This window comes from Actinorhabdospora filicis, assembly GCF_030269765.1.
Classification (GTDB): Bacteria; Actinomycetota; Actinomycetes; order Mycobacteriales; family Micromonosporaceae; genus Actinorhabdospora; species Actinorhabdospora filicis.
Genome location: NZ_BSTX01000003.1, coordinates 857,527 through 971,411 on the forward strand (window position 1 = coordinate 857,527; position 113,885 = coordinate 971,411).

General features: G+C 72.8%; 101 protein-coding genes and 1 riboswitch (2 of these 102 only partly in view). Of the genes, 57 read left to right on the forward strand and 44 right to left on the reverse strand.

Annotated features, from left to right (window positions below; all coding sequences use genetic code 11):
- From QSK10_RS24275 to hemE, 4 genes are all read right to left on the reverse strand, one after another.
- Positions 1–900, reverse strand: partial view of an AfsR/SARP family transcriptional regulator gene (locus QSK10_RS24275; RefSeq protein WP_285665252.1) — the start only. The gene continues 1,641 nt to the left of window position 1, outside the view; the window shows 900 of its 2,541 coding nt (coding positions 1–900); the start codon lies at positions 898–900; its stop codon lies off the left edge, out of view.
- Positions 901–1,020: 120 nt separating this feature from the next.
- On the reverse strand, positions 1,021–1,728 hold the full coding sequence (hemQ, locus tag QSK10_RS24280; RefSeq protein ID WP_285665253.1) for a hydrogen peroxide-dependent heme synthase: 708 nt from the start codon (positions 1,726–1,728) through the stop codon (positions 1,021–1,023).
- A 43-nt stretch (positions 1,729–1,771) separates the two neighbouring features.
- A complete protein-coding gene (gene hemG, locus QSK10_RS24285) occupies positions 1,772–3,139 on the reverse strand; it encodes a protoporphyrinogen oxidase (RefSeq protein ID WP_285665254.1) in 1,368 nt (455 codons plus the stop codon).
- Complete coding sequence (gene hemE / locus QSK10_RS24290) at positions 3,136–4,185, reverse strand: uroporphyrinogen decarboxylase (protein ID WP_285665255.1); 1,050 nt, start codon at positions 4,183–4,185, stop codon at positions 3,136–3,138. Before hemE ends, hemG begins: the two co-directional genes overlap by 4 nt.
- A 120-nt stretch (positions 4,186–4,305) precedes the next feature.
- Between hemE and QSK10_RS24295 the strand changes: the two genes are divergently transcribed.
- Entirely contained in the window at positions 4,306–4,860 is a 555-nt protein-coding gene (locus tag QSK10_RS24295) for a DUF3000 domain-containing protein (protein WP_285665256.1), read from the forward strand.
- 48 nt (positions 4,861–4,908) lie between these two features.
- Here the strand turns inward: QSK10_RS24295 and QSK10_RS24300 are convergent, their stop codons facing one another.
- Positions 4,909–5,520, reverse strand: coding sequence for a hypothetical protein (locus tag QSK10_RS24300; RefSeq protein WP_285665257.1), 612 nt, complete (start codon positions 5,518–5,520; stop codon positions 4,909–4,911).
- Positions 5,521–5,816: 296 nt separating this feature from the next.
- Here QSK10_RS24300 and QSK10_RS24305 point away from each other — a divergent pair, with 296 nt between their 5' ends.
- From QSK10_RS24305 to QSK10_RS24325, 5 genes are all read left to right on the forward strand, one after another.
- On the forward strand, positions 5,817–7,055 hold the full coding sequence (locus tag QSK10_RS24305; RefSeq protein ID WP_285665258.1) for an HRDC domain-containing protein: 1,239 nt from the start codon (positions 5,817–5,819) through the stop codon (positions 7,053–7,055).
- 83 nt (positions 7,056–7,138) lie between these two features.
- On the forward strand, positions 7,139–8,326 hold the full coding sequence (locus tag QSK10_RS24310; protein WP_285665259.1) for a thiolase family protein: 1,188 nt from the start codon (positions 7,139–7,141) through the stop codon (positions 8,324–8,326).
- 5 nt (positions 8,327–8,331) lie between these two features.
- Entirely contained in the window at positions 8,332–10,407 is a 2,076-nt protein-coding gene (locus QSK10_RS24315; RefSeq protein WP_285665260.1) for a 3-hydroxyacyl-CoA dehydrogenase NAD-binding domain-containing protein, read from the forward strand.
- A gap of 549 nt (positions 10,408–10,956) precedes the next feature.
- Positions 10,957–11,541: a GNAT family N-acetyltransferase gene (locus tag QSK10_RS24320; protein WP_285665261.1), complete on the forward strand. Its 585-nt coding sequence runs from the start codon at positions 10,957–10,959 to the stop codon at positions 11,539–11,541.
- Positions 11,538–12,308: a hypothetical protein gene (locus tag QSK10_RS24325; protein ID WP_285665262.1), complete on the forward strand. Its 771-nt coding sequence runs from the start codon at positions 11,538–11,540 to the stop codon at positions 12,306–12,308. The genes QSK10_RS24320 and QSK10_RS24325 overlap by 4 nt, the downstream gene beginning before the upstream one ends.
- Here the strand turns inward: QSK10_RS24325 and QSK10_RS24330 are convergent.
- Entirely contained in the window at positions 12,305–12,742 is a 438-nt protein-coding gene (locus QSK10_RS24330; RefSeq protein ID WP_285665263.1) for a GNAT family N-acetyltransferase, read from the reverse strand. The genes QSK10_RS24325 and QSK10_RS24330 overlap by 4 nt on opposite strands.
- 184 nt (positions 12,743–12,926) lie before the next feature.
- Between QSK10_RS24330 and QSK10_RS24335 the strand changes: the two genes are divergently transcribed.
- The 7 genes from QSK10_RS24335 to QSK10_RS24365 all read left to right on the forward strand — a co-directional run bounded on the left by QSK10_RS24335 (position 12,927) and on the right by QSK10_RS24365 (position 20,978).
- Positions 12,927–14,255, forward strand: a complete 1,329-nt coding sequence (locus QSK10_RS24335; protein ID WP_285665264.1) for a C1 family peptidase — start codon at positions 12,927–12,929, stop codon at positions 14,253–14,255.
- Between the two features lie 285 nt (positions 14,256–14,540).
- The gene (locus QSK10_RS24340) at positions 14,541–15,602 is read left to right on the forward strand and encodes a serine hydrolase (protein ID WP_285665265.1); all 1,062 of its coding nucleotides are present in this window, start codon (positions 14,541–14,543) and stop codon (positions 15,600–15,602) included.
- A 158-nt stretch (positions 15,603–15,760) separates the two neighbouring features.
- A complete protein-coding gene (locus QSK10_RS24345) occupies positions 15,761–17,602 on the forward strand; it encodes a hypothetical protein (RefSeq protein WP_285665266.1) in 1,842 nt (613 codons plus the stop codon).
- A gap of 34 nt (positions 17,603–17,636) precedes the next feature.
- Positions 17,637–18,038, forward strand: a complete 402-nt coding sequence (msrB, locus tag QSK10_RS24350) for a peptide-methionine (R)-S-oxide reductase MsrB (protein ID WP_285665267.1) — start codon at positions 17,637–17,639, stop codon at positions 18,036–18,038.
- 60 nt (positions 18,039–18,098) lie between these two features.
- Entirely contained in the window at positions 18,099–19,184 is a 1,086-nt protein-coding gene (locus QSK10_RS24355; protein WP_285665268.1) for an alkene reductase, read from the forward strand.
- A 146-nt stretch (positions 19,185–19,330) separates the two neighbouring features.
- Positions 19,331–19,816, forward strand: a complete 486-nt coding sequence (locus QSK10_RS24360; protein ID WP_285665269.1) for a hypothetical protein — start codon at positions 19,331–19,333, stop codon at positions 19,814–19,816.
- Between the two features lie 16 nt (positions 19,817–19,832).
- On the forward strand, positions 19,833–20,978 hold the full coding sequence (locus tag QSK10_RS24365; protein ID WP_285665418.1) for a cytochrome P450: 1,146 nt from the start codon (positions 19,833–19,835) through the stop codon (positions 20,976–20,978).
- 163 nt (positions 20,979–21,141) lie between these two features.
- Here QSK10_RS24365 and bioD read toward each other — a convergent pair whose 3' ends face one another.
- From bioD to QSK10_RS24385, 4 genes are read right to left on the reverse strand one after another with little or no spacing between them, the layout of a single operon-like run.
- On the reverse strand, positions 21,142–21,783 hold the full coding sequence (gene bioD, locus QSK10_RS24370) for a dethiobiotin synthase (protein WP_285665419.1): 642 nt from the start codon (positions 21,781–21,783) through the stop codon (positions 21,142–21,144).
- 5 nt (positions 21,784–21,788) lie between these two features.
- Positions 21,789–22,889, reverse strand: coding sequence for an aminotransferase class I/II-fold pyridoxal phosphate-dependent enzyme (locus QSK10_RS24375; protein WP_285665270.1), 1,101 nt, complete (start codon positions 22,887–22,889; stop codon positions 21,789–21,791).
- Positions 22,886–24,208: an adenosylmethionine--8-amino-7-oxononanoate transaminase gene (bioA, locus tag QSK10_RS24380; RefSeq protein WP_285665271.1), complete on the reverse strand. Its 1,323-nt coding sequence runs from the start codon at positions 24,206–24,208 to the stop codon at positions 22,886–22,888. Before bioA ends, QSK10_RS24375 begins: the two co-directional genes overlap by 4 nt.
- A gap of 51 nt (positions 24,209–24,259) precedes the next feature.
- Complete coding sequence (locus QSK10_RS24385; RefSeq protein WP_285665272.1) at positions 24,260–24,904, reverse strand: DUF3159 domain-containing protein; 645 nt, start codon at positions 24,902–24,904, stop codon at positions 24,260–24,262.
- 136 nt (positions 24,905–25,040) lie between these two features.
- Here QSK10_RS24385 and QSK10_RS24390 point away from each other — a divergent pair, with 136 nt between their 5' ends.
- A complete protein-coding gene (locus QSK10_RS24390; protein WP_285665273.1) occupies positions 25,041–26,060 on the forward strand; it encodes a TY-Chap domain-containing protein in 1,020 nt (339 codons plus the stop codon).
- Between the two features lie 26 nt (positions 26,061–26,086).
- Here the strand turns inward: QSK10_RS24390 and QSK10_RS24395 are convergent, their stop codons facing one another.
- Both QSK10_RS24395 and QSK10_RS24400 read right to left on the reverse strand, forming a co-directional pair.
- Positions 26,087–27,676, reverse strand: a complete 1,590-nt coding sequence (locus QSK10_RS24395; protein ID WP_285665274.1) for a serine/threonine protein kinase — start codon at positions 27,674–27,676, stop codon at positions 26,087–26,089.
- Positions 27,677–27,750: 74 nt separating this feature from the next.
- Positions 27,751–29,244: an alpha/beta hydrolase gene (locus QSK10_RS24400; protein WP_285665275.1), complete on the reverse strand. Its 1,494-nt coding sequence runs from the start codon at positions 29,242–29,244 to the stop codon at positions 27,751–27,753.
- A gap of 84 nt (positions 29,245–29,328) precedes the next feature.
- Between QSK10_RS24400 and QSK10_RS24405 the strand changes: the two genes are divergently transcribed.
- The 3 genes from QSK10_RS24405 (at position 29,329) to QSK10_RS24415 (ending at position 31,518) form a co-directional block, all read left to right on the forward strand.
- A complete protein-coding gene (locus QSK10_RS24405; protein WP_285665276.1) occupies positions 29,329–29,802 on the forward strand; it encodes an RrF2 family transcriptional regulator in 474 nt (157 codons plus the stop codon).
- A 65-nt stretch (positions 29,803–29,867) separates the two neighbouring features.
- Positions 29,868–31,055, forward strand: coding sequence for an MFS transporter (locus tag QSK10_RS24410; protein WP_285665277.1), 1,188 nt, complete (start codon positions 29,868–29,870; stop codon positions 31,053–31,055).
- Between the two features lie 13 nt (positions 31,056–31,068).
- Positions 31,069–31,518 carry a carboxymuconolactone decarboxylase family protein gene (locus tag QSK10_RS24415; protein ID WP_285665278.1) on the forward strand — a complete coding sequence of 150 codons (450 nt, stop codon included), beginning with the start codon at positions 31,069–31,071 and terminating at the stop codon, positions 31,516–31,518.
- A gap of 51 nt (positions 31,519–31,569) precedes the next feature.
- Here the strand turns inward: QSK10_RS24415 and QSK10_RS24420 are convergent, their stop codons facing one another.
- The 11 genes from QSK10_RS24420 to QSK10_RS24470 all read right to left on the reverse strand — a co-directional run bounded on the left by QSK10_RS24420 (position 31,570) and on the right by QSK10_RS24470 (position 44,599).
- Positions 31,570–32,454, reverse strand: a complete 885-nt coding sequence (locus QSK10_RS24420; RefSeq protein WP_285665279.1) for a 2-dehydropantoate 2-reductase — start codon at positions 32,452–32,454, stop codon at positions 31,570–31,572.
- A gap of 66 nt (positions 32,455–32,520) precedes the next feature.
- Positions 32,521–33,426 carry an RNA ligase family protein gene (locus QSK10_RS24425; protein WP_285665280.1) on the reverse strand — a complete coding sequence of 302 codons (906 nt, stop codon included), beginning with the start codon at positions 33,424–33,426 and terminating at the stop codon, positions 32,521–32,523.
- A 42-nt stretch (positions 33,427–33,468) separates the two neighbouring features.
- Entirely contained in the window at positions 33,469–34,401 is a 933-nt protein-coding gene (locus QSK10_RS24430; protein WP_285665281.1) for a hypothetical protein, read from the reverse strand.
- A 16-nt stretch (positions 34,402–34,417) separates the two neighbouring features.
- Complete coding sequence (locus QSK10_RS24435) at positions 34,418–36,841, reverse strand: AAA family ATPase (protein WP_285665282.1); 2,424 nt, start codon at positions 36,839–36,841, stop codon at positions 34,418–34,420.
- Positions 36,838–38,007 (reverse strand): metallophosphoesterase family protein, encoded by a 1,170-nt coding sequence (locus tag QSK10_RS24440; protein WP_285665283.1) that lies wholly within the window; start codon positions 38,005–38,007, stop codon positions 36,838–36,840. Before QSK10_RS24440 ends, QSK10_RS24435 begins: the two co-directional genes overlap by 4 nt.
- A 97-nt stretch (positions 38,008–38,104) precedes the next feature.
- A complete protein-coding gene (locus tag QSK10_RS24445) occupies positions 38,105–39,532 on the reverse strand; it encodes an RNB domain-containing ribonuclease (RefSeq protein ID WP_285665284.1) in 1,428 nt (475 codons plus the stop codon).
- 55 nt (positions 39,533–39,587) lie between these two features.
- Positions 39,588–40,370, reverse strand: coding sequence for a helix-turn-helix domain-containing protein (locus QSK10_RS24450; protein ID WP_285665285.1), 783 nt, complete (start codon positions 40,368–40,370; stop codon positions 39,588–39,590).
- A gap of 7 nt (positions 40,371–40,377) precedes the next feature.
- The gene (locus QSK10_RS24455; RefSeq protein ID WP_285665286.1) at positions 40,378–40,581 is read right to left on the reverse strand and encodes a hypothetical protein; all 204 of its coding nucleotides are present in this window, start codon (positions 40,579–40,581) and stop codon (positions 40,378–40,380) included.
- Between the two features lie 491 nt (positions 40,582–41,072).
- Positions 41,073–42,821: an ATP-binding protein gene (locus QSK10_RS24460; protein WP_285665287.1), complete on the reverse strand. Its 1,749-nt coding sequence runs from the start codon at positions 42,819–42,821 to the stop codon at positions 41,073–41,075.
- A gap of 13 nt (positions 42,822–42,834) precedes the next feature.
- Positions 42,835–43,587, reverse strand: coding sequence for a pyrimidine reductase family protein (locus QSK10_RS24465; RefSeq protein WP_285665288.1), 753 nt, complete (start codon positions 43,585–43,587; stop codon positions 42,835–42,837).
- A gap of 13 nt (positions 43,588–43,600) precedes the next feature.
- Positions 43,601–44,599: a potassium channel family protein gene (locus QSK10_RS24470; RefSeq protein ID WP_285665289.1), complete on the reverse strand. Its 999-nt coding sequence runs from the start codon at positions 44,597–44,599 to the stop codon at positions 43,601–43,603.
- Positions 44,600–44,725: 126 nt separating this feature from the next.
- Here QSK10_RS24470 and QSK10_RS24475 point away from each other — a divergent pair, with 126 nt between their 5' ends.
- Positions 44,726–45,796: a hypothetical protein gene (locus QSK10_RS24475; RefSeq protein ID WP_285665290.1), complete on the forward strand. Its 1,071-nt coding sequence runs from the start codon at positions 44,726–44,728 to the stop codon at positions 45,794–45,796.
- A gap of 1,126 nt (positions 45,797–46,922) precedes the next feature.
- The gene (locus QSK10_RS24480; RefSeq protein WP_285665291.1) at positions 46,923–47,672 is read left to right on the forward strand and encodes a sugar phosphate isomerase/epimerase family protein; all 750 of its coding nucleotides are present in this window, start codon (positions 46,923–46,925) and stop codon (positions 47,670–47,672) included.
- Here the strand turns inward: QSK10_RS24480 and QSK10_RS24485 are convergent.
- Entirely contained in the window at positions 47,669–48,640 is a 972-nt protein-coding gene (locus tag QSK10_RS24485) for an acyltransferase domain-containing protein (RefSeq protein ID WP_285665292.1), read from the reverse strand. The genes QSK10_RS24480 and QSK10_RS24485 overlap by 4 nt on opposite strands.
- A 67-nt stretch (positions 48,641–48,707) precedes the next feature.
- Between QSK10_RS24485 and QSK10_RS24490 the strand changes: the two genes are divergently transcribed.
- From QSK10_RS24490 to QSK10_RS24520, 7 genes are all read left to right on the forward strand, one after another.
- Positions 48,708–49,094, forward strand: a complete 387-nt coding sequence (locus tag QSK10_RS24490; protein WP_285665293.1) for a hypothetical protein — start codon at positions 48,708–48,710, stop codon at positions 49,092–49,094.
- Positions 49,091–49,429 (forward strand): DUF3817 domain-containing protein, encoded by a 339-nt coding sequence (locus QSK10_RS24495; protein ID WP_285665294.1) that lies wholly within the window; start codon positions 49,091–49,093, stop codon positions 49,427–49,429. The genes QSK10_RS24490 and QSK10_RS24495 overlap by 4 nt, the downstream gene beginning before the upstream one ends.
- 107 nt (positions 49,430–49,536) lie before the next feature.
- Complete coding sequence (locus tag QSK10_RS24500; RefSeq protein ID WP_285665295.1) at positions 49,537–49,884, forward strand: hypothetical protein; 348 nt, start codon at positions 49,537–49,539, stop codon at positions 49,882–49,884.
- A 6-nt stretch (positions 49,885–49,890) separates the two neighbouring features.
- Complete coding sequence (locus QSK10_RS24505) at positions 49,891–52,422, forward strand: TPR repeat domain-containing protein (RefSeq protein WP_285665296.1); 2,532 nt, start codon at positions 49,891–49,893, stop codon at positions 52,420–52,422.
- Between the two features lie 63 nt (positions 52,423–52,485).
- Positions 52,486–52,872: a VOC family protein gene (locus tag QSK10_RS24510; protein ID WP_285665297.1), complete on the forward strand. Its 387-nt coding sequence runs from the start codon at positions 52,486–52,488 to the stop codon at positions 52,870–52,872.
- A gap of 44 nt (positions 52,873–52,916) precedes the next feature.
- The gene (locus QSK10_RS24515) at positions 52,917–53,393 is read left to right on the forward strand and encodes a hypothetical protein (RefSeq protein ID WP_285665298.1); all 477 of its coding nucleotides are present in this window, start codon (positions 52,917–52,919) and stop codon (positions 53,391–53,393) included.
- Positions 53,390–54,445, forward strand: a complete 1,056-nt coding sequence (locus tag QSK10_RS24520) for a DNA glycosylase AlkZ-like family protein (RefSeq protein ID WP_285665299.1) — start codon at positions 53,390–53,392, stop codon at positions 54,443–54,445. Before QSK10_RS24515 ends, QSK10_RS24520 begins: the two co-directional genes overlap by 4 nt.
- 42 nt (positions 54,446–54,487) lie before the next feature.
- On the opposite strand, the gene QSK10_RS24525 is transcribed toward QSK10_RS24520, so the two are convergent.
- Both QSK10_RS24525 and QSK10_RS24530 read right to left on the reverse strand, forming a co-directional pair.
- Positions 54,488–55,489, reverse strand: a complete 1,002-nt coding sequence (locus QSK10_RS24525; protein WP_285665300.1) for a hypothetical protein — start codon at positions 55,487–55,489, stop codon at positions 54,488–54,490.
- A gap of 141 nt (positions 55,490–55,630) precedes the next feature.
- Positions 55,631–56,101, reverse strand: coding sequence for a hypothetical protein (locus tag QSK10_RS24530; protein ID WP_285665301.1), 471 nt, complete (start codon positions 56,099–56,101; stop codon positions 55,631–55,633).
- Positions 56,102–56,253: 152 nt separating this feature from the next.
- Between QSK10_RS24530 and QSK10_RS24535 the strand changes: the two genes are divergently transcribed.
- The 3 genes from QSK10_RS24535 (at position 56,254) to QSK10_RS24545 (ending at position 59,367) form a co-directional block, all read left to right on the forward strand.
- The gene (locus QSK10_RS24535) at positions 56,254–56,943 is read left to right on the forward strand and encodes a response regulator transcription factor (RefSeq protein ID WP_285665302.1); all 690 of its coding nucleotides are present in this window, start codon (positions 56,254–56,256) and stop codon (positions 56,941–56,943) included.
- Positions 56,940–58,268 (forward strand): sensor histidine kinase, encoded by a 1,329-nt coding sequence (locus tag QSK10_RS24540; RefSeq protein ID WP_285665303.1) that lies wholly within the window; start codon positions 56,940–56,942, stop codon positions 58,266–58,268. The genes QSK10_RS24535 and QSK10_RS24540 overlap by 4 nt, the downstream gene beginning before the upstream one ends.
- Positions 58,269–58,773: 505 nt before the next feature.
- A complete protein-coding gene (locus tag QSK10_RS24545) occupies positions 58,774–59,367 on the forward strand; it encodes a cellulose binding domain-containing protein (RefSeq protein WP_285665304.1) in 594 nt (197 codons plus the stop codon).
- Positions 59,368–59,476: 109 nt separating this feature from the next.
- Here the strand turns inward: QSK10_RS24545 and QSK10_RS24550 are convergent, their stop codons facing one another.
- Both QSK10_RS24550 and QSK10_RS24555 read right to left on the reverse strand, forming a co-directional pair.
- A complete protein-coding gene (locus QSK10_RS24550) occupies positions 59,477–60,694 on the reverse strand; it encodes a L,D-transpeptidase (RefSeq protein ID WP_285665305.1) in 1,218 nt (405 codons plus the stop codon).
- A gap of 180 nt (positions 60,695–60,874) precedes the next feature.
- Positions 60,875–61,888, reverse strand: coding sequence for a coiled-coil domain-containing protein (locus tag QSK10_RS24555; RefSeq protein WP_285665306.1), 1,014 nt, complete (start codon positions 61,886–61,888; stop codon positions 60,875–60,877).
- Positions 61,889–61,895: 7 nt separating this feature from the next.
- Positions 61,896–62,035: riboswitch (cyclic di-AMP (ydaO/yuaA leader) on the reverse strand.
- Positions 62,036–62,405: 370 nt separating this feature from the next.
- Here QSK10_RS24555 and QSK10_RS24560 point away from each other — a divergent pair.
- The 3 genes from QSK10_RS24560 (at position 62,406) to QSK10_RS24570 (ending at position 65,707) form a co-directional block, all read left to right on the forward strand.
- The gene (locus tag QSK10_RS24560; RefSeq protein WP_285665307.1) at positions 62,406–64,019 is read left to right on the forward strand and encodes an ABC-F family ATP-binding cassette domain-containing protein; all 1,614 of its coding nucleotides are present in this window, start codon (positions 62,406–62,408) and stop codon (positions 64,017–64,019) included.
- Positions 64,020–64,127: 108 nt separating this feature from the next.
- The gene (locus QSK10_RS24565) at positions 64,128–64,427 is read left to right on the forward strand and encodes a hypothetical protein (protein WP_285665308.1); all 300 of its coding nucleotides are present in this window, start codon (positions 64,128–64,130) and stop codon (positions 64,425–64,427) included.
- 47 nt (positions 64,428–64,474) lie between these two features.
- Entirely contained in the window at positions 64,475–65,707 is a 1,233-nt protein-coding gene (locus QSK10_RS24570) for a low temperature requirement protein A (protein ID WP_285665309.1), read from the forward strand.
- Here the strand turns inward: QSK10_RS24570 and QSK10_RS24575 are convergent.
- Positions 65,668–67,293 carry an ATP-binding protein gene (locus tag QSK10_RS24575; RefSeq protein WP_285665310.1) on the reverse strand — a complete coding sequence of 542 codons (1,626 nt, stop codon included), beginning with the start codon at positions 67,291–67,293 and terminating at the stop codon, positions 65,668–65,670. The genes QSK10_RS24570 and QSK10_RS24575 overlap by 40 nt on opposite strands.
- Positions 67,294–67,421: 128 nt before the next feature.
- On the opposite strand from QSK10_RS24575, the gene QSK10_RS24580 reads away from it, so the two are divergent.
- The 4 genes from QSK10_RS24580 to crtI all read left to right on the forward strand — a co-directional run bounded on the left by QSK10_RS24580 (position 67,422) and on the right by crtI (position 71,654).
- Positions 67,422–68,294 (forward strand): M23 family metallopeptidase, encoded by an 873-nt coding sequence (locus QSK10_RS24580; protein WP_285665311.1) that lies wholly within the window; start codon positions 67,422–67,424, stop codon positions 68,292–68,294.
- A 230-nt stretch (positions 68,295–68,524) separates the two neighbouring features.
- Positions 68,525–69,307 carry an alpha/beta hydrolase gene (locus QSK10_RS24585; protein ID WP_285665312.1) on the forward strand — a complete coding sequence of 261 codons (783 nt, stop codon included), beginning with the start codon at positions 68,525–68,527 and terminating at the stop codon, positions 69,305–69,307.
- A 23-nt stretch (positions 69,308–69,330) separates the two neighbouring features.
- Positions 69,331–70,230, forward strand: a complete 900-nt coding sequence (locus QSK10_RS24590) for a phytoene/squalene synthase family protein (RefSeq protein WP_285665313.1) — start codon at positions 69,331–69,333, stop codon at positions 70,228–70,230.
- Positions 70,227–71,654 (forward strand): phytoene desaturase family protein, encoded by a 1,428-nt coding sequence (gene crtI / locus QSK10_RS24595; RefSeq protein WP_285665314.1) that lies wholly within the window; start codon positions 70,227–70,229, stop codon positions 71,652–71,654. Before QSK10_RS24590 ends, crtI begins: the two co-directional genes overlap by 4 nt.
- Here the strand turns inward: crtI and QSK10_RS24600 are convergent.
- The 3 genes from QSK10_RS24600 to QSK10_RS24610 form a co-directional block, all read right to left on the reverse strand.
- Complete coding sequence (locus QSK10_RS24600) at positions 71,589–72,593, reverse strand: caspase family protein (RefSeq protein ID WP_285665315.1); 1,005 nt, start codon at positions 72,591–72,593, stop codon at positions 71,589–71,591. The two genes, crtI and QSK10_RS24600, sit on opposite strands and share 66 nt — an antisense overlap.
- Complete coding sequence (locus QSK10_RS24605) at positions 72,584–73,825, reverse strand: trypsin-like peptidase domain-containing protein (protein ID WP_285665317.1); 1,242 nt, start codon at positions 73,823–73,825, stop codon at positions 72,584–72,586. The genes QSK10_RS24600 and QSK10_RS24605 overlap by 10 nt, the downstream gene beginning before the upstream one ends.
- Before the next feature lie 122 nt (positions 73,826–73,947).
- A complete protein-coding gene (locus QSK10_RS24610) occupies positions 73,948–74,550 on the reverse strand; it encodes a flavodoxin family protein (RefSeq protein WP_285665318.1) in 603 nt (200 codons plus the stop codon).
- Positions 74,551–74,650: 100 nt separating this feature from the next.
- On the opposite strand from QSK10_RS24610, the gene QSK10_RS24615 reads away from it, so the two are divergent.
- Positions 74,651–75,121, forward strand: coding sequence for a MarR family winged helix-turn-helix transcriptional regulator (locus QSK10_RS24615; protein WP_285665319.1), 471 nt, complete (start codon positions 74,651–74,653; stop codon positions 75,119–75,121).
- On the opposite strand, the gene QSK10_RS24620 is transcribed toward QSK10_RS24615, so the two are convergent.
- Positions 75,036–77,780, reverse strand: a complete 2,745-nt coding sequence (locus QSK10_RS24620; protein ID WP_285665320.1) for an AfsR/SARP family transcriptional regulator — start codon at positions 77,778–77,780, stop codon at positions 75,036–75,038. The genes QSK10_RS24615 and QSK10_RS24620 overlap by 86 nt on opposite strands.
- A gap of 146 nt (positions 77,781–77,926) precedes the next feature.
- Here QSK10_RS24620 and QSK10_RS24625 point away from each other — a divergent pair, with 146 nt between their 5' ends.
- Positions 77,927–78,448 (forward strand): DUF4386 family protein, encoded by a 522-nt coding sequence (locus QSK10_RS24625; protein ID WP_285665321.1) that lies wholly within the window; start codon positions 77,927–77,929, stop codon positions 78,446–78,448.
- Here QSK10_RS24625 and QSK10_RS24630 read toward each other — a convergent pair.
- Entirely contained in the window at positions 78,433–82,122 is a 3,690-nt protein-coding gene (locus tag QSK10_RS24630; protein WP_285665322.1) for a hypothetical protein, read from the reverse strand. The two genes, QSK10_RS24625 and QSK10_RS24630, sit on opposite strands and share 16 nt — an antisense overlap.
- A 347-nt stretch (positions 82,123–82,469) precedes the next feature.
- On the opposite strand from QSK10_RS24630, the gene QSK10_RS24635 reads away from it, so the two are divergent.
- From QSK10_RS24635 to QSK10_RS24695, 13 genes are all read left to right on the forward strand, one after another.
- On the forward strand, positions 82,470–83,555 hold the full coding sequence (locus QSK10_RS24635; RefSeq protein ID WP_285665323.1) for a LacI family DNA-binding transcriptional regulator: 1,086 nt from the start codon (positions 82,470–82,472) through the stop codon (positions 83,553–83,555).
- Positions 83,552–83,773: a hypothetical protein gene (locus QSK10_RS24640; RefSeq protein WP_285665324.1), complete on the forward strand. Its 222-nt coding sequence runs from the start codon at positions 83,552–83,554 to the stop codon at positions 83,771–83,773. Before QSK10_RS24635 ends, QSK10_RS24640 begins: the two co-directional genes overlap by 4 nt.
- 3 nt (positions 83,774–83,776) lie before the next feature.
- Entirely contained in the window at positions 83,777–84,691 is a 915-nt protein-coding gene (locus tag QSK10_RS24645; RefSeq protein WP_285665325.1) for a carbohydrate ABC transporter permease, read from the forward strand.
- Positions 84,688–85,527: a carbohydrate ABC transporter permease gene (locus tag QSK10_RS24650; RefSeq protein WP_285665326.1), complete on the forward strand. Its 840-nt coding sequence runs from the start codon at positions 84,688–84,690 to the stop codon at positions 85,525–85,527. The genes QSK10_RS24645 and QSK10_RS24650 overlap by 4 nt, the downstream gene beginning before the upstream one ends.
- Positions 85,528–85,565: 38 nt before the next feature.
- On the forward strand, positions 85,566–86,852 hold the full coding sequence (locus tag QSK10_RS24655) for an ABC transporter substrate-binding protein (protein WP_285665327.1): 1,287 nt from the start codon (positions 85,566–85,568) through the stop codon (positions 86,850–86,852).
- Between the two features lie 36 nt (positions 86,853–86,888).
- Positions 86,889–88,037 (forward strand): ADP-ribosylglycohydrolase family protein, encoded by a 1,149-nt coding sequence (locus QSK10_RS24660; protein ID WP_285665328.1) that lies wholly within the window; start codon positions 86,889–86,891, stop codon positions 88,035–88,037.
- Between the two features lie 2 nt (positions 88,038–88,039).
- Positions 88,040–89,371 carry an ADP-ribosylglycohydrolase family protein gene (locus tag QSK10_RS24665; RefSeq protein ID WP_285665329.1) on the forward strand — a complete coding sequence of 444 codons (1,332 nt, stop codon included), beginning with the start codon at positions 88,040–88,042 and terminating at the stop codon, positions 89,369–89,371.
- Complete coding sequence (locus tag QSK10_RS24670) at positions 89,368–90,264, forward strand: ribokinase (RefSeq protein WP_285665330.1); 897 nt, start codon at positions 89,368–89,370, stop codon at positions 90,262–90,264. The genes QSK10_RS24665 and QSK10_RS24670 overlap by 4 nt, the downstream gene beginning before the upstream one ends.
- Positions 90,261–92,231, forward strand: a complete 1,971-nt coding sequence (locus QSK10_RS24675) for an SUMF1/EgtB/PvdO family nonheme iron enzyme (protein ID WP_285665331.1) — start codon at positions 90,261–90,263, stop codon at positions 92,229–92,231. Before QSK10_RS24670 ends, QSK10_RS24675 begins: the two co-directional genes overlap by 4 nt.
- Positions 92,228–93,418, forward strand: a complete 1,191-nt coding sequence (locus QSK10_RS24680) for a CaiB/BaiF CoA transferase family protein (RefSeq protein ID WP_285665332.1) — start codon at positions 92,228–92,230, stop codon at positions 93,416–93,418. The genes QSK10_RS24675 and QSK10_RS24680 overlap by 4 nt, the downstream gene beginning before the upstream one ends.
- Complete coding sequence (locus QSK10_RS24685; protein WP_285665333.1) at positions 93,415–94,245, forward strand: HpcH/HpaI aldolase/citrate lyase family protein; 831 nt, start codon at positions 93,415–93,417, stop codon at positions 94,243–94,245. The genes QSK10_RS24680 and QSK10_RS24685 overlap by 4 nt, the downstream gene beginning before the upstream one ends.
- A gap of 39 nt (positions 94,246–94,284) precedes the next feature.
- Complete coding sequence (locus tag QSK10_RS24690) at positions 94,285–97,425, forward strand: HEAT repeat domain-containing protein (protein WP_285665334.1); 3,141 nt, start codon at positions 94,285–94,287, stop codon at positions 97,423–97,425.
- 68 nt (positions 97,426–97,493) lie between these two features.
- Positions 97,494–97,952, forward strand: coding sequence for a type II toxin-antitoxin system Phd/YefM family antitoxin (locus QSK10_RS24695; RefSeq protein WP_285665335.1), 459 nt, complete (start codon positions 97,494–97,496; stop codon positions 97,950–97,952).
- Here QSK10_RS24695 and QSK10_RS24700 read toward each other — a convergent pair.
- Positions 97,900–99,108, reverse strand: a complete 1,209-nt coding sequence (locus tag QSK10_RS24700) for an amidohydrolase family protein (RefSeq protein ID WP_285665336.1) — start codon at positions 99,106–99,108, stop codon at positions 97,900–97,902. The genes QSK10_RS24695 and QSK10_RS24700 overlap by 53 nt on opposite strands.
- 61 nt (positions 99,109–99,169) lie before the next feature.
- Here QSK10_RS24700 and QSK10_RS24705 point away from each other — a divergent pair, with 61 nt between their 5' ends.
- Complete coding sequence (locus QSK10_RS24705) at positions 99,170–99,649, forward strand: MarR family winged helix-turn-helix transcriptional regulator (protein ID WP_285665337.1); 480 nt, start codon at positions 99,170–99,172, stop codon at positions 99,647–99,649.
- 39 nt (positions 99,650–99,688) lie between these two features.
- Here the strand turns inward: QSK10_RS24705 and QSK10_RS24710 are convergent, their stop codons facing one another.
- The 6 genes from QSK10_RS24710 to QSK10_RS24735 form a co-directional block, all read right to left on the reverse strand.
- Positions 99,689–102,043, reverse strand: a complete 2,355-nt coding sequence (locus QSK10_RS24710; protein ID WP_285665338.1) for a DUF8508 domain-containing protein — start codon at positions 102,041–102,043, stop codon at positions 99,689–99,691.
- A 104-nt stretch (positions 102,044–102,147) separates the two neighbouring features.
- Complete coding sequence (locus QSK10_RS24715) at positions 102,148–103,290, reverse strand: serine hydrolase domain-containing protein (protein WP_285665339.1); 1,143 nt, start codon at positions 103,288–103,290, stop codon at positions 102,148–102,150.
- The gene (locus QSK10_RS24720) at positions 103,287–103,877 is read right to left on the reverse strand and encodes a TetR/AcrR family transcriptional regulator (RefSeq protein WP_285665340.1); all 591 of its coding nucleotides are present in this window, start codon (positions 103,875–103,877) and stop codon (positions 103,287–103,289) included. Before QSK10_RS24720 ends, QSK10_RS24715 begins: the two co-directional genes overlap by 4 nt.
- 65 nt (positions 103,878–103,942) lie before the next feature.
- Positions 103,943–104,164 (reverse strand): hypothetical protein, encoded by a 222-nt coding sequence (locus QSK10_RS24725; protein ID WP_285665341.1) that lies wholly within the window; start codon positions 104,162–104,164, stop codon positions 103,943–103,945.
- Positions 104,165–104,209: 45 nt separating this feature from the next.
- The gene (locus QSK10_RS24730; RefSeq protein WP_285665342.1) at positions 104,210–105,454 is read right to left on the reverse strand and encodes a DUF11 domain-containing protein; all 1,245 of its coding nucleotides are present in this window, start codon (positions 105,452–105,454) and stop codon (positions 104,210–104,212) included.
- A gap of 104 nt (positions 105,455–105,558) precedes the next feature.
- The gene (locus tag QSK10_RS24735; protein ID WP_285665343.1) at positions 105,559–106,596 is read right to left on the reverse strand and encodes a hypothetical protein; all 1,038 of its coding nucleotides are present in this window, start codon (positions 106,594–106,596) and stop codon (positions 105,559–105,561) included.
- A 127-nt stretch (positions 106,597–106,723) separates the two neighbouring features.
- Here QSK10_RS24735 and QSK10_RS24740 point away from each other — a divergent pair, with 127 nt between their 5' ends.
- The 3 genes from QSK10_RS24740 to QSK10_RS24750 all read left to right on the forward strand — a co-directional run bounded on the left by QSK10_RS24740 (position 106,724) and on the right by QSK10_RS24750 (position 109,334).
- Entirely contained in the window at positions 106,724–108,502 is a 1,779-nt protein-coding gene (locus QSK10_RS24740; protein WP_285665344.1) for a chitinase, read from the forward strand.
- Between the two features lie 102 nt (positions 108,503–108,604).
- Complete coding sequence (locus QSK10_RS24745) at positions 108,605–109,030, forward strand: (4Fe-4S)-binding protein (RefSeq protein WP_285665345.1); 426 nt, start codon at positions 108,605–108,607, stop codon at positions 109,028–109,030.
- 67 nt (positions 109,031–109,097) lie between these two features.
- A complete protein-coding gene (locus tag QSK10_RS24750; RefSeq protein WP_285665346.1) occupies positions 109,098–109,334 on the forward strand; it encodes a hypothetical protein in 237 nt (78 codons plus the stop codon).
- Between the two features lie 3 nt (positions 109,335–109,337).
- Here the strand turns inward: QSK10_RS24750 and QSK10_RS24755 are convergent, their stop codons facing one another.
- Together QSK10_RS24755 and QSK10_RS24760 are read right to left on the reverse strand one after the other, a co-directional pair.
- Positions 109,338–109,787, reverse strand: a complete 450-nt coding sequence (locus QSK10_RS24755; RefSeq protein WP_285665347.1) for a GNAT family N-acetyltransferase — start codon at positions 109,785–109,787, stop codon at positions 109,338–109,340.
- Between the two features lie 46 nt (positions 109,788–109,833).
- On the reverse strand, positions 109,834–110,436 hold the full coding sequence (locus QSK10_RS24760) for a hypothetical protein (RefSeq protein WP_285665348.1): 603 nt from the start codon (positions 110,434–110,436) through the stop codon (positions 109,834–109,836).
- A gap of 54 nt (positions 110,437–110,490) precedes the next feature.
- Between QSK10_RS24760 and QSK10_RS24765 the strand changes: the two genes are divergently transcribed.
- A complete protein-coding gene (locus QSK10_RS24765; protein WP_285665349.1) occupies positions 110,491–111,345 on the forward strand; it encodes an oxygenase MpaB family protein in 855 nt (284 codons plus the stop codon).
- Positions 111,346–111,351: 6 nt separating this feature from the next.
- Here the strand turns inward: QSK10_RS24765 and QSK10_RS24770 are convergent, their stop codons facing one another.
- Positions 111,352–112,497 (reverse strand): Hsp70 family protein, encoded by a 1,146-nt coding sequence (locus QSK10_RS24770; protein WP_285665350.1) that lies wholly within the window; start codon positions 112,495–112,497, stop codon positions 111,352–111,354.
- A gap of 121 nt (positions 112,498–112,618) precedes the next feature.
- Here QSK10_RS24770 and QSK10_RS24775 point away from each other — a divergent pair, with 121 nt between their 5' ends.
- Positions 112,619–113,885, forward strand: the 5' portion of a protein-coding gene (locus QSK10_RS24775; protein WP_285665351.1) for a helicase HerA-like domain-containing protein. 302 nt of this gene lie beyond the right edge of the window; the window shows 1,267 of its 1,569 coding nt (coding positions 1–1,267); its start codon is at positions 112,619–112,621; its stop codon lies beyond the right edge, outside the window.

A 113,885-nucleotide genomic window follows, 5' to 3' on the forward strand; every position in this document is an offset into this window, starting at 1 on the left:
GTGGTGGGCGGCCCGGTGCGCCCAGTGCAGCGCCAGCGCGCTCTTGCCGATGCCGCCGGTGCCCGAGATGGCCGCGACCCGCGGCTCACCGGCGTCCAGCAGGCCGTCCAGGGCGGACAGTTCGGCGGCGCGCCCGACGAAGCCGCGCGGGGCGGCGGGCAGCTGCGCGGGCACCTCGCCCTCCTCGCGCAGGACGGCCAGGTGCGCCTCGCGGACCAGCGGCCCGGGGTCGACGCCGAACTCGCCAGCGAGCCGGGCGCGCAGCTCCTCGAAGGCGTCGAGGGCCTCGGCGCGGCGGCCCCGATGGTGCAGCGCGGTGATCAGCGCGGCGGTGACCGGCTCGCGCAGCGGGTGGGCCAGGGCGAAGGCGCGCAGTTCGGGGACGACGTCGGCGTCCCGGTCACCGGCCTCGCGCGTCAGGCACTCCTCCCACGCGGCCAGCCGCCGTTCCTCCAGCGCGCCCGCCAGGTGCGCGAAACCCGGGCCGAGCCCGGCGAAGGGCTCACCGCGCCACAGCCCGAGGGCCTCGCGGCGGCGCCCGCCGGCCAGCAGCTCCTCGAAGCGCGCGAGGTCCAGGCCGTGGCGGCCCGGATCCAGGCGGTACCCGGCGCGGGAGGTGGCGATCAGGTCCTCACCGGCGGCCTCGCGGAAGACCCGGCGCAGCCCGGCGGCCAGGTCCTGGACCTGACGCCGCGCGGTGGCCGGCGGGTCGTCGGGCCACACGGCGTCCACGATGGACGACACGCCCACGGTGGATCCCGCGTGCGCCAGCAGCAGCGCCAGCACGCGCTCCTGGCGCGGCCCGCTCAGCCGCAGCGGGGCGTCCCCGGCGCGCACGTCGAGGGGACCCAGGACGGCGAAGGAGAGCCGAGGCCGGTTCGAGGACGGATCACGGGACACCCGGCCTAGCTTTCCCGACGGGCCGGTCCGGTGCCCGCGGGGCCCTGCCCGGTTCCCGGGGACCGGACCGGAAGCGGCGCGCGGCCACCGGCCGCGCGCCGCGCACGCACAGGACGGGCCCTAGGGCAGCGCGTCCACGATCTCCGCCATCGTGCGGCGGCGCCCGGTGTAGAAGGGCACCTCCTCGCGGACGTGCATCCGCGCCCGCGACGCCCGCAGCTCGCGCATGAGGTCCACGATCCGGTGCAGCTCATCGGCCTCGAAGGCCAGGATCCACTCGTAGTCGTTCAGCGCGAACGAGGCCACGGTGTTGGCGCGCACGTCGGGGTAGTCCCGCGCCTGACGGCCGTGCTCGGCCAGCATCGCCCGCCGCTCCTCGTCGGGCAGCAGGTACCAGTCGTAGGAACGCACGAACGGGTACACGCAGATGTAGCCGCGCGCTTCCTCGTCGGCCAGGAAGGCCGGGATGTGGCTCTTGTTGAATTCGGCCGGGCGGTGCAGCGCCATCACCGACCACACCGGTTCCAGGTGGCGGGCCAGCGCGGTGCGCCGGAAGGTCGCGTACGCCTCCTGGAGCAGGTCGGAGGTCGGCGCGTGCCACCAGATCATCAGGTCGGCGTCGGCGCGCAGCCCCGACAGCTCGTAGGTGCCGCGGACGGTCACGTCCTTCTCCGCCAGCTGCTTGAACAGCGCGTCGGCGCCCTCGGCGAGGTCCTCGCGCATGCCGGGCAGCGGGTTGGACGCCTTGAACACCGACCACATGGTGTAGCGGATCGTGTCGTTCAGCTCGCGGATGCGCGCGGCGTTCGGGTTGTTCGACTCGGCCATGGCCCGATTCTCCTATCGACAGGCTGTAGAAGATCCGTGGGGGTCAGCGCAGGGCGGCGAACAGGGCCTCCGCCGCGCGCTCGCCGGAGGCCACGCACGCGGGGATGCCGACGCCGTCGAAGGCCGCCCCGGCCAGCGCGAGGGTCGGCTGGGACGCCAGGGCCGCGCGCGCGGTGGCGACGCGGTCGTCGTGCCCGGGGGCGTACTGCGGCAGGCCGCCGCCCCAGCGGGTGACGTGGGCGTCCACGGGCTCGGGCAGGTCCACGCCGGTCAGCTCGGCCAGTTCGGCGCGGGCGGTGGCGATCAGTTCGGCGTCGCTTCGCTGGATCTCCGCCTCCTGCCCGGCGCGGCCCATCGAGCAGCGCAGGATCGTCAGGGGGTCCATGCGGTGCGGCCACTTCAGTGAGAAGAACGTGGCGGCCTTGACCGCGCGCCCCTCGGTGGCCGGGACGAGGAAGCCGGACAGCTCCGGCAGGTCCACCGGCGGGTCGAAGGCCATCGTGACCAGGGCCATCGAGGCGTACTCCAGGACGCCGACGGCGGCCGAGGCCTCCGGCGACACCCCGGCCAGCAGCCGCGAGGCGGGCTTGGCGGGGACGGCGATGAGGACGGCGTCGGCGTCCAGGTACTCCGGAGCGGGCACCGGGCCGAGCGTCGCGCGCCAGCCCGTCGCGGTGCGGGCCAGTTCGCGCACCGGCAGGCCCAGGCGCAGGTCGGCGCCCGCGGCGAGGGCGGTGGCCTCCACCAGCATGGTCATGCCGCCGGAGACCGCGCCGAACACCGGCCCGGCCGCCGCGCCGGGGCGCACGGTGGCGCGCACGGCCTCGGAGAGCCGGTCGTGGGCGCGCGCGGCCTCGGCGAGCGCCGGGGCGGTCGCGCGGACCGAGAGCCCGTCGGCGCGACCGGCGTAGACGCCGCCGAGGAGGGGGTCGACGAGCCGGTCGGCGACCTCGTCGCCGAAGGCGGCGCGGACCAGTTCGCCGACCGAGGCGTCGGGGGCGTCGAGGTGCACGGGACGCTCGTCGCGCATGCGGGCCTCACCGGCGGGGGAGAGGACACCGGTGGCGGCCACGGCCTCCACGTCGGCGGGCACGCCCAGGAGGGTGCCCTTGGGGACGGGCCGCAGCTCGCCGTCCACGGCGAGCGCGGCCGCTACCGGCGCGGGGTGGACGATCGCCTCGCCCAGCCCGACCTTCGCGGCCAGGCGCGCGGCCTCGGGGCGGCGGACGAGGAAGGACTCGGCGCCCAGCTCGACCGGTACCCCGGCGATCTGGCCGGTGCGGAGCTTGCCGCCCAGGCGGGTGTCCCGGTCGGCGAGGACGATGTCGAGGTCCGGCCCGCCGAGCTCGCGCAGGCGCAGCGCGGCGGCGAGTCCGGTGATGCCGCCCCCGACGACCAGGACTCTGGTCACGACGAGAGCTCGTGGACGAGCGCGGCGGTGCGGGTGAGCATGTCGGGGTCGGTGTCGGGCATGACGCCGTGGCCGAGGTTGAACACGTGCCCGCGCGCGGCCTTGCCCTCGCCGAGGATGCGCGCGACCTCTTCGGCCAGCACGCTCTCCGGCGCGAACAGGATCGCGGGGTCGAGGTTGCCCTGGACGGAGCGGTCGCCGACGCGCCCGACGGCCTCGTCGAGGGGCGTGCGCCAGTCGACGCCGACGACGTCGGCGCCGACCTCGCCGATGGCCTCCAGGAGGTGCCCGGTGCCGACACCGAAGTGGATCTTCGGGATGTCGTACCCGGCGAGCCCGGCGAGGACCCGCGCGGAGTGGGGGGCCACGAAGCGGCGGTAGTCGCGCACCGAGAGGGCCCCGGCCCAGGAGTCGAAGAGCTGGATCGCCGAGGCGCCGGCCTCGATCTGGACCTTCAGGAACGACAGGGTGATCGCCGACAGGCGCTCGCACAGGGCGTTCCACACGTCGGGGCGGCCGTGCATGAGGGCCTTCGTCCTGGTGTAGGACCGCGAGGGCCCGCCCTCGACGAGGTAGCTGGCGACGGTGAAGGGCGCGCCGGCGAAACCGATGAGCGGGGTCGTGCCGAGCTCCTCGGTGAGCATCCCGACGGCCTCGGTGACGTACGGGACGTCCGCGGGGGTCAGGTCGCGCAGGCGGGCCAGGTCGGCCTCCTCGCGCACCGGCTCGGCGACGACCGGCCCGGTGCCGGGCACGATGTCGACGTCCACGCCGATGGCGGCGATCGGGACCATGATGTCGGAGAAGAAGATCGCGGCGTCCACGCCGTGGCGGCGCACGGGCTGGAGGGTGATCTCGGTGATCAGGTCGGGGCGGCGGCAGGACTCCAGCATGGGAATCCCCTCGCGCAGCTTCCGGTACTCGGGGAGCGAGCGGCCGGCCTGGCGCATGAACCACACTGGAGTGTGCGGAACCGGCAGGCCGCGGCAGGCCCGGACGAACGGGGAATCGGCGGTGCGGCTCGCAGCCGGTGTGTGCGTCGTCATCGATTCGGATGATTCCACGCGGCCCGGCGGACGGCTCGGCGGGGCGGTCCGGCGGGACCCGGGCCACGCCCGGCGCGCCGGATGCGCTTCCGCGGCGGCGCAGGCCCTAAGGTCAGCTCTATGACGCCGTCGACCGCGTCCCCTCCTGAGTCGTTCGCGCGCGCGGTGACCGGACTGCGCGCGCTGCGCCCGCGCGCCGAGATCACCCTCCAGGAGATGCCCGCGCCGACGAAGCTGGCGCCCTTCGCGTTCGCGCTGACGGCGACCGTGGCCGGGCGCGGCGACCCCGAGGCCGCCACGGGACGGCTGATCCTCCTGCACGAACCCGCCGGGCACGACGCGTGGGACGGCACGCTGCGGCTGGTCACCTACGTGTGCGCCGACCTCGATCCCGAGGTCGCCGCCGACCCGCTGCTGCCGACGGTGGCGTGGTCGTGGCTGACCGACGCGCTGGACGCCGCCGGCGCCGACTACCGCGCGGCGGGCGGCACGGTCACCCAGACGTCCTCGACGAGCTTCGGCGACCTCGCCGAGCGGGAGGCGGTCGCGGAGGTGGAGATGCGCGCGTCCTGGACCCCGGGCGGCGAGGACCTGACCGCGCACCTGTCGGCCTGGTGCGAGCTGCTGGCCACCATGGCGGGCCTGCCGCCGCCGGGCGTCGCGCTCATCGGGTAGCTCCCCGGCCCACCGCGTCCCCGCGGAGCGATGGGCCGTCGGCCATCGCTAGCGGTACTTATCGGCCTCGTCGCACTGGACCTTCGCCGACTCCACGGCCTTCTTGAAGCCCTCGTTGTCGTTATTGGCGGCGGCGACCAGCAGTTTCTCGACCTCGGTGAGGCACTCGCCGATCTCCTTCTTCGCCTCTTTCTGGTAGGTCAGGTCGGCGCCGGTGTCCTCCAGCTGCCCGTTCAGGTCCTGGATGTCGGACTGCAGACCCTCCACCTGCGACTGGAGGTCGGCGATCGTGGCGTCGCGGGTCGAGACGGTGCTCTGGGAGTCGCTCAGGGCCTTGCGGGTGTCGCCGAGCTTGCCGTTGGTGGTCAGCAGCAGGATCAGCAGGACCACGGCGGCGACGAAGAAGAAGCCGCCGGCCGAACCCAGGATGATCACCAGCGGGTTCTTCTTCGCGGGCGGCTGCTGGGGCGGCGGGACCTCGCCGTACATCGGGACGCCGGTGACCGGCTGCGAACCGCTCCACGCGGGCGGCCCGGACACCGGCGGCGTCGCCGCCTGCGGCGGGACCTGCGGCATCTGGGCGGTCGGGTACTGCGGAGGTTGCGGTTGCTGCGGCGGCTGCTGCGGGTCGTACTGGCCCCAGCCGGGGGTGGTCGACATGGCGGGCTCCTCGCGTGAGTGGGCTGTCTGCGGGGAAAGAACCGGCGGGCGCGCACTTTGAAGGGTCAGTGGGGCACGCACACCGAAAGTCGAGGACACTGTAGACGCCCATGTCAAGGCCCGGTCGACGCCCGCACACGCGTCGGAACGACACTGCCCGAGTGGACAGGAGCGGCTGTCCTCCCGGCCGGAACGCGAGGGGCCTTCCGTCTCGATTACGACTCGAACGGGGCAAGCCCTGATCACGCTCCGGGGTTGAGGCCCCGCGCGCCCTCGATCACCCGTAAGTTTGCAGCGTGACCGACCAACCCCCGACCACGGGAGACACCGCCGCGGCCGTAGCCGACCCGGTGCTCCTGACCGAGCCGCGGGAGGGTGTGCCCGACACGATCGACACCGCCCCGGCGCTGGCCCGCGCCGTCGAGGCGGTCGCGGCGGGCTCCGGCCCCGTCGCCATCGACGCCGAACGCGCCTCCGGCTACCGGTACAGTGCCCGCGCATACCTGATCCAGCTGCGGCGGGAGGGCGCCGGGACGATCCTCATCGACCCCCTGCCCTTCGCCGACCTGCGCACCCTCGGCGCCGCCCTCGACGGCGTCGAATGGATCCTCCACGCGGCCAGCCAGGACCTGCCCTGCCTCGCCGAACTCGCGCTGCGCCCCACCACCCTCTTCGACACCGAACTGGGCGCGCGCCTGGCCGGCTTCGAACGGGTCGGGCTCGCCGCCATCACCGAGCGCCTCCTGGGCTACACCCTGGAGAAGCACCACTCGGCCGCCGACTGGAGCACCCGGCCGCTCCCCGACTCCTGGCTCACCTACGCCGCCCTCGACGTCGAGCTCCTCATCGACCTCAAGGACGCCCTCGCCGCCGAACTCGACGCGCAGGGCAAGAGCGACTGGGCCGCCCAGGAGTTCGCCGCGCTCACCACCGCCGACTTCACCATCGTCCGCAACGACCCGTGGCGGCGCACCTCCGGCATACACAAGGTGCGCGGCGCCCGCGCCCTGGCGCGCGTGCGCTCCATGTGGCAGGCCCGCGACGAGCTGGCCTCCCGCCGCGACCTGGCCCCCTCCAAGGTCATCGTGGACGCCGCCATCGTCGCCGCCGCCCAGGCCGACCCGAAGACCGAACGCGACCTGACCGGCATCCCCGGCTTCCGCGGCCGCTTCGGGCGCAGCCACGCCCGCCTCTGGCTGCGCGCCCTGGCCAAGGCCCGCGAACTGCCCGACGCCGAGCTGCCCCGCACCAGCCCGGCCCACGACGGCCCGCCGCCCGCGCACCGCTGGTCCGAACGTGACCCCGTCGCGGCGGCCCGCCTGGCACGCGCCCGCGCCGCGGTCACCGAGGTCGCCGAGGCCCACAACCTGCCCACCGAGAACCTCATCTCCCCGGCCGTCGTCCGCGCCCTGTGCTGGACGCCGCCCGCCGAGCTCGACGGGGCGTCCATGCGGACCGCGCTCGCCGAGCACGGCGCCCGGGAGTGGCAGATGACACTGCTGGCCGACCGCCTGGCGGAGGCCATGTCGGGCTGACATACAGGCTGGCCTACCCGACCGGGTTACTGGCGAGTAGCATCTTCTCTGAGTCTCAAAGCCGAGCCCTCAGGGAGGCACCTGTGAGCCGTACCGTCCGAGAGGTCGTCTTCGTCGACGGCGTGCGAACACCGTTCGGCAAGGCCGGCGGCATGTACGCCGAGACGCGGGCCGACGACCTCGTCATCCGCGCGATCCGCGAGCTGCTGCGCCGCAACCCGCAGCTGCCGCCCGAGCGGGTGGAGGAGGTCGCCATCGCCGCCACCACCCAGATCGGCGATCAGGGACTGACCCTGGGGCGGACGGCGGCGCTGCTGTCGGGGCTGCCCAAGACCGTCCCCGGTTACTCCATCGACCGCATGTGCGCCGGGGCGATGACCGCGGTGACCACCGTCGCCGGGTCCATCGCCATGGGCGCCATCGACGTGGCCATCGCCGGTGGCGTCGAGCACATGGGCCGCCACCCGATGGGCGAGGGCGTCGACCCCAACCCGCGCATCATCGCCGAGAAGCTGGTCGACCCGTCCGCGCTCGTCATGGGCGCCACCGCGGAGAACCTGCACGACCGCTTCCCGCACATCACCAAGCAGCGCGCCGACGCGTTCGCGGTCAACAGCCAGCGCAAGTACGCCGCGGCCGCCCGCGACCTGGAGAAGGACTTCGTCACCATCGCCACCCGCTCCGCCGAGCTCGGCTGGGGCCTGGCGAGCGCCGACGAGCCCCCGCGCCCCGGCACCACCGTGGAGGGCCTGGCGACCCTCAAGACGCCGTTCCGTCCGCACGGCCGGGTGACCGCGGGCAACTCCGCCGGTCTCAACGACGGCGCCACGGCGAGCATCATCGCCGCCGAGGACACCGCCCGCGAGCTGGGCCTGCCCGTCGGGATGCGCCTGGTCTCCTACGCCTTCACCGGCGTGGAGCCGGAGGTCATGGGCGTCGGCCCGATCCCCTCCACGGAGAAGGCCCTGGCCAAGGCCGGGCTGTCGATCTCCGACATCGGCCTGTTCGAACTCAACGAGGCCTTCGCCGTGCAGGTCCTGGCCTTCCTGGACCACTTCGGCATCGGCGACGAGGACCCGCGCGTCAACCCCGCCGGTGGCGCGATCGCCATGGGCCACCCGCTGGCCGCCTCCGGCGTCCGGCTGATGACGCAGCTGTCCCGCCACTTCGAAGCCCACCCCGAGGTCCGCTACGGCCTCACCGCGATGTGCATCGGCATCGGCATGGGCGGCACGGTCATCTGGGAAAACCCGGCTTGGGAAGGGAAGTAACCGACGTGTCGGAGAAGACTGGCCTGGCGGCCTTCCCCAACGAGGTCGTCACCAACAGCCTCGTGCGCTTCGTGCGCGTCCCCGGCCTGGCCGGTGAGGCCGCGCTGATCACCCTGGACAACGGGCACGACCACAAGAAGCCGAACTCCTTCGGCCCGGCCGGGCTGGCGTCCCTCGACGCGGCCCTCGATGAGGCGTTCTCGCGGAACCCCGCGCTCATCGCCGTCACCGGCAAGCCCTTCATCTTCCTGGCGGGCGCCGACATCACCGGCATGCCGCTGATCCGCGACCGCGCCGACGCCCTGGCCATCGGCCGCGAAGGGCACCGCATCTTCAAGCGCCTCAAGGACTCCGCCGTCCCGACCTTCGCGTTCATCAACGGCGCGACCCTCGGCGGCGGCGTGGAGCTCGCGCTGCACTGCCACTACCGGACCCTGTCGTCCGGCGCGGCCGTCATCGCGCTCCCGGAGACCTTCCTGGGCCTGGCCCCCACGTGGGGCGGCACGATGCTCCTGCCGCACCTGATCGGCATGGACAAGGCCGTCAAGGTCATCATCGAGAACCCGCTGAACCAGAACAAGATGCTGCGGGCGGCCGAGGCCTTCGGGCTCGGCATGGCCGACGTGTTCCTGGAGCCGGCCGACTTCATCGAGGAGTCGCTGGCCTGGGCGGCGAAGGTGGTCAACGGTGACGTCACCGTCGAGCGTCCCGAGGCCGACAAGGGCGAGGCGTGGGACGCGGCGCTCGCGCGCGGCAAGTTCGTCGCCGACATGAAGCTGCACGGCGCGGCCCCCGGCCCGTACAAGGCGCTGGAGCTGATGGCGCTGGCCAAGGACGTCGACTTCGCCGAGGGCACCGCCGCCGAGGACGAGGTCCTCGCCGACCTGATCCTGTCGCCGGAGCTGAAGGCGGGCCTGTACGCCTTCGACCTGGTGCAGCGCCGCGCGAAGCGGCCGGCGGGCGCGCCCGACAAGTCCCTGGCCCGCAAGATCGGCAAGGTCGGTGTGGTCGGCGCCGGGCTCATGGCGTCCCAGCTCGCCCTGCTGTTCCTGCGCCGCCTGGAGGTCCCGGTCGTGCTGACCGACCTCGACGAGGAGCGCGTGGCGCGCGGGGTCGGCTACGTCCACGCCGAGATCGACAAGCTCCTGGGCAAGGGCCGCGTGTCGCCGGACAAGGCGTCCAAGCTCAAGGCGCTGGTGTCGGGTTCGGTGGACAAGTCGGTCTTCGCCGACGCCGACCTGGTCATCGAGGCGGTCTTCGAGGAGCTCTCGGTGAAGAAGACGGTCTTCGCCGAGCTGGAGGAGATCATCACGCCCGAGTGCGTGCTGGCGACCAACACCTCGTCCCTGTCGGTGACCGCGATGGCCGCCGACCTGAAGCACCCCGAGCGCGTGGTCGGCCTGCACTTCTTCAACCCGGTGGCGATCCTGCCGCTGCTGGAGATCGTGCGCGGCGAGGCCACCGACGACGCCACCCTCGCCACCGCCTTCGCGGTGTGCAAGGACCTGAAGAAGTCCGGCGTCCTCGTCAAGGACGCGCCCGCGTTCGTGGTGAACCGCCTGCTGACCCGCTTCATGGGCGAGATCCTGCGCGCCGTCGACGAGGGCACCGACCCGGTCGTGGCGGACAAGTCGGTGGAGCCCCTGGGCCTCCCGATGAGCCCGTTCATCCTGCTCCAGCTCGTCGGCCCCGCCGTGGCCCGCCACGTCGCGGCGACCCTCCACGAGGCCTTCCCGGACCGCTTCGGCGTCAGCACCAACCTCGACAAGATCGTGGCCGCCGGCAAGATGGGCGTCTACGCCTGGGACGACAAGGGCCGCCCCTACGTCGACCCCGAGGTCGCCGCCTTCATCGAGACCTCCGGCACCCCCTCCACCGGCGACGAGGTCCGCGAACGCGCGGTCGCCGCCGTCGCCGACGAGGCCCGCCGCATGCTGGACGAAGGCGTCGTCGCCGCCCCCGAGGACCTCGACCTGTGCATGATCCTCGGCGCCGGCTGGCCCTTCCACCTCGGCGGAATCACCCCGTACCTGGACCGCACGGGCGTGGCGGAGAAGGTGACGGGGAAGAAGTTCCACTGACCGGCAGGTGAGTGGGACGAACAGATTAAGAGGAACAGAGCGACGTGAGGGCGCGGCGGCTGAGGCCGCCGCGCCTTTCGCGTAGACAGGAGCGAGGAGAGAGCAGCCGCAGGCCAAAGGCACGAGGGTGACCACCCACGCGGGGAGAAGTGTCTTGATCGCGTGTCTGAGAAAGACGCGCGCGTGCGGCGGCGCAACCAACCCGGTTGGCCACGAATCACCGTGTGCCGAGGAACTGAGCCCGCCTCCGGCTCGGGAGAAGTGTTTTGATTTCCGGGGTCCAGGGGACGGAGTTCCCTGGTGGGTCCAGGGCAAGGCCCTGGTCTGGTGCAGGGCGAAGCGCCTGCGCTCTCGCACCGACAGCCTGAAACGCGACGGACCACCACAGGACCCACCCACCGGTGCATCCAACACGGCCCCCGCGCGTCGATGCGCCGACGGGCCACCGTCGGTATCGGCTCGCCGCCCCACGCCCCCGCAGCCGCAAACCTATCGCTCTCGATACGACCGTACGAGATACGATCGTACGACAGACGATAGGAGCCCCCCATGCAAATCCACCGCGGCGTCCCCCCCGGCACCATCCCCCAGGTCGCCGACCTCTACTGGTCCGCCTTCGCCCGCAAGCTCGGCCCCGCCCTCGGCCCCCCGCACCTCGGCCGCCGCTTCATCGCCGAGCACCTCGACCCGGACCGCGCCGTCGTCGCCCTCGATCGAGACCGCGTCCTCGGCGTCGCCGGCTACCAGCTCGCCGGTCGCGCCCTCGTCGGCGGCGGCGCCCGCGACGTCCTGGCCACCTACGGGCTCGCGCGCGGCCTGGTCCGGCTCCCGCTCCTCCTTCTCCTCCTGCGCAACGCGAAGAAGGGCGAGCTCGTCATGGACGGCATCGCCGTCGCCCCCGCGGCGCGCGGCACGGGCATCGGGACGCTCCTGCTCGACGAGGTCGCCGCGATCGCCGCCGAGTCGGGCCACGACCGGGTGCGGCTCGACGTCATCGACGTCAACCCGCGCGCCCGCGCGCTCTACGAGCGGCGCGGCTTCGCCGCCACGCGCACCACCCGCACGCCGTACCTGCGGTGGCTGATGGGTTTCGCCGCCGTCACCACCATGCACCGGCGGGTGGGGGCCGCGTGACCGTCTCCACCCGCCTCCTCGTGCTGGCCCTGGTCGGCGCCGACGGCGTCGTGGACGCCGGTGAGCTGTACGCCGTCGCCGGTGAGCTGGGCATGTCCGATCAGCAGGTGCGGCTCTGCGTCAAGCGCCTGGTCGCCGAGGGCCGCTTCACGCACGAGGGCCGGGGACGCTCCGCCGTCCTGCGGGCCGTGCCGGGACGCGCCGACTCACCGTGGGCCGACGCCGCCTACGTGCGGCACGCGTTCCGGCAGGACGCCGGGCTCGAACCCTGGGACGGCCGGTGGCGGGTCTTCGGCTTCGCCGTCCCCGAGCGCGAGCGCGCCGCCCGGGACGGCTTCCGCGAGGCGCTGCTGCGGCTGGGCGCGGCTCCCGTCCAGGGTGGCCTCTACGTCAGCCCCAACCCGATCACCGGCATCGTGCGGGACGAGGCCGCGCGGCTGGGCGTCGGCGCGCTCACCGCGCTCACCACCGGCGACCTGAGCATCGCCGGGACCGGCGACCCGCTCGCGCTCGCCGGGACGCTGTGGCCGCTCGATGAGATCGCCGGGCGCTACGAACGCGTCGGTGAGTGCCGTCCCGGCGCGGACCCGGCCGCCGCGGTGGAGCTGGCGGCGGCGTTTTCGGCGGCGATGGAGCCGGACCCGCTGCTGCCGCCGGAGCTGCTGCCGCGTCCGTGGGCGGGCGCGGTGGCGCGGGCGGAGTTCGCGCGGCGCTGGCGCGCGCTGGACGGCACGCGCTTGTTCCCGCTCTACGCGGGCCTGGTCTAGCCCCGCGTCATGGGCACGTGGGGGATGCCGTCGTCCATGAACTCGGGGCCGCTGACGGTGTAGCCGAAGCGCTCGTAGAACCCGGCGGCGTAGGTTTGGGCGTGCAGGAGGGACGGCGCGTCGCCGACGGCGTCGACCGCCGCGCGCATCAGCAGGTCGCCCAGGCCGGTGCCGCGCGCCTGTTTCGCGGTGCAGACGCGGCCGATGCGGCGGGGTGCGCCGGGGCCGTCGTCGAGGACGCGGAGGTAGGCCGCGACCTCGCCGGACGCGTCGCGCGCCCACACGTGGAGGGTGCCCGGTTCGGTGTCGCGGCCGTCGAGGTCGGGGTAGGCGCACTCCTGCTCGACGACGAACACGTCGATCCGCAGGCGCAGGATCGCGTAGAGCGTCGCGGTGTCCAGGGCGGTGAAGGTCCCGGTCTCGATCGAGGTCATGGCGACATGAGACCTAAACGGAGTGGCTACCGTCAAGTCAGTGAAACTCTTCGTATACGGGCAGGTCACCGTGACGTCACGAGATGATCTCGGGATCGCCGGGGTGCGGGCCCAAGCGCTAGGGTCGGCGGAAACCGTGCCGCTTCAAGCCGTTCACCCGCGATCCGCAAGGAGTCTCACCCCTATGGACGCAGCGCTCACCCCCTCGCAACTCGACGCGCTCAACAAGGACTTCTCCGCCAGCCGGGCCTACAAGGTCGCCCAGAACGCCCTGGCGAAGACGTCCCTGGCCAACGTTGTCCTGGACAACGTCAAGGCCAAGGCCATCGACCACACGATGTCCCACCACCTCGACGACTGGAAGGTCACCAACCAGAAGCAGAGTGGCCGCTGTTGGCTGTTCGCGGGCCTGAACCTCCTGCGCCCGGGCGCGATGAAGGCCATGAAGGTCAAGGACTTCGAGTTCAGCCAGAACCACATCATGTTCTGGGACAAGATCGAGCGGGCCAACTTCCTGCTGGAGAACGTCATCGACCTCGCCGACCGCGAGCTCACCGACCGCACGCTGTACCAGGTGCTGCACGCGGCCGCCGAGGACGGCGGCCAGTGGAACATGTTCGTGGCGCTGGTGCAGAAGCACGGCCTGGTGCCCAAGTCGGTGATGCCGGAGACGCACAGCTCGTCGGCGACCCGGGAGATGAACTCCATCCTGCGCAAGGTGCTGCGCCAGGGCGCGCTGCGCCTGCGCGAGCGCCACCAGGCCGGTGCGAGCACCGCCGAGCTGCGGGAGACGAAGGAGGAGATCCTCGCCGTCGTCCACCGCGTCCTGTGCGTGCACCTGGGCACCCCGCCGGCCAGCTTCGACTGGCAGTGGATCGACTCCGACAAGGAGTTCCACCGCGACGGCGAGATGACCCCGCAGGAGTTCGCCGCCAAGTACGCCACCCTGCCGCTGGACGAGTACGTGTGCCTCGTCCACGACCCCCGCCACGAGTACGGCCGCACCTACACCGTGGACCGGCTCGGCAACATCGTCGACGCCCCCGGCATCGTGTACCTGAACGTCGACATCGACGTCATCGCCGAGGTCGCCAAGGACGCCATCGTCGGCGGCGAGCCGGTGTGGTTCGGTTGCGACGTCGGCCCGCACATGTCGGCCGAAGAGGGCATCTGGGACACCAAGCTCTACGACTACGAGTCCCTCTACGACACCGAGTTCACCCTCGACAAGACCCAGCGCCTCCACTACCAGGAGACCGCCATGACCCACGCGATGCTGTTCACCGGCGTCGACGTGCGCGACGGCGAGGCGGTCCGCTGGCGCGTGGAGAACAGCTGGGGCGACGAGAAGGCCCAGAGCGGCTACTACACGATGACCAGCGCGTGGTTCCGGGAGTTCGTCTTCGAGATCTCGGCGCGCCGCTCGGCGCTGCCCGCCGAGCTGCTCGCGGGTCTGGGCACCGAGCCGATCGTGCTGCCGGCGTGGGACCCGATGGGTTCGCTCGCGCGGTAGCCGCGACGCACTGAGGCCGGCGCGGCCGGAGGTTCCACCGTCCCGTCCGGGGCCCGTTCGAGCGGGTTCGGGGCGGGACGGTTCGCGTTCGCCCGGCACCTCGCGCCACCTCACCGCGACGCGTTGTCCCATGTAGACGCAATGTCTCGGGGAGATCACGGGTTGCCTTGGCGGGTAAGTGATCTGGGACACAAAGAGGTTCGCGGACTCAACTGCGGAGCGGGCCTTGCGCGTCTTGATCATGTCGGGCGCCGGCCCGGCGCCGCCCAAGGAAAGGGAGACCACGTGTCGCTCAAGTTCAACCGCCGCAACGCGATCGGCCTCGGCGCGTCCGTCGCCGCCGGCGCGTTCCTGTCGGCCGGTGCCGCCGAGGCCGCCTTCGCCGGAAGCGACGCCATCGAGGCCGCCGAGGCCGCCGAAGCGGCCGAGGACTACTCGCCCGCGCTGACCGCCGCCCAGGCGCGCAACAAGACCGGCCGGATCTACGACCGTTACAAGTGGGCCGCGGGGGGCACTTGGTCGTCGTACATCACCGTCGCCGACGCCAACGGCAACCTCGGCACCGCCGTCGACGAGCACGCCGACCAGGTCGTCGACGCCCTGAGCGTCAACAAGCTCGCCATCGCCGTGGCCGTGCTCGACCGCGTCGACCGCGGGATCATCAAGCTGACCGACACCATCGAGGTGTCCCAGGCGATCATCATCGCCGGCGGCGACGGCATGTTCCGCCTCGACGGCGCCTACCCCAGCCACGTCACCGTCGGTCACGCGCTGGCGAACCTGCTGACGATCTCGTGCGACACCTCGGTCCGCCTCTGCGGCCTGATGGCCCCCACCGCCGACATCAACCAGATCCTGCGCGACAAGGGCTTCGTGAAGACCCAGGTCGAGCCCGGCTCCAACCCGAACCGCATGTTCATGGGCTGGACCACCCCGCGCGAGATGCACCAGCTCCTCCAGGGCCTGGTCAAGGGCACCCTGCTGTCCCCGGCCTCGACGCAGCTGATCTTCAACCTGATCCGCTCTCCCATCGCCTTCACCGACGGCATCCGCCTGAACCTGTCCACCCCGCAGCGGATGCAGATCGCCACCAAGGCCGGCTGGGACGAGGAGGTCCGCAACGAGGCCGGGATCATCTTCGACGCCACCGGCGCGCCGATCATGACCTACTCGATGTTCGCGACCCTCCCGGGCAGCGACACCGGCGACTTCGGCCCCAACCACCCCCTCGTCGGCGCCCGCGCCAAGATGGGCAGCCGCTTCTTCAACATCGTCAGCCGCCTGTCCGGCCCGGCCCCGCGCATCGCGGCCGCCACCCCCGGCTACAACCCCACCAACGGGGGCTGACCCGTCCGGCCGGGCTCGCGGGGCGTTGCCGCACGTGAGCCCGCCGGGCACCGGCGCGCGCCGCCGGGAGCGCCCGCGGCGAGCGGCCGCTCCCGGTACGCCTCCCGCCGTCCCGCGCCCGGGGCGCGCATAATCGGCGTCCTAGGGAGGAGGACGGAGTGCCGTACCTGTGCGAGATCGAGATCGCCGGACCCCGTGAGGGGGAGGACGAGGGCGCGATGGTCACCGAGGCCGTCCTCGCCGCCGTCGAGGAGGGCTGGCGCTCACCTCGCGTGATCGGCGACGACGGTGTGCCCGTCCCCGAGAGCGACGAGGACGACGCGGTCCTCGACTACCGCGTCCTCGGCTACCCCGGCGGCGCGTTCATCTTCGTGGTCCTGCCCGACGTCGGCCTGGAATCGGCCTCGCTCGCGGCGGCGTCCCTCGCCCACCACGTCACCACCTGGAGCCCCGGGCTCCTGGAGTACACGGTGGAGCGGCTGAAGGTCGCGCCCCTCGCCGAGCCCTACGACGAGGAGAACTGGCTCCCGCCCTTCGAGGAGCCCATCGACCCGCCCGGCGTGTCGATCCCCGAACTGCTCGGCGACGAACTCCTCGCCATGAACGCCCGCTACCTCCTCGCCGGGGCCCTCCCGTCGCTGTGGGACCCCACCCGCACCGGCGCCAAGGACGTCCTCGAAGCCGCCGACCTCGTCGCCGGGGCCTCCGAGGCCCCCTGGGGCGCCGAACTCGTCGACCAGCTCGGCGTCCTCCTCATCCGCGCCGCCCGCCTCGAACGGCGCCTGGGCAGCGAATCCCGGCTCGTCGTGCGCGGCGGCGGCGACCTCGACCTCGCCGAGGACCTCCTGCGCCGCACCCGCGCCGTGGCCCGCGCCACCGGCGAGAGCTGGAACGAGGACCAGCTGCGCGGCAACGACCTCATCGAGGAGTTCATCACCGAGCACGAACTGGGCTGGCAGCACGGCGACGGCGACCCCGACGACCCGCGCGAGCGCTACTCCGTGCGCCGCCTGCGCGAGATCCTCTGGGCGGGCCTGCGGGCCCTGGCGACGCTCGCCGCGCCCCTGTCCGACGTCCGGGGCGTCTGGCGCGTCCTGGACGCCCTCGGCGACGACGTGGGCGTGGCCGCCCTCGCCGAATGGGAGACCGAGGAACTGGAGTCGTCCACCGAACGCGACGTGGACGAGATCATCGGCGCCTCCAACGCCCTGGCCGCGGTCTGGACGGCGATCCGCCGCCCCGACCTGCTCCCCGAGACCGCCGACCTCGTCGAAGCGGTCGTCGAGGACATCGCCGCCCTCCACTTCTTCGCCTGCGCGGCCCTGCTGCTGGCCGGCGGCCCCGCCGTCCTCGACGCCGCCGAGGACGACTCCGTCCCCGCCGGGCACCGCCAGGCGCTGCGCGAGTTCGCCGAGGCGCTGGCCGTCATCGACGAGGTCGACGACACCGCCGGAGACGACGTGTACGAGCGCATGAACGGCGCGCTGGAGGCGGTGCTCGCCCGGCAGGGTGAGGTACCCGAGCGCGTCCAGGCGGTACTGGCGCTCATCTCGGCCGCCGCGGCGCGCACCTCCGACCCCAAGGACCTGGCCCGCGAACTGGTGGCCTTCCCGACCCGGCACGGCATCGTCATCCTGGAGGACGAGACCGACGCCGACCTCGACATCCGCCTGCACACCCTGGCCGCGGTCGCCGAGATCGAGGCGGTCGCCGCCGGTGAGTTCGCCGGTGACTTCCCCGATCTCTCCGGCACCGACCCGCGCCTGGAACCGGCCGCCCGCGAGCGCGCCCGCAACTGGGTCACCGACGCCCTGGCGCTCGCCGAGCGCGAGGCGGCCGGGGGCCTGGACGGCGACGCGCACACGGTGGTGGAGCTGATCAACGCCGGGGGAGGGCTGCCGTCGGCGTGGCCGGTGCGGCGGGTCGTCGTGGCGGCGGCCACGGCGGCGGCGCGGCTGGCGGGCGACGGCGAGGTCTACGGGGTCTTCGTGCGGGCGTAGGCGGCACCGGCGCCCGGCGACGTACTGTCGGTGCATGACCGAAGAGAACGACCCCTGGCGCGGCAAGCTGACTCCGGCCGAGTACGCCGTCCTGCGCCAGGGCGGCACCGAGCCCGCCTTCACCGGCGAGTACACCGACACCGAGACCGAAGGGGTCTACGTGTGCCGGGCGTGCGGGGCGGAGTTGTTCACCAGCGACACCAAGTTCCACTCCGGCTGCGGCTGGCCCTCCTTCGCCGACGCCCCCGAGGGCGCGGTGAAGCTGCTGGAGGACCGCTCGTACGGCATGGTGCGCACCGAGGTCCGCTGCGGGACCTGCGACTCCCACCTGGGGCACCTGTTCAAGGGCGAGGGGATCGCGCCGCTGGACCTGCCCGACCAGCGCTACTGCATCAACTCGATCAGCCTGAAGCTGCGCGAGAAGCCTGCGAGCTGAGCCTCCTGCGACCGACATCACAGTGAACCTGACACCAGTGTCAGGGTTTAGCTTCGGGGTATGACGAACCTGCTCACGCCTTACGTCTCCCCGGCGCTGCGCCTCCCCAACCGGGTCGCGATGGCCCCGATGACGCGCTTCCGCGCCGACGCCGTCACCGGCGTCCCGCACGCGGCCACCGCCGCCTACTACGCGCAGCGCGCCAGCGCGGCTCTCATCGTCACCGAGGGCGTGTTCACCGAGTGGCGCGGACGCGGCGAGGCGGGCGTCCCGGGCCTGCTCACCGACGGGCAGGCCGCCGGGTGGGCGGGCGTCACGACGGCGGTGCACGCGGCGGGCGGCCGGATCTTCGCCCAGCTGTGGCACGTGGGCCGCCTCAACCACCACCTGAACAACCCCGGCGCCGAGCGCCCGATCGCCCCCTCGGCCGTGGCCGCCGAGGGCCTCGTGCGCGCCGGTGACGCGAAGGTCCCCTTCGAGGTCCCCGAGGCGATGACGGCACAGGACATCGACGCGGTGATCGCCGGATTCGCCGAGGCGGCCCGCAAGGCGGTCGCGGCCGGCTTCGACGGCGTGGAGATCCACGGCGCCAACGGCTACCTCTTCAAGCAGTTCCACGGCGACAACACCAACCTGCGCACCGACGGTTACGGCGGTTCGGTCAACGGCCGCGTCCGCTTCACCGTGGAGACCGTCGAAGCCGTCGCCGAGGCCGTCGGCGCCGAGCGGGTGGGCCTGCGCGTGTCCCCGGACAACCCCGAGAACGGCGTGGCGGAAAGCGATCCCGCCGGGCTGTACCGCGTCCTGGCCACCACCCTCGACCCGCGCGGGCTGGCCTACCTGCACGTGAGCGAGAAGGGCCGCTACCCCGCGATCGCCGATCTGCGTAAGCACTGGAGCGGCACCCTCATCGGCAACCACGACCCGGCCGATCCCACCGACCGCGCCACGGGCGAGGCGATGATCGCCGCCGGGCACGCCGACATCGTCGCCTATGGACGGTCCTTCATCGCCAATCCCGATCTGCCGCGCCGTTTCGCCACCGGCGCGCCGCTGGCCGGGATCAACGAGGAGCACCTGTACGCCGGTGTCCCCGACGGCTACACCGACTACGCGCCACTGCCGCATGACGGAACCTGGTCATAGCGGCACGAAACGTGGTCGCCCGTTCACCCGGGACGACGGATTCCTTACCGAAACCAGGTGTGCCGGGCGGCCACATGGGACGATTCCTCGCGGGATCAAGCGGTATTGGGGACACCCGGAGGCGGCCCGTGGGTGGGAGCGCGTCTTTGTACTTCCGCCCGACCTGGCGCCAGGTGGTCGGGCGGGGTCTCTTCGCGGGCCTGATCGTGGCGGCCCTGGCCGCGCTGTTCCCGTTGTGGGAGGCGGCCCGCGGGACCTTCGAGTGGACCGATGTGCTGCCCGTGGCGGGCGGCTTCGTGCTCGGCGCCTGCCTGGCGGCGCCGCTGGCCTACCGCAGCGGCGCCTCGGTGGACGAGTCCGGCGTCCACCCGATCGCCATCGGCCGCTCCACCTTCGGGTACGCGCCCTGGACGCGGATCGTCGACATCCGGCCCGAGCGGCGCGGCACCCGCACCGTCCCGGTGATCTACCTCGACACCGGCGAGATGCTGCGGATGCGCGCGCCCTACACCGGCCCGGTGTTCGCCGCCGACCCGCACTTCGACGAGAAGGTCTTCATGCTGCGCAACCTCTGGGAGACCTATCGCACCTGGCTCCCGCAGCCCGGCGCGACCCCGGGACACGACCGGTAGCCTGACGCGCGTGACGCTGCACCGGCTCTGGGAGCACGAGCCCACCGAACCCGTCTGGCGGCAGGGCGGCCAGGTCGTGGTCGCCGCGCACCGGCTGGTCCGCGAGGTCCTCGCCGACAACGACCGCTTCGCGCCGGGCAACGCGCTGGACGCGGTCACGCCCATCCCGGTGGCCGCGCTGCGGATCCTGGCCCGGCACGGATTCCGGCTCCCGCCGACCCTGGCCAACAACGGCACGCCCACCCACCCCGGCATCCGCGAGGTCGTCGGGAACGCCATGACGCCCGCAGCGGTCGACGGCCTGCGCCCGTGGCTGACCGGCGTGGTGCGCCGCCGCGTCGCCGGGCTCGCCGCGAACCTGCGCGCCGGACTGCCCGTCGACCTCTACGACACCCTCGCCGCCGACCTGCCGCTGCTGGCCCTGGCGCGCCTGATCGGGATGCCGCAGCAGGACGTGCGGCTGGTCAAGGAGTTCTCCCGGGCCGCGCTGGAACTGTTCTGGGCGCCCCTGGACACCGCCCGGCAGGTCCGCCTGGCCGAGGTCGTCGGGCCGTACCACGCGAAGCTGCGCGAGCTGGTCCGCACCGCCCCAGGGCTCATCGCCGACCTGCGGGCCCATTGCGGACCGGGTGGCGAGGACGTCGTGGTCGGCGCGCTGTTCTTCCTGCTCGTCGCCGGGCAGGAGACCACCTCGCAGTTCCTGACGCTGCTGCTGCACCGCCTGGCCGGCGAGCCGGGCGTCCGCGCCGGGCTGACGGCCGGGACGGTCACGGTCGCCGACGTCGTGGAGGAGGGGCTGCGGCTTGTCCCGCCCATCGTGAGCTGGCGGCGCGTCGCCGCCACGGACACCGACATCGGCGGCTTCCCCGTCGCGGCGGGGGAGAGCGTGCTGCTGTGGCTGAGCGCGGCCGGGCGCGACCCGTCGGCCGCCGCTGAACCCGGCGCGTTCGTGCCGGGCCAGCGCGGCTCGCGCCGCCACCTCGCCTTCGGCGCCGGAGCCCACCGCTGCCTCGGCGCGCACCTGGCGCGCATGGAGGCGGCCGTCGTCGTCGCCGAGGCCGCGCCGCTGCTGCGGGACTGTGAAGTGCTGAAGGCGCCGGACTGCCCGGACAACATGTCGTTCCGGATGCCCGACGCCCTCGTGGTGGCCAGGAGCGCCTAGCGGGACTCGCGCGGCCCGTGGAGGAGAAGGCGCCCGCCCGGAAGGAGGCCGGAGGCTTTCCCCCGCAAGCCGGTGCCGCGCTGCGGACGGGCGTTCAACCCCAGGTGCCGGGGCGGCTCACACCCCCGGCACCCTCAACTGACCGAACCGCTCACCCGGCCGTTCACCAGGTCCCGTACAGCCCCGGACTCAGCCACCCCGGCGCGGCCTCGGCGAAGCCGGGCAGCACCGGCGCGCCCTCGGGCACGATCCCGGCCAGCCCGCCGGTCAGCACCGTCAGGTCGTGCAGGTTCGTCTCGTGAACCAGCTTGCGCTCGCCCGGCATCGCGCCGATCACCACGCGCCCGCCCAGGCCGCGCCGCTCCAGCGCCTCCAGGGTCAGCGCGGTGTGGTTGAGGGTGCCCAGGGCCGCGCGCGCGACCACCACCGGCTCGGCGGCCAGTGCGGCGCACAGGTCGGCGGCGGTCCAGCCGTCCTCGCCGAGCTGGACGAGCAGCCCGCCCGCGCCCTCGACGAGCAGCAGGTCGGCCTCGGTGCGGCCCGCCTCGGCGACGACATCGGCCATGCGCAGCGCGGGCAGTCCCGCCACGCGTGCGGCGGTGTAGGGGGCCAGCGGGTCGGGATAGCTGACGAGAGTGCGGGTGGCCGCCCCGGACAGGCGCGCGATGTCGCGCGCGTCGTCATCGTCGCCGGTCTGCGCGGGCTTGAGCACCGCCACTCGCAGTCCCTTGGCGAGCGCGGCGGCGGCGATCGCCGCCGTTACCACCGTTTTGCCGACACCGGTATCGGTACCGGTCACGATCAGGGTCCTCACGGCCTCGCCTCCACGATCGCGGCCACCGCCGCCTCGAACACGTCCCGCTCGATACCGGCGTTCACCGTCAGCCGCAGCCGCGAGGAACCGTCCGGAGTGGACGGCGGCCGGAAGCAGCCGACCGCCACGCCCGCCTCCCGGCAGCGCGAGGCCCACGCCACCGCGCCCGCCGCGTCCGGCGCGGGCACCGACAGGACCCCCGCCGCAGGGGCCGGCACCCCCAGCGCGGAGGCCGCGAAGGCCGCCCGGTCGGCCACATCACCGCGCAGGGCGGCGTCGGCGGCGGCCAGGTCGAGCGCGGCGTGCGCGCCCGCCGCGACCGCCGGCGGCAGCGCGGTGTCGTAGATGAAGGTGCGCCCGGTGTCCACCAGGTGCCGCCGCAGCGACGGCGGGCCCACGACCACGCCACCGGCGGCGCCCAGCGCCTTCGACAGGGTCGCGGTCACCACCAGGCCCTCGGCGCCCGACAGGCCCGCCGCGGCGACGCCACCGGCGCCGTCCGGGCCGATCACGCCGAGCGCGTGCGCCTCGTCCACCACCAGCAGCGCGCCGTGGCGGCGGCAGACCTCGTACAGCTCCGGCAGCGGCGCCAGATCGCCGTCCACCGAGTACACCGACTCGATCAGCACCACCGCTCCCGGGCGCAGCATCGCCTCCAGCGCCGCCGGATCCGAATGCGGCGCGACCTCCGCCTCGATGCCCGCCAGGCGGCAGCCGTCCACGAGGGAGGCGTGCGCGTGGGCGTCGCGGATCAGCGGCGTCCGCGGCCGGCACAGCCCGCGCACCACGCCCAGGTTCGCCAGATAGCCCGAGGAGTACACCAGGGCCGCACCGCCCAGGACCTCGCCCAGCCGGGCCTCCAGGTCCTCATGGACGCGCGTCGAGCCGCGCACCAGCCGCGAGCCCGTCGCGCCCAGCCCGAACGCGTCGAGCGCCGCGCGGGCGGCGTCCAGCACCACCGGATGCCGCGACAGCCCCAGGTAGTCGTTCCCGGCCAGATCGACCAGCGCGTCACCGGCCGCCCGGTGCGACAGCGACCGCGACAGGCCCGCCTTGGCCCGCAGGTCCGCCTTGCGCTCCAGGATCGACCACGTCATCCGATGACCTCGGACAGCGCCTCGTCCAGCGCGCCCACCAGGATCTCCGCCTCGTCCATCGACAGCGCCAGCGGCGGCATGATGACGATCGCGTCGCCCAGCGGCCGCAGCCACACCCCGCGCTTCTTCGCCGCCTGGCACACCCGGAACCCGGTGCGCTCGCCGAGCGCGGCCACCTCGACGGCCGCCATCACCCCGAGCCGCCGGACGTTCGTCACCCCCGGCCGCGCGGCCAGCGGCGCCAGCAGCTCGCCGAAGCGCTCGCCGAGCGCGCTGACGTGCCCGAGCAGGTCCCGTTCGCGCATGAGGCGCAGGTTGGCCAGCGCCGCCGCCGCGCACAGCGGGTTGGCGGTGTAGGTGTGCCCGTGGAAGAAGGTGCGGGCCTCGGCGGGCGCGCCCAGGAAGGAGGCGTACACGTCGTCGGTGGCCAGTACCGCCGACAGCGGCAGGTAGCCGCCGGTGAGGCCCTTGGCGGTGATCAGCAGGTCGGGGACGATCCCGGCGTGCTCGGACGCCCACATGCGCCCGGTACGCCCGACGCCGGTGGCGACCTCGTCGCAGATCAGCAGCGCGCCGTGCCGGTCGGCCAGCTCGCGGGCGGCCTTGAGGTAGGACGCGTCGTAGGTCAGGATCCCGGCGGCGGCCTGCACCATGGGTTCCACGATGATCGCGCTGACGTCGTCGCCGTGCTCGGCCATGATCGCGTCGAGCGCCCTGATCGCCTCGGCGGCGGCGTCGGCGGCCGACACGCTCGCCCGGTCGTAGACGGCCGGGGAGGGCGCGGCGAGGGTCTTCAGCAGCAGCGGCTTGTACGTGGCGTGGAACAGGTCGATGCCGCCGACGCTGACCGCGCCCAGGGTGTCGCCGTGGTAGGCCTCGGTCAGGCGCACGAAGAGGGGCCGGGCCCGCCCGGACTGCACCGAGTGCTGGTAGGCCATCTTGATGGCCGCCTCGACGGCCGAGGAGCCGTCCCCGGCGTAGAAGACCTTCGACAGACGGCGGTCGCCGCGCGGGGCCACCGACAGCAGCTCCTCGGCGAGCTCGATGGCCACCGGATGGGTCGAACCGAGGAACGTGGCGTGGTCGAGACGGCCGAGCTGCTCGCGGATCGCGTCGTTGATGGCCGGCTCGCCGTGCCCGAACGTGGTCACCCACAGGGATGAAACGCCGTCGAGGTAGCGCCGGCCGTCGGTGTCGTAGAGCCAGGCGCCTTCGGCGCGCTCGACGACGGTGGGTTCGTCACTGAGCCAGACACTGTGCTGGGTGAACGGGTGCCAGACGGATGCCGCGTCGCGTGCGAGCCATTCGGCGGTGCTCATGGACCCTCCGTTTGTAGGTTTCATACGACCTTGTTTGGAGGGTACGGTAGATCAGTCGATCTGAGGATGGCGGATCCCGGGGTGGCCCGGCGGCAGCGAGCGCCGCAGGACCCACCAGGAGATCGCCAGGCAGGCGGCGATGAGCGGCCAGGTCAGCGCGACCCGGGTGACGGCGAGGGCCTCCACCCACCCCAGCCACCACAGCGGGACGAAGACCAGGAGGCGGATCAGGTACTGGAACACCCACACGACGCTGGCCCGGTTGTAGGCCCGCAGCAGGGCCGGATCCTTGCGCCAGCGGGTCTTCTGGCCGAGGGCGGCACCGGCGATCAGACCGAGGAAGGGCCACCGGACCGCGATGGACACCAGCCAGGCGAGGGCGCTGGCGCCGTTGGACAGGATCTGCAGCAGGAAGAAGTCCTGCGCGCGCCCGGTGTACATGGCGATCAGTCCCGCGCCGCACACTCCGAGCAGTCCGATGAGCACCGCGCGGGGGCGCGTTCCCCGGCGCAGGCGCCAACCGGCGACAATGGCTCCGGTGACGAGCGCGGCCAGGACCCCCAGCCCGATCGAGCGACCGGAGACGAGCCATCCCACACCGAAGGCCAGAGGCGGTAGCGTGGCGTCGATCGCGCCCGCGCGTCCGCCGAGGAGCCTGGCGAGCGAGTCGGGTCCTTCGAGGTCGTGGGCACTCACCCGCACACCGTCCCTGTCATTGACAGCAGAGTATTGATCGCATAGCTGAGGTTAGGCAAGCCTAAAGGTTCACCCCGGTCACGGCCAGTGTCCGGGGCCACTGTGAAGATCCATTCGGAGATGGCAGGATGCGCAGATGCTCGGTACCAAACGCCTGACCGACCAGGAGCTGGACGATCTCATCGCCCGGCTCGGCGGCGTGGACTTCGGCCGGTGGCGGGAGTCCGATGTGGTACGGGCCATGGAATCCCTCGGCTGGGAGCTGCACCGGGGGAAGGCCGGCGAGGAGGGTCTGGGCGCGCTGCGCGCCGAGACCGGGTACACCACGGGTTCGGCCTTCGCCGACATGGTCCCGACCCAGGCGAACATCAAGACCGACGCCGAGTACTACGCCATCGAGCTGATGATCCTCAAGTCGGCCGAGCGCGGCAAGGCGGGTGAGGAACACCGGATGATCGTATTCCGGCAGATCCTGCGCCGCATCCTGGGCGTCCTGGGCGCGCCGGACATCCGCGGCGGCGACGGCGGGCCGTGGGTCCGCTGGCGGGACCCGGTCGCCACCCTCGAACTGCACCTGCGCCGCTTCTACGGCGGGGTGAGCCTGCGCATCCTGGCCACCGACGCGATGGAGGCCCTGGAAGCGCGCAACATCGTGCACGGCGACACCTCCGGCTGGCGCGCCTACAGCCGCGCCGAGGCCGAGCTGCCGACCGAGCCGGTGGTCAAGGAGATCGCCGAGTTCGCCGACCGCCTCACCGGCTGCATCAACGACATGGCCGGCGACGTCCCGATCATGGACACCGCCGCCACCCTCATCCTGCGCACCAACGACTGGTCGGGCCGCTTCGTGCAGACCATCGTCGACGGCTCCATCCGCGTCGAGGCCAGCGCCGCCGTCCGCGACCCCTACCGGGGTGGCCTGGGACGCCTGGCCGACCTCGGTTTCCGCCCGCCCGGCGGGGGAGTGCCGACCTGGTCGCGGACCTTCGACCAGGGCACCCGGGCCGATGCGGCGGCGGCCGCCCACATGCTCGTGGACGGCCTCCAGCTCTTCGGGATCGACGACCTCTTCGACATCCAGTACGACGGCTTCACCGCCGACGGCGAGCGGCTCTACCTGCCGGTGCTGGGCATCGCGGGCCGGTCTGCTTTCTAACCCTGGCTCTGTCAGCCTTGGCCCTGTCAGCCCTGGAACTTGGCGATGCAGTCGGGATGCATCCACACGTTGATGTCGGGTGAGCCCTCCTGGACCTGCTCATCCTTCACCGGGTCCTGTCGGCTGACCAGGCAGCTGACCTTGTCGGCGTTTTCGTCGGGCAGGTAGTTCGCCTTCGAGTTGTGCGTGGTCAGGTAGTTGTCCACGCTCTTCTTGTCCCAGCCCACCATGCCGAGGATCTTGAAGGTCTTACCCGCGGGCGGCTCCTGCGAGGCTCCGCTGTGGTCGTCGCCGTCATCGTTCCCGTTGTTGCCGGGGTCGGCCGAATCGTTGGTGTTCGGTTCCTCGCTATGGTCGCCGCCGCCCGGATCCGGGTCGCCCCCGTTGTTCGCGCCCTGGTTCTGGCCCGGGCCCCCGTTGGCCCCGTTGTCGCCGGGGGTGTCACCCTCGCGGGTCACCAGGTACAGCACCAGCGCCAGCACCGCCACACCCGCGATCACCGCCAGCACGGCGGTGCTCAGCCCGCCCTTCTTGCGCGGCTTCTCCGGCGCCTTCACCGGCGGCGCGGGCGGCGCCACGGGCACCTTCGGGGCGACCTTCGTCGGCGCGGCCGGGGCCACCACGGGCGGCTTCTTGGGCGCCTGCGCCGAGGCCTTCACCCGCTGCTTCGGGGCGATCGGCGCCTTCTCCGTCACCGGCAGGCTCGTGGCCGGCTTGGTGACCGCCGCCGAGCCCTTCGACTTCGGCATGAGCTGACGGGTCTTGGCCATCAGCGTCGTCTTGGCCACCGCCAGCGACGCCGTGGTCTCGCCCTTCGGGATCATCCCCATCATGGCGCGCCCGTAGGCCGCGCAGTCCGGCCAGCGGTCGGCGGGCTTCTTGCGCAGCGACTTCAGCACCGCCGCCGCCATCGACGACGGCAGCCCCTTCGGCAGGTCCGGCACCGGGTCCTTCAGCTGCTTCACCGCCACCGAGATGGGGGTGTCGCCGTCGAAGGGCAGCTCGCCGACCAGGCAGCGGTAGGTCACGATGCCCAGGGAGTACTGGTCGCTGGCCGGTACCGGGCGCTCGCCGGAGACCTGCTCGGGCGACATGTAGTACGCGGTGCCGATGACGGTGCCGGTCGCGGTGAGCGTCATCGACATGTCGTGGCGGGCGATGCCGAAGTCGGTGAGGACGACCGTCCCGTCCTCCTGGACGATCAGGTTGTCCGGCTTCACGTCGCGGTGGATGACCCCGCGCTTGTGGACGGCGTGCAGCGCCTCGGCGGCCTGCGCCATGATCGCCGCGGTCCGCTCCACCGTCAGCTTCCCCTCCTCGCGGAGGATGTCGCCCAGGGAGCGGCCCTCGATGAAGTCCATGACGATGTAGGCCGAGGCGCCCTCCTGCCCGAAGTCGTAGACGCGGACGACGTTGGCGTGGTGGATCTGGGCGATCGTGCGGGCCTCGGCCTGGAAGCGCGCGGCCTGGTCGGCGTCATCGCGCAGCGACTCGTGGAGCATCTTGACCGCGACGGGCCGCTGGAGGCGCAGATCGGTGCCCCGCCACACCTCGCCCATGCCTCCGGCGCCGATGCGCTCTTCGAGGCGGTAGCGGTCGTCGATCGTCTTCGTCATCGGCGTGTGCTCCCCCAGGCCGTCGGTCGTGAACTCGCCACACGATAGACGGATGCGGTCCGTGAGGGAGCGGTCTACTTGGGCGGGCAGACGGTGCCCGCCGGTGGCGTGGTCAGCTCCAAAAGGTACCCGTTCACCGCCGCCGTGACACATGCGGTCTTCGGGTAGGCGGTGTGCCCTTCCCCTTCCCACGTCAGCACTTCGGCGTTACCCAGCTGAGCTGCGAGTTTGCCCGCGTTGACGTAGGGAGTGGCGGGGTCGCCGGTGGTGCCCACGACGAGGATCTCCGGGCCGCCGGAGGACGCGCCGGTCGGATAGGGGGTGCGTGGCGCGCGCCACAGCGCGCACGGCAGCAGCGACAGCGCCAGGGGAGCGCCGAACATCGGGTACTTTCCGCGCCATTCGCCCTGGTAGGCCCGAACCTGGTCGACGGTCTCGGTGGTGGCGTCGTCGGAGCAGGTGACCGCGCTGAACGCGTCGGTGGAGTTGTCGTAGGTCCCGGTGCCCGACCGTCCCACGTAGTTGTCGGCCATCTCGAACATCAGGGACGGCTTGCCGGCCGCCGTCTGCGTCAGCCCCGCCGCGAGGTAGGGCCAGGCCTCCTCGTCGTAGAGGGCGGCGACCACGGCGGTGAGCACCCACCCGGCGGTGGCCACGCGCCCGTTCGCGCCGGACGGGGGCCGCGCCTCGACGGAGGCGATGAGGTTCATGACGTACTGGCGCGGGTCGTCGCCCATGCCGCACGTGCTCGCGTTGGTCTTGCACCACGCGGCGAAGGCGTCGAAGGCCTTCTCGAAGGCGGCCGCCTGGCCCTCGCTGGACGTCACGTCGCTCTCACCGGGGTCGACGGCGCCGTCCAGCACCGCCGCGCGCAGGTTCTGCCCGTTCTGCTGGGCGTAGATCGAGCCGAGGAGGGTGCCGTAGGAGAACCCGAGGTAGGACAGCTTGTCATCGCCGACGGCGGTGCGGATGGCGTCCATGTCGCGGGCGGCCTGCACCGAGGCGAAGTGCGCCAGGGAGTCGCCGTACTTCTGGTAGCAGGAGTCCACCGCGGCCTTCTGCAGCGCCACCAGGCCGTCGAAGGCGCCCTTCTCGACCGGGTCGGGGGTGTAGCCGTTGATGGCGTCCTTCTCGCCGTCGGCGATGCACTCCACGGGCGTGGACCGGCCCACGCCGCGCGGGTCGAAGCCGACGATGTCGAAGCGGGAGAGGATCTCCTTCGGCAGCGACTTGGCCAGGTAGATGGCGAAGTCCACGCCCGAGCCGCCGGGCCCGCCGGGGTTGATCACCAGCGAGCCGATGCGGTCCTTCTGCGACTTCGACTTGGTGCGCACCAGCGCCAGGTCGAGGGTCTCGCCGCCGGGGGTGTCCCAGTCGGCGGGGACCTTGATGGTCGCGCACTCCACGGTGGTGTTGGGGACGCCGTAACGCTCCTGGCAGGCGCCCCATTGCGCGGCGGGGGTGGTGCCCTCCGGCGAGGAGAAGGTGGCGGACTGGTGCGTGCAGGCCGCCAGCAGCAGCGCGGCGGTCGCCGTGACGGCGATGCGGAAGGTGCGTCCCCGGAACATGGCGCACAGCCAATCACACCGGTCACTCGTGACACACGAGACACGCGTTTGACAGATCGATTCTGGATAGGTAGTGTCTAGGTTATGAAGATGAACGAGGGCGTCGAGTGGGCACTGCACAGCTGTGTCAACCTCTGCTGGGTCGGCGACACCGCCGTCCCGGCGAAGCGACTCGCCGCCTTCTACGAGCTGCCGCCGGCCTACCTGAACAAGCAGATGCAGGCGCTGGTCCGGGCCGGGATCCTGAGCTCCACCTCCGGCCCGCGCGGCGGCTTCCGGCTGGCCCGGCGGCCCGAGCGGATCACGCTGATGGACGTCGTCACCGCCATCGAGGGTCCCGAGGACGCCTTCCGCTGCTCCTCGATCCTGGCCGACTCGCCGGTGGGGGAGTCCGGGCACGACTACGCCGGATCCTGCTTCATCTCGATGGCGATGTCGAAGGCCGAGATCGCCTGGCGGCGCGAACTGGCCGCCACCACCATCGCCGACCTGCGGGACCGGGTGGCCAAGGGCTTCCCGGAGTCGGTGGAGAAGATCGCCCGCGAACTGGCTTCTTAGCCCGTGACGTCCCCTTTCGGGGCTTTTTCCGGCGCTTAATTCTGGACACTAGATATCGAGGAATCATGGCTGTCTTGACGCTCACCCGCCCCGCCGCAGCCGGGGCCGCCCGCACCCTCGCCCCCGCGCCCCTGCTGATCCTGGCCACCGCCCCCATCGCGCTCAGCGCCAACAGCCCGGCCCTGATCCTGCCCACCCTGGCCACCGACCTCGGCGTCGGCGCGGCCACCGTGTCCTGGCTCGTCACCGCCTTCGGCCTGGCCGTGGCCGTCGGCGCGCCCCTCATGGGCGGCCTCGCCCGCCGCTTCGGCGTCCGGCCCGTCCTCTACCTCGGCGGAGCGCTGACCCTGCTGGGCACCGTCCTGGCCGTCCTCACCCCCTGGTTCGGGCTCCTCATCGCCGCCCGCGCCCTCCAGGCCCTCGGCGGGGCCGCGATGGTCACCTCCGCGATGAACCTCTCCGGCGGGATCCCCCGTCGCATGGGCGCCATCACCGCCGGATTCGGCGTCGTCGGCGCCTCCGGGCCGCTCCTGGGCTCGGTCATCACCCAGCACGCCGGATGGCACCTCGTCTTCGCCGTGCAGGCCGTGACCGTCCTCGCCGTCCCCGTGCTCGCCCGCCACGCCACCGCCCCGGTCGGCCGCGGCGCCTTCGACGCCACCGGGGCCGTGCTGCTCGCCGCCCTCGTCACCGGACTGGTCTCGCTGCCGCACCTGCCGATCGCCGGGCTCGCCGTCGTCGCGATCGCGGTCGCCCTGCTCGTCCCGCACATCCGCCGCCGCCCCGAGGGCTTCGTGCCGCTGGCGCTGCTGCGCAGCCGGGCCTTCCTGGGCGCCGCCGGGCTGACCCTCGCGCTGTCCACCTCGTACTTCGGGCTGCTCTACGCCGTCCCGCGCATCCTGTCCGCCCGCACCGACTGGGCCGCCGGCCTCATCGGCACCGGCCAGATGCTGGCCCTGATGGCCGGATCGGGCATCTCCTTCGTGCTGGCCGCGCGGTTCGTCTCGCCCGTCGTGGTCGCCGCCATGGGCGCCGCCGCACCGCTGCTCCTGCTCGCCCCGCCCGCGCTGGCCTTCGCCGCCGCGACCATCGGCGTGGCCGCCAGCTCCACCGCCCAGGCCGTTCTCGGGGTCCGCGCCATGCGGGCCGCCCCGGAGGCCATCCGCCCGGCCGCCATCGGCCTGTTCAACCTGTTCTTCCAGCTCGGCGGGGCCTTCGGACCCACCATTGTCGTCATGCTCATCGCCGCTTAGAAGGAGATCACCGATGACCCACCGCATGAAGCGCTTCCTGAACCACTCCGAGGCCGCCTACCAGGCCTGGCTCGCCGTCGAGCAGCACGTCCGCTCCGCCGGTGTCCCGCACGCCACCCTGGAGCTGGTGAAGCTGCGGGCCAGCCAGATCAACGGCTGCGCCTTCTGCCTCGACATGCACGCCCGGGACGCCCGCGAGCACGGCGAGAGCGAGGTCCGCCTGTGGACCCTGGCGGGCTGGCGCGAGGCGCCCTACTACACCCCCGCCGAGCGCGCGGCCCTCGCGCTGACCGAGGCGATGACCCTCCTGGACGCCCACGGCGTCCCCGACGAGATCTGGGACGAGGCGGCCGCCCACTTCGAGGAGGCGCAGCTGGCGGCCCTGGTGGTGGGGATCGTCCAGATCAACACCTGGAACCGGGTGAACGTGGCCCTGCGGGTCCCGCCGATGACGAAGATCTGAGCACGCGCGAGAAAGGCCCGGCGTTTCGCCGGGCCTTCTGCCGTTCCAGGGCTATTTCAGGACGCTCCACAGCACCCGGTTGACCGGCGTCGGCACGTCCTTCGCCTCGCCCAGGCGCACCACCGCGCCGGTCCAGGCGTCCAGTTCGGACGGCAGCCCGGCGATGATGTCGCGCTGGAGCGAGGTCGTGCCCTGCTCGGGCTGCGCGTCCAGGAACGCCAGGGTCGAGGCGGCCACGTCGCCCAGGTCCACCCCGTGCGCGGCGGCGACCGCGCCCACCTCGGCGTAACCGTCGGCGAGCACCCTGCGGGTGTCCGGGTCATCTCGCAGCTCGCCGAACGCGGCCCCGGTGACCGCGCCCAGGCCGCCGGTGGGGGCGATGAAGGCGAACTTCGCCCACAGCTCCGACCAGATGCCCGGCGAGACGCTCGCCCGCGCGCCGACGGCCTCCCGCAGCGCCTCCGCGCGCGGTGAGGAACCGCCGTCCCATTCGGCGAAGGTGAGGACCCCGCCGCCGACGTGGGCGATGACGCCCGGCCCGTCGATGCGCGCGATGACCCGCGCGACACCCGGCAGCACGTGCTCCCGGCCGACCGCGGCGGCCACCGCGTCCGGCGCCTCGACGCCGTTCTGGGTGGTGACCACGGCGGTGTCCGGGCCGATGAGCGGCTTCAGGTGCGGCAGGACCGCGTCCAGCTGCCAGGTCTTCACGCACAGCAGCACCACGTCGGCGGTACCCAGCTCGGCGGTGGAATCGGAGGCGCGCACACCCGTCACGGCCATGTCCCCGTCGGGACTGCTCACCCGCAGGCCGCGCGTCCGTAGCGCGTCGAGATGCGCGCCCCGCGCCAGGAACGCGACCTCATGCCCGGCCGAGGCCAGGAGGGCGCCGAAGTAGCCGCCGACGCCACCGGCGCCGATGATGACCGTCCGCATGGGGGCTCCTTTGGGTGGGGGAACGAGCTTCCCCCGGAGCGGGGTGGGGCGGCAATGAGGGATGGGTCACGCCAGCGCGGCGGCGCGCAGGCGCGCGGCGAGCGCGGCCTCGGCCGCGTCGTCCAGGCGCGCCATCGCGGCCGGGAAGGCGTCGGCGAGATCGACCAGGACGTCGAGGGCGACCTCCTCGGCGATCGCGGTGGCGAGGGCGCCGACCTTCGAGCGGGCCGAGGCCACGCGCGCGGGATTGACCATGCCCAGCGCGACGGCCGCCAGTTCGCCCGCGGTGAGCGCGGCGCGCGGGTCGAAGGGGCGGGAGGCGTCGAAGCGCCGTTCGTCGAACTCGGGAATCTTGCGCTTGAGGATCGGCCGCCGCCCGGCCGGTAGCCGCGCGTCGGCGCGGACGACGACGCCCTCGGCGAGGTTGCCCGGCAGCGCGGGCAGCCCCAGGGCGCCCGGGACGGTGGTGGGGAACCGGGTCGGCGTCGCGCCCATCTCGGCGCGGGTGCCGCGCGCGAGCAGCGGGACGGCGTCGACGCCACCGGCGGCGGCGATGGCGGCGATCTCGTCGTAGGGCAGGTACTCCGCCGGGTCGCCGACGAGCACGTCGAAGAGCGCGAAGCGCACCCCGGGGCAGTACCAGACGCCGGTCTGCACGGCGCTCACGCCGGGCACGGCGGCGACCGAGGGCGAGGGGTAGGCGCCGCCGTACAGCTCGCCGTACAGGCGCACGGTCCCGCCGCACGCGTGGTGGGCGGCGAGCGCGGTGGCGGTGAGCCGGTCGCGGAGCAGCTGCCAGCCGAAGAAGGGCTCGTCCCCGGCCAGCCACGCCTTGCGCTTGCCGACGCGGGTGAGCGACCCGTCGGTGGCCAGCGTCAGCTGCGCCCCGTGGATCTTCTCGGTGGCGATCCACCGGCCGCCGGTGGTGTCCTGCGCGGCGAGCGCGATCTTGGGGTAGGGCAGGTGCCGCATCGGTCCAGTCTGGACGGTGGCGGTGCCCGCGTCACCCCGGTTTCAGTTGCGCGAGGCCGCCGCCCGCAGCCCCCGCTGGAGCAGCCGCTGGTCGCCCAGCAGCGTCCGCAGCCTGCGCTCCAGGCCCGCGATCGGCGTGAGGTTCTGTGGCGCGCGCGGGTCCTTGTACGGGCTGGACGCCAGGCGCGGCAGCGCCGCCGAGGCGGCGTTGGCCAGCGCGACCACGTCGTCCAGTGGCAGGTCGGCCGAGGCCTCCAGCCGCACCAGCCCGGCGGCGGGCACGTCGGCGCCGGGCAGGCGCAGGTACCAGCTGTAGCGCGCCCAGGAGGTGTCCAGGGCGAAGACGGGGGTGCGCTGCCCGGCTTCGAGGGAGTTGACCAGGCGGCCCAGCTCGCCGGGCAGGTACTGGACGCGGTGGGACTTCACGTAGCCGAGGGCGCGGGCGATGTGCGCGCGGCCGTGGAGGGGGCCGTCGACGATGAGGAGTTCCTCGTCGATGGCGTTGGCCTTGGCGGTCACCGAGATCTCCAGGCCGCGCAGCTGCGCCTGGACGGCGTTGACCAGGTCGGCGGTCTCGCCGCCGGTGACGGGGTGGGACACGTAGACCGCGCCGCCGTGGGCGGTCATGGACGGGACGTCGGCCACCGAGGTGAACAGCCCGTGCATGACCTGCGCGGCGACGAGGGTGGCGCCGTCGCCGGGGGTGCAGCGCACGACTCCGGCGGCGTAGGAGGCGCAGATGCCCGGCTTGGCCTCGCCGTTGTCGTCGGGGGTCAGCCAGAGGTGGGCGTCGAGGCGGCGGACGCCGTCGACGAGGAGGACGGTCCTCAGGCGTGGCTCGGCCACGGCGTCGATGGGGGCCCAGGAGGCGACGGGGATCTCGACCCCGGCGTCCACTTTGGCCTTCGACTGCTGGGCGGTCTCGTCACCGGGGGTAACGTAGCCGGGATCCCAGGCGTCGACTCTGATCCGCACCCGTGGGCCCTTCCTCTCAGGCGATCACTTTCTCGACTCGGGCGCCCGTCGCGTCCTTGGTCACCTCGAAGCGGACCGGGATGCGGTCGGCGAGCGCGGGCACGTGGGTGACCACGCCGACCATCCGGTCGCCGCGCGTCGCCAGTGCTTCGAGGGTGGTCGCGACGGTGTCCAATGTGGACGCATCGAGGGTACCGAACCCCTCGTCGAGCATGATTGACTCCAGCCGTGCGCCCCTGGCCGACATGCCCGACAGCTGCCGGGACAGCGCCAGCGCCAGCGCCAGCGAGGCCGCGAAGGTCTCGCCGCCGGAGAGCGTGTAGGCCGGACGCGCCTGACCGGCGTCGTGGTGGTCGACCACGTAGAACCGGTCCGACTCGTACATCAGGTCGTACTGGCCGCCGGACAGCTCCAGCAGGATGCCCGAGGCGTCCTCGACGAGGATGTCCACCGCGGCGTGCATCAGCCACGACAGGAACTTGCGCGCGCCCAGGTGATCGGCGAGCTGCTTGGCGATCTGGGCCTCCGACTGGCGCACGTCGCGCTGGGCGCGCAGCTCGGCGGCCTGCTCGCGCTGCCGCAGCAGGCTCGCGTGCTGGTACTCGGCGTCGGAGACGGCCTTCGCGGTGGCCGTCAGCAGCACGGTCTCGTCGGCGGCGTCGTGACCGGGCAGGACCTCGCGCAGCGCTGCCACCAGCTGCGCCACCGCGTCGGCGGTGACGGCGACCTCGGTCTGCACGTCGCGGAAGACGCCCTCGGTCTCGGCGAGCCGGTTGGCCGTCCAGCCGGAGAGGTCCTGCCAGGACGCCGACAGGTCGCCCCGGTCGGGACGCGGCGGGTCGAGCCGGGCCACGTGGTCGCGGGCGGTGTCGAAGGCCCGCCACTCGCGCGTCATGCGCTCCTGCACGCCCGACAGCCGCGTCGCGGCCCGCCGCAGCTTCTCGCGGGCGGCGTTGACCGCTTGCCCGGCGGCGGTGAAGGCCGCGCGGTGCCGCTCGGCCTCGGCGAGCAGCCGCTCCACCTCGTCCGGGGACGGCGCGCCGTCCAGCTGCGCCTCGGCGGCGGTCAGCTGCGCCCGCCGCTCGTCCAGCCGCGCCCGGTAGTTCTCCAGGGTCGCCGCGACCGTGTTCGCCTCCTTCTCGGCCTCCTGGAGGGCCTGCCGGGCGGCGGTCACCGCGCGCTCGGCGGCCTCCAGCGCGCCCGAGGACAGCGGCGGCGGCAGGACCGCCACGTCCTGCGAGCACACCGGGCACGCGCGCCCGGCGACCAGATGGGGACGCAGGGCGGCGGCCACGTCGCGGGTACGGGCCTCCTCGCGCTCCTCCTCGGCGAGCTTGAGCCGCTCGGTGGCGGCCAGCCGCAGCGCCGCCCGCTGATCGTGCTCGACGGTCACCCGCGCCACGAGCTCCTCGCCCTTGACGATGTTGGCCGCGATCTTCCCGTGCTCGGCGTGCGCGACCCGCACCGCCAGCAGCCGCGCGGTGTCCACCTCGCCGAGGCTCGCGCGCAGTCGCTCCTCCTCGGCCTCGGCGGCGGCCACCTCCGCCTGCGCGGCGGCGTGCGCCGACTCGGCGTCGGTCGTCTCGCGAACCGTGTCGGCCAGGTCGATCGGCGGGCTCACCGCACGCAGCATCGCCAGCGTCTCCTCGACCGCCGCCAGCCGCTCCCGGGCCGTCCCGGCCGCCGTGCGCGCGTCGCGCAACAGCGGCGTCAGCCCGCGCACCCGGCCGTCCAGCTCACGGGCGGCGTCGATCGCCGCGCCCGCCCCGGCGACCTGATCGTCGGTGACCTCGCCGAGCCGCGTCAGCTGCGCGTCCAGGTTGTCCACCACCGCCCGCGCGTCACTCGCCCGGCGGTTCGCCTCCACCTGGATGCGCTTGTACACGTCCAGGCCCAGCAGGTTCTCCAGGATCTTCTGCCGCTCGGTGTTCTTCGCCTTGAGGAACTCGGCGAACTCGCCCTGCGGCAGCACCACGCACTTGGTGAACTGCTCGAAGGGCAGGCCCGTCACCTCCTCGACCCGGTGGCTCATCTCCGAGGCCGAACCCGCCAGCACCTCGCCGAGCTTCCCGGCGTCCTGCTCGTCCAGCAGCGCCAGGTCCAGGTCCGCCGGGACGCGCTCCAGCCCGGCGTGCGAGGTCTGCGCGTCACCGCGCGCGGTACGGCGCACCACACGCGTGGCGACATAGCGCTCGCCGCCCACCGAGAACACCAGCCGCACCCGCGCCTCGTTCGTCGAGGGCGCCAGCGCGTCCCGGACCGACGTGCCACCCCAGCGGGGGACCTTCCCGTACAGCGCGAAGCAGATCGCGTCCAGGACCGTCGACTTGCCCGCGCCGGTCTGCCCGACCAGCGCGAAGAAGTCGGTGTCGGTGAAGTCGATGGTGGTCGCCTTGCGGAAGGCGGCGAACCCGAGCATGTCCAGTCGCAGCGGCCTCATGAGCTCGCCTCGTCGTAGAGCCGGTCGAACAGGGCCGACACGTCGGCGTCGTCGTGGCCGATGTCGGCCAGGTAGTCCCCGAACAGCTCGCGCGGGGAACGCCCGGCGTGCTGCGAGGGGCCCTTGCCGGAGTCCTTGGCGACCATCGTCGGGTCGATGCGGACCTCCAGCGCGCGCGGGAACATCTCCTGCACCTCCTCGCGCAGGCCGGCGCGCGGCTTCTCCTTCACGTACACGCGCAGCCACACGTCCGGATCGGCCTCGACCGTGCGCAGACCGGCCAGATCACCGCGAATCGTGCGCAGCTTCGCCGCCGAGGTGATCGGCACCGAGCGGATCTTCGCCGGGGTCGACTTCGTGACGTCCACGATCAGCACCGAGGGCTGATTGGCCTCCTCGCCGAAGTCCACCGCGATCGGGCCGCCCGAGTAGTGGATCGGGCACGGGCCCGAGACGCTCTGCCGCCGGTGCAGATGACCGAGCGCGACATAATGGACGGTCGGCGGGAAAATGGTCGGCGGCAGGACGTAAGAGGCCACCGAGTGGGCCTCCCGTTCACCGCCGCCGCCGTGCTCCGACAGCGGCGAGCCGCCGAATTTACCGCCCAGGACGGTCAGGTGCGCGGTGACCAGGTTGACCGCCTCGCCGTCGAAACCCTCGGTGAGCCGCGCGATCAGGCGCTTGACGTGGTCGGCGTAGCTCTGGTCGGCCTCGGCGGCGGTCAGCTCGAACATCTCGGTGGCGCGGACGGCGTAACGCTGCGAGACGAACGGCAGGGCCGCGCACCGCCACGCCTCGCCGTTCTCGGTCGTGCCGGTGATCAGGTGGTCCTTCGCCGAGCCGATCCGGCCGCGCAGGACCACCCCCGCCTCCTCCGCCCAGCCGCGCAGGGCGTGCAGGCTCGCGCCGCTGTCGTGGTTGCCCGCGACCGCGATGACCTGCGCACCGGACTTGCGCATGCGCGACAGCGTCCGGGTGAGCAGCTCAAGGGCCCTCGCCGGGGGAACCGAGGTCTCGAACAGGTCACCGGCCACGATCACCAGATCGGGGGCCTCGCGTTCGGTGATCTCGATCAGCTCTCGCATGACCGCGATCTGCTCGTCCATCCTCGACTGTCCCTTGAGGACTTTGCCGAGGTGCCAGTCCGAGGTGTGCAGGATGCGCACTGCGTGGTGTCCTCACCATGTCGACGCTGGGGGAATGTCGGCCGCGCTAGGGCCTTGACAGCACTGTACGTGCTGCTCGCGGCGGTCGCCGCGCCCCTCACACGGCCGTGAACTCCACCGCGCGCCGAACCGGGTCGGCCGTCGTCAGCCGCACCTTCAGCGGCTCCCCGAGCGGCAGGTTCTCACCCGTGCAGCGCGCCACCACCGCCGGCTCGGCCAGCTGCACCCGGCCCGCCGGACGGTTGTCCTCCACGTCGATGACCACCGCGTCGAACTCCTCGCCGACCCGCTCGGCCAGCAGCGTCGCCTCGACCAGATCGATCGCCGCGCGCTCCACACTTCCGGCGCGTCTACCCGAAACCTGCATCTCCCCGGGCAACCCGGGCAGCTTCGCGCGCACCCACTCCGGCACCTCCTCACCCGCGGCCAGGGCCAGGCACACCTCCGTGGCGTAACGGTCGACCAGCCGCCGCAGCGGCGCCGTCACGTGCGCGTAGGGCGCGGCCACCGCCGCGTGCTCCCGCAACTCCGGCGCCTCGCCGTCGAAGGCGGCGTAACCCGAGCCGCGCAGCAGCAGCATCGACTCCTGAAGGAAGGCCGCGTGCCGCGACCGCGACGGGTCGAGCCGGGCGACCACGTCGCCGTAGCCCTCACCGTCCCGCCACTCCACACCCAGCGCCAGAGCCGTGCGGCGGATCTTCGCCAGGTCCTGCTCGGCGGGCCTCGGCAGCACCCGCAGGACGCCGACACCCCCGTCCAGCATCATCCGCGCCGCCGCCATGCCCGTCAGCAGCGAGATCTGCGCGTTCCACGTCTCGGCCGGCAGCGGGAAACGGAACAGCAGCCGATAGGCCCCGCCCGCGCACACCACCTCCTGCTCCGGCGAGGGCAGGCTCACCCCGCCGCGCGCCCGCTCCAGCGCCCGCCGCCGCTCGCCGACCACCTTCAGCAGCGCCGCGGTGCCCTCGGCCGTACCGGCGTCGTGCGCCTGCTGGACCTGCGTGTAGTCGAAGCGCTCGCGGCTGCGGACCAGCGCCCGCTCGACGTGCGCCTCGCGCAGCTCGCCCGCGCCGTCCAGGTCCAGCCGCCACAGCGCCGCCGGGCGGACCCGGCCCGGCAGCAGGCTCGCCGCGCCCTCCGACAGCACCCGCGGGTGCAGCGGCACCGACCCGTCGGGCAGGTAGACCGTTTCACCACGGCGGTGCGCCTCGTCGTCCAGCGCCGAACCGGGCGTGACGAACCCGCCGACGTCGGCGATCGCGTACCAGACGCGGTGGCCGTCGCCGTGTTCCTCGATGCGCATCGCCTGGTCGAGGTCCATGGAGGTGGCCGGGTCGATGGTGATCAGCTCGACGTCGGTGCGGTCGGCGTAGTCGGGCGGCGGGCGTTTCGCCGCCGCCGCGGCCTCCTGCGCCGCGACCGGCGGGAAGTCCACGGGCAGGCGCATCTCTTCACGGATGCGCGCGAAGCCACCGGCGAGGTCCGGCTGGACCGCGCCGGTGAGCTGAATGTTGCGGCGAGGCATAAGGGTGAGGGTAGGGGAGGGGTCTGACGTAAGCGGTTCAGTCGGGCGGAGCGGGTCAGAGGTGACCGAGCGCCCGCAGGATCAGCCAGAGCATCACCACCAGGACGGCCGCACCGCGTGTGACCAGCGGGACGGGTGCTCCCGGGCGGTCCGCGGCGGCGGCCGCCCGGTGTTCGAACACCACCGGCGAACCCGGCGCGGCCGGGCGTGTCGCGGGCGGCCGCGCCCGCGCCCGCACGTACGCCGTGGTCCAGGCCGCGACCTGCTCGGGGGTGTGCCCGAGGGTGCGCAGGAAGACCCGCAGGACGTCCAGGTGCGGGACGCGCTCGGCGCCCCCGGCCAGGTCGGCGATGGTCTGGCGGGGCAGCGCGCCGTTGGCGTAGCGCGTCCCGTCGGTGTGCCGCCGCGAGCGGCGGCTGATCTCGCTGTAGCTGAGCCCGGAGCCCAGCTTGAGCAGGCGCATGGCCCGCCGCAGCCCGGCGGCGTCGGTGACGTCCTCGGGTAAGGGGCAGTGCGGCGCCGGCGGGACCGGCGCGGGCGCGGCGGGAGCGGTCCCGCCCGCCGCGGCGAGGCGGTGCCGGTACTGCCGATGGACGGCCCGCCACTCGCCGCCGGGCGAGCCGCAGGCGGCGGCGAAGGCGACGGTGATCGCCTCGCTGGGCAGGGCCCGGCCGCGGGCGGCCTGCACGAGGGCGGTGTGGGAACGCCCGGCCAGGCGCGCCATGTCGCGGTACGGCGGGTTCCCCGCCCGCTCGCGCAGATCGCGCAGGCGGGCGGCGAACTCGGCGATGACCGCCTGGGGACTCTCGTCCCGGCGGGTCGTCGTCAGGGGAGGCATCGGCGGGTCAGGCTCGCGGCCGGCGATCCGGCAGGTGGGCCTCCAGCCAGGTGGCCGTGGTGAACACCGCGCCGAGCAGGCCGGCGATCACGTCCAGCGGCCGCCCGGCGAGCAGCGCGGCGGCGACGAAACCGAGGACGAATATCAGCACCACCACGACGCGCCACGGAATGTCGGGGTCATCGGGGGGCTGGGTGAGAATGCACTTCATTAACTTTCCTTTTCCATGATGGGGGAAGGAATGCGCGTCTCTTTCGCGGTGTCCCCGACTGGCGGCCGGGGACACCCAATTACCCGGTGACCGCCGGGCCCGGTGCGTGCCGAAACGTTTGGCGCCGTTTCGGCCGGGCTCGAAGGCGGTCGATCGATTCTTACACGATGGACACTGTGGACTGTCAATGAGGTCGATGTCCGGCGCGGCGAATCCCCCGTGCGCGGGATACCGGCGACCCGTTCGTGGAAACCGCCGTCCGGGAATCGCCGAGTCCGGGCCGCCGCACGCGCGAGCGGTCACGATGTAGAGAGGCGTCCTCGGAAACCCGGCGGCTCCCCTTCGCCACGGAGGGTGTTGGAGCGGCCCGGGCTTGGTAGGTTAGGTGTGCCTCTCATGAGGCCGCACTCATTAACGAGCGCGCGTCCAATTACCCGGACACGGCGGGCCGCCCGTTTGGCGACGGGCGGCCCGTCCCGTGTCCGTCTCCCTTAAAACGGAATGTCGTCGTCCTCATCGGCGAGTTCGAACGGATCGACCGTCCCCGTCGCCGAGCGCAGCGTCGAAGAAGGCGGGTCGCCGGCCTCCTGTGGGCGCGTCGCCCACGCCGGGAACGGGAACTCCACCACGAGCGGCACCGGCAGTTCCGGCTGCGCCACGAACATCGTGCCGGGCTTGGCCATCAGCACCCGCTGGCGCTGCGAGGCCGGGAGGAAGCCGTACTCGGGACGCCCGGCCTCGGCCGGGTCGAGGCGCCCGACGACGCGGATGGCGCTGTTGGCGGCGATGCGGCGCTCGACCTCGGAGGCCGTCTGCTGCGCGCCGACCAGGATCACGCCCAGCGAGCGGCCGCGCTCGGCGATGTCGAGCAGGATCTCCTTGATCGGGCTGGTGCCCTCGCGCGGCGCGTACTTGTTCAGCTCGTCCAGGACCACGAACTGGAGGGGACGGGCGCTGCCCGCCTTCTCCTTGCGCTCGAACTCGGTGCGCAGGACCACGCCGACCACGAACCGCTGCGCCCGGTCGGGCAGGTTGTGCAGGTCGACGATGGTGACCTGGGAACCGTCCTCGGTGGACACCCCGTGCTTCCGGCGCGGCGGCAGGTCGCCGCGCACGAGGCGACCGATGTCGCGCTTGGAGGACATCATCCGGCGGATGAACGCGTTGACGGTGCCCATGCCGATGGCGGTGCCCGCCCACTGGCCGCGCGTCTCCTCGTCCCCGAGGCGCTCGGTGAGCAGGTCCACCAGGTCCCCGTAGGACCGCAGGAGCTGCCCGTCGACGACGGCCGCGCCGTCGTCCTTGGGCTCGGCCTCGCGCGCCAGGCGCGCCGCGACCTGCCCGACGACCATCGTGTACTGCTGGCGCTCGTCATCGCCGTCGGCGAAGACGTAGGGCAGCAGCCGCTGCTGGCAGAACTCGGCCACGGTCCAGTAGAACGACTCCACGCCGGTGGTGCGGCAGGCGACGTCGGGGGTGCCGTTGCGGTCGCCCTCGCGCGGCGGCGCGAACACGGTCACCGAACCGAACGGCCCGGCGGTCAGCCCGAGGCGCTGGTACTCGGCGCGCAGCTTGTCGTCGAGGTTCTTGTTCGGGTGGTCCAGCAGGAGCAGGTCCTCGCCCTTCACGTTGAAGATGAGGACCTTCGTGTTGACCGCCTCGGCGCCCAGCGCGTCGGAGTGCAGCAGCGAGTACAGCAGCCACGTGGCGAAACTGGTCTTGGTCGCCACGCCCGAGATGCCCGAGATGGACACGTGGGCGCCGCGGCTGCCGTCCAGGAAGTCGGCGTTGAGGTACACCGGCTCGCCGTCGCGGCCCCGGCCCAGCGGGACCATGCGCACCATGCGGTCGAAGTACAGGGCCGCCGCCCGGGCCTCGCCGGTCGCGCGGAAGACCGCGTCACCCGGGCGCGGCGGGACGAACACCTCCGGCTCGACGCGCGTCACGGTGATCTCGGCGGCCTCCTGCACCTGCGCGGGCAGCATCCCCTCGCTGATGAGGAACACGTCGGAGTCGAACTGCGCGCCCTCGTGCCGCGCCCGCACCGCCGTCACCACGCCCGAGACCGTCACCGGGTCGCGGCCGGGGATGGCGCGGGACGTGGTCACCACGTCGTCGAGCTGGAGGTACTGGCCCTCGGTCACCGCCACCCAGAAGGACAGGGGAGTGGCGTCCTCGGTGCCGAGCACCCGGCCGACGGGCCGCGCGTCGCCGTGGGCGGGAACAGTCGCATCGGTCACGACCGCCATCCTCTCACCCGGCTGTGACAGAACGGACGTAGCGGAGGATCAGGTTGTCCTCCGACTGGAGCGCGTGGGCCAGCGCCATGCGCCGCACCGGCGAGTGCGGCCCGGCGGTGATGCGTCCCGCGCCCGCCCCGGCCAGCATCGGCGAGAGCGTCAGGTCCAGCTCGTCGACGAGGCCGGCGGCGGTGAGCTCGCCCAGAATGTGCGGGCCGCCCTCGCACAGGATCTGCGTCAGCCCGCGCTCGGCCAGCGCCCGCACGGCCAGCGCGAAGTCCACCGTGGACTCCCCGCACACCAGCACGTCGGCATGCTCGGCCAGCGCCTTCCGCTTCTCCTCGGGCGCGTTTCCGCAGGTCACCACGATGGCCCGGACGGGCGCGCGGGTGAAGATGGGCGCGGCGGGGTCCAGGTCCAGCGACGCGCTGACCACCGCCATCACCGGGTGCTCGGGCAGGCCGTGCTCGCGGCGCCAGGCGACGCGCGCGGCGTCCATGCGCAGGTCCTCGTAGCCTTCGCGGCGGACGGTGCCCGCGCCGGTCAGCAGGACGTCGCAGAGCTTGCGCAGGATCTTGAAGACCCGCTTGTCGGCGCCGCTGGACAGCCCGGCCGACTCGCCCTCCACCGAGACCGCCCCGTCGGCGCTGGACACGAAGTTGACCCGCAGGTGAGTCGCCGAGCGGTCGGCGGGCGCGTAGAGGGCGTCGATGTCGGCGTCGGCGAGCTCGGCGCCCGCCCCGGCCGGCCAGATGCGCGTGATCATCGGGTCAACCTACTCACTTCGCCGGGACCGTCACGAGGGTGTCCCCGGCGGCCAGCGCGGCGACCTCGTCGAAGCGCAGCCGCCGTCCGTCGCGGACCACGGCGACCACCAGGTCGCGGACCTCGCGCGGCCGGGCACCCACCTCACCGGGGTCCACACCGCGCTCGATCAGGTCGAGCCCGGTGCCCTGGGTGAGCAGGTCCTCGATGACGTCGCCGACGGCCGGGGCCACCGTGGACAGTCCCAGCAGCCGCCCGGAGGCGTCCGAGGAGGTGATCACCACGCTCGCGCCGGACTGCCGCAGCAGCGGCGCGTTCTCCGCCTCCCGCGCCGCGGCGACGATCACGGCGTCCGGCGCGCACTGCCGCGCGGTGAGCGTGATCAGCACGGCGGTGTCGTCGCGGTCGGCGGCGACGATGACGCGCGAGGCGTGCCCGGCGACCGCCCGCGTCAGGATCGCCGAGCGCGTGGCGTCCCCCTGCACCGTCACATACCCGTCGGAATTCGCCTCCTGCACCAGTTCATGGCGGCGGTCGACGACGACGATCCGCTCGGCCGGGACGCCGTTGGCGCGCAGCGTGGCGATCGCGCTGCGCCCCTTCGTCCCGTAGCCGACGACGATGGTGTGCTCGCGCAACGCGTTGCTCCAGCGGGTCTCGCGCCACACCTCGCGGGTGCGGCGGGTGAGCACCTCGACGGTGGTGCCGACGAGGACGACCAGGAAGATCACCCGCAGCGGGGTGATGAGGACGATGTTGACCAGGCGCGAGACGGTGTCCACGGGGACGACGTCCCCGTACCCGGTGGTGCTGAGCGTGACCGTCGCGTAGTACACCGCGTCCAGCACCGAGACGCTCCCGTCGGCGGTGTCGCGGTATCCACCCCGGTCCACGATCACCAGCAGGCACGCCAGCACCAGGCACGCCCCCGCCGCCGCGAGCCGCACCAGGATCGCCCGCGGCGCGCTCCGCCGGGCCCGCGGGATGTGGACGGGACTCTGAAAGTCGGACACATCGGAGATCTTATGACAGATCGCATCACGGTCCGTCACTGAAACATCCGGCCGAACGACCCTGGCGACACGTACCACCACCACCGTTAACCTGATGTCATCTCCCGCCCACTAGAAGGAGAACCCATGAGCATCAAACGCGTGCTCGCCCGTATCGCCGCGACGTTATTAGCGGCGGTCCTCGGAGCCGTCGCCCTCGCCCCCTCGGCCGCCGACGCGGCCGTCCCCGACCGTTTCGGCTTCGCGCTGTGGTCGGGCGGCGTGGTCTCCCAGTCGGTGCCGCCCGGCATCTCCGTCACCCCCTCGGGACCGCCCGGACGCTGGCTGGTGAAGATCCCCGGCCAGGGCATCGCCGGCGGCGTCGTCCACGTCACCGCCGTCCACGACGCGGTCGCCACCCCCAACGGCCGCTTCTGCCAGGCCGAGAAGTGGGGACCGGATTCCTCGGTCCCGCCCAACGAGCTCGTCCTCGTGTCGTGCTGGCGCACCACCGGCGTCCTCGACCCCGTCCCCGGCTTCTCCGTGCAGTTCTCCGCCAGCTCCGGCCCCGTAGGCGGCGGCCTCTACGGCTACATGTTCAACTCGCCCACCTGCGTCATCGCCGCCACCTACAACTCCGTCGGCGCCCCCAACAACTGCATCCACGCCGGCCCCGGCGCCTACTCGGTGACCTTCAACGGCCTCGCCACCGCCGGCCCCCAGGACGGATCGGTGGAAGTCACCGCGGTGAACTCCGTGGCGGCCCGCTGCAAGCCCGTGTCATGGAGCTCAGGACCCTCGCAGTCATTCAGGGTCTTCTGCTACAACGTCGCCGGCGTCCTCACCGACAGCGCCTTCACCATCACCTACCAGCTCAAGCGGTCCCTCTACGGCCCCGCCTTCCCACCCACCCGCTTCGGCTACATCTACAACGCCCCCGGAGCAGGTCCCCCCTCGACCAACTACAACTCGGTCGTCGGCGCCAACGCCTGGGGCGGCGGCCCGCCCGTCTGGACCGTGAAGTACTACCAGCTCTCCGGCGGCGGAGCCCCCGGCAACTCACAAGCGGTGGCCTTCGGCCCCAACCCCAACTTCTGCGGGCTATCCCGCCCATGGCTGGCCGCAGGAGTGGACATCGTCGCCTTCGTGAACTGCTTCGACAACACGGGTAACCCCGTGAACGACCGATTCACGAACAGCTACTCCTCACGCGTGTAGGGGAGAAAGAGCAAGGCAGAAGGCGAGAAGGCAAGAAGGCAAGAAGGCAAGAAGGAAGGAAGCCGCGCCGCCCGTACCAACGGGCGGCGTGGCGAAAGACCGGCAGGGGCGCATGGCGGGTGCGGCGGTGGGTGGGTGAGATGCGGTGGGGAGGCGGCCGCGCCGAAAGACCGGCCGGGCCAGGCGAGCAGCGGTGGGTGAAGCCCGCCCGAGGTGAGAGCCGGTGACGGATGACCGGCCGGGTGTGGTGCGCGGCCTGGTGCGGTGGGGGTGAGACGAAGGCAGGCCGGGTGCGATGGGCGTGCAGCCTGCAGTGCGGTGGGGTGAGACGAAGGCAGGACCCGGGCCACCCCACGAAGCGGTGGGTGAAGGCCGCCCGAGGCGAGGTCCGGGGACGATGTCACAAGCCGGGTGCGATGCGTAGCAGGGTAGGGCTCTTGACCGAAGCCGCAGCCGCAGCCGAAGAGCCTGGCCGTCACGACAGACCAGGCCCCGCACAACCTTTCCCGAAGAGAGCTGGATCTTTTGGCGTGCGGCCTGACGGGTCATGAGAACGAGGGTTCTGGGGGTGTCAAGACAGCTCTTCCGTCTTGACACCCCCAGGTTCATCGTTCACCGTCTGCGAGGCCGAACGACGGGAGATCCGCGGGTAGCACGCCGAACGAGAAGGGTGGGGATGGAAGGGCCGGGCCAAGGGGGAGAGGCACGACGGAGGTGGTGCAGGGCGGGATGGAGCGAGGCTGAGGGCGGGGGGAGTCGCTGCGGCGGGGCGCGGAGGGGTGGGGTGGCCCCGGTGGCCGGGCGTGGCTGGGGTGAGGTGTGCGGCCCGCAAGCCGAGAGATGGCGGGGCGAGAGGTGCGGCCGAGGGCCAACGGGGGCTGCGGGGACAGGTCAGGGGGATGCGTGACGGGGGTGGTGCGGGCCGGGGTGAGGCCGAGGGTCGGGGAAGGCACCGGGGAACCCGGGAGGTGGGCTGGTGTGGCCCGGCTGTGAGCGTGGCCTGGCGGTGAGGGAGACGGCCCGCAAGCCGAAAGACGGCGGGAGAAGCCAGCGCGACCACAGCGAAGCCCCCAAACCCCCTCCAACCCCCCTTGCCATTAACCCTCCGTTACGCCATCCTCCCCCCATGACTCACCCAACCCCCCCACCCCCCACCCACTCCATCCAGCTCTACACCCTCCGCCACCAACTCGAACAATCCCCCGCCGCCACCCTCTCCGCCCTCGCCACCCTCGGCTACACCACCGTCGAGCTCGCGGGCCTGAAAGGCCTCACCCCCACCGCCTTCCGCCGCCTCCTCGACGACTCCGGCCTGCGCGCCTCCTCCGCCCACGTCCCCCTGCGCGACACCGAAGCGGGCGTGGACGAGATGCTCGAAGACGCCGCAACCCTGGGCAACACCCACCTGGTCATCCCCATGGCCCGATTCGACGACGCCGACGGCTGGAAGCGCTTCGCCGAGTCCCTCACCGCCGCCGCGGCAAAGGCCAAAGACCAGGGCATCGCCCTCGGCTACCACAACCACGCCCACGAGTTCGCCCCCTTGCCCGACGGTCAGCGCCCCTACGACGTCCTCACCGCCTACACCGACGCCGCCCTCGTCCACCTCGAACTCGACTTCTACTGGGCGGTCCACGCCGGCGTCGACCCTCGCGACATCCTCGGTGCGCACCGCGGCCGGGTGAAGCAGGTCCATGTGAAGGACCGCACGCTGACCGGCGCGATGGCGGACCCGGGCGAGGGCGCGATCGCGTTCACGGATCTGATCCCGATGGCGGAGCGCTCGGGCGTGGTGGAGTTCATCGTCGAGCGCGACGACAGTCCCGACCCGCTGAAGACGGCGAAGACGGGACTGGACTTCCTCAGAACGTTCTAAAGCGAAAACCACCCGCCCCGCTGCTCCCACCGGCCGCCTTCGGCGATGTGGTCGGCGAGCACGCGGCGCAGGGTGCTGTCGCGGGGCAGTTCGGCGGGGTCGACGCGCTCGGGCGCGCTGACCACGCGCTTGAACACGAAGCGCAGGACGTCGAGGGTGCCGTTCTTCCCGGCCTCCTCATCGGCGGGGAGGAGGGTGAACAGCTTCCCGAAGCGCGCGATGTTCGTGTCCGGCAGCGCTGCGCCCAGGCGCGGGTCGAGCAGCCAGGACAGGCACGTGGCCTTGTCGGCGCCGAACTCGGGGAAGGTCTTGGGGAAGAACTCCCGGGCGCGTTCGAAGGAGTCCTCGCATGCCTCGGGGCTCATGGGGCCGCCGGTCTCGGGGATGTGGACGCCGAGGACGGGCCCGTCGAGGGCGGTGGAGTGGTGCATGTCGAACTGGAGGCGGCCGAGGCGGTAGATGGAGCCGCGGAAGTGCAGGGTGAACCAGAAGGACACGTCGAGGCCGGATTCGCCGTAGATGGCCCGGTTGATGCGCAGTTTCTCGCCGACGTCGCCGAAGGTGGCCCAGGAGACGTCCTCGGGGATGCCGCGTTCGGCGTGCCAGGCGAGGGTCGCGGGGAGGTGGGCGAGGAAGGCGTAGAGGTAGACGAGCCGCGCCTTGGGGTCGCGGTGGTGGGCGGTGGACGGCCACATGAGCATCCCGTGCCCGCCCATGCCGGAGCGCAGGTGCGCCACCGTGCGCTCCAGGATCCACCACAGCTCGGGGTCGGCTTCAGGATCGGGACGGGCGCCGACGGCGTCGGCGACGTCGATCTCGTCGGCGCCCATGCGGTGGAGGGCGCGGATGACCTCGGCCTGGGAGGGCAGGGTCACGGGGGCGGCGTCGAGTCCGTCCCACACGGTCATGATCTCCCGCGCGGGCTCGGGCCAGCCGAGGTGGGCGCGCACGCTCTCCAGGTCCGTCACGCAGGCCATCTCACCCGACGGTGACCGGCTCCGTCAACTCTCAGGAAGCGCGCCTACAATCCCACGGGTGGCCCGGTTCTTCACCCGTCGTTGGATCTTCGCGCACACCGCGCTCGTCGTGGTGCTGGCGGCGTTCGCGTGGCTGGCGTGGTGGCAGATCGGCCGGGCGGCCGGTGGCAACGCGCTGAGCTGGGCTTATGCCTTCGAGTGGCCGTTGTTCGGGCTGTGCGCGATCGCGCTGTGGATTCGTGAGATCCGGCAGGAGCTGCGCAAGAACGGGCCGCTGGCGCGGCCGGAAGATCCGCCGATGGAGTCGCCCTTCGAGACGAAGGCGACATACGCGCGGCCCGCGTCGGGCGATGACGAGCTGTCGGCGTACAACGAGTACCTGGCCTGGATGAACGAGAATCCGGACCGGCGCGCGAGCGACTACCCCGGGAGACAAAACGCATGAAGGCGGCGCTGACCCGTTACCGGATCATGGCGTACATCGTCGGGACCATGCTGATCCTGCTGTTCTTCGTGGCGATGCCGCTGCGGTACCTGTCGCCGGACGGCTCGGACCTGGAGAGCACCGGCGTGCTGATGTCGGCGATCATCGGGCCGGTCCACGGGTTCCTGTACGTGGTGTACCTGATCTGCGCCTTCGATGTCTCCCGCCGGGCGGGCTGGCCGCTGCCGAAGACCCTGGGCGTGCTGATCTCGGGGACGATCCCGGTGGTCTCGTTCGTGGCCGAGCGCTGGGTGCGCCGGCAGGTCGAGCCGCGCCTGGTCGCCGAGGCCGCCTGACCTCCCGCCACCTTTTCGGCGGAAAGCTTCGTCGCCGCGTGTTCACTTGAGTGTCGTTTTTCACTAGGCTGCCGTCACACCACCGTCCACTGTGAACGGAGGCAGCAATGCTAGTGGGCATCAGGTCGACCGGGCGCTCCAGCGCGGCCGGGAACGACTCCGTCGGAGCCGCCGAGGGCTTCCAGGGCATCAAGAAGTCCTTCGACGACTCCTGCGCGGCGGCCGAGGGCGCCGCCAAGGAGTCGCCCATCGTGAGCGCCCTGCGCGCCTATCACGGTGACAATGCCAAGGCCCTCCAGTCGATCAACGACCACGGCCGCTCGGTCGGGGAGAACATCGTCAACGGCACCGGACGCACCGTCGCCAAGGACGTCGACCTCGCCGACGGCTTCTGGCTGGTGACGCCGGAGGTCGGCGAGGCCCGGTACCGCCAGATCACCGAGATCAACCGGTAGGCGGCCATGGCCTTCGACACCAGCCCCTGGGAGACAAAGGCCGACGAGGCCGCCGTCTCGGGCGAGGCGAACACATTGATGTCCCTGGCCGGGCGCATCACCGGGCGCGGCGGCGAGCTGCGGGACGCCATCAACGCCGGCGCGATGGAGTTCAGCGACATCGTCGCCGACCCCATCGAGGCCCGCAACCGCGACAACGTGACCTCCTGGGTGTCGGGTACCCAGGCCACGGTCTTCGGCAGCTCGATCCTCACCGCCTGGGCGGGCGAGGTCGGCACCTTCAAACGCGAGCTGGCCGCCCTCGACACCCGCTACGCCGAGGGCGTCAACCGGATCTTCGAGATCGGCACCGGCGGTCCCGGCGAGGGCGCCAACAGCGTCGGGCGCAACGCCGCGCAGAAGAGCCTGGAGGCGGAGCTGACCGCCGAGGCCGTCCGGCTGCGCGCGAAGTTCGACACCGACACCGAGTCGCGCGGCGCGCAGCTGCGCAGCGGGCCGACCACGGAGGTCCTCAAGGCCCTCGTCTCCGACGGCACCATGAAGTGGGCCGCGTTCAACCTGTGGGGCGCCAAGGGCGCCGTCCCGCTGGACGGCAAGGACGCCAAGAAGCTCGCCGAGATGCTGGTCGCCAAGCTGAAGGGCGGCGGGAAGCTCACCCAGGCCGACCGCGAGCTGCTGATCAACCTCCAGGCTCTGGCCGGGCACGCGCTGTGGATGCAGAAGCACGGCGGGAACCTCTCCAAGGGCGAACTGGCCTACCTCAAGACCCTCTTCGGCGAGCTGAACCGCGGCTACAACGGCGACGACACCCCGTTCCGGGGCGACTCGGCGCTGCTGAACATCGACGCGTGGCTCAAGGGCTCCGGTTACGGCGCCGCCGACCAGTCGCTGATCCGGGGTGCGCTCGGCGGTGGCCTGCTGGCCCTGTCCGACGACGGCATCGGCGGCGGTTACGAGCTGCTGCCCTCCGACGTCCGCCGGTCGCTGGAGGCGGAGCTGCCCGAGACCTGGGACATCCCCGCCGGCGAGGGCGCCGAGGGCTTCTGGCGCGCCGAGTTCGTCCCGCTGGCCGCGCTGCTGGGCGCCGCCCCGGCGCTGCAGGGCGGCCTGAAGTTCTCCGGGCTGCTGACCCTGCGCTCGGCCGAGTACGCCTCGATGCTCGACGAGAAGGAGGACGTCGAGCCGCTCCAGACGCTGCTGGGCGTGGCCACCCGCAACCACGAGGCCGTCCGCGAGGTCCTCACCGGCGGCTACCGCACCGAGCGCTTCGGGGCCGACACCCCCGAGTTCGTGCTGCGGCAGCTGTTCGGGAAGAACGACTGGACCGACGGCGGCGCGGCGGCGGCCAAGCTCGTCGACTGGATCCCGGCGGCGTCCAGGGGCTCCGACTCCTACGAGCGCTACCTCGCCGGAGTGTCCTCGGCGGCCGTCATCGACATCCTGACCAACACCCACAAGACCGCCTGGGACCAGAGCGCCTTCCAGTTCTTCACCGACTCCGGCGGCCGCATCGGCGACGCCACCGACGTCCCGATGGGCGTGGCCAACCCGAAGATCTCGCAGGCCCTCGGGGACGTGGCCTCGGCCTACCTCCAGTCCTTCGGCGGACGCGACGGCGTGGAGGGCGCCAAGACCCAGTGGGGCTACATGGTCTCCGGCCCCAACGGCGAGGTGTGGGTGCCCGACAAGCTCCAGATCGACCCCGACGACCGGGCCCGCTTCTTCCAGCTCATCGTCGCCGACCCCAAGGCCGCCGCGCAGCTCGGCAACGACATCCTCGGCACGATGTACCGCAACACCGGCGACATGGTCGGCACCGACGACCCCGGGGCGCGCGGCAGCCTCGCGGCCACCTCCGGGCGGCTCCTGGGCTACTTCGACGCCGCGCTCAAGAACAACATGCTCGACGCCGTCGGCGATCACGAGCGGGCCGAGGCGACCGCCTACGGCGACGAGGTCGCCAAGAACCAGCGCATCACCGGCATCATGAGCGGCGGCATCGGTTTCGCGTTCAACCAGGCCAACAACTCCGTCTCGGCCTGGGACAACAACTACGCCCTCGCCCACGGCGGGCGCAGCCTCGGCGGCCCCACCGGCGGGGTGTTCCTGCGGAACCTCCCGGTCAACGTCGTCCAGGGCGTCGTCGGCGGCTTCGTCCCCTTCTTCATCGACGCGCCCACCGCCCCCGACCCCAACGACGTGGACATGCGGCCCGTCGTCGGGCACATCAGCCCCGAGAAGTTCGACCTGCTCACCAAGCACTCGATGCTCGACCACGCCATCGACCAGGGCAAGGTCGACGTCAAGGACCTCGACAAGGGCCTGCTGAACGAGGACGGGACGAGGCTGCGCGACCTCGGCGCCAACGAGGACGTCCCCCGCGTCCAGGCGCAACTGCGCGACCAGCTGATCAAGGCCGGCCTGCGCGACCTCGTCGAGAACGGCCAGTTCGACGTCTACCGCTACGCCAAGAGCGTCGACGACGCCCAGGACTCCTGGCAGGAGTACCAGCAGTGGCGCAATAACGAAAAGCAGTGACCGGCGACACCGCCCGGCGTGCCCTTCCGGCGCGCCGGGCGGCACCGCCGTCATGATGACGCGATGCGCATCGGACAGGTCGTCATCGTCGTATCCGACTACGACGAGGCCATCGCCTACTACGTCGGCGTCCTCGGCTTCGAACTCGCCGAGGACACCCGGATGAGCGAGACCAAGCGGTGGGTCGTGGTCCGGCCCGCCGGTGGCGACGCCTCGCTCCTGCTCGCCAAGGCCGATGGCGAGCACCAGGCCTCCCGCGTCGGCGACCAGACCGGCGGGCGCGTCGGGTTCTTCCTCTACACCGACGACTTCCACCGCGACTACGAGCGCATGAAGGCCGCCGGGGTCGCCTGGGAAGAGGAGCCCCGCCACGAGGAGTTCGGCACCGTCGCCGTCTTCGCCGACCTCTACGGCAACCGCTGGGACTTCATCGGCCCGCCCGCGAAGTAGTAGCCTGCTCGGGCCCGCTTCGAACCCCTCCCGAAGGTGCCGCCATGCCCGAGGTCGCCGTCTTCACCGTGCCCCGCAGACACCGCGCGCACCGGGAGGTGGTCTCCGCCGTCCTCGCCCTGGCCGTGCTGACTTGGCTGGCGGGGCTCGTCGCGCTGGCCTCCGGGACGCTGGTGCCGCTGCTGGCGGCGTTGGCCCCGACGGCGCTGTGGGCGCTGCTGCGGCTGACGCGCCCGGAGCCGGTCACCGAGCTGCGCGTCGAGCCCGCCCGCCTGCTCGCCGGGCCGTACCGCGTCCCCGCCCACAAGGCCGCCGCGACGCTGATCCGCGAGCGCGGCGAACTCGTGCTGCTGCTGGCCACCGGTGAGCGCACCCCGGCCGCGCGGGTCGTGCTGTGCCGCGCTGGCGGCACCGACGCCGCCGACCTGGCGCGCCTGAAGTCCCTCGCGGAGGTCCTGGGCACCTCGCGCGAGTCGAGTGCCGTGAAAGTGTCGCGGGAGCTGGCTAGCCTGGCCGGGTGATCACACGCGAGCAGGTCCGCTGGTACCGCGCCGCCGCGCAGGGTCTGGCCCGGGACGGGAGCTTCCGGCCGGTCCTCGGCGTCCAGGACACCCCGCCGGGCTCGGCGGTGGCGGCGCTGACCGCGCGCGGCGCGGCCGAGCCGGACGCGATGACGTGGACCCACCGGGGCGCGCCGCACCTGCATCCCGCCGGTGACCTGCCCGGCCTGGCCCGCGCGCTGTGGCCGCACTCGCCGGCGGACGCCGCCGCGCGCTTGCAGAGCACCGGCGCGAAGCTGGCGAAGGCGGGCGTGGACGTCCGCGCGGCCTTCGCCGACGTCGCCGCGGCGATGCGCGAGGCGGCCGCCGAGCCGCTCACCAAGGGCGAGCTGAGCGCGGCGGTGACGGCCGCCGTCCCGCCGGAGTACTCCTACGACTGCCCGGGTTGCGGGACCTTCCACGTGTACGAGTCGCTGTTCCGGCACGGCGCGCTCCCGGCCGGGCTCGTGGCCGTCCCCGAGTCGCCGCAGCTGACCTTCCGGCGGCTGCCGGACTGGGAGGGCGTCCCCGAGGCCCCCGAGGGCACCGGTGGGCTCATCGCCGCGTTCCTGGCGGCCACCGGGCCGGGCGGACCGGCCGAGATCGCCGGTTTCCTCGACACCCGGCCCGCGCGGGCGCGCGAGTTCTGGCCCGCCGGGCTGTCCGAAGTGGACCTCGACGGCCGGGTCGCGTGGTTCCCCGGCGAGCGGCTGGACGACCTGCGTGCCGCCGCGCGCCCGGACTACGTCCGCCTGCTGCCGCCTTCCGACGCCTACCTGCTCGGCGACCGCGAGCTGCTGCTGCCCGAGGCCGCCCACCGCGCCGAGCTGTGGAAGAACCTGAGCCGCCGGGGCGCCGTCCTCGCCGACGGCGAGCTCGTCGGCTACTGGACGCAGAAGGCCGCCGGACGCCGGTTGCGCGTCACGATCGTCCCCTTCGGACGGCTCTCCGCCACCGTCGGCGAGCGCCTGGAAGCCGAGGCGGACCTGCTCGCCGTCGCGCGCGGCTTCACCGCGGCCGTCCTGGACGTGTGAAGCGGCGCCGTCCGGTGTGGACGGCGCCGCTGAGGGAAGGGATCAGACGAGCTCGGGGACCCGGGCGTCCATGCGCGCCTCGGCGCGGGCCCGGGACTTCCCGACCGCCACGGTCACCGCGAACAGCGCCGCCGTGACCACCGCGATGGCGCCCAGGGCCGTCCACGTCTTGGCGTCGGGGTGGATCAGCGACTGCCCCCGCAGCGCCTGCCACGTCACCAGGGCGGTGAGGCCGCCGTAGCAGAGACCGGCCACGCCGATGACCGCCCGGCGCGTCCGCTCGTCGCGCAGCCACGCCACCCGCGCCGCCAGGCCCGCCACCAGCAGGCCCACCAGGAGCATGACCTGCATCCCGTGCATGCCCACGAAGTGGGGGATGCGCAGGTCGCCCGCGGTGGCGTTCCAGCCGGTGAAGGGCATGACCGGCGCGTCGTCGCGGGTGCCGACCGAGTGCGAGATCGCCAGCGTGACGGGGTCGCCGTTGCCGTCGGTGTAGTCGCCGCTCTGGCCGTCGGGGTTCATCGAGATCAGCAGGCCCAGGAACATCCCGGCGATGGAGTAGAACGCCGCCAGGCGCACCGCCATCGCGGTGCCCTTGTCGCCGACGCGCTGCACGATCAGGGTGATCGCCAGGATCATGTTGGCCAGCATCAGGATCGGCACGCCGATGGAGAACACGTTCTGGGTGAGCTCGCCGTAGGCGTCGGCGGTGTTGAAGTGGCTGAAGGTGCCGCGCGCGCCCTGCATGGCGATCACCGCGACGTCGGCGGTCCCCGACAGCGCGACGACCGTCCCGACCCACCAGGTGAACCGGCGTCCCTTGTGCGGCAGCGACAGCATCCACCCGAGGGTGAGGCCGTAGGCGACGAAGGCGACGGCGAACTTGAGGGGCTTCTCCCACACGGAGACGCCGTTCTGGACGCGGTCGTCGATCAGCACGCCACCGAGGGCCACGAGCACGAGGCCGGACATCAGGGCGACCTGGATCATGAGGGGCCGGTGCCAGGACAGGACGGTCCGGGCGCGGTTGCCGATGGTGGTCATTGCTTCCTCCGTGGGCGAGGGGCTTGTGCCCTTCATCCTTCGGGGGAGGAGCGCCGTCCGCATTGGACGCAGAACCACCTTGCGGCGGGGCGGAGCACCCGTGATTTCAGGGGGGATAGACCCACCCGTAAGGGAGGTCCCCTACCGCTCGGTGACCGCCGCGTAGGGACCGTCGCCCAGCCAGCGGACGTCGGCGAAGGACTCGCCGCCGTCGCCGGAGCGGAAGATCACCATGAGGTGCGCCGGATCCCGGTCGTCGACGATCATCGCGTAGCCGTCGCGGGGAGTGGCCGCGATGAGCGCGACCCGCCCGTCGAAGGCCCGCACGGTCAGCGTGCCGCCCTCGGCGTGGATCGAGCGCTCCCACACGCCCTCGGCCAGGTAGTGCCAGCCGTCGCCGGGTTCGAGCGGCTCGGCGCGGCTGGTCGCCGAGTCGGCGGTCGGCCAGGCCGACGGGGACGCGTCGGGCTCGCCGAGCTCGACCGGCAGCCCGTCATTGGGGACGGCGGCGGCCAGCACGGGGTGCAGCCCGAGCCAGGCGACCAGCACGGCGACGCCGGTGGTGGCCAGCCAGATCAGCGCGCCGGTGAGGGCCGGGCGGTGCCGCTTCACGCCGTACCGCGGCGGGCTCGGTCCTGAAGGGGCATGCCGCACATCTTTCCACAGGCCATATACGGACGTATCAGCTCATGGAGCCGGACGTATCGATCCATGGAGGTCTGTCAATGCGCGGCCGGGTGGCGGTAGCGGTATGGTCCGGTGCCATGGCCACCGTCCTGCTCGTGGAAGACGACGCCACCGTGCGCGCGGCACTGACGCGCGCCCTCTCCAACGCCGGGCACGCCGTGCGTCCGGTGGGGGCGGCGCTGGAAGCCCTGCGCCAGCTGAGCGCCGACCGTCCCGACCTGGTGATCCTCGACCTCGGACTGCCCGATCTGGACGGCGCCGACGCGCTGCGCATGATGCGCGGCATCAGCGACGTCCCCGTCATCGTGGCCACCGCCCGCAACGACGAGGCCGCCATGATCCGCCTGCTGAACGCCGGCGCCGACGACTACGTCATGAAGCCCTTCTCGGCGGCGCACCTCCAGGCGCGCGTGGCCGCCGTCCTGCGCCGCGGCGGGATGCGCGAGGACCGCCGCGCGCCCAGCGTCACCGACACCGGCTCCCTCAAGATCGACCAGTCGCGCCGCCGCGCCGAGCTCGACGGGCGTCCCCTCGACCTGACCCGGCGGGAGTTCGACCTGCTCGCCTACCTCGCCGAGCACGCCGGGCGCGTGGTCACCCGGCGCGAGCTCGTGGAGCAGGTGTGGCGCCAGCCGTACCTGGGCGCCGAGGCCACCGTCGACGTCCACCTGTCGTGGCTGCGCCGCAAACTCGGCGAGACCGCCGCCGCGCCGAGGCTCCTGCGCACCGTGCGCGGCGTCGGCGTGATGCTGCTGGACGAGCCGTGAGATGGGCCCTCGTCCGCGTCGCCCTGGCCACCACCTCGATGGTCGCGCTGGCGCTGCTGGTGCCCCTCGCCATCGTCGTCGGCCGCCTCGCCCATGACCGGGCGGTGACCGCCGCGCGCGATCAGAGCGCGGCGATGGTGACGGTCCTGGCCGTCACCGACGACTCCGGCGAGATCCTGCGCGCCATGCTCGCCACCCGCGCCGGAGCCAACGGCCGCCTCGCCGTCCACGTGCCCGGACGCGCCGTCCTCGGCACCCCCCACGCCGCCACCGGCGACGTCGACACCGCCGCGAGCGAGGGCCGGTCCCTCATCGCCGAAGCCGAGACCGGGCTCGTCTACCTGCGCACCGTCGCCCTGCCCGGCGGCACCGCCGTCATCGAGGTCTTCGTCCCCGACGGCGAACTCACCAAGGGCGTCACCGGCGCGCGCATCGCCCTGGCCACCCTCGCGTTCGTGCTCGTGCTCATCTCGGTGGTGACCGCCGACCGGCTCGGCGCGCGCCTCGTCCGCACCGCCCGCGGCCTCGGCGACGCCGCCCGCCGCTTCGGCGAGGGCGACCTGTCCACCCGCGTCGACACCGACGGCCCCCGCGAACTCGCCGAGGCCGGCGCGGCCTTCAACGCGATGGCCGACCAGGTCGTCGGCATCGTCGACGCCGAACGCGAGATCGCCGCCGACCTCTCCCACCGGCTGCGCACGCCCCTCACCGCCCTCCGCCTCGACGCCGACGCCCTGCCCCCCGGCCCCGACGCCGACCGCATCCGCGAGGCCGCCGACTCGCTGCAACGCCAGGTCGACGAGATCATCCTCGGCGCCCGCCGCTCGGTCACCGAACGCACCGGCGACGCCTGCGACGTCGACGAGGTCCTCACCGAGCGCCTCGCCTTCTGGGCCGTCCTCGCCGAGGACCACGGCCGCCGCTGGACCGCCGAGGGCACCGGAAGGTCGCTGTGGGTGCCGGTGGCGAAATCGGAGCTGAGCGCGGCCGTCGACGCGATGCTCGGCAACGTCTTCGCGCATACACCCCAGGGCGCGCCCTTCCAGGCGGTGCTGGACGTGCGCCGCCGCATCCTGGCGGTGGAGGACGGCGGGCCCGGCATCGCCGACCCCGAGGAGGCCATGGAGCGCGGACGCTCGGGAGCGGGCTCGACCGGGTTGGGGCTGGACATCGTGCGGCGCGTGGCGGACGCGACGGGCGGGAGTTTGCATCTGGGGCACAGCCGGCTGGGAGGAGCGCGGGTCGCGCTGGTCTTCGGGCGGCCGCAGAGCGAGCGGCAGCCGCGGAAGTACTGGCGGAGCCGGCACCGGGCGGAGACGAAGTAGGCCGACCTTGCAGGCCGACATTGTGGAGCGCCTTGGACGGCGTGAGAATTGGCGAGTGGTGTCGTAGCGGCGCAGGTCGGGAAGGGTGTTCCCCACGGGCGTGGGGGTGAGCCGATCCCGGGCAGCACGAGCGCGGCCGGCGCGATGTGTTCCCCACGGGCGTGGGGGTGAGCCGGGGTCGTACACGTACACGGTGCCGCCCCGGGGCGCGGCCAGGCGGTGGTCCCCACGGGTGTGGGGGTGAGCCGGTCCTCGCGTCCCGCCAGCCGGGCGGGCGCCTGTGTTCCCCACGGGCGTGGGGATGAGCCGCCACCGGCCTCGGCCGATCCACCATCACCAAGGTGTTCCCCGCGTGCGCGGGGATGACCCCAACCGCCGCTAAAACCCCCCAATCCCCGCCTTAACTCCCCCTAAAACCCCACCTCGCGCACCCCGTGACCGGTTTCACTGATCCCGCGACCCCGAAGGGAGCGGCATGAGACTGCGCGGGAACCTGCTCCTCCCCGTGGTGGTCGGTGTCGCGCTCGCCCTTGTCGGCGGCGTGGTGACGGGGTTGGCCGACGCGGCCGAGACCGATGGGATCACCGCGACGTACGAGACCACGAGCGTGTGGGAGGGCGGCCAGGCGGGGGTGTACACGATCACGAACACCGGGGAGGAAGCCGTGGACGGGTGGGCCCTGTCCTTCTCGCTTCCCGGGGACGCGGGTGTCGCGAGCCTGTGGAACGGGGTGCTGCGTACCAGCGGAAGTACGCACACGGTCACCCCGATGGGCTGGAACAGCGTCCTCGGACCCGGTGCCGGCACGCGGATCGGGTTCACTCTCGCCGCGGTACGAGAGATCATCCCCGGCGATTGCCTCGTCGACGGTCACGAGTGCGCCGGGTGGGACCTGCTCCCCGGCAGGAAAGAGAGCGGGCGCCGCCCGGCCATGGTGGCGCCCGCTCTCGCCTTCGCGGAGCCGCGTGTGCCCATTACCCGGCTCGGGCACGTGCGGACCGCGCGGCACGAGAAGCCGCCGCATGAGGGAGCGCCGTTAGAGGCGGGCGGGCACGCCCGGGGGAGCCATGGCATGAGGCCCGGCTCGGAGGGAATGTGACATTCCGGCCGTCCGCACCCATGAAAAAGCGCGCGCCGGAATCCCGGCGCGCGCTCACGACCCGTCACGAGCGCGGGACCGTTTCCGGCCGCGCGCTCGCCTCGTCCCGTCAGACGGTCGGCGGGGGCAGCGCCGAGCCCTTCAGGAACTCCTCCCACGACATGTTCCAGCAGGTCCAGCCGTTGCCCTCGGTGACGCCCTCCTCGGTGTTGAGCACCTGGATGGGGTCGCCGACGTTGGCCCATTCGAAGAACCACTCGGCGTTGGGGCGGGACACGTTGATGCAGCCGTGGGACACGTTCCGCTTGCCCTGGTCGCCGACCGACCAGGGGGCGGAGTGGATGAACTGCCCGTCCCAGGTCATGCGCTGCGCGAACTCGATGTCGGTCTTGTAGCCGTCGGGGGAGTCGACGGGCACACCGTAGGTCGAGGAGTCGAAGACCGTCTTGCGGAGCTTCTCCATGATCACCATGGTGCCGTAGAACGAGGGCTTCGAAGGCTTGCCCAGGCTGACCGGGGCGGTCTTCTTCTCCTCGCCGTTCTCCATGGCGACCATGGTCTTCTTCTTGTTGTCGACGATCATCTCGCGCGCGGTGTCGTCGATGCTGTACTTGGCGGTGATGTCGGTGGCGCCGTAGTCGCCGTCGCCGAGCGGGTGACCGCCCCAGCCGACGCGGACCTCGATCTTGGTGCCCGGCTCCCAGTACTTCTCGGGGCGGAACTCCAGGACCGCGCCGCTCACCCAGCGCCAGGCGCCCTTCTGGTGCGGCTCGGACTTCACGAACAACCGCTTCTCCACGCCGGCGCGGTTGTCCTTGTCGATGGTGTAGTTGTCCTTGAACTGCACGATGACGGGCATGCCGACGCCGTAGACGACGTCATCGCCGTTCCACAGGACCGCGCCCTTGCGCTTGCCGGGCGAGGCCATCGTGGTGAACGTGGCCGTCTGCGTCGAGGTGACGCCGTTGGTGCCGGTGGCGACGACGGTGGCGGTGTAGGTGGTCTTGTACTCCAGCGGGTCGGAGGGCACCCAGCTGGACTTGTCCAGCCGGAACTCGCCCTTCACCTCACCGCCCTTGTCGTCGACGAGCTTGACCGAGGTGAGTTCGCCACCTTCGGCCTTCGCCTCGATCTCGGCGGACACGGGCAGGCCCGTCGAGTCGGCGGCGGGGGCGATGATGGCCAGCGGAGGACCGGCCGGAGCCGAGCTGGCGGCCTGTCCCGGGGAGTCCTTGGAGCCGTTGCTGCAGGCGGCGAGGCCGGTCAGCGCGACGGATCCGGCGGCCACCCCCAGGACGGCACGACGAGAGGTAGTGGGTCGTTCCATAGAGAACCAAGGTACAGCCCACCGTCGAAGCGCACGGCGGCTCAGGCGTGGAGAGGGGCCCACACCGAGGGTCATCTCACGGGATCAACCGGGAGTAACGGGACAATTCCGGACGTCACCTGAAGGGTCTGTTCATTTTCGCGATACGGCTGACAACCGCCAGGGCCCCTCAGATCGTCGTCAGCGCACGGACAGATGCACGTGATTGGTGTGATCGGAGTTGGGTTCGCCGCCCGCCCCGTCATAGGTCACCCAGCCCTGCCCGGGCATCCAGATCTTGCGGTACCAGATCACGTACAGGACGCCCAGGGCGTCGGCGTTCTGGACGTACCACCCGGCGAGGTTGTCGCCGTAGGCCTTCGCCTCGCCGCTCGCCTCGCCGCTGAACCCGTGCGGCGTGACCGAGAAGTCGCAGGCCCGGCCCTGCGGGTGCTCACCCCACGATCCGCCCCGGTAGCAGGCCACGTACCGCGTCCAGCCCGCCGCCTCGGTCTCCTGCAGTGCGTGCAGGGTGCGCGGGGTCAGGCAGCCGCCGCCCTTGCTGGTGGGGTCCTTCTGGGAGCAGCCCTCGCCGGGCAGGGACCCGTTCGGGTTCCGCACCGCCGGGACCGGCTTGGGCGCGTCGGAGGTCGTGGGGCCGGTGGTGGCGTCGCCGCCGTGCGCGGCGATGGCGCGGGCGGCCTTGCCCCGCTCCTCCTCCATCTTCCCCAGGAACTCCTTCTGGTCGTTGATGGTGCTCTCCAGCAGCGCGGCGTCGGCCTCCAGATCGCCCTTGGCGTTCTTCAGCTCGGTGACCTTGCGCGCGCTCTGGTCGCCCAGGAACGACACGAGCACCATCCCGTCGATGGTCTGCTCGGGGTTCTCGCTGGTCAAGAACACCGTCGCCTGGCTGAGGGTGCCGCCCTCGTACATGCCCCGGGCGATGTCGTTGACCTGCGCGGTGAGCGACTCGACGTCGGCCTGGCCCTGCTCGATGTCCTTTTCGAGCTGCACCTGGCGGTCCTTGGAGTCGTTCAGCGCGTCCCGGGCGTCGTTATAGTTCCGGATCGCCTCGTCGAGCTGCTCCCGCATGTCCTTGGAGCCGCCCTCGTCGTCGGGATCGGCGTAGGCGGCCTGTGGCACGCCGACGACGACCGCGAGGATCGCTGACAGCACCGTGAGGAACAGCGCGGGCGTGTTCCGCGTCTTCGGCACGAACGCATTCGCCTCTCTAGCCGACCGCCTACCGGGTTAGCTGACGGGCTCGGGCCTAGAGGTCGCCCTACCGCGCGGACGCGGATTCGCCCCAAGGGGATCGGTGGGTCCCCGGTTCGCCCGAGGGCGATTCGGCGGTGACCACCGTCGACGTCGGCCGGTACGGACGCCTCAAGGGGAACGGTGGTCGGCGGTCAGGCTACCCGATGCGCGCATGCCCTGGTGGGACAGGCTGTGCGGCATAGCCGGGCGTACTGGCGGCATCGCTCTTCGTGGGAACGGCTTGACGGGCGCGTCCCCGTGCGGCACACTCCTCACGTCCCGTACCCGACTCCGGGAGTACGACACAGTGGAGAACTGACCGCCGGTGCGAATCCGCACCGCACGGACGCCGCGTCGAGCAGCATCCCCATGGGGAGCGCGCTCCGCAGCCTCCGCCGGTCAGCCACACCCCCTCACCAGCCGTCCGGCGGCACTCGCGGCGTCTCCCATGTCCGCACAACCCACGGGAGCCACCTTGCTACTCCGCACCACCGCGCTGGCCAAGCACTACGACACCGAGTACCTGTTCACCGGCGTCGACCTCGTGGTCAACAAGGGCGACCGGATCGGCGTCGTCGGTCCCAACGGCGCCGGAAAGACCACCCTCCTGCGGCTGCTGACCGGTGAGGAGGATCCCACCACCGGACGCGTCGAGCTCGGCCCCGGCGTCCGTGCCGGGTACCTCGCCCAGCAGGTCCCCGACCCCGGGCAGACCGTCGGGGACTTCCTGCGCGGCGGCGACCCCGAGCTGCGCGACCTCGCCCCCCGCATGGCCGCCCTGGAGGCCGCCCTGGCCGCCGGGGAGGAGGTGCTGGAGGAGTACGGGAGCGTCCAGGAGGCCTGGATCGCCCGCGCCGGCTGGACCTTCGAGTCGCGCCTGGCCGAGGTCCGGCAGCGCCTCGACATCACCGGGCTCGCCGAGGGCGCGCCGGTGGAGTTCGTCTCCGGCGGCGAGCAGTCGCGGCTCATGCTCGCCCGGCTGCTGCTGGCGCGGCCCGACGTCCTGCTGCTCGACGAGCCCACCAACCACCTCGACGCCGAGGGCGTGGCCTGGCTCGCCGAGTGGCTGGCCGGCTATCCGGGCGGGGTCGTGATCGTCAGCCACGACCGGTTCCTGCTGGACCGGGCGGTGACGCGCGTGGTCGAGCTCGACGGCGTCCACGACGAGCCGCAGCTCTACGAGGGCGGCTACACCGCCTACCGCGCCGAGAAGCAGCGCCGCTGGGAGCGGCTGCTGCGCGACTTCGAGGCGCAGGAGAAGGACCGGACGCGCTGGGAGGAGGACATCGAGAAGACCCTCGGCCACGCCATGTCGGTGGAGACCGCCACCAAGGACTCCTCGGCCCGCCGCCTGTCGGCGAAGGTCGCCAAGAAGGGGAAGGCCCGGCAGCGCCGCCTGCGCCGCCAGATGGCCTCGGCGCGCTGGATCGCCGCGCCCGAGACCCGGCCCGCGCTGGTCCTGGCGTTCCCCGCGATCGAGGCCGACGAGGGGTCGGTGCTGTCGGTGTCGGGCCTGAGCCTGCGCTACGACACCCGGACCGTCCTGGACGGCGTGGACCTGGAGATCGCCGCCGGGGACCGCGTCGTCATCACCGGCCGCAACGGCGCGGGCAAGTCGACCCTGCTGCGCGCACTCGCCGGGCACACCGACCTGCCCACCGCCCGCCTGCCGCAGACCCACGACGCGCTGCGGCACGGCCGCATCGGGCGGCTGACCGTGCTGGACTTCTTCCGCTCCCGCGTGCCGGTCTACGTCGACGAGGCCGAGCGGATGCTGGCCGGATACCTTTTCGGCGCCGAAGAGCGGCGAAGTCTGCTGTCCACGCTGTCCGGCGGCGAGATGCAGCGGCTGCTGCTGGCGGTGATGGTGAACAGCGGCGCCCGGATGCTGCTGCTGGACGAGCCGACCAACCACCTCGATTTCGAATCCCTCGACGTGGTCGAAGAAGCACTCCGGGCCTATACGGGCACGCTCGTAGTAGTGACGCACGACGCATATTTCGCCGAGCGCGCGGGCATCGGTCGACAATGGAGAGTGGCTGACGGAAAGGTGACCGAACTGTTGTCAGTGGACACTTGCGCTACGTAGCGAACATCGGTGACCATAGATATGTCACTGGGTCGTAACCGAACGAATTGCCCAACCCGGTCGACCACCCGGTGACACAGGCGACGAACGACGGGTGGGGAGCGGCTCGTGTGGGGCAGTCATTCCTATGAAGCGGCCGCCGGTACGGCCGCCGCCTGGGCCTCGGGGTCCGGGGAGATCATCGGGTTGCTGGCGGCGGCGATCGCCATCGGCTTCGTCGTGACCGCGATGGTGGTCAGCCTCCGCCAGCGGCGCAGACCCCGTGAAGGACTCACGTGTGCGCAAGCCCCGCCGCCGTATCCGGAGGCGGGCATCGCCACCGAGATCACCGCGCCGGGACGCGTGCAGCGCCCGGAGGGCGAAGTCGAGCTGGAACCGGGTATCGGGACGAGCCTGCGCGCGGACTGAAGCGGGTCCGCTCACCCGGGCCCGCCGGGGATGCGATCATCCTCCCCGTGACCGCCACCGTTGATCACTCCGAGCGCCACGCGAGCTGGCTGGAACTCTTCTTCGACCTCGTCGTCGTGGCGGCGGTCGCGCAGCTGGCGCACCGCGTCCACGACGAACCCACCGCGCTCGGCATCGCGGCCTTCGCGCTCCTCTACTACGCCGTGTGGGCGGTGTGGACGAACTTCTCCGTCTACGCCAACGTCGCCGGGGACCGCACGCGCCTGCGCTCGATGCTCCAGGCGATGTTCGGCATAGCCGTCATGGCCGCGGCGATCCCCGCCACCATCCCGCAGGTGCTGCACCATGAGGGCGACGTCGACCGCAGCACGGTCTTCGCGATCGCCTACGTGTGCTGCCGCATCGCCGCTTCGGGCGTGTGGCGCAAGAGCAACATGATCGTCACCGCCTGGCCCGCCGCGCAGGTCGGCGCGGGCATCGCGCCCTGGTTCGCCTCCTTCTGGGTCGACGATCCCAAGTGGAAGTACGGCCTGTGGGCCCTCGGCTGCTTCCTGGACGTGCTCTTCACGTTCCTCCAGTCGCTCAGCCCGAACCGCGTCATGGAAGAGGCGAAACGCCGCACCGGCAAGCTCCAGCAGCGCGCGGCCGCCGCCCTGGAGCGCGGCGCCACACCCCGCACCATCCCCGACGCCGCCGAGGGCCGCCTCGACCTCACCCACCTCGGCGAGCGGCTCGGCCTGTTCGTCATCATCGTCCTCGGCGAGGGCGTCATCCAGGTCGTCACCGCCGCCGGTGACCCGCTCTCGCACTGGGACCAGAGCCTGGCCTTCGCCGCGCTCGCCGGTTTCGCGCTGCTGGTCGGGCTGTGGTGGCTGACGCTGCGCTACGGGGTCCTGGGCGTGCCGCAGTTCGAGGCGGAGACGCCGGTGCGGGTGACGCTGCCCGGGCACTTCGTGGCCACCGCGAGCATCACGGCCGTGGCGGCGGGGCTGGGCGCGGTCGCCGGGCACGCCGACAAGGCGCTGCCCACCGGGACGCTGTGGCTGATGTGCGGCGGGCTCGCGCTGCACTTCGCGGCGACGGGACTGCTGGCGCTGCTGTCGCGGGCCCCGGCGCACTGGCTGCTGCTGTGGGGCCTGCCGTGCGTGCTGGCGCCGGTGGCGATCGCACTCCTCGGACGCGTCGCGCCCGGCTGGCTGGTGGCCGCGCTGCTGGCCTGCGTCGTGGGCTGGCAGTGCTCCTACGGCATGGTGCGGAAGCGGCGGTTCGCCGCGGCCTGACGGGCGCGCTCGACGCTGGCGGCGCCTTCGGCGTCCCCGATGCGCACGAACAGCTCCCGCGCCCGGCGCAGGGGCTCACCGGCGGGCAGGCCGCGTTCGATGCGCAGGGTCGCCAGACGCTCCCACACGTGCGCCTCGCGATGGACGTCGCCGACCTCGCGGGCCAGGTCGAGCGAGCGGCGCAGCTCCTCCTGCGCCTCGGCGGTCTTCTCGCGGGCCATGAGCGCGCCCGCGATCGCCCACCGCACGTAGGCCTCGCGGTGCCGGTCGCCCTCGGCCACGAAGACCGCCAGGGCCTGCCGGAACAGCGTCTCGGCCTCGGCGGGACGTCCCGTGAAGCGCGCGACGGCGGCCAGTCCCGCCGTGGACAGGGCCGCGCCCGGCTCGTCCCCGAGCGCCAGGCACAGCCGCCGGGCCGCCGCGAAGGCCTCCGCGGCGGCCGGGAACTGGTCGGTGTACACGTACAGCTGCCCCAGCCCCCGCAGCATCGTCGTCTCGCCGTTGGTGTCGCCGCAGCGGCGGGCCGCCGACAGGGCGATGTGGACGCACCGCCGCCAGGCCGGCAGATGCCCGCCCAGGTCGAAGTACGGGACGAGGGCCGCCGCCAGCCGCCACGCCGGGCGCGCCAGCCCGGCCGCCGCCGCGCGGGCGATGAGCGACACGAGCGGCTCGCGGTGGGCGTCCAGCCAGGCGAGCGGATCGGCGCGGACGCGCGACAGCAGCGCCTCGGCCACCGGCGCGGCGGCCGGTTCGGCGGTGGCGAAGATGCTGGCGTGCAGGCGCGCCACGGCGGCGGTGACCAGCGACAGCCGCCGCTCGCAGATCCGGTGCAGCGCGGCGGTGCGCACGTCGGTGGGCGCGTCGGCCTGCGGGTGGTCCAGCAGCCGCCGGTACACGTCGGCCAGCTCCGGGCCCGGCTCCACGCCCAGCTCGGCGGCCAGCAGCCGCCGGACGGTCCCGTAGGCGGCCATCGCCTCGGCGTGCCGCCCGGCGCCGTCCAGCGCGCGCAGCAGCAGGCACCACAGGCTCTCCTGGAGCGGGTACTCGGTGGTCGCCGCGCGCAGGTCGCCCACCGCGTCGGCGGCGCGGCCGAGCAGGAGCTGGAGCTCGGCGCGCTCGCTGATGGCGGTCAGCCGCGTCTCGGTGAGCCGGGAGACCACCGGCGTCCATAAAGGACACTCCAGGTCGGACAGCGGGGCGCCGCGCCACAGCGACAGGGCCCGGTCGTAGCAGGACAGGGCCTCCTCGGGGGCCCCGGCGTGCCGCGCGGCCGACAGCTCGGTGCCGAACTCCTCCAGGTCCAGCTCGCCGGGCGCGACGTCGATGACGTAACCGTTGTCGCGGAAGCGGATCCGCGGGCCCAGCGCCACGCGCAGCGAGCTGATGTAGGTGCGCAGGTTCGCCACCGCCGAGCGCGGCGGGCGCTCCGGCCACAGGACGTCCACCAGCCGGTCGGCGGTCACCGGTTCGCCCGGTGACAGCAGGAGACTGGCCAGCAGACGGCGGGGTTTGTCGCCGCCGAGCGGGACCGCCTCACCGTCGCGGCGCACGGACAGCGGGCCGAGCACGGCGAATTCGCAGCGCATCAGGGCCTCCTACCGGTGTTGACCTTGCGTTGTACGAATTTTGTACCGGGTCGTGGGTTGCTGGTCCAGCTCCGCGCGGGGCCGGTCTTTCCGATATCAGACCCGCGTGGCGATTCGATGGAGGAGACATGGCACGACCCAAATGGCTTGCCGCCGTCCTCACCGTCCTCGGCACCGTGGCCGCCACGGTCCTGATGACGGCGGGACCCGCCCAGGCGGCGCCCGCCTTCCAGCTCCCGTTCCCCTGCGGTCAGACCTGGAACGGCGACAGTGACAACTCCAGCGCGCACCAGTCCTGGGAGATCGACTTCAACCGGGGCGGCACCGCCACCGCCGATCTCGGCGACACGGTGGTGGCGGCCGCGGCCGGCACGGTGGTCATCGCCTCCCACCAGGGTGAGACGAACGGTTACGGCAACCTCGTCAAACTCGACCACGGTGGCGGTTACACCAGCTACTACGCGCACCTGAACAACATCGCCGTCAAGGTCGGCGAGACGGTCAACCGCGGCCAGGCGATCGGCGCGGTGGGCAACACCAGCAAGTCCGGCAACAACATCTCCCCGCACCTGCACTTCGAGATCCGGCTCGGCACCAGTTACCCGAGCAACATCCAGAAGGCCGTGTTCAACGGGTCGACCTTCGGCTACCCCAACGCCAACGTCACCTCGAACAACTGCGCCACCTCCTACGACCCCGTCGACATCTGCGGCGCTAGCTACCGCGTGGTCGACTCCGTCCGGCTCGGCACCGCCGGCACGGTCAACCTGCTGTGGGACGGCGGGGCGAGCAGCAACTGCGTGGTGACGCTCAAGATGAGCAGCGTCGGCACGGCCACCGCGACCTCGGCCTACCTCGAACCTTCAGGCAGTACCAGAACCACCGATTCGGGGAACTTCACCCAGTACGCCGGTCCGGTGAAGCGCGCGGCGCCCTCCTGCATCAAGTGGGGCGGCTCGGCCGGTGGCGTCGCGTACAACAGCCCGTCCGAGCACTGCTGAGGATCAGCTCGGAAGACAGGGCTGAGGATCAGCTCGGAAGACAGGGCTGAGGTTCAGCTCGGCCTGATGGGCCCCACCGTTCTCGGCACGGGCGGTGGGGCCCTTTCATCACGGGCGCGACACGATTCGGCCACACCCGCCCGTGCGGTCCTGACCGGCGGGTACATTCCCTTTCACGTCCAGGCCGCCCCCTGAACGCTTCCCCAGCACACCCAGAGACGGGAACGTTCATGGCACGCGCACGCCTGCTGCTCACCACCTTCGCGGTGGCCGCCGCGCTCACCCTCACCGCCTGCGGTGGCGGTGATCCGGCGCCCGCGGAGACGCCGACCACGCCCCTGCCGCCGCCTCCGGCCGCCGCGCCGGGCGCCGACTGCCCCGAGGACGCCGCCGGGGCGCAGCCGGTCCACTTCGGGCCCGGGGAGACCCTCGGCGGGCTCGTCTACGGCACCGGCGACAAGGCCCTGGTGCTGACCCACCAGTCCGACGGGACGCTCTGCCAGTGGGCGCCCTACGCCAAGACCTGGGCCGAGCAGGGCTACCGGGTCCTGGTCTTCGACTTCTCCCGCCGCTCCTCCTCGCAGAACTCCACGGTGGACACCGCCACCGCCGCCGCCGAGGCGCTCAAGTACGTCCGCTCCACCGGTGCGACCGGGGTGACGATGATCGGGGCGTCCATGGGCGCCACCGCCGCGCTCGTGGCGGCCAGTGCCGCGCAGCCGCCGGTCACCGCCGTCATCAGCCTGTCGGCGCCGACGTACTACGACGGCTCCGACGCGCTCAAGGCCGTGGCGAACCTGACCGCCCCGGTCCTCTACGCCGCCGCCGACGGCGACGCGCAGTACGCGCAGAACGTGGAGAAGCTGATGGCGGCGACCCCGGCGGCCACGAAGAAGTCGGTCATCATCGGCGGCTCCTACCACGGCGTCGACTTCATCGACCCGAAGAACGCCGACGTCGGGAAGATCCGCGACGCCGTGGCCGACTTCCTCGCCGCCCAGATGCCCGCCTGACCTCCACTGTTACGCTGCCGGGCGTGATCGCAGCACCCGGCCCCGAGGCCGCCCCCGGCGCCGTCGCGGGGCCGGTGGCCGCCTCCTACCGGCACTGCCGCAGGCTGCACCGCGAGCACGGGCGCACCTACTACCTGGCGACGCGGCTGCTGCCCAAGCGGGCGCGGCCGCACGTACACGCCCTCTACGGTTTCGCCCGCTACGTCGACGACATCGTCGACACCGGGCCGCCGACGACGCCGGAGCGGCGCGCGGAGGCCCTGTCGGCGTGGTCGGCGCGGTTCCTGGCCGGGCTGCGCGGCGTCCCCACCGACGACCCGATCCTCCCGGCGCTGCTGGACACCGTCCGCCGCTACGGGCTGCCGATCGCCGAGTTCGAGGCCTTCCTGGCCAGCATGACCGCCGACCTGACCGTCACCCGCTACCAGACCTACGCCGACCTGCGCGGCTACATGGCAGGTTCGGCGGCGGCGATCGGGACGCTGATGCTGCCGATCCTCGGCTCGGCCGATCCGGCGGCGGCCGCGCGCCCGGCCCGCGAGCTCGGCTACGCCTTCCAGCTCACCAACTTCATCCGCGACGTCGGCGAGGACCTCGACCGCGGCCGCGTGTACCTGCCGCTGGCCGACCTGGACGCCTTCGGCGTCACCGTCGAGGACCTGCGCGCCCGCCGGGTGACCCCGGCGATCGTCGCGCTGCTGGAACACGAGATGGCCCGCGCGGAGACCCACTACGCCGCCGCGCTGCCCGGCATCGACCTCCTCGACGCCGGTTCGCGCGCCTGCGTCCGTGTCGCCTACACCCTCTACCGCGACATCCTCGGTGCCGTCCGCGCCTCCGGTTACCGCGTCCTGGACCGCCGTGCGCGCGTCCCGCTGCGCCGCCGCGCCCTGGTGGCGCTGCGGGAACTGAGCCGCCGGTGAGGGCCGTGGTCGTCGGCGCCGGGCTGGCCGGGCTCGCCTGCGCCCTGCACCTGCGCGGCGCGGGGGCCGAGGTCACCGTCCTGGAACGCGCCGCCGCGCCCGGTGGTGTCGCCGCCGAGAGCCGCGTGGGCGGGCACCGCTTCGACCTGGGGCCGACCGTGCTGACCGCGCCCGATCTGCTCGACCGGGCCTTCGCAGCGGTGGGCGAGCGGGCGTCCGATCGCCTCGACCTCGTGCGCCTCGATCCGGCCTACCGCGGGCTGTTCGCCGACGGCTCCACCCTGGACGTCCTGGCCGAACCCGAAGCGATGGCGGCCTACCTGGAGCGCGAGTGCGGGCGCGCCGACGCCGAGGGCTACCTGCGCTACGCCGCGCACGTCGGCGAGCTGTACCGGATCCAGATCCGCGACTTCATCGACCGTTCCCTGGACACGCCCCGCGACCTGCTCACCCTCAACCTGCTGCGGCTGGCCGCGAAAGGCGGCTTCGGGCGCCTGGGGCCGCTGGTGGAGCGGCACTTCCGCGACGAGCGGCTGCGGCGGCTGTTCTCCTTCCAGGCCCTCTACGCCGGGCTGGCCCCGTCGCGCGCGCTGGCCCTCTACGCGGTGATCTCCTACCTCGACGCCATCGCGGGCGTCTGGTACCCCAGGGGCGGGATGCATCAGGTGCCGCTGGCGATGGCCGCGGCGGCCGCGGCGGCCGGGGTCGAGTTCCACTACGGCGCCGAGGCGACCGGTGTGGAGACGCGCGCGGGCCGCGCCATCGCCGTCCACGCCGGACAGAGGTATCCGGCCGACGCGGTCGTGCTGGCCGTGGACCGTTCCGTAGCCGCCCGCCTGCTCGACCGCGCGCCGCGCCGGGGGAGGTCCTCGCCGTCCTGCGTGGTCGTGCACCTCGCCGCCGCCGCCGGTGCGCGGCCCGGGCTGGCCCACCACAACCTCGTGTTCGGCGCGGCCTGGGATGAGACGTTCCGCGACATCATCGACCGCGGGCGTGTGATGCGCGATCCGTCCCTGCTGGTCACCAATCCCGGCGACGGCGGCCTCTACGTCCTGGCCCCGGCCCCCAACCTCGCCGTGGGCGGCATCGACTGGGACGAGCGCGGCCCGTCCTACGCGGCCGAACTCCTCGACGGGCTGGCGCGGCGCGGCATCGACCTGCCGCGCGAGCCCGCGCTGATCACCACGCCCGCCGACTGGGCGCGCGCCGGGCACACCGACGGGACGCCCTTCGCGCTCGCGCACACCTTCGCCCAGACCGGCCCGTTCCGGCCGCGCATCGGCGTGCCGGGACTGGCGAACGTGGCGATGGCGGGCGCGGCGACCCAGCCGGGCGTGGGCGTGCCGATGGTGCTGGTGTCAGGACGGCTCGCCGCGCGGAAGGTGCTCGGGGCCCAGGGGGTTCGGGGCCAGCGCGAGATCTGAGGCCGAGCGACTTGTCCGCTGCTGCGGCACCGGAAGGGCCCGCGAGGCGAGCAGGTCCGCCAGGGGCGCGAAGAGATCGCCGACGCGGATGACCGGCTCGCCGTTGTCCACGCCCTGGCGCAGGATCTCCACGAGCGCGCCGGTGAAGGCGGTGAGGCGCTCGCCGACCGGCGCGAAGGCCATCGCGGTCGAGGACGAGGCGGTCAGCACCCAGGTGCCCGCGGTGTCGGCGGTGGCGAGCGGGGTCGGCGACATCGTCCCCTTCAGCGCGCGGCCGGAGAAGCAGCAGTCGAGGATCACGACCTTGTCGCGGGCGGGGGAGTCGCGGATGATCTGCGCGATCCGTTCGTAGGGTAGGGCGGTGAAGGCCGGCATGTCCGTGTCGGTCTCGCGGAGCCCGAGGTACAGCCGCCCGTCGGAGCCGATGAAGCCGTGCCCGGCGTAGTAGAAGACGAAGGTGTCGCTGCCGGAGCGGGCGCTCCTGGCGATGTCGGCAAGGTCGGTGAGGGCCGGTTCGGCCAGCGTCCGGACCGCCTCGCCGAAGAGGCCGGTGAGGGCCGCGCGCAGCTCGGCCAGGTTCGCCGCGACCGCCGGGAGCGAGGGGACGCGCGGGTCGGTGTAGACCGAGGTGCCCATGAGCACGACCGAGGACCGCTCGGGCACCGGCAGCCGGTAGGCGCGCGGCGCCGAGCGGGCGGGCTCCGGCGCCCGGACCGGTATCACCGCCGGGGCCGCGCGGGGGGTGGTCCGCTCGGTGAGCCCGGCGTCGTCCCGGAACGCGCCGTTCGCCAGGGACCGGCCCCTGCTGCGAACGCCCGAGGCGCCCAGCGTGACCACCTGGTACCGGAGGCCGTCGCGCCCGGCGAGACCGAAATCGGGCGGCGGCAGGCGATGGTGGCGGGTGACGGCGTCGGTGGTGCCGCTCAGGATCACGTCCACGGCCCCGCCGAGCAGTTCGGCGAAGACCTCGCGATCGGCGGCTCGGCGGGAGAGTGGTGCGAGACCGCCACCCGCCGCCAGCCCCCGAAGCCGGGGTCGGCGAGCCGCTCGGCGAACCACGCCAGCTGCTCGCGCCCGAAGCGCGCCGCGTCGTCCTCGGGCCGGTGGGTCAGCGCCATGGTCGAGTTGAGCGCGAGCAGCAGCAGGCGGCGCCCGGGCACCGACACCAGCCGCCAGGGCCGCCGCGGATCGAGCGGGTGCCCGGCCCCGGCGGCGAAGTCGGCGTAGGGACGCCACTTCTCCCAGTACGGCGGCCGCGGCTCCTCTTCCAGCGCCGCGCAGATGTCGAAGTGGCTGCGGCACAGCGCGGTGTTCACGTCGCTCACGCCGGGCACGGTGAGGACGCCGTCCTCCCCGAGCCCGAGGGCGGCGGCGACCCCGGCGAGGAAGTCGGCGGCCCGCGCGTACTCCGACGGGGCGGCGCGCGCGGCCAGGTCGCCGCAGATCACGATGACGTCGACCGGCCCGGCCTCGGCGGCCACGTCCTCGGCGAGGCGGCGGGAGCCCGCATCGTCCACGCTCCCGAAGCGCAGGCCGCCGAACTGGAGGATCGACACCTCTCCGCCCGCCTCACCACCGTCGGCGACCGGCCCCAGGCGGGCGACGTCGACGCACTGCGCGGCGGTCGCCTCGGCGTTCGGCGAGGCCGCCCGCATCACGCCCACGACCTCGCCGGTGTCGGCCGCCCACACCGGCCCGCCGCTGAAACCCGGCCGGACGCGGTAGGCGCCGTGCCGGTGCTGGTCGATCTGGCGCAGGCCGGGCGCCTGCTCGCCCATCAGCACGCCCCCGACGTGCCGGAGCCCGTCGCCGTCGGGGCCGCACATCCGGACCTCCAGCCCGTCGGCCCCGCGCGAGCGCAGGCGCAGCGGCACGGGGCCGTCGACCGGCGCGTCCAGCAGCAGGACCGCGAGGTCGTCGGCGGGCGACCAGGCGGTCCCCGGTATCCACGTCAGCACCGTCGCGCGGCGCCGCCCGGGCGCGAACGGGAACTCCACCCCGACCATCGCGCTGCCCGGGTCGGCCGGTTCGCGGACGTCGCGGCCCAGCGCCCGGTTGACCACGTGCGCACACGTGACGACCCGGGTGCCGCCGGCCAGGAACCCCAGGCCCGCGCGGTCGGCCGCCGAACCGTGGACGAACGCCACGCCGCGCTCAGGCCCGTTTCCCATCGGTCCATTGTGGGGGGGGGGCCTACCGGCGGCGACGGAAACTGTCGTACCCCCGCGGCATGATCGTCACTACGGCGAGCGCCCGCTCACAAGTGCCCGGTGGCGGGCGCTCGCCGTACTCCTCAGGCCGCGACGAGCGCCCGGCGTCCGGCGAGCAGGGTCAGCGCCTGGCGGGCGACGCGCGCGCCGAGCAGTTCGGCCGTCTCCAGGTCGCCGGTGTTGAGGCCGGCGGCGTCGACGTCATTGGGCACCTGCGCGCCCAGGCCCAGGTAGAAGCCGAGGCGGTTGACCTCGTCGTCGCGCGAGTCGGCCAGGTTCCAGCCGGGCACCAGGCCGAGGTTCACCCAGTTCATGCCGTGCTGGGCGGCCAGGACGGTGAGGAACTGCAGGGTGTTCAGTTTGTCGCCGCTCATGCCGCCGGAGATGGTGAAGCCGGCGGCGAGCTTGTCCTGCCAGCCGCGGCCGTGCCAGACCTTGCTGCTGGCCTCGGCGAAGGCGTGGAAGGTGCCGCTGGCGGTGCCCATGTAGGTCGGGGTGCCGAAGATGATGGCGTCGGCGGCCGACAGGGTGTCCCACAGTCCGTCGGTGATGGTGTCGACGGGCGCGAGGACGGCCTTGGCGCCGGGGACGGAGGAGGCACCGAGGGCGACGCGGTCGGCGAGCCGCCGGGTGTGCCCGAAGCCCGAGTGGTAGGCGATGGCGACGGTGACCGTGGTGTGCGACATGAGGTAACCTTCCGGTGTTGGTTCAAAATTGAACGACCTGACGAGTGAACCGTAGGGCGATGGTTCAAATTTGAACAACTCTTTGTGAGGGAGGCCACAGATGACCCTGGAAGAGCGCCTGCTGGGCGCCGAGGAGGCCCGCGCCTGGTCGCAGTTCCTGCGCACCAGCCAGCGCCTGGAGCACCGGCTGGACCGCGAGCTGCGCACCGCGCACGGCATCTCCCACACCCAGTACGAGATCCTGGTCAACCTCGCCGAGCCCGGCACCGAGCACGGCAACCTGTGCATGTCCGACCTCGCCGACATGCTCGCCACCGCCAAGAGCGCCATCACCTACCAGGTCAACCAGCTCGTCGAACGCGGCTACGTCGAGCGCGTCAAGGGCGAGGGCGACCAGCGCAACGTGATCGTCCGCCTCACCGTCGCGGGCCGCGCGCTGCTGGACGACGTCGCGCCCGCCCACCTCGACCGCGTCCGGCGGTGGTTCATCGAGCAGCTCGGCCCCGGTCAGCTTCAGGATCTTCAGGAGGCGCTGGAGCGGACGTGCCGGCAGATCGTAGGGCGGCGATGACCTCGCGCATGTAGACCAGCGCGTCCCGGTCGCCGAGGTGGACCGGGGACGGCGTGAGCGAATCCGGCACCAGCGTGCGGGCCGCGAGCGCGCCGAACTCCCCGGCGCGCGCCAGGTGGCCCAGCGCGACCGAGGCCTCCGCCTCGCGGCCCAGCGCGGCCATCACGGTGATGAACTCGACGCCGACGACGCTGGCGGCGACCACGTTGTCCGTGGCGATCAGCTCGTCCACATGGGAACCCAGCAGGGCCAGCGCCAGATCGCGCTCACCGCGCCGGAAGGCGGCGCGGGCGGCGGTGGACTTGTTCGCCGACAAGGTGCCCTCGGGGACGGCGACGGCGGCCGCGTCGTCGAAGTACCGCTCGGCCCCGGGCCGCCCCTGGAAGGCCGCCGAGTAGCCCAGGGTCTGCAGGGCCCAGTGCAGCAGCGTCGGCGGCCCCTCGTCCCGGTACCGCCGCGCCAGGGCGGTGACCGAGGCGTCGACCTGCGCGAAGCGCCCGGCGCCCAGCAGCGGACCGGCCGAGGTCATCTCCAGGTACGCGGCCAGGAACGGCTCGCCCGACAGCCCGGCCACCGCCTCCGGCAGGCACCGGCGCAGGGCCTCGCCGTCGCCACCGGCGTAGGCGCGCGCGTAGCGGCTCAAGGCGTCCTCGCCGGGATGCCGCGCGGCGAGTTCGGCGAAGCCCCGCGGGTCGGCGATCTGGGTGCGCCGCTCGGCGGCCCACAGCAGCCAGAACGCGTCGCCGGTCAGCGTCAGCAGCCGCTCCGCCCACACCCCGATCTCCTGCCGCCCGCGCAGCGGCAGCTCGGTGACCACCGGCCGCACCAGCGCCGCCGCCAGCGCCGGATCGCCGGTCTCGCACGCCCACGCCACCGCCGCGCGCAGCTGCGGCCACAGCCCGGCCAGCAGCGCGACGCCCTCGGCCTCGCCGGGGCCGGTGAGCAGGCGGTGGGCGCGCGTCACCTCGCCCAGGCACCAGCGGGCGTGCCGGGCGGCGACCGGCGCGGGATCCTCCAGCGACTCGGCGGCGAAACGCCGGATCGGCTCCAGCATCCGGAACCGCCGCCCGCCGGGACCCAGCGCGACGGTGAGCATGGACCGCTCGACGAGGGCGCCCAGGACGTCGTCGGTGTCGGCGACGTCCACCACCGCCTGGGCCGCCTCGGCGTCGAAGGGGCCCGCGAACACCGACAGCCGCCCGAACACCGTCCGCTCGCCGCCGTCGAGCAGGTCGTGGGACCACCGGATCGCCGCGCACAGCGTCCGGTGCCGCGCCTCGCCCGTGCGGCGCGCTCCGCCCAGCCCCGCCGGGCCGTCCAGGCGGGCGAGCAGATCGGCGGGCCGGTGGCTGACCGCGCGGGCCGCCGCCAGCTCGATGGCCAGCGGGATCCCGTCGAGCCGCGCGCAGATCCCGGCGACCTCCCGGGTGTGCGCGGCGGCGTCGAAGCCGCGATCGGCGGCCCGGGCCCGCGTCCCGAACAGCTCGGCCGCCGCCTCCGGCGCCAGTGAGCCGACCGCGACGACCCGCTCGGCGGGCAGCGACAACCGCTCCCGGGAGGTGGCCAGCACCCGCACGTCCGGGCAGCCGGCCACGATCGCCGCGACCGTCGCGGCCGCGGCGGCCAGGACGTGCTCGCAGTTGTCCACCACCAGCAGCACCGAGCGCGTCCCCAGCGCCGCCACCAGCGAGCCGGTGAGATCGCGGCCCGGGCGCTGCCCGACGCCCAGGGCGTCGGCGAAGGCGCGCGGGACGTCGGCGGGCGCGGCGATCCCGGCCAGCTCCACCAGCCGTGCCTCGGCCGCCTCGCGCGCGGCGGCCAGCGCGAGCTGCGTCTTGCCGATGCCGCCGGGCCCCGTCAGCGTCACCACCGGCGCCTCCGCCAGCGCGCCGGAGACCGCCCGCAGCTCCTCGTCGCGGCCGATGAGCCGCGGCACACCACGCGGCAGATGCCCGGGACCGTCGGCGGGCGGCAGATCCTGGGCGAGGACCCGCGCCTCCAGCGCGCGCAGCCGCGGCCCGGGCTCCACCCCCAGCCCGCCCACCAGATGCTCCCGGGCCCGGCGGTAGGCGGCCAGCGCGTCGCCCTGCCGTCCCGCGCGGTACAGCGCCGTCATGAGCAGCGCCCACAGGTTCTCCCGCAGCGGATGCCGCTCGGTGAGCCCGGTTAGGACGGCGACGGCCTCGCCCGGCGCGATCGCGGCCCGCTCCTCCAGATCGGCCTCCACCGCGCCGAGATGGCGCTCGCCCAGGGCGGCGGCGGACGCGACGAGGCCGGGGGCGTCCAGCCCGGCGAGGGGCGTCCCCGTCCACTCGGCGAGCGCGGCGCGGTGGTCGCCCTCGCGCAGGCGGCGCTCGAAGCGCACGACGTCCACGGCCTCGGGGTCCACGTCGAGGATGTAGGCCGCGCCGGAGCGGACGATCAGGGCGGCCCCGAGCGCCGAGCGCAGCCGCGCGATGTGCCACTGGAGCGCCTTGGCGGCCGTCGCCGGTGGCGCCTCGCCCCAGGTGAGGTCGATGAGGCGCGGCACGGGCACCGGCCTCCCCGGCGACAGCGCGAGCGCGGCGAGGACCGTGCGGGTGCGGGCCGATCCGATGTGGACCGGACGGCCGTCCCCGTCGTGGACGGCGACACCGCCGAGCAGACCGATCCGGACCACCGGGCACCCCCACACCTCGCGTTGCGCCGAGGTTCCCACGGGCCCGCGCACCGGGCAATCACCCGCACACCCAGAACACAGCACACCCGAGGCACAGCACACCCGGAGCACACTGCCCGCACACCGCATGCGCCGACGATGCCCGCATGGACATCGGACTCGCCCGGCTGACCGGGACCCTCTTCATCACCGCCACGCTCGCCGGGGTCCCCGGCGCGGCCCTGCTCGGCACCACCGCCGGTGCCGCCCTCCTGCTCTTGATGGCCGCCGCGATCGCGATGATCCCGGCGGCGGTGTTCCCCGTCCTCCGCCGGCACGGGGAGGCCGCGGCCGCCGGATACCTGGCCGCGCGGGTGCTGGAGGCGGTCCTTCTGCTGCCCGCCGTGGGCGGGCGGCAGGAGGACTGGACCTACGCGGGCGGCTCGCTCTTCTTCTGCCTGAGCGCCCTCATCCTCAACACCGTCCTCTACCGCGCCCGGCTCGTGCCGCGCTGGATCTCCGGCTGGGGGCTGCTGGCGGTCGCGCCGTACCTGACCGGCGCGGCACTGGTGATGTGCGGCGTGCTCGGGACGTCCTCGCCCGCGCTGTTCGCGCTGGTGGTCCCGCTCGCGGTGAACGAGATGGCCCTGGCGGCGCGGCTGCTGGCGAAGGGCTACACCTCCGTGTAGCCGTCGCCGACCTTGGCCGCGATCGCCGCGGCGGCCTTCTTCGCCACCTGCTCCGGCGGCATCCGCTTCACCGAGTACCGCAGGTCGCGCCCGACGGCGCCATAGCGGGTGCCCAGGAGGCCGTTGCCCTCGTCGGCGTAGACCTCCCACAGCTTCGCGCCGGTCGGCAGGACCTGCTTGAACCGCCGCCACGCGAGCGAGGGATCGACCTTCATCCCGTGGTACAGGAGCGCGGTGGCGGGGGCCGCGGTGGTGATCGCGTGCGCCATGCGCACGTTGAAGCGGGTGGCGATCATCCACCCCAGGTGGCACTCCCAGTGCGGGTGCCGGGGCTGGTCGGTGTGGGTGAAGCGCCGCTCGTCATCGCCGGCCCGGTCGGGCGCGAAGACCGTCCCGGGCTCGCCGTCCTGGTCCTCCTCGAAGACGTCTACCAGCGTGGCGTGCCCGCCGAAGGCGACCTGCCCGCGCGCCAGCATGTCGGCCGGCGACAGGATCCGCATCGACTTCGCGCCGACCGTCCAGCTCGCGCTGCCGGCGCGCAGCCAGAAGTCCCGCAGCAGCGGCGGCACGGTGGTGTCGCGGGCCCGCTCGTAGGCGGCGATCTCCTCCTCCGGCACGCCCGTGCCGATCGAGGCCGAGACCGTAACGGGGAAACCGTGCGAGGACACGTGCCCGGCGAACAGGACGCACGCCTCGGCGTGCCACACCGCGTCTCGCTCGTCATCGCGGGAACGCCGCTCCATCCACTCGGCGACGGTCTGGTCGCGCGGCAGCTTCCGGCGCTCCAGGACGTGCACCTCCGAGGGGACGCCCCCGCCGCGCAGCAGCTTCAGCGTCGTGCGATCGACCTTGGCGATCAGTTCGGCCTCGCCCTCGAACAGGCCACCTCCGGTGGCCGGTTCGCCGTGCACGAACAGGTTGTGCGTCCCACTGCGGTGGTACTCCCGCGCGATCACCCCGCGCCCCTCGACGTACCAGGGCGAGGTCTCCAGGTACTTCTGCGCGGGCAGGCACCGCCGCAGCGCGGCCACCCCCTCGATCGCGGCCGCCTCGTCGGCGAACAGCAGCCCGTGGCGGCTCTCGATCGAGCCCGCCGGGCCCTGCGCGAACAGGACGCGCTCACCGCAGCGGATCAGGTCGGTGTAGCGGGAGGCGCTCGCCGTCCAGAAGCTCGCCCGCTCGGAGATCTCGGTGGCCTCGGCGAAGAAGCCGTGGTCCCTGGGCAGATCCGCCAGGACGAACGGCGGCGCGGTCACCTCGTGGCCGTCCAAGGCGTGCGCCTCGCCGTCGGTGTCGATGAACCACACCGCCCCGGTGGCCTTGTCGGTCAGCAGCCGCCGCGCAACCACCCGCCCGGCGAGGACGCCCAGCTGCTCATCGGTGATGTTCTTCCACGGCTTGTTCTTCACTCTCAGGTCCTGGCCCTTCTGGATCAGCGCGGCACGGGTGATGTCGGCGGCACCGGACAGCGTGTCGTCCAGGGCCGGGCGGAACTCTTCGTCGAGCGGGTCGGTCCAGCCCCTGCCGCGCGCGTACTGGTCGGGTTCGATCGGGTCGCCGCCGCGGCGGGCGTGCGCCTCGCGGACCAGACCGTACTCGGCGCGCTGGAGCGCCGCCCTCGTCCCGACGGCCACGGCGTAGGCGAAGAAGCGCGCCACGAGGGGGTCGGTGGGCGCGGGCCAGGTGACGATCTCGCGCAGCAGCTCCACCAGCTCCGGCCCGCGCTTGGCGTGGTAGTCCAGCGCCGAGGCGTAGTTCGCCGCCGCGTGGTGGTCCCGGCGCTCCCGCAGCAGCGCCATCGCCCGCCCGTGCACCCGCGGCGACAGGATCGCGGCGATCGCGTTGCCCAGCCGCCAGTACGAGCGCCGCTCGGTGAACAGCCGCTCCAGCAGCTCCTCGTGCGCGCCGATGTTCCGCAGCGCCGAGTACAGGTCGGCGACCAGGTTCTCCAGGTGCGGGTGCGACTCGCCCGACGCGTACCGCTCCCCGTACTCGGTCAGGGCCGCCACCAGCACACCGAAGGCGCCCGGGTGGTCGAAGCGGTACAGCTGGTGCCCCGCCGAGTAGCGCACCCGGTCGACCGGGTGCCCCAGCATGGACGCGATCATCGCCGCCGCCACCCGCGCGGCCTGCGCGTCGTCGAGGCCGCGCAGGGTGGAGTCCTCGTCGAGCGCGCAGAACAGCTCGTCCCAGATGTGCTCCACGACGTGTGCCTCGCCGTGCGACTCGGCGATCGCCATGAGCGTGGAGAACAGCGGCTCGCCGTGGGCGTGCGGGCGCAGGGCCTCCAGCGCGGCCTCCACCTGCCGGTCGTGGTCGTAGCGCGCACCCCAGCCGCCCTCGGGGACGGGTGAGAGCGCGACCCGAAGCAGCGCGGCCGCGACCGGATGGGCGGGACCGTCGATCTCGGTGGCCAGGCGCTCGATCAGCTGCACTCTCACATGCGCGTCGACCACGTCCAGCGCCCGCGCGGCCAGCGCGGCCCGGTCCGGCGCGTCGCTCGCCAGAACCTCCCCGGCCGCCCACTCGGCGGATCCGGCGAGTTCGGGATCGACGTCCAGCCGCAGCAGGACGCGCCGGGCGGTCAGCGCGCGGACCTCGCCGTCCGGCGGAGCGGAGCCTCCGGCGGCCAGGTCGGCCAGGGCCCCGGTGGTGGCCGCCGAGAGCCGCTCGGCGCGCTCCAGCTCCTCGCGGCCCAGGACCACGTCGTACCCGGCGTGGTCCTGTACGGCGCGAATGGTGGCCAGCAGCTCCGGCTGGTGGGAGTCGTGCCCCCGCAACCACTCCAGGGCCGCCTCCAGCGCGTCCAGGTCGCCGACGAGGGGATACGCCCAGGCCAGGACGCGGCCCAGGCCCCGCCAGTCACCGGCGAAGGCGGCCGGATCGGCGACGATCGCCCCTGCGGCGGGGGAGGGGATGACGCCCTCGCGCAGATCGAGGTGGGCGCGCAGGATCGTCGCGCCCAGACCCGGGTCCATTCCCGCGATCCCGGCGGCGACGGCCTGGGCGCTCAGCCCGCCGTCGGCGACCCACGCGGCGCGCGTGGCGGGGTGCACGGACGCGTCGATCACCATCGCCAGCAGCGCGCTCGCGGCCCGGCCGAGGTCCTCGGCACGGTGCTGGGCGACCAGGATCGAGCGCCGGGCGCGGTGGGCCGACAGGTCGGCCCCGGCCCAGGCGTCCACGAGCACGGCGTCCCCGGCCGCGGCCAGTACGCGCGCGCGATCGGCGTCCATGGCCAGGAACGTGGTGTGCAGGAGCCAGTAGACGGCCAGGTGCGGGTCGGCGGCGAGCGCGGGCAGCTCGCGGTCGAGGGCCTCGCGGGCCCCGGGGACGCCGGACCACAGGCCGCTCAGCCGCGCCGCGGCCAGCGCCGCCCGGTCGGCGTCGTCGCCGCCGCGCACCAGTTCGGCGATCCAGCCGAAGCGGGCGGCCAGCTCCGGGGTCGGCACGGCCGGATCCGCCGACTCCGGTGGCGGCGGGCCGATGGGCTCGCCGGGAACATGGGTCTCCTCGTCGACGGTCCACACGCGGCCGTCGCCGCGGGCGTCCAGCAGGAAGTGCGAGCCGTCGCCGTCGATGAGGATCACGAACCCGGCCAGGGTCAAGTCGATCGAGGCCGGACGCGCCAGGTACGCGAGCGGATCGTCACCCGGCACGGGTGTACCGGGCATCACGGTCATATCAGTGGGAACGGGGTGGGTGAGAGGCACGGACGTGCTCCTTCGGGGGAAGCGGGGAAGGCGCTCGCCGCGACCATAAGCCGACCATGTGACACATCGGACGGTGACCTGCCGGGCGCCGCGCGACGGTGGCCCCGGACCGCTCGCGAGCAGCGCCGACGCCGATCCGGCGTCCACAAGGGATGGATCTTGACCCTTGTGGCCTGCGGCGACCGTCGTAAAGGGACCGGTAAGGCCCGTGGCCGAATCGAGACCTGACGATCCCTTGACGCCCCCGTGAACACGGGGCAACACTGTGCCGGAAACGTTTACAGCCGACGGTCTGGAGCAGTGACGGCATGAGCCGGAAACGTTTACAGCACGGAGACCAGAACGGCCCGCCGACGGTGCGGACCGTCGCAGCCCTCGCCGGGGTGTCCATCGCCTCGGCCTCCCGCGTCCTCAACGGCCTCGGCGCCAGCGCCGAGACCGAGCGCAAGGTCCGTGAAGCCGCCGCCAGCGTCGGCTACGTCCCCAACGCCGTCGCCCGGTCCCTCCAGGCCCGCCGCACCGACATGCTCGCCCTCGCCGTCGAGGACATCGGGAACCCCGTCTACGTCGCCATGATGCGCGCCATCGAGGAGGTCGCCGCACGTGCCGGATACCGCCTCCAGGTCCACGCCACCGGCGCCGACCCCGCCGGTGAGGTCGAACTCATCGACGGCCTCGCCCGCCGCTACGTGGACGGCCTCGTGATCAGCCCCATCCGGGTGACCGCCGCCCACCTCACCGCCCTGGCGCGCGTCCCCACGCCCGTCGTCGTGGTCGGCAGCCTCCCCGACGACGCGCCCACCGGCGCGCGGCCCGTGGACAACGTCCGCGCCGACTCCCACACCGGCGTCGCGCTCGCCGTCGCCCACCTCGTCGCCGGTGGACGCCGCCGCATCGCCTTCGTCAACGGCCCCCTCGACACCGTGCCCGGCGCCGCCCGGCACGCCGGGTACCTCGCCGCGCTCGCCGCCAACGGCCTCATCGCCGACCCCGCGCTCATCGAGACCGGCGACTTCCACCACGCCGCCGGACGCGAGGCCACCCGCAGGCTCCTCGACCGCGAACGGCCCGACGCGATCCTGTGCGCCAACGACCTCATCGCCGTCGGCGCCCTGCACGCCCTGCTCGCCGCCGGCAAACGCGTCCCCGAGGACGTCGCCCTGGTCGGCATGGACGACACCGACCTCGCCGAGATGTCCTTCCCGCAGCTGTCCAGCGTCTCGCTCGGCTCGGCCGAACGCGGCCGCATCGCCGCCGAACTGCTGCTGCGGCGCCTGGCCGAACCCACCCGGCCCGCCCAGCGCGTCACCGTCGCCCCCGAGCTCAAGATCCGCGCGTCCAGCGCCCACGCCATCGCCGCCGTCCCCGCGCCGAGAATTGGAGAGACCCCGTGAGCTTCGTCCTGGAGGAAGGCCCCGAGCCGCGCCCGTGCACCGTCCACGGCTTCGGCGGCAACGCCTCCCTGCACAAGTACGCCCCGCCCGGCGACGCCGTGCCCGTCCGCGTCCTGTCCGGGCAGCGACCCTCCCGGGGCTGGGCCGGTCCGCGCCGCCCCGCCGGGACCGGCGGTCCCGCGTTCTTCGCCACGCCCCCGATCGACCAGGTTCCGTAGGCGATGACCGCGCTCAACGACGAGCTCCCCCTCGCCCGCCGTCGGCGCGCCCGGACCGGGTACGCCTACTTCCTGGTGCTGCCCGCGCTGCTGCCGGTGCTGTTCCTGTCGGTGGTCCCGCTGGTCAACGGCATCTACCTGGGCTTCACCGACGCGCGCGCCGGACTCAACCAGACCACCCACTTCACCGGTCTGGACAACTACACCGGCCTTCTGTCCAACGAGCAGTTCTGGGCCAGCTTCAAGATCGGCCTGATCTGGGCGGTCAGCGTCACCGTCATCCAGTTCTTCGCCGCCCTCGGCCTGGCCCTCCTGCTCAACCTGAACCTGCGGCTGCGCTGGCTGGCCCGTACCCTCGCCCTCGTCCCCTGGGCGATGCCGCCGGTCATCGTCGGCATCATGTGGCAGCTCGTCTACCACCCCGACGCCGGGCTCATCAACGAGGCGCTCTACCGCGTCGGCCTGGAATCCCTCGGCACCAACTGGCTCGGCGACTTCTCCACCGCCCTGCCCGCCGTGATCATCGTCGGCGTGTGGGCCGGGATGCCGCAGACCACCGTCGTGCTCCTCGCCGGGCTCCAGGGCGTCCCCGGCGAACTCCACGAGGCCGCCGCCGTCGACGGCGCCGGTGCCTTCCGCCGCTTCTGGAGCATCACGCTCCCGCAGCTGCGGCCGGTCATCGTCGCCATCACCTCCCTCGACTTCATCTGGAACTTCAACTCGTTCGGCCTGGTCTACGTCCTCACCGCGGGCGGACCCGGCGGACGCACCATGCTGCCGATGCTCTTCGCCTACGAAGAGGCCTTCAAGTACGGCCACTTCGGCATCGCCGCCGCCATGGGCAACGTCATGGTGATCATCATCGTCGCCCTGCTCGCCGTCTACCTGCGGCGCCGGATGAGGGAGGCCAGCGCGTGAACCGCACCTCGAAGTGGTACTGGCGAGTCCTGCAGTACCTCGCCCTCGCCGGGTACCTGCTGTTCCTGTCGTTCCCGCTGCTGTGGATGCTGTCCACGTCCTTCAAGAAGCCGCAGGAACTGGTGGAGCTGCACCCCAGCTTCATCCCCCGCGACCCGACGCTGGCCAACTACGCCACCGCCTTCACCGAGCAGGACCTGGGCCGCGCCACGCTGAACAGCCTCCAGGTCGCCATCGCCTCGGCCGTCATCACCGTGATCATCGCGCTCCCGGCGGCCTACGCGCTGGCCCGCTTCCGGACCCGCGTCAACAAGGTCGCCACCGCCTGGATCCTGCTGTCGCAGCTGTTCCCGTTCATCCTGCTGGTCATCCCCATGTTCATGATCCTCAAGCAGGTCAAACTCACCAACAGCCTGACCGGGCTGACCCTCGTCTACGTCGTGTGGTCCCTGCCCTTCGCGCTGTGGATGCTCCAGGGCTTCGTCCGCAACATCCCCCGCGAACTGGAGGAGGCCGCCGCCGTCGACGGCGCCACCCGCTTCCAGACGCTGTGGCGGATCATCGCCCCGCTGCTGGCGCCCGGCGTGGTCGCCGCCGCGCTGTTCAGCTTCATCAGCGCCTGGAACGAGTTCTTCTTCGCCCTCGTGCTGCTGAAGAAACCCGAGATGGCCACCCTGCCGCTGGCGCTGGCGAAGTTCGTCGGCATCGAGGGCATCTCGCGGCTCGGGCCGCTGGCCGCCGGATCGCTCATGGCGACCATCCCGAGCCTCATCTTCTTCGCGATCCTGCAGCGCCGCCTCACCTCCGGCGGCATGGCCGGCGCGGTCAAAGGCTAGCCCACCACCCCCTCGCACACCCCCTAGGAGAGAACGCAATGAAGCGCCTCGCCCCACGCCGCGTCGCGGCGGCCGCCCTGGCGGCCACCCTCGCGGTCGGCACCCTCGCCGCCTGCGGCAGCGGAGACGACTCCGCCGGCCCGATCAAGCTGAAGTTCCTCAGCCTGGCCTGGCAGGAAGAGTCCGTCGCCGCCAACAAGAAGATCGTGGAAGCCTGGAACGCCGCGCACAGCGACGTGCAGATCGAGTACATCCAGGGCTCCTGGGACTCCGCGCACGACCAGCTCCTCACCTCCTTCGAAGGCGAGGACGCGCCCGACATCATCCACTACGAGGCCGCCCTCGCCGGGCAGTTCGCGCAGCAGGGTTACCTCGCCGACGTCAAGGACCTCATCCCCGCCGACCTCAAGGGCGACATCGGCGACAACGTGTGGCAGACCGTGACCTCCGGCGACGGCAAGGTCTACGGCGTCCCGTTCCTGCTGGAGTCGCAGGCCGTCATCGCCAACAAGAAGCTCCTCGACGAGGCCGGCATCCCCGTCCCCACCGCCGACAAGCCGTGGACGTGGGACGAGTTCCAGGCCGCGGCCAAGACCCTCACCAAGGGCGAGACCTTCGGCACCGCCTGGCCCGTGAAGCAGCCGGTCAACCGGGTCCTCAACCTCAGCCTCAACTTCGACGGCAAGTACTTCCAGAAGAACGGCGACAAGAACCAGGTCGTCTTCGGCGCCGCCGAGCAGGAGGTGCCCAAGCGCATCCACGACATGGTCTACACCGACAAGTCCGCCGCGCCCGACGCCCTCACCATGGGCGGCACCGACCCGCTGCCCGGCTTCTTCGGCGGCAAGTACGCCATGCTGCCCGGCTCCATCTACCTGCGCCAGCAGATGAAGGAGCAGGCCCCCGCCGGTTTCGAGTGGGTCACCCTGCCCCCGCTGAAGGGCCTCAGCCAGAACCAGGCCGCCAACCCGCAGACCCTCTCGGTGGCCACCCAGTCGGAGCACAAGGAGGAGGCGATGAAGTTCATCGCCGAGTTCCTCAACCCGGCCAACATGGCCGAGCTCGCCAAGGGCGACTGGCTCGTCCCCACCGGCAAGAAGGCCGGTGAGGAGCTGCTGAAGTCCACCGGCGGCAAGGACGGCTGGGACGTCGCCGTGGCCAGCGCGGGCTCGCTCGTCCTGGCGCCCTTCCAGACGGTCACCCAGTTCCCCGAGTGGAAGTCCAAGATCGCCACCCCGGCCTTCCAGGAGTACTTCGCGAACAAGATCTCCCTCGACGAACTCGGCAAACGCCTCGTCGAGGGCGGCAAGGACATCCTCAAGTAAGACCCCACCAGCCATCGTCCCCTTTGGAGTTAAATCGTGACCAGTGCCGCACTGGTGGACAGGTCGATCGGCTGCCTCGTGGGCGCCGCCGTGGGCGATGCCCTCGGCGGCGCCACCGAAGGCGCGCTGCCCGAGCAGATCAAGGCCCGCTACGGCGGGTGGGTCGACGGCCTCGTCGGCCCCTTCCACGAGGACTGGCGCACCGCCCGTCCCACCGCGCCCTACCACAAGGGCGACGGCCACATCACCGACGACACCCTGATGACGCAGGCGCTCATCCGCGTCTACGTGGCCAAACGCGACCACCTCGACGCCTACGACATCGCCGAGCGGCTCGTCCCCGACCTGATGAACCACCGCGTCTACATCCCCGACATGGAACGCGAAGCGGTCACCCTGCACCGCCTCGCGCTGGCCGAGCGGCACATCGTCGCCAGCCTGTTCCACGCCCACGCCGACCCGCGCGAGGCCGGGCACGGCAACATCGTCAACTGCGGTGCGGCGATGTACATGGCGCCCATCGGGATCGTGAACGCGGCCAACCCGGCCGGGGCCTACGCCGAGGCCATCGAGATCGCCGGGGCGCACCAGATCAGCTACGGACGCGAGGCCGCGGGGGTCTTCGCTGCCGCCGTCGCCGAGGCCATGGCCCCCGGCGCGACCGCCGCGTCCGTCGTGGACGCCACCCTCGCCGTCGCCAAGGACGGCACCCGCCAGGCGATCGAGGCCGTCCGCGACGCCGTGCGCGGGCAGAGCGACTGCCTGGAGGCGATCCCGGTCGTTCGCGCCGCCATCGCGCCCTACGACACCGTCGGCGAGGCCTACCGGCAGCCCGGGCTGGGCGCCCGGCGTCCCTCGCGACTGCACTCCATCGAGGAGCTGCCCGCCGCGCTGGGCATGCTGCTCATCGCCGACGGCGACTACGCCAAGGCCGTCCTCGGCTCAGTCAACTACGGCCGCGACGCCGACTCCACCGCCACCATGGCCGGCGCGATCGCCGGTGCCCTGGGCGGGGAGAAGGCCGTGCCCGCCGACTGGGCCGAGACGGTGGCCACCGCCAGCCGCGTCGACCTGCACGGCCCGTCGCGCGAGCTGGCCGCCGTCGCCGAGGAGGTCTTCGCCGCCGACCTGCGCCGCCGGGGCGAGCACGCCGCGCGCTTCGCGTCGCTGACCGGGGCGGCCTGAGCATGAGAGTCACGTGGATCCAGCCGGAGGACCTCGTCCCGCACGCGCTGGCCACCGCGCGCCTCGACGGGCACGACGTGTCCGGCATCGAGGCGCGCTGGGTCGCGGGCGGTGGAACCGCGGCGGTTCCGGCGAAGGGGGCCTCGCCCGAGCGGGCCCCCGCGCCGGTGCGGGAGCTGGCCGCCGTCCTGCTGTCCGAACTGGACGCGCTGGCGGCGCTCCCGCGTCCCGGGGAGCCGGACGCGCTGTGGGAGCTGCCGGACCTCGGCCTGCCGCGCGAGACGACCTTCGACCGGCTGCACGGCGCGTGGCTGGGCCGGGCCGCCGGGTGCGTCCTCGGCAAGCCCGTGGAGGGCCTGCCGCGCGAGGGGATCGAGGAGATCGCCCGGGCCACCGGGAACTGGCCCCTCAAGGGCTGGTTCACCGCGCACGGGCTGCCCGAGGAGATCGCCGCCCGGCGTCCGTGGAACCGGCGGTCGAAGGGCACCAGCCTCGCCGAGAACATCGACGGGGCGCCCGAGGACGACGACCTCAACTACCCGCTGATGGCGATGCTGCTGCTGGAGACGCGGGGGACCGGCTTCACCGCCGAGGACGTCGCCCTCTCGTGGCTGGACCTGCTGCCGGCCGGGCGCACGTTCACCGCCGAGCGGGTCGCCTACCGGAATCTGCTGCTGGGCATGGTCCCGCCACAGACGGCGACGACCGGGAACCCCTTCGCCGAGTGGATCGGGGCGCAGATCCGCACCGACCTGTACGGCTGGGCGCGTCCCGGCGACGTGGCCGCGGCGGCGTCCCTGGCCTACCGGGACGCGGTCGTGAGCCACGTCCGCAACGGCGTGTACGGGGCGATGTTCGCCGCCGCGCTGGGGGCGGCGGCGGTCGTGGTGTCCACGGTGGACGAGGTCCTGGACGCCGGGTTCGCGGTGCTGCCGCCGTCGTCCCGCATCGCCGTGGCGGTGCGGGAGGCGCGCGAGCTGGCCGCGTCCGAGCCGGACTGGAACCGCGTCCTGGATGTCCTGCACGCCCGCCACGGGCACCTGCACTGGGTGCACGTGCTGAACAACGCGGCCCTGGTCACGGCCGCGCTCGTGCACGGCGGCGGCGACTTCGCCAAGACCATCACCGCGACGGTGACCGGCGGCTGGGACACCGACTCCAACGGCGCCACCGTCGGCGGGATCGTGGGCGCGCTGACCGGCGCGTGCGCGCTGCCGGAGTACTGGAAGGCGCCGCTGAAGAACCGCCTGGCCACCTCGATCCCGGGCCTGGACGGCGTCGGTTTCGACGAACTGGCCCGGCGCACGCTCGCGCTGGCGAAGGTGGACGCATGAGCATCGATGTGGTCGTCCTCGGCAGCGCCAACATGGACCTGGTCGCCACCGCGCCCACCCTCCCGAAGCCGGGCGAGACCGTGCTGGGGCACGGGTTCGCCACGGTGCCGGGTGGGAAGGGCCTGAACCAGGCGGTCGCGGCGGCGCGGGCGGGGGCGCGCACGGCGTTCATCGGGGCGGTGGGGGATGACGCTTTCGGCGCGCAGCTGCGGGAGGCGCTGACCGCTGACGGCGTGGACGTGTCGGGCCTGCGCGAGGCTCCGGGGGCGTCCGGGGTGGCGCTGATCGCCGTCGACGACGCCGGTGAGAACAGCATCGTGGTCGCCCCCGGCGCCAACGCCACCGTGGACGCGCTCACCGCCGCCGACCTCGGCGGCCTGAGCGGCGCACGGGTCCTGCTGTGCCAGCTGGAGGTCCCCGAACCGGCCATCGTGGCCGCTGGGAAGGCCACCGGTGACACCACCCTCATGATCCTGAACGCCGCCCCCGCCCGGCCCCTGAGCGCCGAGCTGCTGGCCACCGTCGGGCTGCTCGTGGTCAACGAGGTCGAGGCGGCCATGCTGTCCGGCTGGGACGCCGACCCGCTCACCGCGCTGCTGCGCGTCGTCCCGCGCGTCGTGGTCACCCTCGGTGGCGCCGGATCCCGTTACGCCGACGCCGAAGGCGCCCGGCTCGACGTCCCCGCCCCGAAGGTGCCCGTCGTCGACACCACCGGCGCCGGCGACTGCTTCACCGGCGCCCTGGCCACCGCCATCGCCGAGGGCCGCCCCATGGAGGAGGCCCTGCGGTGGGCCACCGCCGCCGGGGCGCTCGCCGTCCAGAAGACGGGCGCGACCACGTCCCTGCCCCACCGCGCCGACATCGACCAGCTCTACGAGGTGACCTACCGGTGAGCCGTTTCAACCCCTACGTCCCGCGCCCCATCGACTCACCCGCCGAGGTACCCCTCGATCCCGGCGCGGACCTGTCGGTGCTGGACGACGCGAAGATCTTCGCGGTGCCCGCCGATCCCGCCGACCTGCCCGCCTGGCGCGCGGCGATCACCCGCTGGCGCGAGGAGGCGCGGGTCCGCATCGCCTACGACGACGAGCTGTACGCGCGCCCGGAGTTCTCCTGGATCCCCGGCAACTACGTCGTCTGCCTCGCCTGGCTGTGGGACGAGCTGCTCTACGACCACGACGCCGGGCACTTCACCCCCGAGCGGTTCCTGGACGCCGCCGAGCGCGACTTCGGCGGCTTCGACGGCGTCGTCCTGTGGCACGCCTACCCGGTGATCGGCATCGACGACCGCAACCAGTTCGACTTCTACCGCGACGTCCCGGAGCTGCCCGCGCTGGTCGCGGCCTTCCAGGCGCGCGGCGTGCGGGTCTTCATCGACTACAACCCGTGGGACGTGGGCACCCGCCGCGAGGCCGCCGACGACATCGCCGCCGTGGCCGCCACGGTGGAGTGGCTCGGGGTCGACGGCGTCTTCCTCGACACCATGAAGGAGGGCGGGCAGGCGATGCGCGCCGCGCTGGACGCCGTCCGGCCCGGCGTCGCCCTCGAAGGCGAGTCGCGCCTGCCGCTGGAGCGCGTCACCGACCACCCGATGTCGTGGGCGCAGTGGTTCGCCGACAGCGACGTGCCCGGCGTGCTGCGCGCCAAGTGGTTCGAGCCCCGGCACATGGCCCACCACACCCGCCGCTGGCACCGCGACCACTCCGGTGAGCTGCACTCGGCCTGGCTGAACGGTTCCGGGATGCTGGTGTGGGAGAGCGTCTTCGGCTCCTGGGTCGGCTGGACCGAGCGCGACAAGGGCCTGCTGCGGGCCATGCGCCGGGTCTGGGACTCCTACGGCGCCTGGCTCACCGAGGGCGAGTGGACGCCGCTCGCCGACACCGCCGGAAGCGACGTGCACGCCTCCCGCTGGGTGCGGAACGGCACGCCACTGTGGACGGTCGCGAACACCGGCGCGGAACTGGACGGGCCCTGGATCGTCGCCGACGAGCTGCCCGGCCACCGCTGGTACGACCTGACCACCGGCGCCGAGCTGACGCCGGTGCCCGCCGGGGACGGCAAGATCGCCGTGGGCGGCCCGCTCGCCGCCGACGGCGTCGCCGCCGTCCTGGCCAGCCCGGTCCCCGTGGTCCTGCACGCCTTCGAGCCCGCCCCGCGAGACACCACCCACCCGGCCCGGACCGCCGCCCGCATCGGCTTCGAGGACGCCTACGCCGACGAACTGCCCGAGGGCATGGCGGCCGTGCCCGCCGGGCGGCGCGAGCTGACCGTCCGCTACCGGCTGCGCGAGACCGGCCTGTACGGCGAGGTGCCCTATGTGGACGAATGGAAGCCGCTGCCGCCGCGCCTGCACAATGAGCACCGCCTCATCCGGCCCGTGGAACTGGGCCTGTACGGCATCGGCATCCGCGAGGTGACCAACGCCGAGTACGCCGCCTTCCTCGCCGACTCCGGATACGGCGGACCGCACGGGCGCTTCCTCGCGCACTGGCGCGACGGCGCGCCCGTCCCCGGCACCGAGCACGAATCCGTGACCCATGTGGACCTCGCCGACGCCCGGGCCTACGCGTCCTGGCGCGAACTGCGGCTGCCCACCGAGGACGAGTGGCAGGCCGCCGCCGAGGACGGGCTCCTCGAACGCGGCGAACCCCTGGTGTGGAACTGGACCGAGAGCGAGCACACCGACGGCCGCACCCGCTTCACGATCCTCAAGGGCGGCTCCGCTTACGAGGCCCGGGGTTCCGACTGGTACATCGACGGCGGCCGCAAGGATCCCGACGTCAGCGTCAAGTTCCTCAACCCCGGCGCCGGGCTGGCCCGCTCGTCCTCGATCGGCTTCCGCGTGGCGGTGAGCCTGTGATCCCCGCCCTCAACGGCGTCAAGGTCCTCGACCTCGCCACCCTCTTCGCCGGGCCCCTGGCCGCGGCGATGCTCGCCGACTTCGGCGCCGAGGTCATCAAGGTCGAGCACCCCAAGCGGCCCGATCCCTCGCGCGGGCACGGCCCGGCCAAGGACGGCGTCGGACTGTGGTGGAAGGTCCTCGGCCGCAACAAGCGGACCATCGCCGTCGACCTGTCCACCGAGGACGGCCGGGATCTGCTCATCGCGCTGGCAGCCGAGGCCGACGTGGTCATCGAGAACTTCCGGCCGGGCACCCTGGAGCGCTGGGGCCTCGGCTACGACGTCCTCTCGGCGGCCAACCCGGGCCTCATCCTCACCCGCGTCACCGGCTTCGGCCAGGTCGGGCCCTACGCGTCCCGCCCCGGCTTCGGCACCCTCGCCGAGGCCATGAGCGGCTTCGCCGCCGTCACCGGCGAACCCGACGGGCCGCCGACCCTGCCGCCCTTCGGGCTCGCCGACGGCGCGGCCGCGATGGCCGCCGCCTTCGCCACGTCCCTTGCACTGAACGCGCGGACGGCCACCGGGCGCGGCCAGGTAGTCGACCTGGCCATCATCGAGCCGATCATGGCGCTGCTCGGGCCGCACATCACCTGGTTCCAGCAGCTCGGCTACGTCCAGCCGCGCACCGGCAACCGCTCCAGCAACAACGCTCCCCGCAACACTTACAGGACCGCCGACGGGCGCTGGCTGGCGGTGTCCACCAGCGCGCAGAGCATCGCCGAGCGGGTGATGACCCTCGTCGGGCGGCCCGACTACCTCGATGAGCCGTGGTTCGCCACCGGCTCCGGCCGCGCCGCGCACGCCGACGAACTGGACGCGGCGGTCGCCGCGTGGGTGGGCGCGCGGCCCGCGTCAGAGGTCGTCGCCGCCTTCGAGGAAGCGCAGGCCGCCGTCGCGCCGGTCTACGAGATCACCGACATCGTCGCCGATCCCCAGTACCGCGCGCTCGGTACCGTCCACAGTGTCCCCGACCCCGAGCTCGGCGAGGTCGCCATGCAGAACGTGCTGTTCCGGATGAGCGGCACGCCCGGCGAGATCCGCTTCGCCGGCCGCCCGCACGGCGCCGACACCGACGCGGTCCTGGGCGAACTGGGGCTGTCCGGCGACGAGATCGCCGCGATGCGGGAGAAGGGCTCGATCAAGTGATCCTGACGTGGTTGTACGTCCCCGGGCACCGGCCCGACCGCTTCGTGAAGGCGGTCACCTCCGGCGCCGACGCGGTGATCCTGGACCTGGAGGACGCCGTCGCCGCGTCCCGCAAGGCCTACGCGCGCGCCGCCGTCGCCGAGTTCCTCGCCGCCCCCTCCGACGTCCCGGTGTACGTGCGCGTCAACGAGCTCACCGGACCCGACGTCGCCGCCGACCTGGCCGCCGTGGCCGGGCTGCCCGGCCTGGCGGGGCTGCGCCTGCCGAAGGTGCAGTCGCCGGAGGAGGTGCTGCGGGCCGCCGAGACCGGCGCGCCCGAACTGCACTGCCTGGTCGAGTCGGCCCTCGGCGTGGAGTCGGCTTTCGCGATCGCCACCGCGCACCCGTCGGTGGCCGGGATCGGCCTGGGCGAGGCCGACCTGTCGGCCGACCTGAACGTGAGCGAGGAGGCGGGCCTGACCTACGCCCGCAGCCGGATCGTGGTCGCCGCCCGCGCCGCCGGGCTCGCCCCACCGGCCATGTCGGCCTACACCAACCTGTCCGAACTGGACGGACTGGAGGGCCTGGCCGCCTCGTGCCGGATCGGCCGCGCCCTGGGCTTCCTCGGCCGCGCCGCCATCCACCCCCGGCAGCTCCCGGTGATCGCCGAGGCGTTCCGCCCCTCGGAGTCCGAAGTGGACAAGGCCCGGGCGCTGCTGGAGGCCATGGCCGGAGCCGAGAAGCGCGAGTCCGGGACCGTGGTCCTGCCCGACGGCCGCTTCGCCGACCGCGCCATGATCGCCGCCGCGAGCCGCACCGTGGCACTCGCGGAGCGTGAGGCGGCCTGATGGGAGGATAGGGCGGGGAGCATCACGAAGGGGGTCGAGATGCCCGAATCGCACCTGAACCTGGTCCGGCTTCTGGCCAGGCGGCAGACCGGATCGCTCATGCCGCCGATGGCTCAGACGCTTCTGCTTCCGTTCGATCAGCTGGACCCACTAGTGTTCGAACGTGTCGTCGCCGAGGTCATGTGGTTGGTGGATCGACTCAGTGAGATCCGCGTTGTGGGTCGTCCGGGCCAGTATCAGGGCGGCATTGATCTCATCGGCCGCCGTGACGGCGCTCATCATGTCTACCAGGTGCGTCGTATCCACTCCCTCAGCGCTACGGCGCTGAGGAAGGCCGTGACCGACTTCGCCGGGCCGACACGCAGGGACGTGCCGGAGGCGGACTGGGCGGAGCGACCTTGGCAGGCCGTGCGGTTCGTGCTGGCCGCCGGATGCCGTGTGGAAGACGTGACGGTGGAGGAGGAGCTGGCGAAGCTCCAGCAGGAGTACGCCGGTGACCTCGATATCGCGCTCTACGACGCCGGCAGTCTCTCGCTGGCTTTGCGTGAGCGGCCGCGAGTGGTTCACGGGATCTTCGGTCCTGAATGGGGCAGAGCGTTCACCGGGGTGGTGGATGAGCCGTCGGGCGCCCTTCCAAATGTCGTAGGGCTGCTCTACGACCCGGTTGAGGCGTTGGGGCTGGGCACGGTCGCCGAGAGATGTGCGGAGCTGGCCCAGGAAGATCCGCGTGCATCTGCCGAACTATTGCTGGCTCTCGGAGAAGAGCTGCGTTCGGCGGGCTTTCCGGGACATGCCGACATGTTCGCTACACGAGCAAGGGAGCGCTTCGAGCAGGCGGGTGCGGAGACCGAGGCCTTCCGGATCGCGGTGACGCGGGCGGTACGTGGGCTTTGCGATGGACGTACGGAGCATCCGGACATCACCGCCGTCGAAAGGCTCACCCTGAGGCTGGCGGAGCCCGAAAGGGCGCTGGGTCGCGTGATCACCGCCGCCGGGAATTGGGGGCTGGCGGGGATCGACGTGGACGCGGTGGTGGCGGACCTGACCGTGGCCGCAGAGGCCCAGTGCGATGACTTCGAGCTCCTCGTGATGGTCGTCGCGGAGCAGATCATCGCGGATGAAGACCCGCGGGACGACCAGAGCCTCATGATCGGGCCGCTGGAGTGCGCGATCAGTCGTGCCAAGGCGGATGTTCGGGCCCGCCTGATGTGCTGCCTGGCGGATCTGCGGGTACAGGGTGGAGTCGGGCCGGAGGCCGCGTTCGCACACGTGCTGACCGAGATCGCCACCGGACGACTGCCGGAGGACTTCGGCGTGCTCGCTCATTTGCGGCTCGGCCGAGCACATGTGATGTCGGGACTGGCGAGGGCGGCGATCGATTCCTACCGGAAAGGGGTCGTGATCGCCGGGCGTTCCGGCTATCCGGGTGACGCCCGTGACGCGCTTCTGGCCATCGCCTATCTGACCATCATGTCTCCGGAGACCTTCGAGGAGATCCAGGCGACCCAGATGGCTGCAAAGGCGCTCGACCCCCACGGGCGTCGTTTCCTGCCGGAATCGGCTGGCTCTGCCCTCACCGCCTTCTCTGACCTGAAACGCGGGGCCATGCGTGGTGCCCTTCCCGCTGCACGAGCATGGGTGCGGAAGGCACGTGCGCGAGGCGCGCTCTGCGATGAACTCTGGGGCCGCCAGACTCTGGGAGAGGCATTCGAGGCATCGCGAAGCCCGTTCGGCGCGGTCCTGAATCTCGTGCTCGCAGGACAGGGAGACAAGGCCGTCGCGGTCGTCAAGGGCGAAGCGCGCCACCTTGATCTCATCGATCTACTGGATCACCCGGCTGTAGCAGTGCGCGCCGCTGCTCTGAAGGTCTACGCGGCACAGGCGGACAGGATTCCCGACGATCAGGTTGCCGTCGTCGGGGAGAAGCTGCTTCACGTGCTCCGCGGCGAGGTTTCGCATCCGCCGTTCGTGGACGACAAGCGTGCCGCCCTGAAGGCCATCGCCGCCCTCGATCACCGAATCCCGATGAGCGTCGGAGCGGCGGCGCTCGATTTCGCGGAACTGTTCATACCTCGCGAGGACGGTAAGAGCCTCTTCATCGATGACGCCGTGGTGGCGTTGCTCGGAGCTTGCGCAGAGGCCGATCGCTCGGAGTCCGCTCGGGCGGGGATCGCGCTGGTGGCAGCTTGGCGACATGATTTGCGCGGTGTGGAGACGGCACTTCTCGGGTTGTACGACCCGCCCGATGTCGTGAAGACGGAGCTCAAGAATGCGGCTGGCGAGGGATCGCGATCGGCCCTCTACATCCTGGCGGAATGGAACATCGTTCCGCCGGAGGCGATCGAGCTGCTGGTCGACCTCGCGCAGGGCGTTCTGGATGAGCCGGTCGGTACGGCGCGCACGTCCTACGCCATTGGTACCGGAGTCCCCCGGTTCGCCTCGCTGTTGTCGAAGGCCGTGGAATCGGGAGAAGCGCCACCAGAGCTCCTCGAACTCCGGGATCGTGTGGTTGCCCGCCTCATGAGCTGGGCCGAGGACCGGCTGGACACGGCTGAGCGCCGCGAGGACGCGACGAGCGCCATTTCGGTACTGGGAGCGGCTCTCACCGACGACGAGCGCAGAGTTTTGACAAATCGTCTTCTGCGACTTCACGGATCGCCCGGGGAACACGATCTTGACGCCTTCGAACGCCGATCGTCGCACCCGCTGAGCGGACTGCGGGTCAGAACGAACGGCCGTCTCCTGTCGGTCTCGGCCTTGGCAGCCGCAGCGGCACTGGCAGTGGACGCGGATGCTCTAGAGGAGATAGAGGGGTGGGTCCTGCAGCACCTCGATGTCGATGCCGATGACCAGGAGGCGATGCGATTGATGGCTCACGCCCTCGCCTGGGTGAGCCGGTCTCGACCGGTTCCCCTGGCGGCCTTCCGTAGCCATCAGTCTCGGCACATTCGGGAAGCCGCCGTCCATTGCTGGGGTCATTCGGTTGAGCCGAGTGTGGTGCTGGCAAGGTCTTTCGCCGAGGACAAGGATCCCTGGGTGCGCCTGGAACTCGCGCACGCGCTCGGTCGAATCGGCATGGCCGAACGCCAGGACCTTCTGATGGTGCTGGGTGAGCTTGAGAGGGATCCAAGCGCACGGGTGCGGTACATCGCCGCGCGCGCTCGCGAATCCTTCGAGTGAGCACTGTTCGAAGAAAACCCGGGGCGGGTACCGCCGAAAATGTCGTACCCGCTCCGGAATCTGGTCACATGGCCGCTCCGAACATCGTGCCGGGCCCGCGGTCGGTACCCCTTCGCGAGGCCCGCGTCCGCTTCAGTCAGCTCGTGGCGTTGACCGAGCTGAACAACACGACGACGATCATCACCCGCGACAACGACTCCCGCCCGATCGCCGTGCTCGCCCCGACCTCGGCGGTGCGGGACGCTCCCGAGGCGCCGGTCGCGCCGCCGCGCTCGGCCGACTGGCACGCCACGGTGAACGCCGGGTGGGCCAAGCGGCTGGACAGTGTGCGCGCGCAGCTGTCCGACCGGCACGCCCGTGAGTGCCGGGTCCTGCTGGACGCGCTCAACCGCGCCTGGGCCGAGCTCGACCGCCTCGCGCGGCCGGGCGCCGACCGGGACGTGGACGAGCTGCGCGCCCTGCAGGCCGAGCTGATCAGCGGCTCAGCCGCGCCAGGCTCTCGCGCAGCGATGCGGCGAGCGAGCTGAGGTCGGCGCCGGGCAGGGTCCCGGCGCGCTTGCGGACGACGCCGTCGACCAGGACGGTGTCGACGTTCCCGGCGTGCGCCGAGGCGACCACGGCCGCCACCGGGTCGGTGGCGCCGATGAGGTTGGCGTCGTGGGCGCGGACGGTGATGACGTCGGCGCGCTTGCCCACGGCCAGCGAGCCGATGAGGCCGTCCATGCCGAGCGCGCGGGCGCCGTCGATGGTGGCCGCGCGCAGGGCGTCCGAGGTGGACAGCGTGGTCCCGCCGGCCGAGGTCATGGCCGCGCGCATCAGCGAGAACATGTCCCCGGGCGCGGTGGTGACGACGTCCACGCCGAGGCCGGTGGGGACGCCCGCCGCGCGCAGCCGCGCCAGCACCGGCGCGCCGTGGCCCATGCGGGCCTCCACGGCGGGCGCGACCGAGGCGGTGCCGCCGGAGTCGGCCATCAGCCGCAGTTCCTCGTCGTCGAGGGGGTTGCCGTGGACGTAGAGCCACTCCGGCCCGAGCAGTCCGCGCTCCTTGAGGCGGGTGAGCGGGCCGCCGTGCCCGACGTGGGCGGCGAGGCGCAGGCCGAGCTCGCGGGCGAGGCGGTGGTCGCGCGCGACCTCGTCCAGGTCGCCGTAGGAGGGCCCGTGTGAGGCCAGCATGAGGCTGGTGGTGCCGCGCGCGAGGCCGTGGACGCGGCGCAGCTCGGCCTCGTCGGTGGCGCCCAGGCCGCCGTGGGCGAGCACGGCCCGCAGCCCGGCGTAGGCCGACAGGGCGGCGTCGGTGTGTTCGGGGGTGTGCATGGTCTGGGCGTAGTCCTGGACGGTGGTGACGCCCGCGTCGAGCGCCTCCAGGGCCCCGGCGAGGGTGGCGTCGTGCAGGTCCTGGGGCGTCACGCGCGGCCCGATGCCGTAGAGGACGCGTTGCAGGTAGGCGCCGAGGTCGGCGTCGGCGGTGAGGGCGCGCAGGCCGGTCTGCCACATGTGCCGGTGGGTGTCGACGAAGCCGGGCAGGACGTAGTGGCCGCTCACGTCGAGGACCTCGGCGGTCTCGGCGGTGAGATCGGGCCCGACGGCGGCGATGCGGCCGTCGGTGATGAGCAGGTCGGCGGTCTGGACGGCGATCGGGTCGGTGTCGATGACGAGACCGCCGCGGAGCAGGATGCTGGACACGAGACTCCCTCAGGTAAAAGCTTTCTAGAAAGCTATCCCGAAAGGGGCCTAGGATGCAAGGGTGGATCCCGTCGACGCCCTCATCGCCGCCTGGCGCGCCGAGCTGCCCGAAGCCCTCGGCCCGGCCAGTGAGCTGAGCAAACGCGTGATGCTGCTGTCCGCCCGGCTCGAACGCGCCACCCGGGAACTTCTTCCCGGCCTGGGCCTCACCGTCGCCGGGTTCGACATCATCGTCAGCCTGCGCCGGGGCGGCCCGCCCTACCGGCTCAAGCCCGCCGAGCTGGCCCGCTCGCTGGTCATGTCCAGCGGCGGTACCACGAACGTGCTGCACCAGCTCGTCGCGCGCGGCGTCGTCCGGCGCGTGCCCGATCCCGACGACGCGCGCAGCACCTGGATCGAGCTCACCGACGAGGGGCTCGAACTGGCGCGGACGGCGGTCCTGGCCAACACCGCCGCCCACGAGAAGGTCTTCGCCGAGGCCGGTCAGGACGCCGTGGACGCCGCCGCGAACGCCCTGCGCGCGGTCTTCCCGAGCGCGTGAGAAAGGCCCGGTCCACCGGACCGGGCCTCCCTCGATGCGCTAGATCTTCAGCCGGACCACCTGCGGGTCGTGGTCACTGAGCTGCGCGGCGAACTCCGCGTTGACGTGGACCACGTCGTAGGCGTACCCGGCGCTCACCAGTGCGGGCGAGACCAGGATGTGGTCCAGGACCTGCGAGTTGCCCTCGTACACGTACGTGTAGCGCTCGGCGTCGGGCAGCGTGCCCGGCAGGTCGGTCAGGCCCACCGCGGTCAGCTTCGACACCGGCGCGGAGAACTCGAAGTCGTTCAGGTCACCGGCCACCACGATCCGGGCGGCGGAGTCGATCGCGCGCAACTTCGTGACGAAGTCGGCCACGATCGCCGCCTGCTGGTTGCGCTGCGTCTCCGAGCTGAGCACCGGCGGCTGGCGGCGGCCGAACAGCGGATCGTCGCCGCCCTTGGAGTTGAAGTGGTTGGCGATCACGTACAGCGGCTTGCCGCCGACCAGGAACTTGCCCACCAGGGGCTTGCGGCTGGCGTTGAACGCGGTGTTCGCGGGCTGGATCCGGCCCGGGTTCGCCGACAGCGCGATCGGGTCGGCGGAGTTCCCGGACGCCGAGGCGCTCACCGCCGTCGTCGGCCCGCCCGGCGAGCCGGGCGCGAAGCTCACCTTGTCGGTGCGGAACAGGAACCCGACGCGGATGTTGCCGCCGGGCTCGCCGCCGTCGGCGTCGTCGACTGGGTTGACCTGGCGGTAGTCGTAGGACGGCCCACCGGCGGCGGTGATGGCCGCGATGAGCTTGCCGAAGGTCTGCGCGGCGTCCACGGTGGACGAATTCGCGGGACCGTCGTTGTCCTGGATCTCCTCGACGGCCAGGATGCCGGGCGCGGCGAGGTTGGTGACGATCTGGCGCGCCAGACCGTCGAACTTGGCCTGCGGGTCGGCGGGGTCGAGGTTCTCCACGTTGAACGTGGCCACCGAGACCTCACCGGCGCCCGCCGCCGTGGTGGTCTCCGGCGCGAGGGTGCCCGCGACGCGGGTGAGCGCCGAGGTCAGCTCCAGCCGGAAACCGCCGAAGTCGTAGTCGAGGACGCCGACCGCCGGGCCGGAGAAGTGGTCGCCGACGTTGACCGCGGGCGTCGACCCGGCCAGCAGCGCGTCGTCCAGGATGACCCGCTCGGGATTGAAGTCGCCCGCCTTGACCATGATCCCGCCGCGGGTGGTGCGCACACCGGCCCCGGCGCCGTTGTCGGCGAGCACGGGGATCTCGGCGTGGCCGGACGTCGGGCCGGCCGCGACCGGGTTGTTCACCTGGACGCGCATGCCCTCCAGGGACTCGTAGAAGTCGATGCCATCGGTGGCCGCGTCGAAGGTCCCGGCGGTTTCCACGTCGCCGTTGGCGTCGTTGTCGATGACGGCCGTGGGCGGCACGCGCCCGCCGGAGCCGATCACCGTCGCCGCCGGAACCGGCTTGGTGCCCAGCTTGGTGACGCTCGGGGCGGTCAGCTCGGTGGTGCTCAGGTTCGCCGTGGACGCCCCGCCCGGCCGGTACTCGGTGACGGTGGCGTTGACCGCGACCTCGTCCCCGGCGGCCACCGTCGGCGCCGAGGAGGTGTAGACGAAGACGGCCTCGGAGGTCGCCGGATCGGCGTCCGGGCACGGGTCCTGGAACCAGAACCCGGTGGTGTTCCTCGCCGTCACGACTCCGCGCACGTCGCTCACGGCCGCCCCGGCCAGCGGCGACTTGTGCGCCTTGCCCTGCACGGCCCGGATCCGCGTGCCCGGATAGGCGCATCCGCCACCGCCGCCACCGGCGGTGTTCTGCGGGCTCGGCGTCCCGGCGGTGAAGTCGGCGGCGTTGTTGTCGGTGTCGGTGGCGCCCCGCGCGATCGACGTCGTATTCGACCCGCCGGCCGCGGCCGCGCCCTCGAAGTCGTTGGCCGAGCCGTAACCGGCGAAGTCGCGGACCCCGGCGGCGGTGTCGCAGTTGGACCCGCACGTCAGCGCCGAGGTCGTGGTCACCAGCGCGACCTTGCCCGCCGTCGCCGACATGTTGGTCGAGCCCGTGGCGTCCGGCGTCGGCAGCGCCGCCCCGGTCGCGCCGCCCGAGGCGAGCTTCACCAGATAGCGGCCCCCGGCGGGGATCGAGCCGCTCAGCGGCGTGGCCGCCCAGGTCGTGCCCGACGCCGAGGCGTACTGCACCGACCAGCCCGACAGCGCCACCGCGGCCGCGCCCCGGTTGTACAGCTCGACGTAGTCGTTGGCGTGGGACGCGCCGCTGTTGCCGCCCCCGCCGTAGATCTCCCCGATCAGCACGTCGGGGGACGTGGCCTGGGCGCTCGCCGGTGCCAGGGCGGCGAGGCCGAGCGCGGCCGTTAAGAAGACGGCCGTGCGGCCGATGGCGTTTCGCATCTCTCTCCAAAAGGGACGATGGCGCGCGGAGGGGGTTCCGCGCGCCAGCATCCTATAGATCCACGTTCGCGTGGTCGATGGAGAGTGAACACGAAACGAAGAAGTTACCCTACGGTCCGTCCGCTCAGAGCGGTGTGCAGCGCCGCCATCACCGTCTCGGCGCGATGGTCGGGGGCGTCGCGCAGCGCGGCGGTGGTGTAGGAGAACCCGGTGCGCAGGGACGGCCAGGCCGCGTGCCGCGTCCCGGCCCATCCGGCGTGCCCGAAGGCGTCGGCGGCCGGGCCGAAGTTGGCGGTCAGCTCGAAACCGGCGCCGTAGACCATCGGTGTGCCCCACATCGGCTCGGTGCCCGCGCGCACCTCCCGGCGGGCGGCGTCCACGGTGGACTCGGCCAGCACCCGTACGCCGTCGATCTCCCCGCCCCGGGCCAGCGCGCCGTAGAAGCGCGCGATCGAGCGGGCCGTCCCGATCGCGCCGATCGAGCCGAAACCGGCCTCCCGGAAGGGACGCGAGTTCCAGATGCCCGGCCCGGCCGAGCCGGTGACCGGATTGCCGACCAGCGCGCGCAGCGGGTCCGGCTCGCTCGCGGCATCGACGTCGGCGATCAGGGAGGCGTCCTCGGCGCGCAGGTCGGCGATGCGCTCGTCGGGAACCTCCGGCGGGACGCCGATCCACAGGTCGAGCCCGAGCGGGGCGGCGAACTCCGCGGCGAAGATCTCCCGCAGCGAGCGCCCGTCGGTCCGCCGCGCCAGGCCGTCCAGCGGGAAGCCCCAGTTGACCGAGCTGTACATGTACTCCGCGCGCGGATCCCAGGCCGGGGCCTGCTCCTCGGCGAGCCGGTCGGCGGCCGCGGGGTCGTAGAGCGCGGTGACGTCCTGGGTCGGCAGGTGCGGCAGCCGGGCCTGGTGGGTGAGGAGCTGGAGGGCGGTGACGTCCTCCTTGCCCTCGCGCCCGAACTCCGGCCAGTACCGGGCCACCGGGGCGTTCAGGTCGATGGTGCCGCGTTCCTGGAGTAGCGCCAGCACCGCCGCGACCAGGCCCTTGGTCCCGGAGAAGACCAGGGAGACGGTGTCGGAGCGCCAGGCGCGCCCGGCCCCGGCGTCCCCGCCCCACAGGTCGGCGACGAGCTCGCCGTCGGCGTAGGCGGCGAAGGCGCCGCCGGTCTCGCCGTGCTCGTCGAAGCCGTGCTGGAAGGCCTCGGCGACCTTCTCGAAGCCGGGCAGGGTGAAGCCGTCGATCGTGGTCATGTTCCGCTGCTTTCGGTGGAGGCCCGCAGGAGGGCGAGCGCGGCGTCTTTCGCGCTGAGGCCCGTGGCGCGGGGGTCGGGGTCGTGCCGGGCGACGGCGATGGCGCCCTCGATGAGGATGAGGAGCTGCCGCGCCAGTCCCGTGGGGTCGGCCGCGCCGGCGTCGCGGGCGATGCCGGTGAGCAGCCGGTGGTAGCGGCCGAGGTGGGTGGTGGCGAGGGGACCGGCGATGTCTGAGCGCTCGGTGGCGGCGTTGAGGATGGCGCAGCCGAGGTAATCCGGCTCGGCGAGCCAGTCGACGAGGTCGGCGAAGATCGCCGCGAGCCGCGCGGCCGGGTCGGCGCCCGCCTCGGCGGCGGCGGTGAGTTTGCCGATCACGCGGTCGGAGCGGCTGACGACGACCGCCTGGATGAGGCCGTCCTTGGAGCCGAAGTGCCGGTAGACGGTCTCCTTGGACGCGCCGACGGCCGCGCAGAGCTCCTTGACGGGCAGGCCGAGGCCGCCGCGGTAGAAGAGGTCCTCGGCGGCGGCCAGGATGGTGGCGCGGGTGCGCGCGGGGTCGAGTGATTCGCCTGCTGCGACGGGCATGGCGAGATGGTACCCATGGGTTCGATCTCGGGTCATGACGATGTGGCGCGGGTCACGATCACCGCTCACTCGTCGACGGCGAAGAGCTCCAGGTGGCCGCAGTCTCCGCAGCGGAAGGCCTCGACGGCCAGTTTCGGGCGGCCGAACATCTTGGCGCCGCCCAGGACGCCGCGCTCCAGGCGACCGGCGATCCAGCGGGTGAAGCCGCGTCCGCCCATGTCACCGAGAAAGCCCGGAGTGAGGTCGGCGGATCGGCAGTGGGTGCAGTGCGTCGGCGCGGCGGGCATGACCGCAGGGTAGGGGCGGCCCGCAAGCGGGCCGCCCCTTTCGGCTCAGCTCCGCCGGGCCCGGCGGGCCAGCAGGACGAGCGCGCCGCCCGCGGCGAGCAGGGCCGCGCCGATGGCGGCCGGGACGCCCAGGGCCGCGCCGGTCGTGGCGAGGTCCTCGCGGGAGCCCGAGGTGCTCGGGCTGGGCGAGGAGGCGGTCGGGGAGGGGCTGGACGTGGTCGGCGTCGGCTCCACCCCGGCCACCAGCGGCGTGACGACCGTGTTCGAGGTGGCGGTGCCGTCCTCGCCGATCAGGACGCTCACGTAGTGCGCGGTGGCGGTGTTCTCCAGCCTCCCCTTCGCGCCCTCGGTGACGGTGACGCGGAAGCCCAGCTCGGCGGCGTCGCCGCGCTCCAGCCGGTCCGGCCGCGCCACGACCGTGCCGTCGGCGAACTCGGCGGCGTCGCCGTCGGCCGCGTCGGTCAGCGGCACCCCGTCGAGGGTGATGCTGCCGGGGACGTAGGTCGCGCCCGCCGGGATCGCGTCGCGCACCACCGGGTTCCCGGCGGCCGAGCCGCCGTCGTTGCGGACTCGCACGGTGTAGGCCAGCTCGTCCCCGGCGGCGAGGGGGCCGTCGGCGTCGGCGGACTTGGTGGCGATGACGCAGGCGGGGGTGCCGAAGGTGATGTCGTCGAGGAAGTTGCCCATGGAGTCGTTCCCGGACGCCGTGGAGACGGCCTTGAAGCCGAAGCGCGTGGTCGTCTGGCCCGCCGGGACGGTGTAGACGCCCGTCCAGGTGCCCCAGGCGGCGTCGGTGTCGACGATGTCGGGCGTGGCCGCGCCGGACGGCTTCTGGGGCGACTCCGCGCCGGGCGCGCCGATCAGGACGTGCATGGTGTCCTTGTCCACGCCGGGGGAGACGTCGCGCGCCCGGTGCCGGATGCGCCACAGCAGTTTCTGGCCGGGCGTGGTGGCCACGTCCTGGTACAGAGTGGACGGACGGGTCGCGTTCAGCTCGGCGAACTGCGCGCCGTCGGCCGCCGGGACCTCGTTGCCCCGGTTGGCGAAGCCGTTGCCCGGCCCCCAGAGTTCGACGCGCTTGTCGGAGGCGGTCGTCGACCAGCCCGGCACCTCGCCCTCGGCGAGGAAGCGCGGCCCCTTCCCGGCGGGGGCCTCGAAGGAGGAGTTGGCCAGGCCCACCGCCCCCGGCGGGCACGAGACGGGGTCTTGGACCGCGCCGGCGGCCACGGCGGGAACCGCCGCCAGACCGGCGCCGAGGATGGCGGCGAAGCCGCGAAGGACGATGCTCACGCGCGGCGACGCTATGTTACCGATGGGTAATGCGCCCAGGTTCTGTGCGTGGTCTCACGGGGACGAAGCGGACCATTGCGAAGCTCGGGCCGAGACGGCGAGGCTCACGCCGAGGGCGCCACCTTCGCCAGCCATGTCGCCGCCTCGGCCCGCGGCAGGACCCGGTCCAGGCGCAGGACGCCGCGCATCTGCGGGTAGCGGCGGTTGTTGCTCCACGACCGCCCGTAGGCGGGCGGGTCCAGCACCACCACGCGGCGGCCCTCGAAGAACGGGATGTCGGCGGGCACGCCCTCGTTCCAGATCCACTTGCCGTAGGCGTCCACCGGGTTGAACCGGCCCTCGGCGCTCCCGCCGAAGGTCTCCTCCGGCCCGTCGGAGGCGGCGGCGATCCAGCGCGGGTCGACGTTCAGGTCGCCCAGCAGCCCCTCGGCCTCCGGTCCCGACAGCGCACCGGCCAGCAGCGTGTGCAGCTGGAAGTTGTCGCCGAGGCCCCCGATGGTGACCTCGTAGCCGCGGCCGGACGGCCGGTGCAGCACCAGCAGCGGCTCGTCGTCCAGCACGGCCAGCAGCCCGGCGATCCACTCCAGGTCCGGCCACTCCTCGGCGAGATCGGCGCAGGCCTCGGCGAGCTCGCGCGGGAACGCCCGCCGCGCTTCGGCGTCCAGTTGCAGCAGCGACAGCGCCGGCATCTGCCACATGCCCAGCGCGTACCAGCCCTCGCCGCCGGAGGCCGCCGCCTCCGCGCCCAACTCGGGCGCGATGGCCGCCTCCAGGTCGGCGTACTCCTCCATCGGCGACTGCGGACCGGGCAGCGGCACCGGGCGCCCGGCCCGGTCCCAGGCCGCGCGGACCCGCCGCGCCCGCGACAGCGCCTCCCCGAAGCCCTCGGCGATCGCCCCCGCCACCGGTGCCGCCGGGACCCCGTGTTCCACGAACGCCCCGCACAGGATCGCCAGCTGCGCGCCCATCCCGATCGGCAGCCGCCGCAGGACTCCGGCGCACACCGGAAGGACCGCCGCCATCTCGCGCGGCGAGGCCTCCCGCGCCGACTGCCAGAGCGCGCCGAGGGCGGCGTCGTAGGCGTCGGTGTCGCGGTCGGTGACGGCGCGGTCGAGGGCGGTGGCGGCGGCTTCGAGACTCATCCGGGGATCGTATTCAGTGAGATCCAGTCGCCCCGGCGGCCGCGAAACGCATTCAGTGACAGCGCCACCCGAAACTGTTAGAGTCCTAACAATTAGGAAGGTTCCGGATAGGCATCTGGGAGAAGCCATGAACCACCGCCGCCCCCTCGGCGTCTTAGCCGCACTCCTCTTGCTCACCCTCTCCACGCTCGTCGCGCCCGGCACCGCGACGGCCGCCGAACTGCTGACCAACCCCGGCTTCGAGGCCGGGAACCTCACCGGCTGGACCTGCTCCGGCGGCAGCGTCGTCACGACCCCCGTGCGCACCGGCTCCTACGCGCTGACCGCCGCCGCGAGCGCCTCCGACCAGGCCACGTGCGGGCAGACCGTCGCCGTCCGGCCGAACACCGCCTACACCCTCACCGGCTGGGTGCGCGGCAACTACGTCTACCTCGGCGTCACCGGCGGCGCCTCGACGTGGACGCCCTCGGCCCCGGCCTACACCAAGCTCACCGTCGCCTTCACCACCGGCGCGACGCAGACCAGCGCCGAGGTCTACCTGCACGGCTGGTACGGGCAGGGCACCTACTACGCCGACGACGTGAGCCTGGACGGACCCGGCGGCCAGCCGCAACCCGGCGTCCCCGGCACGCCCGGGACGCCGTCGATCGGCGCGGTCACCGGCTCCTCGGTCGCGCTGTCGTGGACGGCCGCCACCGGGACCGTCACCGGCTACCGCGTCTACGAGGGATCGGCGGTGGTCGCCACGACGTCCGCCGTCTCGGCCACGATCGGCAACCTCGCCGCCTGCTCGACGCACACCTACGCCGTGGCCGCCTACAACACGGTGGGGGAGTCGCCGAAGTCCGCCGCCGCGACCGCGACCACGGCCGGCTGCACCGACACCGGCCTGCCGAAACACGCGCTCATCGGCTACCTGCACGCCAGCTTCGCCAACGGCTCCGGCTACGTGCGCATGGCCGACGTCCCCGACGCCTGGGACATCATCCAGCTGGCCTTCGGCGAACCCACCTCGGTCACCTCCGGCGACATCCGCTTCAACCGCTGCCCGGTGAGCGAATGCCCCTCGGTGGAGAGCGAGGCCGACTTCATCGCCGCGATCCGCGCCAAGCAGGCCAAGGGCAAGAAGGTCCTGATCTCCATCGGCGGCCAGAACGGCCAGGTCCAGCTCACCACGACCGCCGCCCGCGACGCCTTCGTCACCTCGGTGAGCGCCATCATCGACCGCTACGGACTCGACGGGCTCGACATCGACTTCGAGGGCCACTCGCTGTACCTGAACTCCGGCGACACCGACTTCCGCAACCCCACCACCCCCGTCGTGGTGAACCTGATCGCCGCCCTGCGGACACTCAAGGCCCGCTACGGCGCGAAGTTCGTGCTCACCATGGCCCCGGAGACCTTCTTCGTGCAGGTCGGATACCAGTTCTACGGCGGATCCGGCGGCTCCGACAACCGGACCGGCTCCTACCTGCCGGTCATCCACGCCGTCCGCGACTTCCTGACCGTCCTGCACGTCCAGGACTACAACTCCGGCCCCGTCATGGGCCTGGACGGGCAGTGGCACACCATGGGCGGCGCCGACTTCCACATCGCCATGACCGACATGGTCAAGGCCGGGTTCCCCGTGGCCAATACCGGGCAGACCTTCCCCGGCCTGCGGCCCGAGCAGATCGCCATCGGCCTGCCCGCCGCCGTCAGCGCCGGCAACGGGTACACGTCCCCCGCCGTCGTCCATCAGGCCGTGGACTGCCTGGCCAAGGGCACCGGCTGCGGCGGCTACACCCTGCGCGGCGGGCCCTCACCCGGCCTGCGCGGGCTGATGACCTGGTCGGTCAACTGGGACCGCTACTACGGCTGGGAGTTCATGAACTCCCACGAGCCCTACCTCAACGGGCTGCCGTAGTCCACGGGCTCGGGGAGGCCGGTTCTGGCGGGACCGGCCTTCCCGGGGCACCCCCCACGGCAAACCCGCCCGAAAGCCCGCCCGCTCGTCCACACTGTCCCCATGAGCGATCCCTGGCCGCCCGGCGACCGCGTCAAGACCTACACCGCACCCGGCACGGCCGTGCGCTTCGACGCGCGCCGCTGCGCGCACGCCGAGGAATGCGTCAAAGGCCTCCCCGAGGTCTTCGACCCCGCCCGGCGCCCCTGGATCGACCCGTCCCTCGCCGACCCCGACGCCATCGCCGAGGTCGTCGCCCGCTGCCCCAGCGGCGCCCTGCACGCCGCCGTCGACGGCGTGTGGGCGAAAGAGGGCGGCCCCACCGCGATCACCGCGCTCGCCGACGGCCCGCTCGAAGTGCGCGGCGACTTCGAAGTGGACGGCCGCCGCGAGGTCCGCGCGCTGCTGTGCCGCTGCGGGGACAGCGCCAACAAGCCGTGGTGCGACGGGACGCACGTGCGCAAGGGGTGGCGCGCCCGGTCCGGCTGACCGGCACGATGATCACGGTGATGGTCCGGCGATCTCATGGCCGTGGCGTGCGCCCTACCATTGGGACATGTCCGACGAATGGACCCCGTACCCGGGTCACGATCCCGCGCACCCGCCACCCGGGGCCACGCCCGGCAGCTGCCTGGCCTGCCAGGGCACCGGACGCACCTGGCGCGAGTACATGGCCCTCGGGCCGCTGGCCGCGCTGGACCTCGACCCCGGCGAGGTCGGCACGGTCCCGGTGCTGGGCCCGTGCCGGTTCTGCCGCGGCCACGGCTGGACCTGGCACACCAAGCTGCGCTAGGGCCTAGGGCAGCCACTCCATCCGCACGTCCGGCTCCTTCTCCTGGTTCTCCGCGCCGTCGGTGCGCTCCACCTCCACGAACCCGTGCCGCGCGTAGAACCGCAGCGCGGGCCCGTTCACCTGGAACGCCCACAGCTGGAGCCCCTCGGGCCGCCGCTCCTTGGCGAGGGCGACGAAGCGGTCGCCGAGACCGCGTCCGCGCGCCTCCGGCAGCAGGTACAGCTGCGAGATCCAGCCGGAGTCCTCCGCGAGCACCATGAGCCCGATGAGCCCGCCGTCCCGCTCGGCGACCCAGGTCTCGCGGACGGGGACGACCACGCGCGCGATGTAGGCGATGATCTCCTCGTCGGTCTTGCCGCGCCGCACGGTGGGCAGGGCGGCGTCGAAGGAGCGGATGTAGACGGACGCCACGTCGGCGGCGTCGGCGGGCTGCGCCCGGCGTATCTCGATCACGCGCGCAGCCTCACACCGTCGGCGCCCGAGGGCAACCGCAAAAAACTCAGCACTGCCAGACGAAGGCGGCCCGGTCGCACGGCCCGCACGCGAAGACGTACCCGCGTCCGCCGCCGCCGAAGTTCATCCCGGTGCGCGGGTCGCGGCCTTCTTCCAGCTGGACGCCGAAGTCCATGGGCGCCCCGCAGCCCTGGCAGGTGGGCGTCTCGTCGCCCTGGATCCACTCCGGCGCGCCGCCGAGCTTGCCGAGGACCTCCCGGGGGCTCCGGCCGGTCGCGGCGGCCCAGCCCTGGCGGGCGGTGGCGTAGTCGGCGGCGTCCACTTCGGTCGTGGTGAGCCCGGCGGCCTCGGGCAGCCGCGTCTGGCCCTTCTCGGGGACGCCCGTCTCGCCCAGCGGGCCGGTGAACACGTAGGCGGCGTTCCCGCCCTGGGCGGGGTCCCATTCCTGGCAGAGGCCGGGATCGTTCTGGCACATGAACACCGCCACCGCGCCCTCGGCCGAGGGCAGGTGAGCCAGGAACATCATCGCCCCGCCGCAGGTCCGGCAGACCGGCCATTGGAAGCCCGCAGGAGCCAGCGGCACACCACCGGTGCGGGGCGTGTGGGCGTCCGGGGCGGCGGGCCCGGCGTAGGTCAGCAGCGTCACCATCATGGCAACGGTAGCCGCTGGCCGCTGCCCGTTCGCGCACGTACGCTCGGACGCATGGGCGGCGATCACGGACTGTTCGGGCCGGACTCGGTGACCTGGCGCGTCCACACCGAGCTGGTGCTCTGGATCGGTGGCCTGCGCGCCCTCTACCTCCAGTCGCTGAACCCGCGCGTCATGCGCGGCACGTACCAGAACTCCGCCCTCTTCGACCCGAAGAAGGGCTGGAGCCGGTTCGTGCGCACCGCCCAGTTCGTGCACGTGCGGACCTTCGGGACCACCGCCGCGGTGGAGAAGGCCGCCGCTCGGGTGCGCGCCATCCACGCCTCCCTCACCGGTTTCGATCCCGACACCGGCGAGACGTTCCGGCTGGACGAGCCCGCCGGCCTGCTGTGGGTGCACTGCGCCGAGATCGACTCCTACGTGGACGTCGCCCGCCGCTCGGGCGCGATCGCCACCGATGAGGAGGCCGACCGCTACGTCGCCGAGAACGTCGCCGCCGCCGAGGCCGTGGGCCTCGACCCCGGCGACGTCCCCGCCACCCGCGGCGAGCTGCGCGAGTACTTCGACGGGATCCGCCCGAAGCTGTACGCGTGCAAGGAGGCCATGGACGGGCTGCGCTCCTCGTTCCGCCCGCCCCTGCCGCGCGAGCTGGCGCTGCTGCGCCTGGGCGTCCCCGCCGCCAACACCCTCGCCATCGCGGCCCTCCCGGGCTGGGCGCGGCTCATGCTCGGCATCCCCGTCCTGCCCGGTGGCGACTGGACGACGACGCTGCACCTGAAGGCCCTGCGCGGCGCGCTGCGCCTGGCCGTCCGCACGCCCACCGACCGGGCGATCGAGGAGTGCGTCCGCGACGCGCGCGCGATGGACGAGGGCACCTTCGTGTCGCGGCTGATGCCCGCCCGCCGCTGAGGGCGGCTACAGCAGCGCGATCCAGACGATGAGCGTGATCGCGGCCAGCGCGAGGAGCCCCACGACGCCCGCGATGGTGGCCTGTGAGCGCCGGACGCGCTCGGCCTCCTCTTCGGGGCCGGGCAGCAGCGGGTCGCCGGGATCGATGTCCACCGGCTCGATGTAGGCGAGCGGCTCGTAGGACGGCGCCCGCGAGGCGGGTCGCGCCTCCACGCCCATGACCGCGCCGAGCGCCACGACCTGCTCGACGGCGTCGGCGAGCACCGGTGCCCGGCCGAGGGCGCGGTGCAGCAGCGTGCCGAGCAGGGGCGTGCGCGCCCCGCCGCCGACCAGGTACACCGCCGTGACCGGCAGGCCGCCGAGCAGCCCGGTGGTGGCCTCCACGGCGCGCCGCAGGTGCGGTTCGGCGACGCGCTCCAGCTCGGCCCGCGTGAGGTGGCCCCCGCCGGGCAGGTCGACCGTCTGGTGGCGGGACAGGCGTTCCCGGGCGGCGCGCATGTCTTCGGCGGCGACCCGGCGGCCGGTGTGGACGGACAGGGCCTCGTCCAGGTCGACGCCGCCGAGATCGTCCAGCCCGGTGACGCCGAGGAGGGTGTGACCGTGCGTCTCCCGGCGCAGGACCGCCGCGTCGAAGGTCCCGCCGCCCAGGTCGCACACCACGATGTGGCTCCCCGCGTCCAGGTCGCGCCCGTGGTAGGCGACCGCCGCGACCGGTTCCGGGACGAGGACCGGCTCGGGCAGCCCGGCCTCGTGGGCGGCGCGCAGCAGCACGTCCCGGCGCGGCCTTCCCCACGCGGCCGGATGGGTGAGCACGACGAGCGGGCGGACGCCCTCCAGCCGGGCCGCGGTCGTGCCCGCGTGCCGCAGGACGGCGGCGAACAGTTCGGGCACCCGGTACTCGGTTCCGCCGAGCAGCACCGACCCGTCGTCCACCCGGCGCTTGGGATGCGGCTCCAGCCGTTCGGGCCGGGTCCGCCCGAAGTGGAGCGCGTCGGCCCCGACGATGAGCCGGCCGTCGTCTCCGGCGAAGACGGCCGAGGGCAGCAGCGGCGAGCCGTCGAAGAGGACCGGCTCGACCCGCCCGTCTCCGCGCCGCAGCACCGCCACGGTGTTCGAGGTGCCGAAGTCGATGCCGAGAACCGGGGACAACACGCCGCGACTCTAGCGGGCGGGCACCCGCCGCGAACCCCCCGCGATCGCCGCAACCGCCGGACACACCCGATCCCGGCTCGATACGCTGCGACAACACACCGGCGAGGCACGCGGGGGAGCGATGGCCGAGGACATCATCGAGACGGTGACCGCCGGCTACGCCTTCGACGAGCCCGGTGTCGACCTCGGCTCCCTCGTCGTCGACGACAAGGCGGTCCCCGCTGCGCGCGTGCGCGTCCCGCTGGCCATGTTCAACCGCCACGGCCTGGTCGCCGGGGCCACCGGCACGGGCAAGACCGTCACCCTCCAGGTCCTCGCCGAGCGCCTGTCCCGGCAGGGCGTGCCGGTCTTCCTCGCCGACATCAAGGGCGACCTGTCGGGGATGGCCGTCCCCGGCGAGGGCTCGGAGAAGCTGCTGGCCCGCACGAAGGAGAACGGCCAGGACTGGACGGCCCGGCCCAACCCGGCGGAGTTCCTCGCCCTGGGCGGCCAGGGCAAGGGCGTCCCCCTGCGGGCGACCATGACGTCCTTCGGCCCGACGCTGCTGTCGAAGGTCCTCGGCCTCAACGACACCCAGGAGTCCTCCCTCGGCCTGATCTTCCACTACGCCGACCAGAAGGGCCTGCCCCTGCTGGACCTGAAGGACCTGCGCGCGGTCGTCCAGCACCTGGTGTCCGACGAGGGCAAGGCCGAGCTGAAGGACCTCGGCGGCCTCTCCGCCCAGACCGCCGGCGTCATCCTCCGGGCGCTCATCGGCTTCGCCGACCAGGGCGCCGACCGCTTCTTCGGCGAACCCGAGTTCGATCCCGCCGACCTCCTCCGCCTCGCATCCGACGGCCGGGGCGTGGTCTCCGTCCTCGAACTCCCCGAGCTCCAGTCCAAACCCGCGCTGTTCTCCACGTTCCTGATGTGGCTGCTGGCGCAGCTCTTCGAGGACCTGCCCGAGGCCGGTGACCTGCCCAAACCCAAGCTGGTCTTCTTCTTCGACGAGGCGCACCTGCTGTTCTCGGAGTCCTCCAAGGCCTTCCTGCAGGCCATCACCCAGACCGTGCGGCTGATCCGGTCCAAGGGTGTCGGGATCTTCTTCGTGACGCAGACGCCGAAGGACGTCCCGGCCGACGTCCTGGCCCAGTTGGGCGCGCGCGTGCAGCACGCGTTGCGGGCGTTCACCCCGCAGGACGCCAAGGCGCTCAAGGCGACGGTGACGACGTTCCCGAAGTCGGGTTACGACCTGGAGGAGGACCTGACGCGGCTGGGCATCGGCGAGGCGATGGTGACGGTCCTGGACGCCAAGGGCCGTCCCACCCCGGTGGCGTGGACGCGGCTGTTCGCGCCGGAGTCGCGGATGGGCCCGGCCGAGGAGCCGACAGTGGACGGGATCATCGCCG

What these genes read in the sequence shown, in the direction of transcription:
- bioA (WP_285665271.1), bottom strand. Translation starts at nt 24,208, where the DNA reads ATGAGCACCGCCGAATGGCTCGCACGCGACGCGGCATCCGTCTGGCAC.
- QSK10_RS24515 (WP_285665298.1), top strand. Translation starts at nt 52,917, where the DNA reads ATGCCCGAGGTCGCCGTCTTCACCGTGCCCCGCAGACACCGCGCGCAC.
- QSK10_RS24635 (WP_285665323.1), top strand. Translation starts at nt 82,470, where the DNA reads ATGAGCCGGAAACGTTTACAGCACGGAGACCAGAACGGCCCGCCGACG.
- QSK10_RS24375 (WP_285665270.1), bottom strand. Translation starts at nt 22,889, where the DNA reads ATGACGTGGTCGATCCTGGAGCGCAAGGCGGACCTGCGGGCCAAGGCG.
- QSK10_RS24420 (WP_285665279.1), bottom strand. Translation starts at nt 32,454, where the DNA reads ATGCGGACGGTCATCATCGGCGCCGGTGGCGTCGGCGGCTACTTCGGC.
- QSK10_RS24610 (WP_285665318.1), bottom strand. Translation starts at nt 74,550, where the DNA reads ATGTCGCACACCACGGTCACCGTCGCCATCGCCTACCACTCGGGCTTC.
- QSK10_RS24665 (WP_285665329.1), top strand. Translation starts at nt 88,040, where the DNA reads ATGAGAGTCACGTGGATCCAGCCGGAGGACCTCGTCCCGCACGCGCTG.
- QSK10_RS24690 (WP_285665334.1), top strand. Translation starts at nt 94,285, where the DNA reads ATGCCCGAATCGCACCTGAACCTGGTCCGGCTTCTGGCCAGGCGGCAG.
- QSK10_RS24655 (WP_285665327.1), top strand. Translation starts at nt 85,566, where the DNA reads ATGAAGCGCCTCGCCCCACGCCGCGTCGCGGCGGCCGCCCTGGCGGCC.
- QSK10_RS24715 (WP_285665339.1), bottom strand. Translation starts at nt 103,290, where the DNA reads ATGACCACGATCGACGGCTTCACCCTGCCCGGCTTCGAGAAGGTCGCC.
- QSK10_RS24390 (WP_285665273.1), top strand. Translation starts at nt 25,041, where the DNA reads ATGCTCGGTACCAAACGCCTGACCGACCAGGAGCTGGACGATCTCATC.
- QSK10_RS24445 (WP_285665284.1), bottom strand. Translation starts at nt 39,532, where the DNA reads ATGCCTCGCCGCAACATTCAGCTCACCGGCGCGGTCCAGCCGGACCTC.
- QSK10_RS24475 (WP_285665290.1), top strand. Translation starts at nt 44,726, where the DNA reads ATGAGCATCAAACGCGTGCTCGCCCGTATCGCCGCGACGTTATTAGCG.
- QSK10_RS24550 (WP_285665305.1), bottom strand. Translation starts at nt 60,694, where the DNA reads ATGGAACGACCCACTACCTCTCGTCGTGCCGTCCTGGGGGTGGCCGCC.
- QSK10_RS24320 (WP_285665261.1), top strand. Translation starts at nt 10,957, where the DNA reads ATGCAAATCCACCGCGGCGTCCCCCCCGGCACCATCCCCCAGGTCGCC.
- QSK10_RS24425 (WP_285665280.1), bottom strand. Translation starts at nt 33,426, where the DNA reads ATGCGGCACCTGCCCTACCCCAAGATCGCGCTCGCCGCGCAGGACACC.
- QSK10_RS24585 (WP_285665312.1), top strand. Translation starts at nt 68,525, where the DNA reads ATGGCACGCGCACGCCTGCTGCTCACCACCTTCGCGGTGGCCGCCGCG.
- QSK10_RS24395 (WP_285665274.1), bottom strand. Translation starts at nt 27,676, where the DNA reads ATGACGAAGACGATCGACGACCGCTACCGCCTCGAAGAGCGCATCGGC.
- QSK10_RS24455 (WP_285665286.1), bottom strand. Translation starts at nt 40,581, where the DNA reads ATGAAGTGCATTCTCACCCAGCCCCCCGATGACCCCGACATTCCGTGG.
- QSK10_RS24330 (WP_285665263.1), bottom strand. Translation starts at nt 12,742, where the DNA reads ATGACCTCGATCGAGACCGGGACCTTCACCGCCCTGGACACCGCGACG.
- QSK10_RS24435 (WP_285665282.1), bottom strand. Translation starts at nt 36,841, where the DNA reads ATGAGGCCGCTGCGACTGGACATGCTCGGGTTCGCCGCCTTCCGCAAG.
- QSK10_RS24670 (WP_285665330.1), top strand. Translation starts at nt 89,368, where the DNA reads ATGAGCATCGATGTGGTCGTCCTCGGCAGCGCCAACATGGACCTGGTC.
- QSK10_RS24495 (WP_285665294.1), top strand. Translation starts at nt 49,091, where the DNA reads ATGAAGGCGGCGCTGACCCGTTACCGGATCATGGCGTACATCGTCGGG.
- QSK10_RS24760 (WP_285665348.1), bottom strand. Translation starts at nt 110,436, where the DNA reads ATGGTGACGCTGCTGACCTACGCCGGGCCCGCCGCCCCGGACGCCCAC.
- hemE (WP_285665255.1), bottom strand. Translation starts at nt 4,185, where the DNA reads ATGACGACGCACACACCGGCTGCGAGCCGCACCGCCGATTCCCCGTTC.
- QSK10_RS24720 (WP_285665340.1), bottom strand. Translation starts at nt 103,877, where the DNA reads ATGCCCGTCGCAGCAGGCGAATCACTCGACCCCGCGCGCACCCGCGCC.
- QSK10_RS24465 (WP_285665288.1), bottom strand. Translation starts at nt 43,587, where the DNA reads ATGATCACGCGCATCTGGCCGGCCGGGGCGGGCGCCGAGCTCGCCGAC.
- hemQ (WP_285665253.1), bottom strand. Translation starts at nt 1,728, where the DNA reads ATGGCCGAGTCGAACAACCCGAACGCCGCGCGCATCCGCGAGCTGAAC.
- QSK10_RS24355 (WP_285665268.1), top strand. Translation starts at nt 18,099, where the DNA reads ATGACGAACCTGCTCACGCCTTACGTCTCCCCGGCGCTGCGCCTCCCC.
- QSK10_RS24605 (WP_285665317.1), bottom strand. Translation starts at nt 73,825, where the DNA reads ATGGGAAACGGGCCTGAGCGCGGCGTGGCGTTCGTCCACGGTTCGGCG.
- QSK10_RS24765 (WP_285665349.1), top strand. Translation starts at nt 110,491, where the DNA reads ATGGGCGGCGATCACGGACTGTTCGGGCCGGACTCGGTGACCTGGCGC.
- QSK10_RS24740 (WP_285665344.1), top strand. Translation starts at nt 106,724, where the DNA reads ATGAACCACCGCCGCCCCCTCGGCGTCTTAGCCGCACTCCTCTTGCTC.
- QSK10_RS24480 (WP_285665291.1), top strand. Translation starts at nt 46,923, where the DNA reads ATGACTCACCCAACCCCCCCACCCCCCACCCACTCCATCCAGCTCTAC.
- QSK10_RS24410 (WP_285665277.1), top strand. Translation starts at nt 29,868, where the DNA reads ATGGCTGTCTTGACGCTCACCCGCCCCGCCGCAGCCGGGGCCGCCCGC.
- QSK10_RS24400 (WP_285665275.1), bottom strand. Translation starts at nt 29,244, where the DNA reads ATGTTCCGGGGACGCACCTTCCGCATCGCCGTCACGGCGACCGCCGCG.
- QSK10_RS24510 (WP_285665297.1), top strand. Translation starts at nt 52,486, where the DNA reads ATGCGCATCGGACAGGTCGTCATCGTCGTATCCGACTACGACGAGGCC.
- QSK10_RS24575 (WP_285665310.1), bottom strand. Translation starts at nt 67,293, where the DNA reads ATGCGCTGCGAATTCGCCGTGCTCGGCCCGCTGTCCGTGCGCCGCGAC.
- QSK10_RS24750 (WP_285665346.1), top strand. Translation starts at nt 109,098, where the DNA reads ATGTCCGACGAATGGACCCCGTACCCGGGTCACGATCCCGCGCACCCG.
- QSK10_RS24450 (WP_285665285.1), bottom strand. Translation starts at nt 40,370, where the DNA reads ATGCCTCCCCTGACGACGACCCGCCGGGACGAGAGTCCCCAGGCGGTC.
- QSK10_RS24630 (WP_285665322.1), bottom strand. Translation starts at nt 82,122, where the DNA reads ATGCCCGGTACACCCGTGCCGGGTGACGATCCGCTCGCGTACCTGGCG.
- QSK10_RS24535 (WP_285665302.1), top strand. Translation starts at nt 56,254, where the DNA reads ATGGCCACCGTCCTGCTCGTGGAAGACGACGCCACCGTGCGCGCGGCA.
- QSK10_RS24405 (WP_285665276.1), top strand. Translation starts at nt 29,329, where the DNA reads ATGAAGATGAACGAGGGCGTCGAGTGGGCACTGCACAGCTGTGTCAAC.
- QSK10_RS24500 (WP_285665295.1), top strand. Translation starts at nt 49,537, where the DNA reads ATGCTAGTGGGCATCAGGTCGACCGGGCGCTCCAGCGCGGCCGGGAAC.
- QSK10_RS24335 (WP_285665264.1), top strand. Translation starts at nt 12,927, where the DNA reads ATGGACGCAGCGCTCACCCCCTCGCAACTCGACGCGCTCAACAAGGAC.
- QSK10_RS24745 (WP_285665345.1), top strand. Translation starts at nt 108,605, where the DNA reads ATGAGCGATCCCTGGCCGCCCGGCGACCGCGTCAAGACCTACACCGCA.
- QSK10_RS24415 (WP_285665278.1), top strand. Translation starts at nt 31,069, where the DNA reads ATGACCCACCGCATGAAGCGCTTCCTGAACCACTCCGAGGCCGCCTAC.
- QSK10_RS24525 (WP_285665300.1), bottom strand. Translation starts at nt 55,489, where the DNA reads ATGACCACCATCGGCAACCGCGCCCGGACCGTCCTGTCCTGGCACCGG.
- QSK10_RS24725 (WP_285665341.1), bottom strand. Translation starts at nt 104,164, where the DNA reads ATGCCCGCCGCGCCGACGCACTGCACCCACTGCCGATCCGCCGACCTC.
- QSK10_RS24735 (WP_285665343.1), bottom strand. Translation starts at nt 106,596, where the DNA reads ATGAGTCTCGAAGCCGCCGCCACCGCCCTCGACCGCGCCGTCACCGAC.
- QSK10_RS24505 (WP_285665296.1), top strand. Translation starts at nt 49,891, where the DNA reads ATGGCCTTCGACACCAGCCCCTGGGAGACAAAGGCCGACGAGGCCGCC.
- QSK10_RS24295 (WP_285665256.1), top strand. Translation starts at nt 4,306, where the DNA reads ATGACGCCGTCGACCGCGTCCCCTCCTGAGTCGTTCGCGCGCGCGGTG.
- QSK10_RS24580 (WP_285665311.1), top strand. Translation starts at nt 67,422, where the DNA reads ATGGCACGACCCAAATGGCTTGCCGCCGTCCTCACCGTCCTCGGCACC.
- QSK10_RS24645 (WP_285665325.1), top strand. Translation starts at nt 83,777, where the DNA reads ATGACCGCGCTCAACGACGAGCTCCCCCTCGCCCGCCGTCGGCGCGCC.
- QSK10_RS24300 (WP_285665257.1), bottom strand. Translation starts at nt 5,520, where the DNA reads ATGTCGACCACCCCCGGCTGGGGCCAGTACGACCCGCAGCAGCCGCCG.
- QSK10_RS24710 (WP_285665338.1), bottom strand. Translation starts at nt 102,043, where the DNA reads ATGCGAAACGCCATCGGCCGCACGGCCGTCTTCTTAACGGCCGCGCTC.
- QSK10_RS24695 (WP_285665335.1), top strand. Translation starts at nt 97,494, where the DNA reads ATGGCCGCTCCGAACATCGTGCCGGGCCCGCGGTCGGTACCCCTTCGC.
- msrB (WP_285665267.1), top strand. Translation starts at nt 17,637, where the DNA reads ATGACCGAAGAGAACGACCCCTGGCGCGGCAAGCTGACTCCGGCCGAG.
- QSK10_RS24625 (WP_285665321.1), top strand. Translation starts at nt 77,927, where the DNA reads ATGGACATCGGACTCGCCCGGCTGACCGGGACCCTCTTCATCACCGCC.
- QSK10_RS24615 (WP_285665319.1), top strand. Translation starts at nt 74,651, where the DNA reads ATGACCCTGGAAGAGCGCCTGCTGGGCGCCGAGGAGGCCCGCGCCTGG.